Here is a 112496-nt window from a genome sequence, read left to right on the forward strand (position 1 = left end):
CTACGCCGGCTGAGACCGCCTCGGCACTCTGCTGTCCGATCACGGCGACTGGCACGTCGTCGAACCGAACACCCGTTACCGTTACCGGCGGAAATCATGGAGTTCGTCGCACCTCTGGCTCACACAATCTCCCCCTCGCTCCCCTACCCGCGGGCGGTGCGCGAAGCGGGCGCCGACAGCGTCCGGACCCTGGCAGCCGAACCGTGGATGCTGCTCGACGAGACCCTGACGACTCGGCTTCTCGCCGCCGCCCACCGAAGGGCATTGAGTACGACCACGTCCTCGTCGTCGCACCCGCCACCATCGCCGAGCGCGGACCGGCTGGGCTGCGCATGGGCGAGATCCGGGGTGATTGCAAGTTGCTCAGAGGCCGCCCGCCGAGTAGCCGTCATAATTGAAGTCTAGAATTCCTGGTCAAGTGCTGTCCCCTTGGGGGCGCGAAAGCATCCGGATGCAACATTGACCAGGATTTTCGGGTCTTTCTCCGTCCCGGCCGTGGCGCTCGAAACCCACAACTCGGCGTTCAAGGAGAAAGGCTCCGTCTTGGAGTCGGCCGTAAGCTCCAACGTCTTGGTCTTGCTGTTGTTGGGGCCGTATTCGACGATCTTCCAGCCCTGCTCAGGGAGATTTTCCTTCAGGCGCTGGAAGCCGTCCCTCAGTTCGCCCTCAGGGACGTCGTAGAGAGACCAAGGGTGAACAGTGCTGTACAGGTGCTCAGGATCTTCCTCGCATGGTGCGATGCCAGGGCCGGGCTCAGTCACCCTCCCTTCCTTGATGCCAATCATGTCGTAGATCTGGCTGGAAACAGTCTTCGCCTTCTCCCGAGCCTCTTCCACGCCGAGCGTGGAGGTCTTGGAGCTGGTTGATTCATTGGCCGTAGAAGTGTTTTCGCTGCGGTCCACTGTGCTCGAACATCCTGTTCCGGCGATAGAAATAACAGCGACTGCGAAGGCAATACCAAGGCGGTCCGCCCGAAGGTGACGACTGCTGCCGGTGGTAATCAATCGTCTTCCTCTACCCTGTCGTAGCGGCCGACAACTACCGCTGCTTGATTCTTAGGACTTTGCGAGTTTTCATTCCAGTAGTCGCTGTGACCACTCGTGTCCACGTCCATACGATGGGCACCAAAGGCTTCGTCAGAGGGGATGACCTGAACGTATCCGGCATTGAAGGGGATACCGTTCCAGGTCTCGACGTCCCACTTTTCACCACCGAGGCGGGCCACCTTCCCACCAGCTGGCACAGGGTCGCTGGTCGCGGCCTCGGACCACACATGATCCTTGCCTACATCGAGATCATTCGCATGGCCTACGAGCATGCCGGGGCTGCCGGCCACGACGATGTCGTCCGCCGACATACCCCCCTGTGCCATGGATGCGGCGCCAACCGTCGTAGAACCGTAGCTGTGGCCGATGACAGTCGTGTGGCTGGCGTCCGGGCCGCCCTGAGCCGTCTGAAGTCCATCCAGAAACCGGTTGAGCTTTGGTGCTCCGTCATACGCCCAGTGGTCATCCATTGCCTCCGGCGCGATGTTTTGCGGGGCGTCGTAGCCGATCCAGGTGATTGTGGAAACGGACTGGCTTTGATCCATTGCGTGAGCTTCTGCCCATACTCTGGTCATTCGCCCGATGTCCCCACCGGCCCCTTCAAGGCGCGATGTCGTTCCGGGCACATATATCGCCGTGTGGTCCGCCGTGTCCGGATTGCCGTTGGCGACGATCGCATGTCCGTTGCCCTTCGTGTCGAAGCCAAGCAGGTCGGCTCCAAGGAGTACGACAGCGCCGACACCCACCGCAACTCAGGGGGTGCTGCCCTCCGTTCGGATGGAGCGGGACGCCCGCTCCACATGGCCGGCAGAGGAACGTGGATGGCGCAAAGTCGACCTTGGCCAGGTCCGTGACAGCTGCCCCACGCTCCGAGTGACGTGGGTCAAACGTGAGGCCCGGCGCAAAGGAACACGGCCAAGACGATGGCGATGGCAACGAGGCCCAGCAGTGCGAACCGGGCGGAGCGGGCGAGACGGCCGATGCCGGGGGCGAAGTAGAGGGGAGTCAGTACAACCGCAGTGAGGCCAACCTGGAGCACGGTCACTTTCGCGGACGGGACCACCGACGTCAGCGGCTGCATCCAAGCCACGGACAGCACAGCAAGGAGAAGAACGGGGCCGAACGTGATCAGCGTCGCCCAGCTCCAGAAGAACAGGGCGAGATAACGGCAGGCCGGCCAGTCGGCCAGATCACGGGGTTTGACGTTCCGGGTGACACTCATGGGTCCAGCCTGTCGTTGGTGACCGGATGACGACATGAGTGCGACTACTCATCAGGTCCTCGCCAACTACGCCGAGAGGTTGGATTCACCCCTGCGAGCGGCTTGGCGGCACCCCGCACGCCCGAGGCACCCGGGCGCGGCTGGTATCCAAGCCGGGAGAGGCCGAACCCACCGAACCAGATGAGCTGCTAACCGGTGGCGACATCCAGCAGCACCTCAATGAAGGGGTCGGCGGCATCCGGGCGTCCCAAGAACCGGCCTGCTCCGCCATGTCCCTGCGCTGAACGGGTGAGGCCAGGATCCGGCCGACCGCCGCACGAAGGCCATCCGAGGTGACCGCACCTTCACCAGGGCGACAGCGTCGCCTCGGCTGAACGAAAAAGCCCAGCTCAGACACTGTCTGAGCTGGGCTTGGAGAGAGCCGCCTTCGGGATTCGAACCCGAGACCTACGCATTACGAGTGCGTTGCTCTGGCCATCTGAGCTAAGGCGGCGCGCTGTCCGCACTATGGTGCGATCAGCAACGACGGTAAGTCTACACAGTTTCCGAGAGTGCTCCGCACCAGCCCCGGAGGCAGGGCTTCCGGGGCCGGGAGCAGCGCTATGAGCAGCGCTTTCCGTCCGGCGGCGGGGTGCCGCGCAGCAGGTAGGCGTTGATCGTCCGGTCGATGCAGGAGCTGCCGCGCCCGTAGGCCGTGTGGCCGTCGCCCTCGTAGGTGAGCAGGCGAGCCGAGGAGAGCTGGCCGGCCAGGGACCGCGCCCAGCGGTAGGGCGTCGCCGGGTCGCGGGTGGTGCCGACCACCAGGATGGGGGCCGCGCCCTTGGCCTCGATGCGGTGCGGCTCACCCGTCGCGCCGACCGGCCAGTACGCGCAGTTCAGGGAGGCCCACGCCAGGCCCTCGCCGAACACGGGCGACGCCTTCTCGAACCCGGGCAGCGCCCTGCGCACCTGGTCGGGGGTCTCGAAGGCGGCCGGCAGATCCAGGCAGTTCACCGCGGCGTTGGCGAACATCAGGTTGCTGTAGGCGCCGTCGGCGTCCCGCTCGTAGTAGCTGTCGGAGAGGGCGAGGAGCCCCGAGCCGTCGTTCTCCTTCATCGCCGAGGTCAGCACCTCGCGCAGTTGCTCCCAGGCCCCCTCGTCGTACATCGCCGCGATCACGCCGGTGGTGGCGAGCGACTCGGTGAGCCGGCGTCCGTCGGCGTCACCGGTGGGGGCGGGCCGCCGGTCCAGCTCGGTGAAGAAGGCCTTGAGCTTCCTGCCGACCTCCTCGGGCTTGGTGCCCGCACCGCCCAGCGGGCAGTCCGACCGCCGGACGCAGTCCCGGGCGAAGGAGCGGAACGCCGTGTCGAAGCCCGCCGTCTGCTCCAGGTTCAGCCGCCGCGCCGGCAGCGACGGGTCCATCGCGCCGTCCAGCACCAGCCGCCCCGCCCGCTTCGGGAAGAGCCCGGCGTACGTCGCTCCGAGGAAGGTGCCGTAGGAGGCCCCGACGAAGTTCAGCTTCCGGTCGCCGAGTGCCGCCCGGACGATGTCCATGTCCCGGGCCGCCTCGACGGTGGACACATGGCGCAGCAGCCGCGGCGCGTCCGCCCCGCACCCCTCGGCGAACGTCCGGTAGGCCGCGACCAGCCCGTCCGTCTCCTTGACGTCGTCCGGCGTGGAGTCCGTCTGCGTGTACCTGTCCATGCCCGGCCCGTCCAGGCAGGTGACGGGTTCGCTGCGGGCCACGCCGCGCGGGTCGACCGCGACCATGTCGTAGCGGGCCCGCACCTCGGCCGGGTAGCCGATGCCGGCGTACTGCTGCACGTAGCCGATCGCCGAGCCACCCGGCCCGCCGGGGTTGACGAGCAGGGAGCCCAGCCGTGTGCCCGGCCCCGTGGCCTTCTTGCGGGCGACGGCGAGCTTCACGTCGCCCCCGGACGGCTCGGCGTAGTCGAGGGGCGCCTTGACCGTGGCGCACTCGAAGCCGGGGACGCCGCAGCCGCGCCAGGCCGGCTTCTGCCGGTAGTACGACGCGAGGGCCGCCGGGATGGCCTCCGGCAGGGCGGCCAGGGCGGCGGTGCCCCCCGCCGCCGACGCGGTGGACGTCGAGCTGCCGGAGGAGCAGGCGGAGACCAGCAGCGCGGCCGTGGCGAGCAGGCCCGCCGCCGTCCTGGCCCGGCTCCGGATCCTGCGGTGGCCGCCGCGGGAGCGGGCGGCGGTGGCGGTGCGTGGGGGGCGCCATGTGTACATTCCGCGAGCGTAACTCTGCGCGACGCTCCAGATGCCCTGCGTGCGGGGCGTCGCCTCGGACGAGTGACGTCGTCAACCCGCCGGGCCCTCCGGCGGCCTCCGGAGTCCTCCGTCCTACCGCCTTCCTACCGCCTTCAGCCCGCTCTGAGTGCCATGGTCATCGCCTCGACCGCGAGCAGGGGCGCCACGTTCCGGTCGAGGGCGTCCCGGCATGCCCCGATGGCCTCGATCCGCCGGAGCGTGGACTCGGCGGTGCTGCCGCGGGCGAGCCGCTCCAGGGCCTCCTCGGCGTCGGCGTTGGCGATGGCCACGCGCGAGCCGAGCTGGAGCGCCAGCACGTCACGGTAGAAGGAGGTGAGGTCGGTCAGCGCGAGGTCGAGACTGTCGCGCTGGGTACGCGTCCTGCGGCGCTTCTGCTTGTCCTCCAGGTCCTTCATCACCCCCGCCGTGCCACGCGGCATGCGGCCACCCTGCGCCGCGCCGAGAGCGGCCTTCAGTTCCTCGGTCTCCTTGGCGTCGGTCTCCTCCGCAAGCTGCTTGGCGTCCTCGGCGGCCGCGTCGACCAGCTCCTGCGCGGCCTTCAGCGCTCCGCCGACGTCCTCGACGCGCAGCGGCAGGCGCAGCACGGTGGCGCGCCGCTCCCGGGCGGCCGGGTCGGTGGCCAGGCGGCGGGCCCGGTCGACGTGCCCCTGGGTGGCGCGGGCCACCGCGGCGGCCACGGGCGGTTCGATGCCCTCCCGGCGGACCAGCATGTCGGCGACGGCGTCCACCGACGGCGTGCTCAGGTTCAGGTGGCGGCAGCGCGAGCGGATGGTCGGCAGGACGTCCTCGATGGAGGGGGCGCACAGCAGCCAGACCGTGCGGGGGGCGGGCTCCTCCACGGCCTTGAGGACGGCGTTGGCCGACTTCTCGTTCAGCCGCTCGGCGTCCTCGACGAGGATGATCTGCCAGCGTCCGTTGGCCGGCGAGGTGAACGACTTGCGGACGGTGTCGCGCATGTCGTCGGCGAGGATCTGCGTGCCGACCGCCGCGACGGTGGTGACGTCGGCGTGCGTGCCGATCAGAGCGGTGTGGCAGCCGTCGCAGAATCCGCAGCCCGGGGAGCCGCCGAGCGCACGGTCGGGGCTGACGCACTGCAGGGCCGCCGCGAAGGCCCGCGCCGCCTGGTTGCGCCCGGCTCCGGGCGGGCCGGTGAACAGCCAGGCGTGTGTCATCTTCGACGCCTCCGGCGGCGGGGCGTCGGTGGCGGCCGCCGTGACCAGGGCGTCGGCGTCCCGGGCGGCGGCGGCCAGCTGCTCGCTCACCCTCTCCTGCCCGACGAGGTCGTCCCACACGGTCATGGGTCACGCCGCCCTTCCGTCACGTTGCGCGTTGCCAGGTCCATTGTGGGGGCGGCCACTGACAGCGGCGGACGGGGCGTCGCAGGTGCCGCCGCCGGGTGCGGGACGGGCCGGGCGGGGACCCGCCCGGCGCACGGGCCAGGCGGTATCGGGTCGGGTCGGCCCAGACCGGTCGGCCCCAGGCCGCGTCGCGTAGGAGACCGCTTACGGGTCGCGTCGCACATCCATCAACCGCCCCGGCCCGGCCGCGCCACCGGCACGAGCCCGGCCCTCACCGTGCCGGACGGCCGAACGAACGCGCGGGGAGCGCAGCGAGCCGGCCTAGCGGCAGGGCCACGCCCGAGACGTCGGGCGTGGTCACGGCCCAAGCCTCTGCACATCCCGGCCGACGACGGCACGCCGACCGCCACCCCGGCCCGCCCGACCGCCACCCCAGGCCCGCCGGCGGCAGCGAGCCACCGGAACCGCCGGAGGCCTCAGCCGCCGCGGAGGCATCAACGGCCGCGGCCGCCCCGGCCCCGGCGGCCCCGGCCCTCGTCCGGCTCGTCCTCGTGCGGTCCGAGCAGTTCGTCCGCCAGCGACGGCAGGTCGTCCAGCGGTGTCTCCTCGGCCCAGTCGGACCGGCGGCGACGCGGCGCGCCCTCCGCGTCGACCTGGGGCAGCTCGCGCGTACGGTCCTCGCGGTCGTCGGGCCGGGCGGCCTCGTCGCGGAAGTACCCGGGCGGCACCCGGTCCTCCGGTCCGTCACCGGACACGGGCGGCAGCACCGCCGTCTCCTCGGCGTCCGGCCGGACCGGCGGCAGTACCGCCGTCTCCTCCGCGTCCCCCGGGCGGACCGGAGGCAGCACCGCCGTCTCCTCGGCATCCTGCGGAGCGGGCGGCAGCGGCAGCTCGGCCGTCACCTCGGACTCGGACGCGCCGGAGGCACCGGACGCCGGCGTCCCCGCCGCGGACGCCCCGGGCGTCCGGCGCGCGCCGCGGTCGGCGGTGCTCTCGTCCCGCACGGGGCGCAGCACCGTCGTGTCGTCCGTCCCGCCGCCGGGCGTCACCACGGGCGTCGGCACGGTCGCCGCGTCCTGGCCCGCCGCCGCGGCGGCGGGCCCGCGCTCGGTGGTCCTGGGACCGGCCTCGGCGGCGGCTGCCGCCGCCTCCGCGAGGCGCCGCGCCTCCTCGGCCCGCAGCAGTGCCTGCTCGGCCTTGCGCTGCTTCTCCAGGCGCAGCGCCTCGGCCTCGGCACGCAGCCGTGCCTCCTCCTCGGCCTGCTTGCGGCGGCGCTCCTCCTCGGCCTTGCGGCGGGCCTCCTCCTCGGCGCGGGCCTTCTCCTCCGCGAGCAGGCGTGCCCGCTCCTCCTCGGCCTTCCTGCGCGCCTCCTCGGCCCGGCGCCGGGCCTCCTCGGCCTGCCGTTCGGCCTCGCGGCGCTGCGCCTCCTCCAGCTCGCGGCGCTTGCGCTCCTCCTCCTCGGCGCGCAGTTTGGCCAGCTGCTCCTGGCGCTCGCGCTCCAGGCGCTCCTCCTCGGCCTTGCGGGCGGCCTCTTCCTCGGCCTTGCGGCGGGCCTCCTCCTCGGCCTTCCTGCGCGCCTCCTCCTGGGCCTTGATCTCGGCCTCGGACAGCGGCAGCACCTGGTCGAGCCGGTGGCGGATGACGGTCGTGACGGCCTCGGGCTCCTGCCCGGCGTCCACGACCAGGTACCGCCCGGCGTCCGCGGCGGCCAGGGTGAGGAAACCGGCGCGCACGCGCGCGTGGAACTCGGCGGGCTCCGACTCCAGGCGGTCGGGCGCCTCGGTGAACCGCTCGCGGGCGGTCTCCGGCGCGACGTCCAGCAGCACGGTCAGGTGCGGCACGAGTCCGTTCGTCGCCCAGCGGTTAATGCGGGCGATCTCGGTCGGCGACAGGTCGCGGCCCGCGCCCTGGTAGGCCACCGAGGAGTCGATGTACCGGTCGGAGATGACGACCGCACCGCGCTCCAGGGCGGGCCGTACGACGGTGTCGATGTGTTCGGCCCGGTCGGCGGCGTACAGCAGGGCCTCCGCGCGGTGGGACAGGCCCGCGCTCGACACGTCCAGCAGGATCGACCGCAGCCGCTTCCCCACGGGCGTCGCCCCCGGCTCGCGGGTGAGCACGACCTCGTGGCCCTTGCCGCGGATCCACTCGGCGAGGGCCTCGGCCTGCGTGGACTTGCCGGCGCCGTCACCGCCCTCCAGGGCGATGAAGAAGCCCCCGGCGGCGGGTGCCTGGTCCGGGTCGTCGCCGCGGAGCAGGGCGTCCTTCAGGTCCTGCCGCAGCGGCACACCGGAACGGTCGTCGACCTTGGCCAGCACCAGCGCGGCGACGGGCAGCAGCAGGGCGCCGGCCAGCATCAGGGTGAAGGCCGCGCCCCCGTGGGCGAAGACGAACTTGCCGCTCTCCAGGCGGTGCGGCCCGATCCCCGCCGCCACGAGCGGGGCGACGAGGGCGCCGAGCGCCACGCTCACCCGGACGACCGCGTGCAGGTGCTCCGTCGTCCGGGGACGGCGGTACTCCTCGGTCTCCTGGTCGAGCAGCGTGTGCCCGATGTTGGCGGACATGCCCGCCCCGGTCCCGGCCAGTGCCAGGATGAGCAGCACGGTGGTGACGTCCGGGACGAGCCCGGCGGCCAGCAGCGCCACACCGGTGAAGGCGACGGTCAGCGCCAGCAGCCGGCGCCGCGACAGCGCGGGCAGCAGGGCCGGGGCGGTGCGGATGCCGACGACGACACCGCCGGTGAGCACGCCCACGAACAGTCCGTACAGCACCGGGCCGCCACCCAGGTCCCTGGCGTGCAGCACGGCCACGGCGACGGCGGCCGAGACGGCGGCGGCGACGGCCGCGCAGGCCACGACGAGCAGCGGCGTCGCGCCGGTGCGGCCCTTGTCGGCGCCGGTGCCGGTCCTCGGGCGGCGCAGGCCCTCCAGCGGCGACCGCGCGCGCGGGGTGCGCGTGCCGGGCAGCTCCAGGAAGGTCAGCACGGACAGCGACGCGGCGAACAGCCCGGCCGCCACGTAGGAGGCGAGGGCCGCTTGGTGCCGGCCGAACCAGTCGATGCCGGCGCCCAGCGCGTTGTTGAACAGGGACGCGACGACGAGCACGAGGGCGCCGAGGGGGATCGCCACGAAGCCGGTGCGCAGCGACAGGCGGCGCAGGGCGTCCATGTTGTCGGGCAGCGGCCGGACCGTGGCGCCCTCGGGAGGCGGGGCGGGCAGCAGGGCGGGGGCCGCGCTCTCCCGGCACACCGTCCAGAACCGCTCGGCGACACCGGCGACGAACACGGTGACGAGCAGCAGGGCGGGCGCGTTGCCGGGCGCCCAGTCGATCCACAGGGGCGCGACGATGAGCAGCGCCGCGCGCAGTCCGTCCGCGCCGACCATGGTCCAGCGGCGGTCGAGCGGGCCGTCCTGCGAGGTGAGCGCGGTGAGCGGCCCGAGCAGCACGGCTCCGAACAGCAGCGTCGCGAGGATGCGCACCCCGAAGACGATCGCCACTGCGAACGCCACACCTCGATACCCGCCGCCGAACGAGCCCTCGGCGACAGCCGCCTGGACCATGAGCAGGACCAGGACGAGGAGGGCGAGCGTGTCTCCCACACCGCCCACGAGCTGGGCGCTCCACAACCGCCTCAACTGCGGACGTCGCAGCAGGGCGCGGACGGCGCGCTCACGGGAGTCCGTGACCAGTGCGTCGTCGGGGGCCGGCTGAGGGGCCGTCGGTTCGTCGGCTCGCGTCATGCGTTCAGCCTATCGGGAGCCACCGACACCACGGGCCGCCCGGTCTGGCATGCGCACGCCCCGACACCGAAGTGTTGCCGGGGCGTTCGCATTCCGAACCCGGGGCGAAGACCCGGGCCTTGGCGCCCGGATCCCCGGAGGGTTCTCACACTCTCTTCACGACAGGCCCAACGTCCTCAGTCGTCGGCCGGGTTCGCGGCGGACGCCGTCCTGGCGGCCGTCTTCTTCGCGGCGGTCGTCTTGGCGGCCGTCGTCTTCTTCGCCGTCGTCTTCTTCGCGGACGTGGTCTTCTTCGCCGCGGTCTTCTTGGTCGTGGCCTTCTTCGCCGGGGCCTTCTTGGCCGCCTTCTTCGCGGTCTTCTTCGCCGGTCCCTTGGCCCGCTTCTCGGCGAGCAGCTCGTAGCCGCGCTCCGGGGTGATCTCCTCGACGCTGTCGCCGGAGCGCAGGGTCGCGTTGGTCTCCCCGTCGGTGACGTACGGGCCGAAGCGGCCGTCCTTGACCACGACCGGCTTCTCGCTCACCGGGTCCGTGCCCAGCTCCTTCAGCGGCGGCTTGGCCGCGGCCCGGCCACGCTGCTTGGGCTGGGCGTAGATCGCCAGCGCCTCCTCCAGCGTGATGGTGAAGAGCTGCTCCTCGGCCTGCAGCGAACGCGAGTCCGTCCCCTTCTTCAGGTACGGGCCGTAGCGGCCGTTCTGCGCGGTGATCTCCTGGCCCTCGGCGTCGGTGCCGACGACGCGCGGCAGCGACATCAGCCGCAGGGCGTCGTCGAGGGTCACCGTGTCCAGGGACATCGTCTTGAACAGGGACGCCGTGCGCGGCTTGACCGCGTTCTTGCCCGTCTTCGGGGTGCCCTCGGGGAGGATCTCCGTCACGTACGGGCCGTAGCGGCCGTCCTTGGCGACGATCGTGTGGCCGGTGGCGGGGTCGGTGCCCAGCTCGTAGTCACCGCTCGGCTTGGCGAGCAGTTCCTCGGCCAGCTCGACCGTCAGCTCGTCGGGCGCCAGGTCCTCGGGGATGTCGGCGCGCTGGTGCTGCTCGGTGTCCTTCTCGCCGCGCTCGATGTACGGCCCGTAGCGGCCGACCCGCAGGACGATGTCGTTGCCCACCGGGAACGAGGACACCTCGCGCGCGTCGATCGCGCCCAGGTCCGTGACCAGTTCCTTCAGGCCACCGAGGTGGTCCCCGTCGCCGTTGCCGGCGTCGGCGGCGGCACCGGTGACCGTGCCCTCGCCGAAGTAGAACCGCTTCAGCCACGGCACGGACTGCGCCTCACCGCGGGCGATGCGGTCGAGGTCGTCCTCCATCTTGGCGGTGAAGTCGTAGTCGACGAGCCGCCCGAAGTGCTTCTCCAGGAGGTTGACCACGGCGAAGGACAGGAAGGACGGCACCAGCGCCGTGCCCTTCTTGAACACGTAGCCGCGGTCGAGGATCGTGCCGATGATCGACGCGTAGGTCGACGGGCGGCCGATCTCGCGCTCCTCCAGCTCCTTGACCAGGGACGCCTCGGTGTAGCGGGCCGGGGGCTTGGTGGCGTGCCCGTCGACCGTGATCTCCTCGGCGGTCAGGGCGTCGCCCTCGGAGACCTGCGGCAGCCGGCGCTCGCGGTCGTCCAGCTCGGCGTTCGGGTCGTCGGCGCCCTCGACGTAGGCCTTCAGGAAGCCGTGGAAGGTGATCGTCTTGCCGGACGCGCTGAACTCGACGTCCCGCCCGTCGGAGGCGGTGCCGCCGATCTTGACGGTGACGCTGTTGCCGGTGGCGTCCTTCATCTGGGAGGCGACGGTTCGCTTCCAGATCAGCTCGTAGAGCTTGAACTGGTCACCGGTCAGTCCGGTCTCGGCGGGGGTGCGGAAGCGGTCGCCCGAGGGGCGGATCGCCTCGTGCGCCTCCTGCGCGTTCTTGACCTTCCCGGCGTACGTCCTCGGCTGCGGCGGCAGGTAGTCGGCGCCGTACAGCTGCGTGACCTGGGCGCGGGCGGCGGCGACCGCCGTGTCGCTCAGCGTCGTGGAGTCCGTACGCATGTAGGTGATGTAGCCGTTCTCGTACAGCTTCTGCGCGACCTGCATCGTGGCCTTCGCGCCGAAGCCGAGCTTGCGGCTCGCCTCCTGCTGCAGCGTCGTCGTACGGAACGGGGCGTACGGCGAGCGGCGGTAGGGCTTGGACTCGACGGAGCGGACGGCGAACCGCGTCTGCTCCAGGGCGGCGGCCAGCGCGCGGGCGTTCGCCTCGTCCAGGTGGAGGGTGTTCGCGCTCTTCAGCTGTCCGAGGGAGTCGAAGTCGCGGCCCTGCGCGACCCGCCTGCCGTCGACGGTCTGCAGGCGCGCGACCAGCGACGACGGGTCCGACGGGTCTCCGGCGCGGCCGGTCGCGAAGGTGCCCGTCAGGTCCCAGTACTCAGCCGAACGGAAGGCGATGCGCTCGCGTTCCCGCTCCACCACGAGCCGGGTGGCGACGGACTGGACACGGCCCGCGGACAGCCGCGGCATGACCTTCTTCCACAGGACCGGCGAGACCTCGTAGCCGTAGAGGCGGTCGAGGATGCGGCGGGTCTCCTGGGCGTCGACGAGCCGCTGGTTGAGCTGGCGCGGGTTGGCCACGGCGGCCTGGATCGCGGCCTTGGTGATCTCGTGGAAGACCATCCGCTTGACCGGGACCTTGGGCTTGAGCACTTCCTGGAGGTGCCAGGCGATGGCCTCGCCCTCGCGGTCCTCATCGGTGGCGAGGAAGAGCTCGTCGGATTCCTTCAGCAGGTCCTTGAGCTTCTTGACCTGCGCCTTCTTGTCGGCGTTGACCACATAGATCGGCGCGAAGTCGTGTTCGACGTCCACACCGAGGCGGCGGACCTCACCGGTGTACTTCTCGGGCACCTCGGCGGCGCCGTTGGGAAGGTCACGGATGTGCCCGACGCTCGCCTCGACGATGTAGCCGGGGCCGAGATAGCCCTTGATCGTCTTCGCCTTGGCAGGCGACTCGACGATGACGAGTCGGCGGCCGCCCTTCGCGGTCTCGCTGGTCGGGGACAACTTCGCTCTTCTCTCCGGTCGACGCTGGGGCCTCCCCGGAGTCGTGTACCGGGGCTGGGTGGATGGTGACGCTGCGGAGTGTGACGGTACATCCCGCCCCCGTGTCAAACGGGAAAAGCCCGCAACGGCCACTCGAACGGTAACCCGACTACCACCATTCCTGCCGCCCGGAGTGCGGGGCCCGGACCCGGTCCCGGGCGGAGCGCCGGCTCCCCGATCAAGGGCGGGCGTCCGGCCCGGCCGCCTTTCAGAGGCGGGTGAAGCACCAGGTTCCGGCGGCCAGCGCGAGCACCGCGACCACGCCCGCCACGGCCGCCGATGCGACCGGCCTCACACCTTCCGCGACGGGCCGTTCCTGGCGCACGCACGCCACCGTCCACGCCAGCAGTCCGCCCCCGAACAGGGAGAACACCGCTCCCGCGAAGATCGCCGGTTCGCTCTCCATGGCTCGCCGCGCCCCTTTTCTCCCACCCACCCGTGCCCAGCCCCGGGAGGCTGTCACGCGTGGGCGGCGGGGAGGCGAACCCGAGGTGAACGCCGGGGCGGCGCGTGGGCGCGGCCGAGGACCTGACACCCTCGCCGCCCGTCCCGGGGAGGGTGTTCAATTCGACTCGAATTTGTTGGCGCGCGGGTCGGCGCGTTCGTTGGCGAGGGCGAGCCGCACGGCCGGACCGGCCGGACCGGCAGCGCACGCCTCGAGCCCGGGCCGGACGGCCGTCGGCCACGGGTCGGCGGTCACGGGGTCAGTGGTCACAGGGCCGTCGGCCACGGGTCAGCGGGCCGGCTCCAGGAAGCCCTGCTCGACCAGCAGCCGGATCTGGGCCGGGGTGCGGTCGCGCAGCAGCACCGGGTCCTCGCCGAGCAGCTGGGCGATCGCGTCCAGGATGACGCCGGCGCTCATCGAGCCGTCGCACACCCCCGCGAAGCCCGCCCCGACGGTGTCCACCCGGGCGGCCCGGCGCATGCCGCGGTTCTGGCGCAGCACGACGTGCTCGGGGTCCTCCGCGCCGGGCAGCCCGACCTGCTCCTGCACCACCTCGGCGGCGAGCCGGAAGTGCGCGGCCAGGAGCGCGGCGTCGTCATGGCCGCGCAGGAAGTCGAGCCGGTCGAAGTGGTGGCGGATGGTGTCGCCCAGCGGCTGCTCGACCGGGTGCGGCCACTCCTCGACCGTCACCGAGGGCACGGCGGCGTCCGTCCTGCGCAGGGTGATCCAGCCGAAGCCGACGGCCTTCACCTTGCGTGCCTCGAACTCGTCGAGCCACGCGTCGTACCGCGCCTGGTACTCCGCCGGGTCGCCCTGGTGGTCACCGGCGTCCCGCAGCCACAGCTCGGCGTACTGGTGGACGTCCTGCACCTCGCGCTGCACGATCCATGCGTCGCAGCCGCGCGGCACCCACGACCTGAGCCTGTCCTGCCAGTCCTCCCCTTCCACGTGCTGCCAGTTGGCGAGGAACTGCGCGAACCCGCCTACGGTCAGCCGCTCCCCCGCCTCCTGAACGAGCGTGCGGCACAGATCGTCCCCGCCCATCCCGCCGTCGCGGTAGGTGAGCCGGGCGGCGGGCGAGATCACGAACGGCGGGTTCGAGACGATCAGGTCGTACTTCTCGCCGTCCCTGACGGGTGTGAAGAGCGAGCCCTCGCGCAGATCGGCGGCCGGGGCGCCGGACAGCGCCAGCGTGAGCGCGGTGATGTGCAGGGCGCGCGGGTTCAGGTCGGTGGCCGTCACGCGCGTGGCGTGCTGCGCGGCGTGCAGCGCCTGGATGCCGGAGCCGGTGCCGAGGTCGAGCGCGGAGTCCACGGGTGTACGGACGGTGATGCCGGCGAGGGTCGTGGAGGCGCCGCCGACGCCGAGGACGACTCCTTCGTCCCGGCGTCCGATGCCGCCGGCGCCGCCGACCGCGCAGCCCAGGTCCGACACGATGAACCAGTCCTCGCCGCCGGGACCACCGTAGGGCCGTACGTCCACCGTGGCGGTCAGCTCGCCCTCGCCCGCCCGTGCCAGCCAGCCGCTCTCCAGGCAGGCGTCCACGGGCAGCACCTCCGCCACGCGCGCGTGCGGCACGGGCTGCTGGAGCAGGAACAGCCGGACGAGCAGTTCCAGGGGCGTGTCCCCGCGGGTCGCCCGCAGCGCGGGCACGGTCTCGCTGCGGGCCAGCGCCGCATACGCGGGGGCCCCGAGCAGGTCGAGCAGACCGTCGGCGGTGAAGGAGACCGCGAGCAGGGCGTCCCGGAGCCGGGCGGCGACATCGGGCCGGTCGGCGGCGGGCAGCGGGGGCAGGGATGACTGGCTGGCGTTACTCACGCCCCCATTGTGGCCGCCGGGAACGAGATCGCACGCGCCCGTGCCGCGCACTCCCGGGGGTCGAGGGCGCCGTCCGGCACGGGCAGGGGCGTTCAAGCCAAGGACGTCATCCGGCCCGGGCAGGCGTCTCGCACTCAGTCATCCGGCCCGGGCAGGCGTCTCGCACGCAGTCCTCCGGCCCGGGCACGCGTCTCGCGCGGACGTGACCCGGCCCGGGCACGGACGCCGTGCGGGGTGATCCGCCACCGGCTCCGACCGACCTCGCGCGGACGCGAGGGGGCAGGGGCACCGGCGCGGCCCGCTGCCCCGCCCGGGCGTCGGGTCAGCTCTGCGTGGCGCCCGCCGACGCCGTGGCCGCCTTGCAGCTGGACTGACGGGCCATCGCCTGGCCGACCTCGCCCTCCTCCAGGTTCTTCAGGGCGTCGTTGCCGCTCTGGCTCAGCTTGTCCAGCTCGCCGGCGATGTCCTTGAGGCCGTCGGCGAACTTGCCCTGGTCCTTGGTGTCGAGGTCGTCCACCTGCTTCTTCAGCGAGGCGTACGACGCGGAGATCGAGTTGAGCTCCTTGACCGCGTCCTGCTGCTTCTTCTCGCCGTTCTCCACGTCCGGCGCCCCGGCCTTGTTCACGGCGCTGCCGATCGCCTTGTAGGCGTCGGACATGTCCTGGAAGGCCTGCGCGTCGGTCTTCTGGACCTCCTCGGGCGCGCTGTTGTCCGAGGTCTCCTTCTGGATCGCGGCGTTGGCCGACTCGATCTTCTTGGCCTGCGGCTGCACGGCGTCGCAGACCTGCTTGGCCCAGGAGTCGAGCTTGTCGTTGCCGTCGTCGCCGCCGCAGCCGGACAGCGCCAGTACCAGTACCGCACCGCCGGACAGTGCGGCCGCGAGCTTCTTGTTCACCGGTTTGGTCCCTTCCATGGCTCTCGGCCCCGGAACATACACGCCGCATGCACGGCCACCGCACGCCGAACGCCTAATAAGACCGTTTTGTAACCTTTTGCACCAAGCGAGAGAAGGCTCACGCATGGTCGTGCACCGCACAGTGCGGGCGGGCGACGCGTCAACGCACGCCGCCCGCCCGCACCTTGAGCCGGATATCCGGGAAACCGCCTACGAAACCACCGCCGGATCAGCCGACTTCGGCTTCGGGGGCTTCGGCTCGGCGTTGTCGTCGTCACCCATGGCGATCCCGCGCCGCTTGGAGACGTACACCGCCCCGGCGATGACGGCGAACGCCAGGGCCGCGACCAGGATGCGCACCCCGATGCTCTTGTCCGGACCGTAGGAGAACTTGATCACCGCGGGCGCGATGAGCAGGGCCACCAGGTTCATGACCTTCAGCAGCGGGTTGATCGCGGGACCGGCGGTGTCCTTGAACGGGTCGCCGACGGTGTCGCCGATCACGGTCGCCGCGTGCGCCTCGCTGCCCTTGCCGCCGTGGTGGCCGTCCTCGACGAGCTTCTTGGCGTTGTCCCACGCACCACCGGAGTTGGCGAGGAACACCGCCATCAGCGTGCCCGCGCCGATCGCGCCCGCCAGGAACGCGCCGAGCGCGCCGACGCCCAGCGTGAACCCGATGAAGATGGGCGCCATGACGGCCAGCAGACCGGGAGTGGCCAGCTCGCGCAGGGCGTCCTTGGTGCAGATGTCGACGACCTTGCCGTACTCCGGCTTCTCGCTGTAGTCCATGATCCCGGGCTTCTCGCGGAACTGTCGCCGCACCTCGAAGACGACAGAACCCGCCGACCGCGACACGGCGTTGATCGCCAGCCCCGAGAAGAGGAAGACGACCGCCGCGCCCGCGACGAGGCCCACGAGGTTGTTGGGCTGGGAGATGTCCATCATCAGACTCATCGGCGCACCCTCACCGCTGAGCTTCTCGCCCACGTCCCGCGCCCCGGTGAAGATCGCGTCGCGGTAGGACCCGAACAGCGCCGCCGCCGCGAGCACGGCCGTGGCGATCGCGATGCCCTTGGTGATCGCCTTGGTGGTGTTGCCGACCGCGTCCAGGTTCGTGAGCACCTGCGCGCCCGCGCCCTCGACGTCGCCGGACATCTCCGCGATGCCCTGCGCGTTGTCGGACACCGGCCCGAAGGTGTCCATCGCGACGATCACCCCGACCGTGGTGAGCAGGCCGGTGCCGGCCAGCGCCACCGCGAACAGGGCCAGCATGATCGACGTGCCGCCGAGCAGGAACGCCCCGTACACCCCGAGCCCGATCAACAGGGCGGTGTAGACGGCCGATTCCAGACCCACGGAGATGCCGGCGAGGACGACCGTGGCCGGGCCGGTCAGCGAGGTCTTGCCGATGTCCCGGACGGGCCGGCGGGTGGTCTCCGTGAAATAGCCGGTCAACTGCTGGATCAGGGCGGCCAGCACGATGCCGATGGCCACCGCCACCAGGGCGAGGATCCGCGGGTCGCCGTCCTTGGCGCGGATCGCGGCATCGCCGACGCCGTCCAGGTCCGCGTACTTCCCGGGCAGGTAGACGAACACGGCCACCGCCACCAGCACGAGCGAGATCGCCGCGGAGATGAAGAAGCCGCGGTTGATGGCGCTCATGCCGCTGCGGTCGGCCCGCCGGGGCGCCACCGCGAAGATGCCGATCATCGCCGTGAGGACACCGATCGCCGGCACCAGCAGCGGGAAGCCGAGACCGGCGTCGCCGAAGGCCGCCGAACCCAGGATCAGCGCGGCGACCAGGGTGACGGCGTACGACTCGAAGAGGTCGGCCGCCATGCCCGCGCAGTCGCCGACGTTGTCGCCCACGTTGTCGGCGATGGTCGCGGCATTGCGCGGATCGTCCTCCGGAATGCCCTGCTCGACCTTGCCGACCAGGTCGGCGCCGACGTCGGCGGCCTTGGTGAAGATGCCACCGCCGACCCGCATGAACATCGCGATCAGCGCGGCCCCGAGACCGAAACCCTCCAGCACCTTCGGCGCGTCGGCCGCGTACACCAGCACCACGCAGGAGGCGCCGAGCAGGCCCAGGCCCACCGTGAACATGCCGACCACACCACCCGTACGGAAAGCGATCTTCATCGCTTTGTGCGAGACGGTGGTCAGATCCTTTTCCGGCTCGCCCTCGGCCGGTGTCGCCTCGCGCGCCGCGGCGGCGACGCGCACATTGCTGCGGACGGCGAGCCACATACCGATATAGCCGGTGGCCGCCGAGAACGCCGCTCCGATCAAAAAGAAGACCGAACGTCCGGCACGCTGACTCCAGTCGTCCGCGGGAAGCAGCATGAGCAGGAAGAACACGACCACGGCGAATACGCCGAGAGTGCGCAGCTGCCGGGCCAGATAGGCGTTCGCGCCCTCCTGGACCGCTGCCGCGATCTGCTTCATGCTGTCGGTGCCCTCGCCTGCCGCGAGTACCTGGCGCACCAGGACCCCCGCGAGCACCAGGGCCGCCAGGGCGACGACCGCGATGATCACGACGAGCACACGGTTGCCGTCGGTCAGGACGGCGGCTGCGAGATCAGTGGGATGGCCCGACTGTGGTGTGAAGGAAAGCCCCGCCATTCGTCCTCCTTGACGCTTGGGCTGAGCTCAAGATGTGGACGGGATTGTAGGTACCGGAACCTGATCAAAACAGTGCACGATAAAAGGAATTCGCCGCGCGAGTAATGCTCTGAAAGCATTCTCGGAGTTCCGCCGGGCGCGCGAATGATCGTGAATCAATTCACGCGTCGAACGGCACAGGAACCACTGTAAAGGCGATCACTGACACCCGCACATGACGAAGGGCCCCACGGGTGGGGCCCTTCATGACGAGCGGGGTACGCGGTCGCCGCTTGCGCGATGGCCGCCCTGCGCGGTGGCGGTGTCAGACCAGGATCGTCGGCGGCGGCGTCGTCGGCCAGGTCATCTTGATGGATCCGCCGTGCTCGCCCGCGCTGACCTCGACGTCGTCGACGAGTCCGCTGATGACCGCGAGGCCCATCTCGTCCTCGTCGGCCTCGCCGTCGCCGTCGGACGCGCGGCCGCCGGGTGTCGCGTGCGGGGCCTCGTCGCCGACCTCGATGGAGAACTGCTTCTCCTCCTCGATCAGCAGCACCTTCACCGGTGCCGAGATCCCGCCCAACTGGTGCAGGCCGACGGCCCGGGTGCACGCCTCACCGACGGCGAGCCTGACCTCGTCGAGGACGGCCTCCTCCACTCCGGCCCTGCGCGCCACCGCTGCCGCCACCAGCCGGGCGGTCCTGACGTGCTCGGGCAGCGCGCTGAAGCGGAGCTCAACGGTGGCCATGCATCCCCCTCGCAACTTCGGGCGTGCTGTCGAGGGGCTCCGGGCCGCCGAAAGCCCGGGCCCCCTCGGTCTTCACTTCCGCCGAACATCGGCCGGCCGGGCACGGAGCCCGGGGCCGGTGTCAGTCGGTGGCCGCAACCGCTTCCTCGACCGAGGTGTGAATCGGGAACACCTTGGTGAGGCCGGTGATGCGGAAAATCTTCAGAATGCGCTCCTGGTTGCAGACCAGGCGCAGGGAGCCCTCATGGGCACGCACGCGCTTCAGGCCGCCGACCAGAACGCCGAGCCCGGTGGAGTCGAGGAAGTCCACGCCCTCCATGTCGACGACAAGGTGGAAACTGCCGTCGTTCACCAGCTCGACCAACTGCTCGCGCAGCTTGGGCGCGGTATATACGTCGATTTCGCCACCGACCCTGACGATCGTGCGATCGCCCATGGTCTCGGTCGACAGGGACAGGTCCACGGATCCTCCAGCACCTTGCTATCGAGCGGTCGCCCTCGGGGCATCTCGGCTTCAGCCCTTGGACGCTTCGCCAGCCGCGATGGCATTCAATCACTTACCGGCAGGCGTGCACGACGCCTTGGCTCCATTGTCCGTCACGCCAGTGACACACTCGGTGCCGATGGCCAAGAATCACCGATCCGATCGAACCCCGCCGGACCCCGCCTCCCGGCCCGCGCCGGGCGCGGTCCTGGACCGGCTCGCGTCCGGTCCCAGCAGGGCTTCGCGCATTACTCATACGGAGCACTTGCCCCCGCGCGCGGGTCGGCATGCCGTCTGGCCGGACCGGATCCGCGCGGAGATCGTGGCGGCGGTGCAGGCGGCCGGTATCGAACACCCCTGGGCCCACCAGGCCCGGGCGGCCGAGCACGCCTTGGACGGCGACTCGGTCGTGGTCGCCACCGGTACCGCCTCCGGCAAGTCCCTCGCCTACCTCGTGCCGGTGCTGTCCACCCTTCTGGAGGGCTCCGAGGCCCCGAACGGCCGGGGCGCGACCACCCTCTACCTGGCTCCCACCAAGGCCCTCGCGGCGGACCAGCGCCGCTCGGTGAAGGAACTTTCACAACCGCTCGGCACCGCCGTCCGGGCGGCCGTCTACGACGGCGATACTCCGTTCGAGGAACGCGAGTGGATCCGCCAGTACGCCAACTACGTGCTGACCAACCCCGACATGCTGCACCGGGGCATCCTGCCCTCCCATCCCCGCTGGTCCTCCTTCCTGAAGTCGCTGAAGTACGTCGTCATCGACGAGTGCCACACCTACCGGGGCGTCTTCGGCTCCCACGTCGCCCAGGTGCTGCGGCGGCTGCGCAGGCTGTGCGCCCGGTACGGCGCGTCGCCGGTGTTCCTGCTGGCCTCCGCCACCGCCGCCGAGCCCGCGGTCGCCGCGCGGCGTCTGACCGGCGTGCCGGTCGTCGAGGTGGCGGACGACGCCTCACCGCGCGGTGAACTGGTGTTCGCCCTCTGGGAGCCGCCGCTGACCGAACTGCACGGCGAGAAGGGCGCCCCCGTTCGCCGGACGGCCACGGCCGAGGCCGCCGACCTGCTGACCGACCTCACCGTGCAGGGCGTCCGCTCGGTGGCCTTCGTCCGCTCCCGGCGTGGCGCGGAGCTGATCTCCGTCATCTCGCAGGAGCGACTGGCCGAGGTGGACCGCTCGCTGGCCGGGCGTGTCGCGGCCTACCGGGGCGGCTATCTCCCGGAGGAACGCCGCGCACTGGAGCGAGCCATCCATTCGGGTGAACTCCTGGGCCTCGCCGCGACGAACGCCCTCGAACTCGGCATCGACATCTCCGGCCTCGACGCCGTCGTGATCGCCGGCTACCCAGGCACCCGGGCCTCCCTGTGGCAGCAGGCCGGCCGGGCCGGACGGTCGGGTCAGGGCGCACTGGCCGTCCTCGTGGCCCGGGACGATCCGCTGGACACCTTCCTCGTCCACCACCCGGAGGCCCTGTTCGACCAGCCGGTCGAATCGACGGTCCTCGACCCGGACAACCCCTACGTCCTCGCCCCCCACCTGTGCGCGGCCGCCGCGGAGCTGCCCCTGACGGACGAGGACCTCGACCTGTTCGGCCCCGCCAGCCAGGGCCTGCTGCCGCAACTGGAGGCCGCGAAGCTGCTGCGCCGCCGCACCAGGGCCTGGCACTGGACCCGCCGCGAGCGTGCCGCCGACCTGACCGACATCCGCGGAGAGGGCGGACGGCCGGTCCAGGTCGTGGAGGCGGCGACGGGCCGGCTGCTCGGCACGGTCGACGCGGGTGCGGCCCACTCGACCGTGCACGAGGGCGCGGTCCACCTCCACCAGGGCCGCACGTACCTGGTGCGCTCCCTGGACCTGGAGGACTCCGTCGCCCTCGTCGAGGAGGCCTCCCCGCCCTACTCCACGGTCGCCCGCGACACGACCGCCATCTCCGTGCTGGAGACCGACGTCGAGATCCCCTGGGGCGACGGCCGCCTGTGCTACGGCTCCGTCGAGGTCACCAACCAGGTCGTCTCCTTCCTGCGCCGCCGGCTCATCACCGGTGAAGTCCTGGGCGAGACCAAACTCGACCTCCCTCCTCGTACGCTGCGCACCCGCGCCGTGTGGTGGACGGTCACGGAGGACCAGCTCGACCGCGCACGGATCAGCCCGGAGATCCTCGGCGGTTCCCTGCACGCCGCCGAGCACGCCTCGATCGGCCTGCTGCCCCTGTTCGCGACCTGCGACCGCTGGGACATCGGCGGCGTGTCGATCCCCCTCCACCCCGACACGCTCCTGCCGACCGTCTTCGTCTACGACGGCCACCCGGGCGGCGCGGGCTTCGCGGAACGGGCCTTCCACACCGCCCGTACCTGGCTGACCGCCACCCGCCAGGCCATCGCCTCCTGCGAGTGCGAGGCCGGCTGCCCGTCCTGCATCCAGTCCCCCAAGTGCGGCAACGGCAACGACCCGCTGCACAAGAGGGGCGCGGTACGCCTCCTCACGGTGCTGCTGGAGGGAGCGCCGGAGGAGAAGGAAGCCGGCGGGGAGCCGGAGAAGCGGGAACGGGGCACGCTGCCCAGGCAGGAGCCCACCGGGGGACCGGAGGGCCCGGAGGGGCCGGAGAGCCAGGGGGCGGACGGCTAGCCGGGGGCGGCGCGACCGGGGCCCGGGACGATCGGGGCCGCCCACGGGGCCCGGCCGCCTACCCGGCTGCGGAATCTCTGCGGGCCTCCTTCCGCCCCGTTCCCTCCGCCGACACTGCCCCGTCCGTGGCCGTCGGCGTCTGCGTCGCGGTCGCCGTCGCCGTGGCCGTCGGCGGGCCGGCCCGGGCCCTGACCCGCGCCGTGAACGGGCCCCGTCCTGACGCCGCCGTCACCTCCGCGATGTCTCCGACGACCTCGCACCGCACCAGCCGCGCCCCCTGTGCCCGGGCTACCCGGGCGGCCCGGGCACAGGCCATTGCGCCGCCCTCGGCCCAGTGGTCCGCCGCCGCGAGGGCGGCGAGGTCGGCGCCGCCCGCGGTGCGGTGCCGGATCACCACCGCCTGTCCCAGCGCGAGGACCACGCCGAAGACGACACACAGGACGGCGACGGCTCCGACGCTCCAGATGGTGGCGGACCCCCGGTCCGACGCAAGCCCCTCTCGCGCACGGTCTCCCGGCCCACGCCGCGCGCCGCACACGAGGCGGCGATCCCGGTGTCTCATGTGCCCACCGCCTCCTCCACCGAGGCCACGGCCTCCTCGCGCACCGAGAAGGACAGACCCCGCAGGACCGGTGGCTCGGCCACCACGACGACCCGGACCTGCTCCGGCCCACGGCTGACGGTGACCTTCGCGCCGGGCGGCGCCGCCTCCCGGGCCAGGCGTACGACCCGCTCGGGCGGGTCCTGCCGGGCCGCCGACCGGGCGCCGGTCCGTGCGGCGTCCACGCACTGGATCTGCGCGGCCACGGCCAGCAGGCCCCACACCAGCGCCATCGCGAACATGACCAGCACGGGCAGCACCACCGCCGACTCCGCCGTGACGAACCCGCGGTCGCCGCCCCGCTCACATCCGCGCATTGAGGGCGCCCTTCACGATGCCTTGCAGCTCCGCGCTGACCGTGCCGCTCGTGACGACCTTGTACAGCACCACCGCGAACGCCACGGCGGCCACGATGCCCATCGCGTACTCCGAGGTGACCATCCCCGCGTCCCTGCGCGCCGCCCGCATTCCGCACACCAGGGCACGCAGCCGCGCCCGTACCGCCTGATACATCTCAACCCCCGTAGGAAAGGATCCGAACTTCCACTGCTCGTCGTCTGCTTCACTCACTGCGCTCAGGTGCTCCGGTCGGTCTCCGCGTCAGCGACCACCTCCTCCGAGCACTCCGCCCGCCAGCCCGATCACCACGGGCAGCACCCCGACCGCGAGGAACGCGGGCAGGAAGCACAGACCGACCGGAGCGCTGACCATCACGCCCGCCCGGCGGGCCCTGGCCGTGGCGGCCCGGCCCCAGTCCGCCCGAGCCTCGGCGGCGAGCCGGGCCACCGGTGCGGCGGCGGGCAGGCCCGACACACCGGCCCGCTCCAGCAGCCGGGCCAGTCCTCCGGCACCGGGCAGGACTGCCACACTCCGCCAGGCCGCACCCGGTTCACCGCCCAGCCGTACCTCCGCCGCGCCTCTGGCCAGGGCGTCGCCGACCGGACCGCCCAGCGCCTGCCCGACGGCCTGGGCAGCGACGACCGGGCCGGCACCCGCCGCGATGCAGGCGGCCAGCAGGTCGGCGGCCAGGGGCAGTTGCCGCTCCGTCTCGGCCGGATCGGGCGCGTGCCGGGCGGCTCTGCCCTTCGCCTCCTGGTGCAGCCGCCACCGCCACACACCCACCGCGCCGGCGAGTCCCACGGCCACTCCGGCCGGACCGCCGACCAGCGCCCATCCGGCACACGCGACGCCCAGGGGAGCCGACCATGTGCGCGCCGCCCCGCGCAGATCGAGACGAGGGGAACGTGAGACCTCCTCCCGGGGCCGCAGCCGTGCCAACCGCCGCCGCATCGCCCGGTGGCGCCGCGTCTCGACCAGCCACCTGCCCCACCAACCGAGGGCGAGCACCATCCCCAGGGCCACCCCCAGCCTGTGGACAACCTCCGCGCTCATGCCACCGCCTCCGCACCCCGCACGATCCGCGACACCCACCACAGTCCGAGGCCCTCCAAGATCCCGCCGACGGCCAGGCAGCCCAGGCCGGCCGGGGTGTGGAGCAGGACGTGCAAGGGATCCGCGCCGAGGGCGGTGCCGATGAGCAGCCCCAGAGCAGGAAGCCCCGCGAGCATCACCGCCGTCGCCCGGGCACCCGCCAACTGGGCGCTCAGGTCGGACCGTTGGTCCCGCTCGGCCCGGAGGGCGGCTGCCAGTCGGTCGAGTCCGGCCGCGAGGCCCGCGCCCTGGTCCACCGCCACCCGCCAGCAGGCGGCGAGTCCGCGCAGGCCCTCGGCCCCCGGTTGCCGCGCCGCCGTCGCGAGGGCCTCCGGCACGTCACCGCCGAACCGTGCCGCTGCCAGTACCGTGGCCTGGGCCTCGGCGAGTCCGCCGCAGTCCCGGGCGCCGCGCAGCAGTGCCTCACCCGGCTGGCGTCCGGCCCGCACCTCGCCGGCGAGCGCCGAGCACAGGGCGATCACCTCGGCGGCCCGACGTTCCCGGTCCCGGCGCTCTCGGCCGGCCAGCCGGGCCTTGCGCAGCAACGGCACCCCGGCCGCTCCCAGCACGACCGGCAGTACCGACGCCCCCAGCACCGCGACCAGCGCCCCGGCCGCCGGCGCCCACCACTCGGTTCGCCACCGGTCCCGCACCCACCTCGGCACACCGGCCCTCGTCCGCCACCCGGGCGGATCGGCACCGACCGCTCCGCCTCCCTCGAACAGCAGCCGGGCCCGCCGTACCGCCGCATCCCGTCGGACCAGCAGCCACGCGGCCGCTCCCCCGCAGGCCGCCGCGACTGCCATGGACATCGCCGTCGTCCCCGTCATCCCGAACGCCATGCCGTCACCCCGTTCACCGCTCCCGGCTCCGCTCCGGCTCCGTCACCGGCCGGTGGTCCGGAGCCCCGTGTCCACTCGGCAGACCGCGGCCCGATTCCGGCCCGGCCTCCGCCACCCACCGCCCGACCGCCGGCCGGCCCGCTCCCGGCGCCCTCACCGCGAAGCAGTCCCCGCAGCCGCTCCCACCCGGCCTCGCGCACGAACGCCTCCTCTCCCCATCGCAGCGCCGGCACGGTCCGCACCAGCCCCGACGGTTCGCGCTCCAGCACGTGCACCTCGGCGACGCGCCGCCGCCCCGCGCGGTCGCGCGCGAGGTGCAGGACGACCGAGAGGGCGGCCGCCACCTGGCTGTGCAGGGCGGCCCGGTCCAGCCCGGCGGCCGTGCCCAGGGCCTCCAGCCGGGCGGGGACGTCCGCGGCGGCGTTCGCGTGGACCGTTCCGCAGCCGCCCTCGTGTCCCGTGTTCAACGCGGCCAGCAGATGCACCACTTCGGGCCCGCGCACCTCACCCACCACCAGCCGGTCGGGCCGCATCCTCAGCGCCTGGCGCACCAGGTCCTCCAGGGTGACCAGGCCCGCGCCCTCCTGGTTGGCGGGGCGGGTCTCCAGCCGCACCACGTGGGGGTGGTCCGGCCGCAGTTCCGCCGAGTCCTCGGCGAGGACGATCCGTTCGTCCGGCCCGACCAGGCCGAGCAGGGCGCTCAGCAGCGTCGTCTTCCCGAACCCCGGACAAAGACACCTCTACTGAGGCAGACTCAGGGCATGAAGACCACCCAGACGGGGGGCGCCCGGACGCGCGCCGTGATCTACTGCCGCATCAGCCAGGACCGCACCGGCGCCGGCCTCGGCATCGACCGCCAGCGCGAGGACTGCGAGAAGCTCGCCGCGCGCCACGACTGGCACGTCGTCGAGATCTACGTCGACAACGACGTGTCCGCGTACAGCGGGAAGAAGCGGCCCGGCTACGAGCAGATGCTCGCCGACCTCGACGAGGGCACCGCCACGATCGTGGTGGCCTGGCACACCGACCGGCTGCACCGCTCACCCACCGAGTTGGAGAAGTACATCGACCTGTCCGAGCGGCGCGGCGTGTCCACGCACACCGTGCAGGCCGGCGAGCTCGACCTGTCCACGCCGACAGGCCGGATGACCGCGCGGATCCTCGGCGCCGTCGCCCGCCAGGAGTCCGAGCACAAGGGCGAGCGCGTCGCGCGGGCCCGCAGGCAGAAGGCCCTCGCGGGCGAGTGGATGGGCGGCATCCGCCCGTTCGGCTGGGGGGTGCCCACCGGGGAGATGCGCACCAGGGTCGACCGGAAGACCGGCGAGGAGGTCGTCGAGCCCGCGCTCGACATGCTGCGAGCCGTGCCCGAGGAGGCGGAGGCCCTGCGCTACTGGACGGACCAGATCCTCGCGGGCGCCTCGATCCGGTCGCTGGTGAAGTGGTGCGCCGACAAGGGCATCACGACGACCCGCGGGAACCCGGTCACGCACACCGACATGCGCGACATGCTGCTGCGCCCCAGGAACGCCGGCATCGCCGTGTACCGGGGCGAGGAGGTGGGCCGCGGGAAGTGGGAGCCGATCGTCGACGAAGCGAAGTACCGGGCCGTCGTCGCGATCCTGAAGGACCCGGCCCGCGTCACGACTCCGGGCGCCTCCCCGAAGTGGCTGGGATCCATCCTGTTCCGGTGCGGCCGCGGCGACTGCCCGCACTACGTGTACGTCACCCAGTCCGGCGGCCGGTCGTACCCGAGCTACCGGTGCCAGACCGGGCACGGCGGCGGCCGGCGCGCCGAGGTCGTCGACCAGTACGTAGAGGACGTCATCGTCGAGCGGCTGTCACGGCCCGACGCGCACGACCTGCTGCTGCCCGGCCCGGACGACGTGGACGTCACCGCCCTGCAGGCGGAGGGCGAGCAGATCCGGCAGCGGATGCGGAACCTGGCGGGCATGTACGGCGCCGGGCAGATCGACGACCTGCAGTTCGCGGAGGGCACCGACACGGCGCGCGCGCAGTTGGAGGGCGTGACGAAGCAGCTGGCGCGCGCGGCCACGCGGGATCCGCTCGCGGGCCTGGTGGGGCAGAAGGACGTGCGGAAGGCGTGGAAGGCGCTGGGCCTGGAGCAGCAGCGCAACGTCCTGCGGTCGCTGGTCACGGTGACGCTGAAGACGCCGCGACCGGGGCGGATGCCCGACGGCGGGTACTTCGACTACGACGCCGTCGTGTTCGAGTGGAAGCGAGGGGGGTGAGGCGTTACCCCTTTGCCCTCTCAGCGTGGCCCCCGGCCTCCTTCTTAATCCTTGTCGCCCGCCGGCGCTGGGGAGCGCCCTTCGTGGGCTCAGGCTGCTTCAGATAGGCCAGCTCTTCCGGAAGGTCGGGCGGCACGAAACCGTGCTTATCGAACTCCGCCAACACCTCGCGCGCAGACTTCTCGTCATCGACTACATGCTTTCGCCAGTACTCCACCGAGTGCTTCTTCTGGCCGTATGACAACTCTCCCTTGCGCGCTCGGGCTAGTTGCTCAACTGCATCCTTTTGCAGCTGACGGAGGCGCTCCGCTTCTTCCATGAGTAGCCTGTACTCGTCCGAGGTTCGATTCTCTGATTCTTCACGAGCCTGGATGTTCGCTTCTCGAACGGTGAGCACTCGCTCCATTTCACGCTCCGCCGCCTCCACCTGCTGTTTAGCGGCCTCTGCCGCATCGCGGACCGCGTCAAGATCGGCCTCGGCCTGTGCTAGCTGCTCCTTGCTATTGACGAGGATCTCTAGCATCGGGATCAATCCACGGCAGATCTCCATGGCATTTTCTTCCTCGGCAACGAATTCCCAGCCAGGCTTCGGATAGGCCTCTCCGGAAAACCACTGCGCCCAATCGTAGGTCTCGTCGACGCGCCCCGGGAGCCCCTCGCAGGAATGCTCGTAGCCCACGGGAAACACGAGCTCCATGGGTGACACTTTGAGCGCGGCGGCAAATACCAGCAATTCCGCCACACTCACGTTGGCGCGCCGACCGTTCTCAAAATTGGCAATCACTGACCTTTGAATCGGCATGCCTAGCTTCTTGCATTCATCCGCCAATTGCTGGGCGCTCATTCCACGTCGGGCCCGATGTCGCCGCACCTCGGCGGCAACCTGCACGGCGAATCGCTCTGGCCAACCCTGTTGTGTCATGGCAGCACAGTACGACACGCCTTGACACGCAGCAAGACAGCCCCTCATGCTGTGACGCAAGTGCTCAACGGCTCACCGGAGTGACACGCCATGACACAAGTCGGCACAGAGGCGCACACGCTGACACGAGAAGAGTTGCTAGCCCTGCCTGCCAGCATCGACATCGTGACGGCTGGACGTGCATTCGGCGTCGGACGCACCACCGCCTACGCCCTGGCTCGTAACGGGGAGTTCCCGTGCCGAGTCATCCGGGCCGGTCGCGCCTACCGCGCAGTCACCGCCGATCTTCTCCGGGTGCTTCACATCGCGCCGGAGAGCAGCGACGGCGCCGGGTCTAGCCACCCGACGCCGTCTGACGAGAACGCCCTTCACCACCAGCGCTAACTAGCAAGACGGCGACACCCGGGGTCTAGCCACCCCATTGGTGCCGCCGCCGGAAAGAGACGTCTCAATGACCCACGTTACGGCAAAGGCGCCGTCACACCAGACCGACCAGCGCGAGTCCGAAGCCACACGGGCGCACCTCACCGAGCAGCACGTCGACCGGATCATCGGCGCGCTGGACGCCGAGAACGCGGCGTACCTGCCGCAGGTCACCAGCGAGTGCGACCGGCTCGGTCTCACGCTCAAGCTCACCGACGCCACGCCCGATGGCCTGACCCACATCGAGGTCATCGACGGCCGCCGGACCTTCATTGCCGTGGCTGGCGAACTGGCTGTCGCCCTCGACGACCTCCGCGGCACCGGCCGCTGCGTGACCTGCTCCAACGAGCTGGACAGCACGGCCCTCGTCTACTTCGACGGCTACAAGGACCTGCTCGGGGACCCGATCAAGATCTGCGTCCCCTGCAGAAACGGGCAGAAGGTGAGCCGCGCGCTCGCTGCCCTCGCGGCCGCCAAGCAGAACGTCGACAAGGACACCGCCGAGTGCCTCGACGCCCTCGCCAACCTGATCAAGGCCGAGGGAGACCCAGACGCCGTGTTCGCCTGGCTCATCCCCACTCTCACCGAGCGGCGCGGGGGTCGCTCGTGAGCAGCACGACCACTACCGCGGCGGCCGAGGACACCCTCGGCCGCCCGGCCCGGCCCGAGCGCCCGGCCGGCTACTGGGAGCGCATCGACCGCATCGTTTCTGCCGCTCCCCCGCTCTCAGACGATCAGCGTGCCCGCATCCGCGCCGCCTTCCACCAGCCCGCCATGCGGGAGGCGGCGTGAGCGAGGAGCCGCGGCCCGAGTGCCGTCACTGGATCGGCGCCGAGAAGCGCCACTGCCGAGCGGTCGACGGCGTCCGCCGATTTCTCCCGGGACTCCGCTGTCCCGATCACACTCCCCTCGCCCTGCGAGGGCTGCCCGAGATCCCGCCCGGCCCCGGCTGGCCGGCTCACCGCGCTTAAGGAGGCGACGTGAACGAGCGATCCCCCGGCCAGTGGCCCGTCGACCGCCGCGTCGACCTCGACGCACTGGAGCCGCAGACCGACGACCAGTTGTACGTGCAGCGCGCCGCCGAGCGGGCCCTGCACGAGATGGTCCTCGACTCCATCCGGCACGACCTGGAGCAGCAGCCAAGCCCGCTGACCGTGCTCACGGTCGCGCGGAACTGGTGCAGCCGCATCACGGCGGCCGCCGAGGAGATCGCCCGCACGAAGCGAAGTACCGCCTGAGCAGCTGGCGGGCGCCGCACCTCCCCCCGCGGCGCCCGCCAGCACCCCACGAACCACTGATCCAGCTCGTAGAAGAGAGCAGTTCGTGACCGACGCAATCGCCTTCAACCGGCTCGCGGATCTCCTCCGCGACAGGGGCGAGCCCACGCGCTACCAGGGCGGCAAGCTCCGCACGCGCGGCATCTGCCACGGCGGTGACTCCCCCGACACCGTCGCCATCACCCGCACCAACGAGGGCGTCGCCGTCTACTGCCACAAGTGCGAGGGCAACGAAGACTTCCTCGCCGAGATCGGCTGGACCCTGGCCGACCTGTTCGACGAGCCCCTCGAGCGGTCGCGCGACCGGCCGGCGGACGACACCTGGATCCCGTGCCGTGACCGCGGCAAGGACAAGGGCGGCCCCGGGCACAAGCGCGTCGCACAGTACCTCTACCGCGACGCGAACGGCCGAACCGTCCACGGAGTCACCCGCTGCGATCACAAGGACTTCGCCCAGTGGCGACCCGACCCGGCCGCGAAGTCCGGGCGCCGCTGGTCCCTCAACGACCCGCAGGGCAACCGGCTCGTGCCGCTGGTCCCGTACCGGCTGCCCGAGCTGCTCGCCGCGAGGGAAGCCGACCGGGTCATCTGGGTCTGCGAAGGGGAGAAGGACGTCCACGCGCTCGTCGACCACGGCCTGGCCGCCACCTGCAACGCGGGCGGCTCCGGAAAGTGGACCACCGAACACGCCCGGCACCTCGAAGGGGCCGACGTCACGATCGTCGCCGACCGCGACGACAAGGGCCGCGAGCACGCCCTCGCCGTCGTCGAGTCCCTACGCGGCCTGGCGCACTCCGTGTACGTCGTCCAGGCCAAGACCGGCAAGGACGCCGCCGACCACTTCGCCGCCGGCCACAAGGACTCGGAGTTCATCCAGGTGTGGGCTCCCGTCCCGTACCCCGGCGACCCGGCGGTGAGCGCATGACGGCGGCACCGAACTGGGCGCCCAACGTCGAGGCCCCGTCCTGGGACCGCGGCGTGCACCCGGAAGACGTAGAGGGCTGGGATGAGCCGATCCCGCTGGAGCCGCCGCCCGCGCCGCCGCTGGACGCGTCCAAGCTGCGCGGCGTCGGCGCCATGGCTCAGGCCGTCGCCGACAGCCTCCAAGTGCCCGTCGACCTGCCCGCGTGGCTCGGCATGGCCGTCGCCTCCACCGCCATCGGCGGCCGCCGCACGGTCAGCCCGAAGCCCGACTGGGTCGAGCCCGTCACCCTGTACACGATGCCCGTGGCCGCGCCCGGCGAGATGAAGTCGCCGGCGCTCGGCCTCATGGCGAAGCCGGTGTACGACGAGCAGAAGCGACGCCGCGAAGAGGACAAGGCTGCCGTCGCCCGGGACCAGCAGGACCGGCGCATCGCCGAGTCGATCGTGACCGATGCCGAGAGCAAGGTCATCAAGGCCAAGGACGCGGACGGCCGCAAGAAGGCGCGAACCGACCTCGACCTGGCGCGCGACGAGCTGGAGGCCCTCGGCGAGCCGAAGGTGTACACGCAGCTCATCGCCGACGACACCACCCCGGAGGCCGCCACCGACGTCATCGCCGAGCAGGGGGAGCGCCTGGCCGTGCTCTCCACGGAGAGCTCGTTCCTCGGCAACGTCGGCGGCCGGTACTCCAAGAACGCCAACCCCGAGATCGTGCTGAAGGCCTGGAGCCACGAGCCTCACGCGGTAAACCGCAAGAGCGGCCGCACGCTGCTGCTGGAGCGCCCCAACCTGTCCCTCGGTCTGGCAGTGCAGCCCGGCTTCCTGACCGGCATGGGGGAGACCGGCGACGTCTTCGAGGCCCGCGGCCTCATGGCGCGCTTCCTCTTCTCCATGCCCGTCAGCCGTGTCGGCGACCGGGTGTACGACACCGATCCCATCCCGGGCGAGGTGCGGCAGACGTGGCACGAGGCCATCACCGCGATGATGACGGCGATCTGGGACGACACCGAGTACCGGCAGATGGACCTCGACGCGCACGCCCGTGCATCCTTCCGGACGTTCTGGGAGGCCCTTGAGCCCCGGCACAAGGCGCACGGCGACCTCGCCGCCATCGAGGGCTGGGCGAAGAAGCTGCCCGGGCAGGTCCTGCGCCTGGCCGCGGTGCTGACGCTCATCGAGGATCCATCGGCCTTGACCGTTCCCGGGGACGTGATGGATGACGTGGTCTCCCTCGTGCCGTACCTGATCGCGCATGCCCGGCTCGTGTCGGACCTGATGTCCGCCGAGCGGCAGTCGAAGCTCGGGCCGGCGCGCGCGGTCCTCGACTGGCTGCGCCGAAAGATCGCGGACGAGCAGATCGTGGGCCGCTTCTCGGCGAACGACGTCGAGAAGGGCGTGCGCGGACAGGGCTGGTGCACGGAGATGGCGGACGTTCACGACGCGCTGGACGTCCTCGTGCGGTCCGGCTGGCTCCGGCAGATCGACCCTCCGGAGCGCAAGGAGGGGCAGCGAGGGCGTCCGCAGAAGCCGCGATACGTCGCGCACCCCGACGTCTCGGGCGTCGACCGGAGCCGGGTTATTTCCATTAATTCCATGCCCCGGGGAGCCGCGTAAGGGGCCCGGAGTTACTTCCAGGATCCCTATAAAGCTCATTTTTCAGCCAAACACTACTCTCCGTAACCGGAAAAGTAACCCTGTGTGCACCACAGGCGCCACCATCCACACCCCTCACCTGTACGGCCGCATGGAATTAATGGACGAAAGTCCGGGCGGCCAGAGAAGGAGCCCGCCATGGCAGGCGAGACCGTCATCACCGTCGTCGGCCACCTGGTCGACGACCCCGAACTCCGCTTCACCCCGGCCGGCGCCGCGGTCGCCAAGTTCCGCGTCGCCTCCACCCCGCGCGTCTACGACCGCCAGACGAACGAGTGGAAGGACGGCGAGAGCCTGTTCCTCACCTGCTCCGTGTGGCGGCAGGCCGCCGAGAACGTCGCCGAGTCCCTCGCCCGCGGCACCCGCGTCATCGTCCAGGGCCGCCTCAAGCAGCGCTCCTACGAGGACCGCGAGGGCGTCAAGCGCACCGTCTACGAGCTCGACATCGACGAGGTCGGCGTAAGCCTCGCCCGCGCCACCGCCACAGTCACGAAGAACCCGGCGGGCGGCAGCACCGGCAGCCGTGGCAGCGCACCCGCGGACGACCCGTGGGCGAACGCGAAGCCCGCCAACGGCCAGCAGCAGGGCGGCGGCTGGGGCAGCACCCCGCCCGCGCAGCAGCAGCCCGCCACGCAGGGCGCCGGCCACTCCGAGACGCCGCCCTTCTGATGCGCGCCTACCTGGAGGTACCGGCCTCGCATCCGGACGGCTTCAAGACGGTCCTCATGGACATCGAGGACTACGAGCGCCTCAGCCCACGGACGCTCAGCATCGGCAGCCACGGCTACGCACAGATGTGGACCGGCGTCACGGTCGCCCTGCTGCACCGCTGGCTGATGGATGTGCCCAGTGGCACCGGATATCGCCTGATCGTTGACCACATCAACCGCGACCCGCTCGACTGCCGGCGCTCGAACCTGCGCCTGGTCACCCCGACCGAGTCGAACCTCAATCGCTCGATACCCGTCCGCGATCTGCCGGTTGGTGTGTACCGGACGCGGACCGGCAGGTACCAGGCGGCGCTGAAGCGCAACCGCAAGATCACGCACCTCGGCACCTACGACACCCCAGAGCAGGCGGCGGCCGCAGTCGAGGCCGCTCGACCCGCTGCGTGAGGAGATCGACGTGACCCCCAACGAGATCCAGCTGCTCGCCGTCGGGTTCGCCCTCGGCGGGTGGACGGTGGCCATCTGGCAGATGGTCCTCGACGTGCGGCAGGCCGAGCGCAATCTGGCCCGCTCCGAGGAGGCCCGCCGTCGCGCGGCCGCCGCCCGCTTCCTGGCCGGCTTCCGCCTGTACCGGATCCAGAACCGGCCGCGCGCCGCCGAACCGCACCCCGCCGAGGTGCTCGAAGCGTCCGTCCGAGACCTCGAGCTGAAGGTGTACGACGGCCTGGACCGCGTCGAGGACGCCGCCCGCCGGGACGGTCTCCTGTGAGCACGTGCGAGCTGTGCGGCAACGCCACACGTGGCTACCTGTGCACCCGACACGGGGACGAACTGGCCAAGAACCTGCTCGACCTGCCCGGGCTGTACGCCGAGGTCGGCGAGTGCTTGGTGCCCCGTCGGTCCGCCTTTGGCGACATCATCCCCGCGCGCGGTTCGGCCGGCCCCCGGTCGCCGATCAATGAGGACGTCGTCGACACAGTGAACTGGGGTCGCGCTTACGAGGTGATGCGGTCGTGGCGTGAGGACGTTCGACGGGTGCGCTGGCCGCATCGGGGGGCACCTCCGCCCGGCGGGCTTGCAGAGGACTGCCAGTGGCTGGCGCGGCAGCTGGAATGGATCACGGCGGCCTACCCGGCGGCTGGGGATCTTGCGCGCGAGGTGGGTGACCTGAAGCGTGCCGCTGAGTCGGTGGTGGGTGCGCTGGAGCCCAAGCCGCAGCGACTCGGCACGTGCGTCGCCGTCGACGGCGAGGGCGTCGTCTGCGGGGCCGTCATCACCCGGCTCACCGGGCAGACGCGGGTCCAGTGCAGGTGGTGCTCCTACGTCTACGACTCGGAGCGGGACTGGCTGCTGCTCCTGCACTTCCAGCCGAAGGCGTCGGCGTGACCACTGGAATAGCACAGGGGGGGTGTGCTAACCTCGCAGAGGTGGAAACGCCCCCCTGGCGGGACCGCCTCCGTGCCGAAGATGAGTTGCTGGAACAGCTCGGCGAACGCACGGAGCAGGCCCGCAGACGAAGGGCTCAGGCCCTAAAGGAAGGGGTTCAGGAGTTCGGCAGTGTCTACGCGCTGGCGAAACACCTGGGCCGCAGTGAGACCGCGATCTTGAACGCGGTCAAAAAGTACACAACCGAATAGCGGAAGCCGGAGCAGCAGCTCCGAGGTGCTGGAAACACCCCGAGCGCGCGCACCGCTCCGGCTCCCTACGCAACCAGGTGCTGGAACACCTGGCCACTTGCCCACGAGAGAGTCGGAGCCTCCTCATGGACCACCAGAACCCTAGCGCGCCGTCGTGCGCGCAGGTCAGCCTCACCCGACGCATCATCGCCGCCGGCGTCATCCGCCGCACCCCGGGCCGCACCATCACCGTGCGCGTCACCCAGGCCGGCGCCACCGGGATCATCACCAAGCAGGTGACCCGATGATCCACACCCCTATCCACAGTGTGGAAAACCCCGGCCCCACCCCCCTGCGGACCTACGCCGTCGACCTGGTCCACCTGGACCTCGACACCGAGCTGCGCATGGCCCGCGAGGCGCTCGCCACAGCCGACGAGGCGGACATCCACACCCACCACGACATGCTCCGCGCCGCGGTCGATCTTGCCATGCGGACGCGCACCCTCATCGCAGCCGTCGAGGCCGGTGAGGGCCAGTGAGCACCGAGCCCCGCACGGTCGACGTGCACCTGCTCGTCACCAAGACCCTGCAGATCGACGAGCCCGACTGGTGCGCCGGCCACGACGACGACCGCGCCCAGTTCAAGCCCGACATCACCCACTACGGGCCCGAGCACACCATCACCGCCGGCGGCTACCCGCTCTTCCGCGCCATGCTCGCCCAATCCCCCTACGCCGAGATCACCCCGCGCACCCTCGGCCTGTACGTCGAGCAGCAGGACCTCACCGGCTCCTACACCCCCGACGAGGTCGAGGAACTCGCCGACGCCCTCGTCGAAGCCGCTACCCGGCTGCGTGCCCTCGGCCGCGAACTCGACGCGCTCATCGAGGGGGGCGACCAGTGAGCACCCTCACCGCCTGGGCGCAGGCCAACCCCGTCGTCACCGTCGGCGCCGCGCTGCTGCTCGCCGCCGCCCTCGCGCTGCCGCTGCTGCGCTCCCGGCGTACCCGCACCAGCGAGCGCACCCCGGTCGCCGTCATCGTGGCCGCGCTCGGCGCCCTAGGCTGCACCGCCTACAGCGCCGACACCTCGTGGCGCTTCGCCGAGCACGAACTGGGCATGGCCTCCCTCGAGGAACGCTCCGCCCTGTTCGCCGCCGCCGAACTCGCCCTGTTCGCCTGCGCCCTCATGGCACGGCAGAACCTGCGGACCCAAGGAGCCCCGGGTACACCCGCTGTACTCGTGTGGGTGATCACCGGAGTACAGGTCATCCCGGCGTACTCCGAGTCCGGGTTCGTCGGCGGCACGGTCCGCGCGGTGGTCGGTCCCGTACTCGCCGCCCTGCTCTGGCACCTCGCCATGGGCATCGAGCTGAGGCACACCAAGCCCGACGCCGAGTCGACCGCGCTGCCCGCTGTGCTCGCCCGTGAGGTACGCGAGCGGCTGCTGTCCCGGCTCGGCCTCGCCGTGCGCGACCGGTCCGCCGAGCAGATCTCCCGCGACCGCGCCACGGTCAAGGCGGTCGCCCTGGCCGCGAAGCTGGCCGAGATGAAGCCAGGTCAGCGCGGCCGTGCCCGTGTGGAGCGGCGCCTGTCGGTGGCCGTGGGCAAGGCGCAGGCCGGCGCGTCCGAGGAGCAGAAGCACAAGCTCCTCGACCTGCTCGCCGCCCGACGGCACTCCGCGTCCCTGGCCACCATCGACCTTCCCTCGCCGTGGCAGACCGAGCCCGAGCCGGTCGTCGAGTACACGGCCCCGGTCACGGTCGAGGTGTACCCGGAGCCGACAAACGCCGTACCCGCAGGGGCGCGGCTGCTGCCGATCGTCGCCCGGCCCGAGCCGAGGCAGTACCGGCTGGACTCGTTCCGCGAGGAGATGATTCCGGTCGAGCCGCCTGCCGTACTCGCCGCGGAGCCGCCGCGTACCCGCTCCGAGGTACACGCCGAGTACGTACCCGAAGAGGTCTGGAAGGCCGACCACGAGTACCTGATGCGGACCGAGGAGGCCGCCGAGGAGGGCAACCCGGCGCAGGACGACCCGCTCACCGAACTCGGCCTCGGCTGGGCCGCCGAACAGTTCCAGGACGAGCTGCGGGCGGGCGTCATGCCGTCGATCCGCGCCATCAAGGAGCGGCTGCGCGTGGGCCAGAACCGGGCCAAGGAGATCCAGGACGGCTTCAAGCAGGGCCAGGCCGCATGGCGGCTCGCCCAGCCCCAGCGCCCGGTCCCGCTGGCCGGCCAATGACCCTCGCCGCGTTCTTCGCCGGCTCCGCGCTGGTCGCCCTGTTCGGGCTCTGCGCCGTCGCGCTCCACGACGTCCCCCGTATCACCGGGACCGTCGCCTTCATCGTCACCCTCGCCGCCCTCTACGCGGCCCTCGTCCGATAGGACCCGCAATGCCTCCGCTCGACATCCCCGCCTACGGGCTCGTCTCCCTCGGCGGCGTCACCGTCGGCCTGTCCCTCGCCGGGTGGGACGTGACCCGCTGGTTCGCCTCCCACAAGAAGCGGTTCACCCTCAAGGCCCTGCGCCAGCTGCTGCCGTTCCTCGCGTGCATGGCCTACGGCACGCTGCTCATCCTCTCGGCCGGCGGCATCATCGGCGCCGCCGCCGACTGGTCGCTGTGGGGCACCAACCAGGTCGGCGAAGCCATCCTCGTGTACGGCGTCGGCGGCACCTCGCCGAACGTCACCCGCTCCTCGTTCCTCGCGCTCACGCCGGGCGGCCACGCGGTCGTCATCATCGCCACCGTGATCCTGGTCGCCGTGGCCTCCCGCCGCGGCTTCCGGCTCGACTTCGTGCGCGGTGTCCTGGCCGGGATCAGCCTCGGCCTGGCGTCCAGCGTCGCCGGGCTCGCCGGGTACGTCCTGGCGCCCGTGGTGAGCTACCTCGGTGACCTCGTCGCGGGGCTGGTGTGAAGGCCGGCCAGGCGGGCCGGACGCTCGCCCGCGGCACCTGGTTCTCGTTCGAGGCGTGGGCACGGTGGCTGTCCGGCGCAAGCCACAAGGACCGGTCCGGCGTCGTGCGCCTGGCGGTCGTCGTCGTGCGGCTGGTGCTGTCGCTGCTCGCCGCGATGTTCTACGCGGGGACGCTGACCTACGCCCCGCACCTGATCTACGCGGCCCCCGTCGTGTGGGCGGTCACCGCGTGGCACATGTCCGATTCGTCCGCCACTCCCCCACCGCTCCCACCCCGCCCCTCCTGCCGCGAATGCGCAGGTCACGAGCTTGTCGGCGGAACCCCTTCCGAACCCCAGAAGGGGATGTTGATCTACACGGTCGCCGACCCTGAGCGGCCCAACCACACCCACGTACACGTCGAGCACAGCTCCGACGCATAGCCCCGGGGCGGCCCGCGCCTGGCAGCTACCGGCCGCCCCGGTCCCCATCCCAACGAAGAGACAGGACCGCCATCATGGCACTCGGATTCAAGAAGCCGATCAAGAAGACCGACCCCCGCCTTCAGGGCCACGAGACGACCTACCAGGCGAGCCGCGGCGGGCACTACCCGGAGCCGAAGAAGCCCGTGCCTGGCAAGCCCAAGAAGTAGCCCTAGAGGCGCCGGCATTGAGCCCCGCGCTTGCACCGCGGGGCTCCTGGGGAGGGAACGAAGCATGACCGACGTCGAGGACATCAACGAGCCGGCAGGGACGGCCGAACTGCGGCGCCTGCAGGACAAGTACCGCAAGCAGAACATCGCCAACGACCGCGCGCGAGAACTCATCGAGGAGGACATCAACAGCGGCCGCTACAGCGACGAGCAAGCCGACGAGATCAGCCGCTCCTTCGAGGAGTCCTGCCGCGAAGTCCTCGACCGCATCCATGACGAGATCGAAGCGCACCGTAGGCGCTACAACCTGCCCAGCACGGCGTCACAATGGACCGATGAATGACGCACCGCCCGGCTACTACGGCACCCGCGACGTCGCCCGGGCCCTCGGCATCGGCCCCGCCGGCGTCCGCAAGCTCGTCCAGCGAGGTCAACTCCGTCGCGCTGGCGGCACCGAGCGGCGCCCCTGGTACGCCGCCCGGGACGTCGCAGCGCTCACCGTGAAGCGCACAGCAGTGAAGGCGGCTTGACCGCAGGTCAGGCGCGTGTCACGATCCCGGTGTACAACTGTGCCCTCAGTCGGCACCACAGACTCACGGCGAAGCCCCAGCTCGGTCCCCCCGGCTGGGGCTTCGACGTGTCACAGGACGGCCACACCGACCCCGCAGGCTCGCCAGGCAGAGCATGATGCCCCCTCGGCACCGAACACCACTGGGGGGACCATGAAGACCCGCACAGCCGCCTGCGCCGCCCTACTCGCCCTCGCCGCCATCACCAGCTGCAGCAGCGACACCAAGGCCGACCCGGCCGCCTGCAAGGCCGCCATGAAGGAGCAGTTCGCCGAAGCCATCGCCAGCGGCAAGGAAGGCAGCCGCCCCGACGCCTGCGACGGCATCGACGACAAGACCCTGCAGAAGCTCGCAGGCGAAGTCATCGGCGACGAGACCGGCAAGGAGCTGGAGAAGTCCCTCGACGACATCGAGGCCTCCATCGACGCCAGCCTCGAGGACCTGGAGACTGCAGCACCCTGACCCCGTGGAGGTGGCGCCCGTGGCCGGCAACCCCCGCAACGGGCGCCCCTACCGCCGCCTCACCGCCTGGCTCCGCGCCCAGCGCCTACCCTGCTGGCTGTGCGGCCACAACATCGGCTACGACCTCGACCCGAGGCACCCGCTGTCCTTCACCCTCGACCACGAACAGCCGCTCTCACGCGGCGGCGCACTCCTCGACAAGGCCAACGCCCGCGCCGCACACCGCCGCTGCAACTCCGCCAAGGGCAACCGCACCAGGCCGTCACCCACCGTGGCGCCACAACGAGCATCACGGAGGTGGTGACCATGCAGAGCCTCATGGGAGCTGCAGAGCTCCGACGCCTTGCCGATGCCCTCGACCAGCTCAGCGAGACGACCAAGCAGACCGGCGTCACGCTTTGCGCCTACGGCACCGACCACATCGAGGTCAACGGCATCACCCTCGCCCTGCAGACCGAGCAGGCCGGAGAGGGCACGCGCTACCTTGTCGACCTATCGGGACAGTGACGCCGTGCTGTACGTCGTCACCGGCCCGCCGGCCGCGGGGAAGTCCAGCTGGATCGACGCGCACGCCAAGCCCACCGACGTGGTCATCGACCTCGACCGCATCACCACCGCGCTCACCGGGCCCGGCGCACCGCAGTGGAACCAGCACCCACTCGCCCTCAGGGTCGCGCACCGCGCCCGGTACGCCGCCATGGACGAGGCCTTCCAGCTCCTCGACCAGCTCGACGTCTACCTGATCCACACCATGCCGAGCGCCAAGCACATGGCCAAGTACAAGCGGCTCAAGGCGCGCGTGATCGTGGTCGACCCGGGCGAGACGGTCGTCATGCAGCGCATCGAAGCGATGCGGGACCCGGGCATGCAGCGGGTCGCAGCCCGCTGGTACAACGCCCGGCGAGGCAAGCCGCGCGAGGCCATGCCGCAGACCTCACGGGCCTGGTGACCAGGGGTCACCGAGGGCAACGACGCGGCGTGATGAGCCGCGGGGGAGCCCCGGCCGATCGACGTGATCAAGCTCGGCCGGGGGAGAGTGGATCAAAACTTCAGGGCCGGACCGGGCGACCCAAACGCCCTTGTCGCCCGATTTTTTGCGCGGCCCGATCCACTCGCTAATCACCGCGAACTCGGTTCGGCTGAATTAGCAGACCGTCACTGTGCGTGGCGTGACGCTCCGTGACGGCCGGAGGTGATCATGAGCGTCGCCGACAAGATCGCCGCCGAGATCACCGATCTTGAGGCCGAGTCGACTTCGCCGGGAATGGCGGCCGTCGCCCTCGACCTCGCCAAGGCCATCGACAGCACGAACGTCCCCGGCGCCAAGGCCCAGGCGGCCCACCAGCTCCGGGCGATCATGGCCGACCTGCGCAAGCTCGCGCCCGTCAAGGTGAAGGGGGACGCGGTCGATGACATTGCTGAGCAGCGAAAGAAGCGCCGTGAGGCCGCCCGCGAGCAGGCCGCCGGTGGCTGACGACGGCCCCGTGTACGGCTGGCAGGAGCCGCCGATCCAGGTCGCGCCGCCGGCGGTGTCCACGGCGGGCCAGGAGGCGATCGACCTGGCGGCCCGGGCCGGGCTGGTGCTGGACCCGTGGCAGCAGCACGTGCTCCGCGTCGGCATGGGCGAGAAGCCGGATGGGTCGTGGGCGTCGTTCGAGGTCGCGGTGAACGTCCCACGCCAGAACGGCAAGGGCGGCATCATCGAGGCCCGCGAGCTGTGGGGCCTGTTCATCGGCGGCGAGGAGCTCATCCTCCACAGCGCGCACGAGTTCAAGACGGCGAAGAACGCGTTCAAGCGGATCGAGCGTCTCATCCGGCAGACTCCTGACCTGCACAAACGCGTGAAGACGTACCGGCAGACGGTCGGCGAGGAAGGCATCGAGCTGCACACCGGCCAGCTGCTCCGCTTCATCGCCCGGTCCAAGGGCTCGGGCCGTGGCTTCACCGGGCACTGCAACGTGATGGACGAGGACATGATCCTCGGCGACAACGAGATGGACGCGCTGCTGCCGACGATGGCGGCCGTGCAGGACCCGCAGATCTGGTACCTGGGCAGCGCCGGCATCGGTGCCCCGTCCGTGCAGCTGGGCCGTCTGCGGCGCCGCGCGCTGGCCGCCATCGAGGCCGGCGCCCCGGACCCGTCGCTCGCCTACATGGAGTGGTCGGCGCAGCCGCACCTGGACGAGTGCCCGCAGGACTGCACCGAGCACGACGACGCGGCCAGCGACCAGGCGGTGCTGAAGTCCAATCCCGGCGTCGGCTACCGGCTGACGCTGGAGAAGGTGGCGCGCGAGCGGGCCACCCTCAGCAGGGAGGGCTACGCGAGGGAGCGGCTCGGCGTGGGCGAGTATCCGGCCGACGAGGCCGACACCTGGCAGGTCATCGGAGAGGACGCCTGGCGGGCCCTGGCGGCCGCCGAGTCGGAGCCGTCGGACCCGGTGGCGTTCGCCATCGACATGACCCCGGAGCGGTCGCACGCGGCGATCGCCGTGGCGGGTGAGTGGCGGGGCGGCACGCACGTCGAGGTCGTCGACCACCGGCCCGGCACCGGCTGGATCCTGGAGCGGGCCCGCGAGCTGCACGAGCGGTGGCAGCCCCGCTGCTGGGTCATCGACGGCGCCGGCCCGGCCGGGTCGCTCATCGCCGACCTGGAGGAAGCGCTGGGCGTCGAGGTGGTGCAGCCCAAGGGCCGGGACGTGGCCGCGGCCTGCGGCCAGTTCTACGACGCGGTCACCGAGCAGACCCTGTCGCACCTGGACCAGGCGCCCCTGGCGGCGGCCCTGGCGGGCGCGCAGAAGCGCACGCTGGGCGACGCCTGGGCCTGGGCCCGGCGCATCGTCTCCGTGGACATCAGCCCGCTGGTGGCGGCGACGCTCGCGAAGTGGGGCCTCGGCGTCGAGGTCGAGGAAGAAAGGCCGCCGATCCTGTGGTGAGAACGCGTCTGCTGTACGTGCTGGAAGTCGTCTTCGCCCTTGCCATCCTGTTCGGCGTTGCCCTCATCCATGTGCCCGCGGCGCTCATTCTGGGCGGCCTGGCGGGCGTCGTGGCCGTCGAGCGGGCCCTGTCTGTGCCATCGCCGGCACCCCGTAAGGAGGCGCGGTCATGAGCCTGTTCGGCCTGTTCGAGCGTCGCGCCTCAGTGGAGAACCCGGCGGTACCGCTCACCTCGACCAGCCTGCTCAGCCTGCTGGGAGGAGCGGCCGGCGAGTCGGGGGTGCAGGTCACCGAGACCAGCGCCCTGCACATGCCGGCGGTGTGGCGGTCCGTCGCGGTCATCGCCAACGTCGCAGCCGCGCTGCCGTTGCACACCTACACGGCGGGCACCCGGGACCGGGCGACGGTGGCGCTCCTCGAGGACCCGCACCCGGAGCTGACGAAGTTCGAGCTGTGGCGGCTGGTGTACGTGCACCGGCTGCTGTGGGGCAACGCCTACCTGCAGAAGGTGCGCAACCGCGCGGGAACCGAGGTCGTGCAGCTGTGGCCGATCCGGCCCGACCGGGTGAAGGTCGACCGTGAGCCGCCGAGCGAGGACAACCCGGGCGGCAAGGTGTTCTGGATCCAGGACGACAACAAGGTCCGCCAGCGCCGCACGTCGAAGGAGATCCTGCACCTGCCCGCCCTGGGCTACGACGGCATCACCGGCTGCTCGCCGATCCGGGCCGCCGCCGAGGGCATCGGTCTGGGCCTGGCCGCCGAGAAGGCCGCAGCCCGGCTGTACGGCTCGGGCAACATGATCTCCGGTGTGCTGCAGACCGAGCAGCGGCTGAACCGGGAGCAGGCCGAGCAGCTGAAGGCTGGCTGGAACGCCAAGTATTCGGGGTTCCACGCGGCGAATGACGTTGCTGTCCTTGACGCCGGGGCGTCGTTCCAGCCGGTGACGATGCCGTACAAGGACTCCCAGTTCCTGGAGAGCAGGCAGTTCCAGGTCGTCGAGGTGGCCCGCATGTTCGGCGTGCCGCTGTTCCTGCTGATGGAGACGCAGAAGTCGACGTCGTGGGGCACGGGCCTGGAGCAGCAGGCGCAGGGCTTCGTGACCTGGGACCTGGCCCCGACGTGGCTGACGCCCACCGAGCAGCGCGTCACCAAGGAGCTGCTGCCCGCGAACGTCTACGCCAAGTACCAGCTGGGTGGCCTGCTGCGCGGCGACAGCTCGGCCCGAGCCACGTTCTACCGGGCGATGCGCGACACGGGCGCGTTCTCCGCGGATGACATCCGCGACCTCGAGGACCTCACGCCGATCGGCGGCCGCGAGGGCGGCATGCGGCTGCAGCCCACCTACATGGCGCCGCTGGGCAGCGACCCGCTCGCCGACCAGGCGGCGCCCGCCGGCGCCGAGCCCGACGACCGGGCGGCCCGCGCTGCCCGCCACCTGGCCGCCGCACACCGACTACTCACCCCCGAGCCCGAGCCACCCCGCGAGGAAGGCCGTGACGATGACCAACAGGAATGAGGAGCGCCGCGACCTCACCCTGGCGACGGCCGGGGTGCAGCTGCGCGCGGCCGGCGACGACCAGGGCGTGCGCGGTTTCGACGGCCACGCCGCCGTGTTCGGCCAGCGCACCGCGATCGGCAACCCCCTGACCTGGGGCTTCTACGAGGAGATCGCGCCGGGCGCATTCACCAAGACCTTGGGCGAGGGGGACGCGCGGTTTCTCGTCGACCACGACACCCGCCTGGTCGTCTCCCGCGTCTCAGCCGGCAGCCTGCGCCTGGCGCAGGACGCCGTCGGCCTGGCCGTCGACGCCGACCTCGACACCCGCCTCTCCTACGTCGGCGACCTGGTCGTGAACCTGGAGAACAAGAACATCACCGGGATGTCGTTCGGGTTCCGCACCGTCAAGGACGACTGGGAGTCGGTCACCGTCCAGACGTCCGAGGGCGACATGGAGGCCGAGCTGCGCATCATCCGCGAGGTGCAGCTGTTCGAGGTGTCCGCCGTGACGTTCCCCGCCTACGAGGGCACCGACGCAGCGCTGCGCTCCGTCGGTGTGGCGCTCGCCGCGCGCGGCGACGCCGAGGCCTTCGACCGCCGGGCCGCCCACCGGCCCGAGCTACTCGACTTCCGCCACGAGCCGGCCGCCACGGCGGCCACTCGGGGCAGCGACGCAACCCAGCCGGGAGAGACCACTGGGGGCCGTCAGGCGAGGCAGATGGAGCTGCTCGCCGCCCGCTACCGCCTGGCGCGGTAGGCGCACCCACACCCATCCCCCCAGCCCCTGCCGATTCGGCGTGGGGCCCTTCGTGCTGGAGGCACGCATGCCCACCCTTCAGACCCTGCTCGACCAGCGAGCCACCGCCTGGAACAAGGCCACCGAGTTCCAGTCCCGCGCGGCCACCGAGGCGGAGATGTCCGCCGAGGACCGCTCCGCATGGGACGCCGCCCTGGCCGACGTCGAGCGACTGTCCGCCGACATCGAGCGCGAGGAGCGCCACCAGCGCCTCGCGAACGTCGACTACACGCAGGTCATCCAGGCCACCCAGGAGGCCGACAACGAGCGGCACGGCGGCGAGGACCGGGCCGCGGCCTATGCCGACGCCTGGCGCTCCTGGATGCGCGACGGCACCAGCGAGCTGTCCAGCGAGGAGCGCGCCGCCCTGCGCACCGGCTGGGTCGACGGCAAGGAGCTGCGCGCCCAGGGCGTCGCCACCGGCGCGGCCGGCGGCTACCTCGTGCCGCCCGCCTTCCGCGCCAAGATGGTCGAGGCGCAGAAGTTCTTCAGCTCCATGCGCGACGTCGCCGAGGTCATCACCACCGAGACCGGCGCGACCCTGCCGTGGCCGACGAACGACGACACCGCCAACGTCGGCGCGATCCTCTCCGAGAACACCCAGGTCACCGAGCAGGACGTGACCCTGGGGCAGGCGGACATCGGCGCCTACATGTACACCTCGAAGCTGGTCCGCGTCAGCCTCCAGCTCCTCAACGACAACGCGTTCGACATGGAGTCGTGGCTGGCCCGCAAGCTGGGCGAGCGCATCGGCCGCGCCCAGAACGCCCACTTCACCACCGGCACCGGCACCAACCAGCCCGAGGGCGTCCAGACCAACGCGGTCATCGGCAAGACCGGCACGACCGGCCAGACCACGTCGGTCACCTACGACGACCTGATCGACCTCATCCACTCCGTGGACCCGGCCTACCGCCTCGGCGGACGGGCCGCGTGGATGATGCACGACACCACCCTGGCCGCCGCACGCAAGCTGAAGGACGGCCAGCAGCGCCCGCTGTGGGAGCCGTCCGTCCAGGTCGGCGTGCCCGACAGCCTCCTGGGCTACAAGTACACGATCAACCAAGACATGCCCGTCATGGCGGCCAACGCCAAGGCGATCCTGTTCGGCGACTTCTACGCCGGCTACCTCATCCGCGATGTGCAGGACGTGCAGCTGCTGCGCCTGGCCGAGCGGTACGCCGACTTCCTCCAGGTCGGGTTCCTCGCGTTCGCCCGGACCGACGGCACGCCGCAGGACACCGCGGCCTACAAGGCCTACCGCAACTCCGCCACCTGATCCGGCCCCGGCCACACCGCCGACTCACAGGAAGGGACGCCCTCATGGCGACCAGCCCGAAGAAGGAGACCCCCGACAGCGGGGTCCTGCAGGACAAGCCCAGCGCGGCCGCGGCCCGGCACGGCGACCACGACCGCATCGTCATGGCCTCGCGCCGCGCCGACGGCTCGATGGACCAGATCAACCCGGAGTTCATCGGCGACAAGGACGTCGCGATCGCCGCGGCCAAGGAGCAGCTCGCCGTACAGGCGGTGTCCGCCGTCGACGTCGCCGCGCGCGGCGTGAGCGCGGGGCCGGCCGACGACGGCACCGGCTCGTCCGAGCCGGACGCCGACGTCGCGGCGCTCAAGGAGGCGCACGACAAGGCCAAGGAGACCGCCGAAGCTCAGGCCGAGCGCGAGGTCGAGCGGCTGCACCAGGGCCTGGGTGAGTGATGGCCCGCATCCGCCTGCTGACCAGCGTGGCGGGCGAGGGCTTCTCGTGGCGCGCCGGGGAAGAAGTCGACCTCCCCGGCGCCGAGGCGGCGAAGTGGGCAGACGGGGTGCGCGCCGAGCTGGTGCGCACCGACCCCGTCGAGACGCCCGAGCAGCCACCCGCCGCCGAGAGGGCCGCCCGTCGTCCTGCCCGCCGCAAGGCCGCCGCACCCCGCGGCACCGAGTAGGAGAGGGGGCGGGCATGGCACTGGTGACGCTCGAAGAGGCCAAGCGGCAGCTGGACATCACCACCGACAGCCACGACGTCGAGCTGCAGGTGTACGTCGACGCACTGGCCTCCGTGATCGAGGGCTACGTGGGCGTCGTCGAGCAGCAGGAGTTCACCGACGTCCTCACCGGCGGCGGCGCCGCCCTGGCGGTCCTGCACCCGCCGCTGGTGTCGGTGACCTCCCTCGCCGGCGGCCTGGGCCAGGCCGTCGACTACCCGGCCGACACGCTCGACGTGAACGGCCCGGCCGGCACCATCGGCCGGACCAACGGCTGCGACTTCCCGGCCGGCCGCTACACGGTGACGTACACCGCGGGCCGCGCCGCTGTGCCGCCCACCATCAAGCTCGCCGCACTGATCCTGCTGCAGCACCTGTGGCGCACCCAGTACGGGGCGTCCCGGGTGCCGTCCGGCGGGGGCGACGACTACAACGTGACCGAGCCGATCCCCGGCTTCGGCTACGCGGTGCCCAACCGGGTGCTGCAGCTGCTGGAGCCGTTCAAGCTCCCGCCGGGGGTGGCGTGATGCTCACCTCCCGCGTACCAGCGGCGGTGGACGCGCTGCTGGCGATCCTGCGTGATCGGCCCGCCCTCGCACAGGTGGCGATCGTGGACGGCCCGTCGGCGGTCAACACGACCGACAAGCGCCGCATCCACATCGGCTGGTCGCCGAGCGGCGAGTCGGCGGTCGCCCTGCAGCAGGCCTTCAACGCCGCCGGGGCCCGCACCCGCGACGAGGCCCTGACCATCACCGGCTACGCCGAGGCGCGGGTCGGCGAGAAGGACATGAAGATCGCCCGCGATCAGGTGTTCGCCCTGGTCGGCGAGATCGAGCAGGCCCTGCGCGCGAGCGGCGCGGAGCCGGAGGCGCCGACCCTGCGCGGCACCGTGCTGTGGGCGCACCTGACCACCGGCGACCTGCAGCAGTACGTGAGCGACGGCAGCGTCGCGGGCGTCGAGTTCACGGTGACCTGCCAGGCCCGTATCTGATCCACCCCATCCGAAGGAGTTCGCCATGGCGCGTGTGCGCTACGTGGGGCCCGAGCCGGTCACCGTGCCCGAGCTGGGCCGGGCCGTCGAGCCGGACGAGGTCGTCGAGGTGCCGGACGGCCGGTACGAGGGCTACGTCTGCCAGCCCGCCAACTGGGAGGCGGTCGAGGAGCCCAGGCCCGAGGAGATCGAGACGGCGGCGCTGCCGCTTCGCAAGGCGGCCCGGCCGCAGAAGGAGGGCTGATCCATGGCGATCGGATCCGGGCTCGGTGCCCAGCTGGGCATCGCTGCCGAGACGACCTACGGCACGTTCGTCGCGCCGGCCAAGTTCATCGAGTTCACCAAGGAGAGCCTCGCTCTCAAGAAGACCACGGCGCAGTCGGCGGGCATCGCGGCCGGGCGGCTGATGGCGCTGTCGTCCCGCCGGGTCGTCACCCGCCGGGAGGTCGGCGGCAGCATCGACCTCGAGGTGACCAACAAGGGCATGGGGCTGCTGCTCCAGGCCCTGATGGGTACCAGCGTCACCCCCGTGCAGCAGGGCGCCGGACCGGCCTACCTGCAGACGCACACCCTGGCCTCCGTCGCGGGCAAGTCGCTGACGATCCAGAAGGGCGTGCCGCTGACGACCGGCACCGTGACGGACAAGACGTTCGTCGGCTGCAAGGTCACCAGTGCCGAGTTCTCGTGCGGCATGGGCGAGATGCTCACCTCCACGTTCGAGGTCGACGGCAAGGACTGCGACGAGTCACAGACCCTGGCTGCCGCGTCGTACTCGAACATGGCGCCGTTCCACTTCGGGCAGATGGCTCTGAAGACCGGCACGTACTCCTCGGAGACCGCGCTCGACGGCATCCGCAAGGTGTCCTGCAAGATCGAGCGGCCCCAGGACGTCGAGCGCTACTACGCCAACCAGTCGGCCCTGAAGAAGGAGCCGATCGAGAACGACCAGGTGAAGATCACCGGGAACATGGAGACCGACTACACCGGCACCGCTCTGGACGACCTGCACACCAGCGACGGCGCGACGTCCCTGGTGTGGGAGTTCGTCGGGCCGCTGATCGCGGCGACGTTCTACGAGACGTTCCGCATCACGCTGCCCGCGATCCGGCTGGACGAGGGCCCGCCGACCGTCGACGGGTTCGGTGTCGTCAAGCCCACGTTCAACTTCACCGCCCTGTACGACGGCACGAACCTGCCGAAGATCGAGTACATCAGCACCGACGCGACGTTGTGAGGCTGCGGTGGCCAGCGTCCGCATGATCGGCACCGGCCAGCTGCTGGAGTTGTCGGCGCGGCTGCGGCGGGCCGGCAACGACAACATCCGCGCCAGCTTTCACCGTCGTATCCGCCGGGCCGCCGAGCCGCTGCGTGATGACCTGCAGGGCACCATCCGGGGCCTGGCCATCACCAGCGAGGGCCGCAAGGCGGGCAAGCGCGGCGGCCCGTCGCCGACCAGCCGCCCGCTGCGCGCATCGATCGCCGCGGCCATCCGGATCAGCGTCCGCACCGGCGGAAGCCCGGGCGCCACCGTGTGGCTCGACCGATCCCGCCTGCCCGACGACATCCCCGTCGGCCTGGTCAACCGGATCAACGACGGCCGGATCCGGCACCCGGTGTTCGGCAACCGGCGCCGCTGGGCCCAGCAGAACGCCGCCCCCCTGTGGTGGGACAAGACCGTGCGCGCGCATCAGCCGCGCATCACCCGTGAAGTGGCGCGCGTCGTGGATGACGTGCGCCGCCGCCTGGAATAGGAGCAGCCTTGATCATCGAATACTCGCCCGAGGGCAGCGAGCCGCAGGTGTTCGACGCGGGCCGGCTGCGCGCGTCTGAGATCCAGGTCATCGAGCGCACCGCCGACGGCCGCTGGCCGCTGATCAAGCAGGCCATGAGCGACGGCGACATCGGCGCCCTGCGCACCGTCGCCTTCGTCATCAAGAAGCGCAGCGAACCTGCGCTGCGGTTCGCCGACTTCGACCCGTTCGAGGGTGAGCTGCGTGCCCGGCTCGACGCCCGCGAGGTGCGCGGCTACGCCGAGCGGATCTTCGCCAAGTACGGCCAGTCCCCGGACGATCTGGCCGAGGCGTTCGACGAGCTGCGGGACGCGGCCGCCGACCGTGAGGCGTGCGAGCAGGCGATCGCCGACGTGACGGCCCCAAAAGCCCCGGAGCCGGACGAGGACCAGACGAGCCCAGCTTCACCGAACGCGTAGAGAGCTACCTGCCGCTGTTCGCCTTTTACCTGCACCTGTCCCCGGCCGAGGTCGACGCCCTGACCGAGGAGCGCTTCGAGGTGCTCGCCGCGTGGATCGACAACCACCAGGCCCAGATCCGCGGAGGTGAGGAATGACGCAGCGCCTGCGGTTCGTCCTCGACGGCGACGACCAGCTCAGCCCCGTCCTGAACGGGGCCGGGGATGCCTCCGCCCGCCTGCACCGCCGTCTCAACGACGACATGAACAGCAACGCCCGGGCGGTGCGCGGGTTCACCCAGGACGCGGACGGACGACTGCGCGACCTGCGCGGCCGGTTCCTCTCGGCCGGGGACGCAGCCCGCATGATGGGCTCGGGCATGCCCGACCTGGCCCGCCGCCTGGGCGACGTGAGCGCGGCGGGCGGCGAGACCGCGATGGCACTGGGCCGCTCCGGTGGCGGCCTGGGCCCGGTCATGGCCGGGATCGCCGCGGTGGCGGGCATGTCGCTGCTGCCTGCCATCGGCGCCCTGGTGCCGATGATGGCCGGCGCGGGCCTGGCCGCGGGCACCCTCACCCTGGGCTTCAAGGGCGTGGGCGATGCGATGGAGGCCGCGGGCAAGGGCAAGGAGGAGTACGCCGAAGCGCTGAAGAAGCTGTCCCCGCCGGCGCGCGACTTCACCCGGGCGCTGGTGGACCTGAAGGGCAAGTTCGGCGGCATCGGCAAGGACATCCAGGCCGCGATGCTGCCCGGCTTCACCCAGGCCGTCAAGGCGGCCGCACCGGTAGTGAAGATCCTGGGCCGGTCGATGACCGAGCTCGGCGGCGCTTTCGGGGACGCGGCCGCAGGAGTCGGCCGCATGCTGCAGGACTCCGGCTTCCAGGACTCCCTCCAGCAGAACCTGAAGCTGGGCAGCGCCTTCGTGCGCGACATGACCTCCGCGATGGGCCCGTTCGTCCGCTCGCTGCTGGACTTCGGCGCCGCCTCCCAGCCCACCCTGCAGGCATTCTCAGACGGCATCTCGGGCCTGCTATCCAAAGGACTGCCCGGCTTCTTCCAGGGCCTGCAGAGCGGCGCGGCAGGGGCGGGCAAGTTCCTCGACGGGCTGTTCGACGCGGTGAACCAGCTACTGCCCGCCTTCGGCCGGCTCTCCGGTGAGATCGCAACCGTCACGGGCCCGATCTTCGGGGAGCTGTTCCGCGCCTTCGGCACCAGCGGCGCCGGAGCCATGGACATGCTGCGTGGCGCGCTGGTGATGCTGCGGCCCGCCCTGCGCGACCTGGGCTACGGACTGAAGACCGTCAACGACATCGGGCGGATCATCGCCCCCACCATGCGCGACACCGGCCTGGCGATCCTCGGCGCGTTCGCCCCACTCGGAAGCAAGATCAACGAGACGGCGGGGCCGCTGCAGCGCCTCAACCAGTGGGTCAACAACAACAAGGGCTCCATCATGGAGATGGCCCGCGTCTTCGCCAACGCCACCCTCGAGATGGTGTCCATGGCCTCGCAGGCCGCGCCCTTCCTCATCAAGGGCTTCACCATCGCATCGGCCGGGATCCTCGCCGCGCTCGGCGGAATCTCGGCCGGCGCCGCGAAGGCCTTCGGCTGGATGCCCGGCATCGGCCCCAAGGTGAAGGCCGCCAACGAGGCGTTCCAAAGTTTCAAGGGCACCTACCTCGGCGCGCTGGCCACGGCCGGCAAGAAGGCCAGCGACTTCGCCGCCTCCGTGGGCCCAAAGCTCAGCTCCGGAATGCTGAAGCTGAACATCAGCAACTGGAACTCCCAGATCACCGAGGCTAAGCAGAAGCTGAAGACGGTTCCGCCGGGCAAGCAGGCGGCCCTGAAGGCCCACATCGCCGACCTGGAGGCGAAGGTCGCCCGTGCTCAACGGCTGCTGAACGGCCTGGACGGCAAGACGGCCGACACCTACACGCGGCACCACTACATCAACATCACCGAGAACCGCACGATCTACACCGGTAAGGGCGGGCGCGGTCCCAACGCCGCGACGGGCGGCCTGTACACGGGCAGGGCGTTTACTCACCGCGGCTACAGCCAAGGCGGCCTCGTCGAAGGGCCGGGCACGGAAACGTCCGACGATGTCTACGCGCCGTGGCTGAGCAAGAACGAGTTCGTCATCAACGCCCGCCGCACCCGCCAGTTCCTGCCGCTGCTCAAGGCGATCAACAGCGGCACCTTCAAGGCGGGAGCGCTGACAGGATCGGGCGCCGGTACGGCGGGCGCAGGCATGGAGGCAGGGCGCGGGCTGGCATCGGGCATGCAGGGCGCGCGCGGGCTCGTCAGCAGCGCCGCTCGACTCATGGCGGCCTCGGTCACCCAGGGCATCCGGGACGAGCTGGAGATCCGCTCACCGTCGAAGAAGACGACGGCGCTGGCGAAGGACGTCGGCCGTGGCCTGATCAAGGGCCTGACCGGATCCCGCGACAAGATCAAGGCGACGTCGAAGGACCTGGCCAAGGACATCTGGTCGGCGTTCTCCGGCAGCAAGGACAATCGCCTGGTCGCCTACGTCAACAAGCACACGAAGACCCTGCTCAGCCTGGCGGGCAAGCGTGACTCGATCGCGGCGACGATCAAGCGCGCCAAGGATTTCGCCGAGTCCACCCGGGTCGGGGCCAAGCAGGCGGCCAACCTGGGCGGGATGTTCGAGGGCGAGGAGCAGGTCTCCGCGGCCGGCATCAACAGCAAGCTGCAGCAGCGGCTCGCCAAGCTGAAGACCTTCTCCTCGTACATCAAGTCCCTGGCGAAGCGCGGCCTGAACAAGACCATGCTGCGCGAGATCCTCACGATGGGTCCGGAGCAGGGCTACGCCTACGCCTCAGCGCTCGCCGGTTCGTCGGGCAAGCTCCTCTCCGAGATCAACTCCACCCAGTACAAGATCAATTCGCAGGCGGAGTCTCTCGGCCGGGCGGGCGCCGATGCCCTGTACGACTCGGGGAAGAACGCGGCGAAGGGCTACCTGAAGGGTCTCGACTCGCAGCAGGACGCGATCGAGAAGCAGATGGTGAAGATCGCCAAGGCCATGGACAAGGCGATCCGCAAGGCGCTCGGCATCAAGAGCCCGAGCACCGTCATGGCGCGACTCGGCGCCTACTCGACGCAGGGTCTGGCCCGCGGTCTCACCGACGCGCTGCCTGCGGTCGACCGCGCCCTGGGCGTCGTCACCGGCCGGGTCGCCGGGGCCCGGCCCGCCATGGCGCGGCCGGCCGTCGTCGGCGGCGGTGGCGGGGTGATGCAGGTGAACATCTCCGTGACCGACGCCCGGGACCCGGTGGCCACCGCGCGGGAGATCCGCCGGGAGCTGCTGGAGCTGAAGCGCGTGTTCGGTCTCAACGTCGAGCTGAAGGTGGGGTGAGGCAGGTGCCGCTGCTCGTCGAGGCAGGGTGGGGCGGACTGGTGCAGTACCCGTGGTCCATCACGTGGACGGACATCAGCCGCTACGTCGACACCAACAAGCAAGGGGTGTCGATCGCGCGGGGCGCCTCGGACGAGCTGTCCGAGACGCAGCCCGGGACGGCGACCCTGCGCCTGGACAACCAGGACGCGCGCTTCACCCCGGGCAACCCGGCCTCCCCGTACTACCCCTACGTCCGGCGCAACGCCCCCGTCCGGGTCTCGGTGGCCGTGATGCCGACCCGGTCGGGGGTCGCGCCGTACCCGATGGCCATGCTCGGCGACGACTTCGACGACGACCGCCTGTCCCCCACGCTGTGGACGAGCAGCGGTGGAGTCCTCGAACAGAACGGCGTCGCCCGGGTGCCGGTCAGCACCGCGGGCGACGCCAACCTCGTGTCGGCCCGGACGTGGAAGCTGACCGGCAGCAAGCTCACGGCCAAGCTCGCCAGGGTGCCCGCGGCGGGCGGCTCGTCCAACGCGGCCGCCTCGATGTGGGTCACCTCCACCACCTCGGGCACGCGGCTCGGCTGGCGCTACGACGCCCTCACCGGCGTCCTCGCCGCCATGAACCAGGTGTCCTTCTTCGACGGCACCCCGACCAACCTCACCTACTCCGCCATCGACCACGCATGGCTGCGCATCCGGGAGTCCGGCGGCACCGTCTACTGGGAGACCTCCAACGACGGGTTCATCTGGACCGTGCGCCGCACCCTGGCCACCCCGGCCTGGGTCGGCGCCCAGACCCAGGCGGCAGAGTTCCCCGCCACCCGCACCGGCGGCACCAGCGACTACATCGAGTGGGACCTGGTCGGCGCCGAAGTGCGGCCCCGCTTCTACGGGATGGTCAACCAGTTCCCCGTGGACTGGGAAGGCCTCGTCTCCACCGTCACCGTGACGTGCACGGACCTGTTCAAGCGCCTCAACCGGCTACCCGCCCTGCGGTCGATGCTGGCCCAGGAGATCCTCCACCAGGACGTGCCCGGCGTCGGCGACACCGTGTCCGCCTACTACCCGCTCACCGAGCCGTCCGGGTCAGCGGCCGCCGGCGACATCTCCGGCGGCGGCTGCGGCGCCCTGGCCGTCACCCAGCTCGGCTCCGGCGGCGCCCTGGAGTTCGGCGCCGAGGGCCTGGCCGACACCGGCGACACCTCCGTGGCGTTCACCCCGGCCAGCGCCAGCCAGGGCAAGTACCTCACCGGCGACCTCGGCGCCGTGTTCGAGGCGAACTCCGCCGCATACGCGCAGACCGTCGAGGTGTGGATCAAGACCACCACCGCAGGCCGGGTCATCCTCGGCATGTACGAGACGACCCTGGACCACCAGTACGTCCTGGCCCTCAACGCCTCCGGCGAGCTGGTCATCGAGCACACCGAGGCCGGCGGCACGCTCACCGTCTACAACAGCGCCCGGGTACTCAACGACGGGGCCTGGCACCACATCGTCCACGACGGCTACGGCAGCAAACGCCTCTACATCGACGGCGTGGCCGCGCCGTTCACCCTGTCCGTGGTGAACACCACCGCACTGCGCACCCTGCACATCGGCGGCTACCGCGGGGCGCGCCTGTTCAACGGGCAGATCGCCCACGTCGCGATCAGCCACGTCACCGGCAACATCGGCGCGACGATCTCCGCCGACCACTACACCGCCGCCACCACCGGCTACGCCGGCGAGGCGGCAGACGATCGGATCGTGCGCCTGGCCCGCTACGCCGGGCTGTCCTCGGTCACCGTGCTCGGCGCCACGCACGACCCGATCGCCTCACAAGGGCCGGGCGGCTCCTCGGTCGTCGCGCGCATGCGGGAGGTGGAGGCCACCGAGTCCGCCCGGCTGTTCGCCGAGCGCGACTACTACGGCCTGGCCTACCAGTCCCGCGACGTGCGCTACAACCCCGACCCCTCGTCCGAGGTGTTCACCATCAACTACGCCGACCTGGAGACGAAGGGGGTGCAGCTGTCCGACGACGACCAGAAGCTGGTCAACATCGTCGAAGCGTCACGGCCGGGCGGCGCGACCCAGCGCGTCACCGCGCCCCAGTCGATCCTGGCGTTCGGCGAGTACGAACAGTCCCTCAGCGTCCTCAAGACCACGGACAACTCGGTGCTGGACGCGGCGTACTGGCTGGTGTCCCGCTACGCCAACCCCGGGCCCGAGCTGCGCGAGGTGCCGATCGAGGCGCACACGATGCCCAACTACCTGGACATCCTCGACGCCGACATCTCCAGTTACTTCTCCGTGTACAACCTGCCCGCCCAGGCGCCGGCCCCCTCGCTGCGCGTCACCGTCGAGGGCTACACCGAGACGATCAAGGAGCAGTCGCACCTGATCCAGTTCCACACCTCCGCCTCCGTCAACGACTCCGTCTGGGTCCTCGACGACGCGGTCTACTCCGTCCTCGACTCCACCACGAGGTTGGCTTACGCCGAGACCTTGTCAGCCCTGGCTCTGACGTCGGCGTTCCTGGGCGCGCAATCTGTTGCACTCGCGGCACTGCCAGCCGCTGCCGGCGTACTTCTTGCCGTACTCGGCCCGAGGGTGTCCAGCCGGGCACGTCGCGCTCTGCGTCTTCGGACGCGGGAGGTATCGAGCCCGGAGCTTGGCCCGATTGCACTCGGTGCACCACCACTTCCCGCGCGAGTCACGCTTGCCGAACGCCTCGCGAGGGTGACCCGCCGGGCACGCCGTGCGTCCCGCATAGCGGACCGATAGTCCGCGCCGGACGTTCTCCGAGTTGGTCGCCGGCGTGCAGTGATACGGGTTCACGCACCTCCTGTTGTCGCACGCGTGGTCAAGGGTCATGCCGTCCGGGATGGGGCCGACAAGCCAGGTGTAGAGCAGGCGGTACACGTACCAGGGCCGGCTGTCGTAGTTGACCTGCGGCCGCCCGTCGGCAGTGTGGCTGCCCGCCCAGGTCCAGCAGGCGCCCGACTGCTTGACCCTCGCCATGACCGACTCTCGGGTGTTCTTCACCCGTTCAGTTTACCGAGACTAGTGGCTCATCCGAGGATGAACCGCAGAACGGAGCCCCTCGTGCCGATCGCTGTCGTGCGCGCAGAGACGTTCTACCTGCCGCCGTCCCACATGCCCCGCGACGCCTGGGCCGACGTCCCCGCCGCCGAGTTGGTCTGGCGGTGGATCGAGTACCGGATGAACCGCCGCGCCGTCCCGCCCGAGGAGAGCGTCGACGAGTCGTATTACGCGCGCATCAACCAGAACCGGTGGATCGCCGACTGCAGCAGCTGCGGCTCGGCGCAGGTCGTCTCTCCGGCGGACCCGCGGTACGCGTGCACGGAGTGCCAGTGGGGATGGTGCACCGTCATCTACCCCGAGGACGTCGCCGCCGTCGAGGCTGGCCTTGCCGGCCTGAAGCCGGTCCTGCGGAACTGGTGGCACGACGACGATCCCGAGAACCCCGCCGCAACCCGGCAGGGGCCCGTCGAGGACGCGCCGCAGGGCGTGGACCTCCCGACTATCCAGGGCAGGCCCGCATGACGTTCGTCCCGAGAACCTGGGTAGTCGGTGAGGTCGTCTCTGCGGCGATCATGAACCAGGAGATCCGCGACCAGTTCAACAGCTTCTTCGGTGCGTGGACGACGTACACGCCGTCGTGGCTCGCGGAGGGCGGGGCGGCCCCCACCCTCGGCAACGGGTCCATCGTGGGCCGGTACCTGAAGGTCGGCCGCACTGTCGACTGGGTCATCCAGCTGACGTGGGGATCCAGCTCTGCAGCGGGCGGGGGCGGCGGGTCCGAGAACTGGATGTTCGGACTGCCCGCCGCCCCGGCCGCGGGCTTCACGTACCGCATCGCCTACGTCGACGTCTTCGACGCCTCCACGTCGCTGCACTACAGCGGCAACGCGATCTACAACACGGGCTCCGGTGGCGTCGTCAAGACGCTCGTCTCCAACCGGGCGGACGCCTCCGGCATCTGGGACAGCCAGCTGCCCATCGTGTTCGCGGCCGGCGACATCGTGTACATGTCCGGCCGCTACGAAGCCGCCGCCTGACCCACCCCCACCCCCACACCCCGCCCGCCCCGCGCCGTCCGGCCCGGGGCTTCTTCATGCCCGGAGGACACATGCCCGACCTGTGGATGCCCGGCGCGACCCGGCTGGACGTGGGCGACCACGCACCCACCGACGGCGGCCAGGCCAAGGCCATCGCGCACATCACCTGGGACCGCAACGCCACCGCGGCCAAGCCGCAGGACCTCGTGCCCTACATCAACCTGCGGTCCTACTTCGCCGGCAGCGGCGCCGGCAGTGCACCGCACATCCTGTGGGACCCCTTCGAAGGACGCTTCACCCAGTTCCTCCCCGCCAACTCCCGCAGTAAGTCCCTCGCCGACAAGCCCGGCGGCACCCGCACCAACCGCGCGGGCAAGGTCGTCCTCCAGGTCGAGGCCCTGTTCTTCCCCTACTGCCGCGTCGGCAGCACCGTGTACGCCCGCCTGGTCGACACCCCGTGCAAGGGCTGGGACCGGCTGCAGGAGTGGGTGCACTCCTGGGGCGTGCCCAACCGGTGGCCCATGGGGCGCCCCACCGACTTCGTCCCGCACCGGAGCGCGTCCGTGTGGGAGGGCGAGGGCGGCTGGTACGGGCACAGCCAGGTCCCGGAGAACGACCACCAGGACCCCGGCAGCTGGCCCCAGTTCGTCGGCGCGCCGCCCGCCCCGAGCAACCCGAAGTACGAGCCCTTCCCCGGTGCCGCGTTCTTCACCGCCGGCCGCCGCAGCCCGATCATCGCCGCCATGCACAAGCGGCTCGTCGCCGAAGGCTGCAACAAGTACCAGTCCACCGCGAACGCCGACGTGTGGGGCTCCGGTGACGAGCGCTCCTATGCCGCGTGGCAGCGCAAGCTCGGCTACGCCGGCGCCGACGCCGACGGAAAGCCCGGCCCCACCTCCTGGTCCAAGCTCCGCGTCCCCAATGTCTGAAAGGACTCCACCATGAAAATCTCCAGCATCGCCAAGTCGCTCGTCGCTGGTATCGCAGCCGGCGCCACGGCTGCCGTCACCGCCGTCCAGGACCAGGTGCTCACCACCGGCGAAGGCGTCACCATCGTGCTCGCCGTACTCGGCGCCTGGGGCATCACCTACGCCGTACCCAACCGGCCGAAGACGGACGCCTGATGTGGGGCGCGGCGGCCGTGCGGCGGTTCTCCCACCGCCGCGCCTTCCTCGTCATCCTCGGCTGCGGCTGGGCTGGCTACGGCGGACTGGGCATCATCGACCAACCCCGCTACGGCACGGCCCGCGGCCTGGCCGACCTGACCCGGCACGTGCCCGGAGGCCTCGACACCCTCGGCTGGATGTGGGTGGTGTGCGGAGCGGTCGCCGCGGTGGCCGGCCTGCTCACCGCATGCCCCCGCGCGCAGGCCGCCGGGTACGTCGCGCTCGCCGTCCCAGGCGGTCTGTGGGCCGGAGTGTTCGCGGCCGCGGCGGCGAGCACGTACCCGCCGGCGGTCGGGTCGGCGTGCGGGTGGGGGGCGTTCACACTCGGCGTGGTGCTGGTCGCAGGTATGGACGACCCGCTCCCGCTGCACCTGAGAAAGCGAGGCCGCTGATGGATGTGGGGGCACTGGTCGGCGGGGCGGTCGCTCTGGTCGTGGGGCTGCTGTCGTGGGGGCAGTCGAGGGCGACCAACCGGCGGGCCGACTTCAAGGAGATCACCGACCGGCTCGACCGGGAGCTGGCCGACGAGCGTAAGCAGCGCAAGCTGCTGGCGTCCTACGTCGTCGACATCTGGCGGTGGGCGAAGAAGGTTGGCCCGGATACACCGGCCGGGCCGGCACCCGAGCCTCCGACCGAACTCGATCTGGCACCCTGGCGGCAGTAACAGCGCGGGCCAGGGCGCCAGTACCCCAGGACAACTGCACATCGACTCGGTAGTGGCACCGTTGGGGGTGGGTCGACCTGGGAATCGACCCACCCCCAACAGCGTTCTGGTCCTGCCGCCCGGAATTGCTTGGGACATGTTCCGACACAGCAGCACCTGTGGTCTCACCCCACCAGGGGAGACCCTTCGATACCAACGGGGGGGGTGCTGCGGGCTGCCCTCCACAGCGCAGGTGTGTGGGCGGGCAGTGAACCGCAGTAGCCGGTATCTACTTGCAGCTACGCGAGCAGTGCTCGGCGGGTTCACAGCAATCGCCAAAGAGTGCGAGAAGGGCCGGGTGATCACCATCACCCGGCCCTTCCCCCTGCTACGCGAGCAGGGGTCCCGTCCCTGTCGACAACAGGGAATGGCGTGGTAGGAGCGCGCCCCCACGGCATGCTCCGTACCGTCCTTTCCCTTCGACGGGGACGGAGTGAGGTGTCGCACCAAACGTCCTACGGAGGCGACATTCGGTGCGGCACCTCGAGCTCCGACCCTTCGGTGAAGCCCCAGACGCTGGTCGGCGATTTTCCATGGGTTGTCACCATCGCCAGCACAACGGGGTAGCGTCAGCCCACAGACGACCCGCGTCCACCAGTCACTACGGAGCCACAAAGGCTCGGGTTCGCGGTATCTGCACTGTGGCTGTAAATGATTGCTGGCTCAATGAGGTGATGGAGAGGGCCGGGCGGTGCATCCCCGGCCCTCTCCGGCTGCCACCCTTCCTGTCCCCTAGGTGTGCAGCGTCCCGCCCCGATGGCAGCAGGGCGGGCCCAGCCGAGTGCCCCGATGATGACTCGGCTGGCTCTCGCTGATACTGCGAGAGTCTGACCGTCAAGCCCTGGTGAGCCTTGACGGAGCGAGGGAGCCCGTGACCTGAAGGCGCGAAGCTCCAGGTCACGGACCGCTTCCCCACCTCCGTCGGGGGTGACGGCGGAGAGGAAACACCGTAGCGGCACCCTTACACAGCGGGTGGTCGCCTATGACGACGGCAGTTGTCACGGTGTCTGCATCTTGTAACGTGCTCGCCCCGACTCCAGTTCAATGCCATGCACGAGAAGTTCGCGGCCCCGCCCTCTTCGGAGGGCGGGGCCGCTTCGTCATGCCTGGAGTCAGTCCTCAAGGTCGATACGGAAGTCGACGATGGTGGTGTCCCCGCGGCGCACGATCGGATGGGCGACCTCGACGACTCGGCCGGTGTCGGCGATGTGCTTGCGCGTGTACCGCAGCACCGGCACGCCGGCACCGATCCTCAGCGTGGTCGCCTCCACCTCGTTCGGCATGGCGGCGGTGAAGCTTTCGGCGACCTGCGTGACGCGGATGCCGAGACTCCCGAGCTGTGCCCGGGTTCCGCCGGGCCAAGGCTCGTTGATGGGGTCGGCCACCGGGGTGCCTGCAACGTCGGACCACCGGACGTAGCTGGTGGACATCTGGGTGGGCTCGTCGTTGTCGTAGAACACGAAGTGGCGCGCGAGCAGCCGCTCGCCCACCTCGCACTCGAATAGGGCCGCCAGTTCGGCGTCGGCCTGGACCCGCTCGAACCGCTTGTCGAGCCGGTACTCGGACCAGCCGATGCCCTGGTCCCGGGTGTAGGGCGTGGACTTGGCGCCTGGGGTGGAGCGGTAGCGGTCGGCCGCCATGCGGTGGATCGGGGGCCGGGGGCGGACGCGCGTGCCGGCGCGGGCCCGGGACTCGACGAGCCCCTCGTTGCGGATCAGGTCGAGCGCGTTGCGGACGGTGGTCTGTGAGACCCGGTAGTGCTCGCACAGTTCGGGGATGGTCGGGATCTGGTCGCCTGGCCCCCACTCGCCGGAGGAGATGCGGCTTCGCAGGTCGGCGGCGATGCGCAGGTACTCAGGCTGTGCCACCACGGCACCCCCATTCCGAGTGATCGCGTCAATCTGAGTACACATACTTTGCCCTCCCACTTGACCAGCGCCAAACGCGGCGACAATCTGAGTACAGATAAGCACTATCCGTACTCAGATAACCACCGTTGCGTCGGGGGACAGCTATGCCCGAATCGGGTCACGCGTGGCAGAAGGCGTTCAAGGGGGAGCCGGCGGAAGCCGCTCACGTCCGGCTGTGGACAGCCGGCCGCGTACACCACCCCGACGCCCCGCTGCTCGCCCACGAGCTGTACCTCGCCGTACTCAGCTCCGGCGCCGCCGCCATCGAAATGACCCTGTCCACCGCCGGGCCCCGCATCCGCATCACCGCCCAGGGGGCGGACCCGCTGCCGCTGCTGTCCTCGCACGGCCCCGCCTGGACGCTCATCACGGGCCTGTCCCACTCGGCCGGACTGACGACCGACGAGCGGGGCGTCTGGGCCCAGCTGGGCGGACGGAAGTGACACGGCCGGAGCCGCCCTCCGCGGCCGCCTTGACCTGGGCGCAGCACTCCGGTTGGGCCTGCTGCTTCTGCGGCGCCTCGCTCCGCGAGACCGGCGGCATACCCGCAGGTCGCGCGGTGGACCAGTCCGGTGCGCACGACCTGAGCGTCGACGTGTACGCCTGTCCGCCCCTGTCGGGCTGCGGCCAGCTGCACCACCTACAGACTCCCGCCCGCGCCCAGCTCCACGAGCCCGGCGCGGGCGGGCCAAGGCGCCTCCGACCGGGGGCGCCCGTCCACACCAGGAGGAAGACGTGACCATCACGTTAGAGCGCCCCGTGGGCACCACCGACCCGGCCACCCTCGTCGACCCTGAGGTGACCGACCGGCTCGCCCGCCGCATCACCGCCGACCACCCGGAGATCGCCGAGGCGACCGCCCGCCGCATCGTCGGCCAGGCCGCCGCCTTCATCGCCGCGTCCGGCAACCAGCCGGGCCAGGCCCTCGCACCGAGCAAGCTGGTCGATGTCGGCTGGCACGCATTCATCCTGCACACCGTCGACTACGCCCGCTTCTGCGAGCAGGTCGTCGGCCGCTTCGTCCACCACGTCCCGACCGAGGAGGACGACGAGACGCCGGACGGCGCACAAGCCACCCGCGAGCGCACCCTCGCCGCCATCACGGCCGCCGGGTACGCCGTGGACGAAGAGCTGTGGCCGGACATGGCGGACTGCACCCAGTGCCACGCCGGGTGCACCGACAGCCCCAACAGCGGCAAGCAGTAACGCGCCCATCGTGCAAGACTCCAGCCGTCCGGCGTCACAGCCGGGCGGCTGGCCCTATGAGCGGAGCACCACGTGACAGAAACCGCGATCGCCTGGGACACCTACTCACGGCAGCGCCCGGAGCGCCGGCCGGTCAACGGCCGCGGCGAGTCGACCTGGTTCAACTGGACCCAGTACGAGGACCACGGCCCCGGCGCCAGCCTCCTCGAAGCGCTGCCCGGCTCGCGGGTACTGGACCTCGGGTGCGGCAAGGGCGGCAACGCCGCGCACCTCGCCGCGCTCGGCCACCGCGCGGTCGGCGTGGACATCTCCCCGAAGCAGCTGACGGCGGCACGCGACCGCTGGGGGCAGACGGCCGGCCTAGAACTGCACCAGGCGGACGCCCTCGAGTTCCTGCGCGAGGACCGAGAGGGGTTCGCCGCGGTGTACTCGGTGTACGGCGCCGTCTGGTTCACCGACCCGGCTCGGCTGCTGCCCGCGATCCGTGAGCGACTGCACCCGGGCGGTCGGCTGGTGTTCTCCCAGCGGCCGCCGATCGAGGGCTGCTACGGCTGCCAGGCCTCGTACATCCCGCGCGGCGCCGACGAGGACCCGCTCGTCGTGAAGCGCTGGGACTACGAGCCCGACGCCTGGGAGCATCTCCTGGCTGAGCACGGCTATATGGACGTGCACGCTTCCGTCCTGGCCGCGCCCTCGGGCACCCGGCGAGTGGGGACGCTCGTCGTCACCGCCCGCGCCTGACCACTTCCCCCGCAGCCCGGCCGGCGCCTCCCCCCGATGCCGGCCGGGGCCGCTTTCTACGCTCACCTTGGATTCGAAGGCGTGACCGGAGGACGGCGAATCGCACCACAAAGCCGCAGGTCAGAATCCCTCCGGATCACTTTACGTGCGCCCATAAAGTGATCACTCAGTAGAGGCGTCATCAAGGCATATTTGGGTTCCCGCTGCCGGTGCCCCCGCTGACCAGGAAGGAGAGCCGGGCGTCGAGCAGGGCGCGCAGGACCCGGTCGCCGCCGGGCGGCACCGTGCCCGCTGCGACCAGTTCCCCGAGGGTGAAGGCCCGCGGCCGGACCACGCGGAGGGACAGGCAGGCGCAGTCCACGGCCACCGGTGGCAGCACGGCGTGCAACCGGGTGCCGTCAGGCAGCCGGGCGTCGGCCCAGGGACGAGCGTCGTCCAGCCGGCGGCCCGCCACGGCGGCCAGTCGCTGGGCCAGCCTCCGCACGGCCGCGGCGTCCGCGAACCGTACCGGCGTCAGCTCCAGCCCGCCGCCCCGGTCCACCCAGACCCGGTCCGGGCCCGACACCAGCACGTCGGTCACCGACGGGTCGGCGAGCAGCGGCTCCAGCGGCCCGCTGCCGACCAGTTCGGATCGCAGCCGGGCAGCAGCCCCCAGGACCTCGGCGTCCCCGAGCACCCGGCCCTGGTCCCGCAGGGCCTGCGCCACGCGTGCGGGGGTCGGCTCCGCCCCGCTGTCGGCCAGCCACCGCCGTACGCCGTCGAGCAGCTCCGCGCCCTCGGGTCCGGTCAGCGTGCTCATGCCGCACCCGCCTCGACGAGCGCCCGCTCCCAGAACTCCCGGCAGAACCGGGCGAGCGGTCCGCGCGGAGCCGCACCCGGGGGTGCCGCACCTCCGTCCGGTCGCAGCAGCCCCGGCTCGACCGGCACCTCGCCGGCCAACGGCAGCCCCAGCAGCCGGGCCACCTCCCGGTCGTCGAGCCCCGGCGCGTGCGGGCCGCGGACCGCGACCCGCAGATCCCGCAGGACCATGCCGATCGCGGACGCCACCCGGCCGGCAGCGGCCACGGCCCGCAGCTCCGAGGGCACCACCAGCAGACCCATGTCGAGCTGGGTGAGCACCTCGGCCACACCGTCGTCGATCCGGCGCGGCAGGTCGACGACCACCGTGCCGCCCCGCCGGCGTGCCGCCGCCAGGACCGCGCGCACCGCCGGGGGCGGGACGGCGATCCGATCGCCCCGGTCCCAGCTGAGCACGCGCAGCGAGTGCAGCTCAGGCAGCGACTCCTCCAGGGCGCCCCCGCCGACGCGCCCTCGTGAGGACGCGAACGCCGGCCAGCGCAGCCCCTCGGCCGTCTCCCCGCCGAGCAGGACGTCGAGTCCGCCGCCCAGCGGATCGGCGTCCACCAGCAGGGTGCGCAGTCCCTCCCGCGCGGAGGTGACGGCAAGGGCGCAGGCGAGTGTGGACGCGCCGGCCCCGCCGCGGCCGCCGACGACCCCGACGGTGAGGGCCGGCCGGCCCACGCCCTCGGCGACGTCGGCGATCCGGTCGACCAGCCACTGCTCGCCGTCGGGCAGCATCAGGACGTGCTCGGCGCCGATCTCGACGGCCCGCCGCCACACCCCCGAGTCGTCCTGGTCCCGTCCGACGAGGACGACACCCTTCCTGCGGGCGGCGCCGCGCACCCGCCGCGCCGCGTCGTCGCCCACGAGGACGAGCGGTGCGGCCTCCCACCCGCCTCTGCGCTCGGGCACCCCGTGGTGCACCTCGGGTGTGGCGCCCGCCGCGGCGCACAGGCGCAGCAGGTCGTCGAGAAGGTCGGTGTCCTCGGTGACGATCAGCGGCCCACCCTGTCGCCCTGCGGCGGGCGGCGGATCGTGTGTGACGGTTCCGGCCACGGTCTCCATCCCCCTTCACTGCTCACGGAGCCCTTGCGGCCCCGCGATTCCCAATACGCCGGGAGAACCGGCAACGCGGCCTCCCTCGGAACGGCCGACGGAAACCGGCCAAACGCCTCCCCGCAATCGCCGGGCGGCCAAGGAAGTCGCCGCGAGCGGGGTGCGCTGGAATCACGGTGCAGCGATCCCGGAAATCGTGTGGATCTTGGTGAAAAACTGTGGACGGCCCGGGGGTTGTGAATATCGCCGTCACCCAAACCGGTGAGGCCTGCAGACCCTCCGTGCGACTTCCACAGAGGAGTCCGACGGCTACACACAGTGACGATTCCAGGGCGCGCCGAAGGAGCGGCCGCGGCCGCTGCGAGGCGGCGTCAAGGCCGCGCGAAGGAAGGAAAAACCCACCCGGACATGCGACGACCCCCGCCGGGGGGGAGAGCGGGGGTCGTCCCCACGGCCGACTCGGGGGGGGGAGGAGTCGGGCCGGGTTAGCACGGTCGCGAACGATCCGTGACTTCCATGGTGTACCCGAGAGCCCTCTCAGGCAAACCCACGCGCCACACCTTACGCCGAATGGGCTGCCCCTATGCTCAAGGGCGTGGAAAACCACTCCTTGCCCCGCACAGCGGCCTTCTTTGACCTGGACAAGACGGTCATTGCGAAGTCGAGCACGCTCACCTTCAGCAAGTCGTTCTACCAAGGCGGTCTGATCAACCGCAGGGCCGTCTTGCGGACCGCGTACTCCCAGTTCGTCTTCCTGGCCGGCGGCGCCGACCACGAACAGATGGAGCGCATGCGCGCCTACCTGTCCGCACTGTGCCGCGGCTGGAACGTCCAGCAGGTCAAGGAGATCGTCGCCGAGACACTGCACGACCTGATCGACCCGATCATCTACGACGAGGCCGCCTCCCTCATCGAGGGGCATCACACCGCCGGCCGCGACGTGGTGATCGTGTCCACGTCGGGCGCGGAGGTGGTCGAGCCGATCGGCGAACTCCTCGGCGCCGACCGGGTGGTGGCCACCCGCATGGTCGTGGGCGAGGACGGCTGCTTCACCGGCGAGGTGGAGTACTACGCGTACGGCCCCACGAAGGCCGAGGCCGTCAGGGAGCTGGCCGAGTCCGAGGGGTACGACCTCAGCCGCTGCTACGCCTACAGCGACTCCGCCACGGATGTGCCGATGCTGGAGTCCGTCGGCCACCCCTACGCCGTGAACCCGGACCGCGCGCTGCGCCGCGAGGCCCTCGCGCGGGGCTGGCCGATCCTGGACTTCCACCGTCCGGTGCGGCTCAAGCAGCGCATGCCCGCCTTCTCGGTGCCACAGCGTCCGGCGCTCGTCGCGATCGCCGCGATAGGTGCGGCGGCGGCCACCGCGGGACTCGTCTGGTACGCCAGCCGGCGCCGGACATCGGCCGCCTGATCGCCCCGCACGGACGCCCTGTTTGAACCTAAAAGTAAAGAACTGCGGCCCGGACTTCCGCTACCACCGGGTCAGGAGTACAAAGGATTCAACGGCCCGCGAGACCAAGGACATCCGAAAGGATCACCTTTAACACGCATTTGGCCCCACGGACCGCGCATGAACACCGGGCACCCACGCGACGTCGACCCGTCGATTACGGGCCAGCCGCACCAGGTGACGGGCAAAGTCCCCGGCCTGATGGGCACATATCGAGGACGCTTGGTAACCCGATGGTCATGCCAGCGGCGGTACGAGTTCTCGTACCGCCGCATTTTCGTGTTCCGGACGTTCCGGCGGGTGCCGCGGCGTCACGCGGCTCCGCGCTGCAGTGCCTCGCACACCGCCGTCGACTCCCGGGCGCCCAGTTCGACCGCCCTGCCGCAGTGGGCGATCCATGCGGCCATTCCCTCGGGGGTACCGGAGACATAGCCGTCGAGCGCCTTCAGATAGGCGGCGCGGCCCAGTTCGCCGTGACCGACCTCGGCCGGGCAGACGGACTTCGGGTCCAGGCCGCTGCCGACCAGGACGATCCGCTCTGCGGTGCGCGCGACCAGGCCGTTGTGCGAGGTGAAGGGGCGCAGCGCCAGCAGTTCGCCGTGCACCACGGCCGCCGTGACCAGGGCGGGAGCGGAGCCGCCCGCGACGATCAGCTCGGCGAGTCCCTCCAGCCGGCCGTGCGTCTCGGCGGCCTCGGGCAGGGGCAGGCCGACCAGGGGTTCGTCGACGGGCTCGCCCTCCTGGCGGGGGCGGCCCACGTGGTCGGCCTGCTCGGCGGCCGCCACGAGGTGCAGCCGGGCCAGGACCCGCACCGGTGACTGCCGCCAGATCGACAGCAGCTGGCCCGCCTCCGCGGTGAGCCGCAGCGCGGCGCCCACGGTGCGCGCCTCGGCGTCCCCGCTGAAGTCCGTACGGCGGCGCACCTCCTCCAGGGCCCAGTCCGCACCCGACAGCGCGGCCGAGCCGCGGGCACCGCGCAGGGCCGCCTCGGAGGTGATCTCGTTGCTGCGCCGCCGCATGATCCGGTGCCCGTAGACCCGGTCCACGGCCTTGCGCACGGACTCCACGGAATCGGCCACACCGGGCAGCGTGCCCAGGGCCGCGAGCGGATCGGTCGCACCTGCTGTACTCATGAGTACGACCCTACGCATCCCGCGGCCCCACCCTGCGGCGGAGTGGCCTTCTTCACGCGCACGTAGGGGCCTTCCGTCGCTCCACTCGCGCGTGGAGCGACGGAAGGCCTCCTGTAGGCCTACGTGAAGCGTGCTTGCGGACTAGTCCCTGGCCGCCGGGGCGCCCGGTACGCCCTTCGGCGCCGGAGCCGGGCGGTTCGACAGGAAGGCCTCCCAGCCGCCCTTGGGCGCCTCCCCCACCTTCAGGGTGCGCAGCTTCTCCAGCGTCTTCGGGTCCTGAGCGTCCAGCCAGTCCGCGAGCTGACGGAACGAGACGCAGCGCACCTCCTGCTTGGTGCAGACGGTCTCGATGACCTCCTCGACGGCCCGCATGTAGGTGCCGCCGTTCCAGGACTCGAAGTGGTTGCCGATGATCAGGGGCGCGCGGTTGCCGTCGTACGCCCTCTGGAAACCCGCGAGGAGGCCGTCGCGCATCTGGTCGCCCCAGAAGTCGTGCATGGCGGGGTTGCCCTGGGTCTTGGTGCCCGACTGGTTGACCATGAAGTTGTAGTCCATGGTGAGCTGCTCGAAGGAGTGGCCGGGGAACGGCACGAGCTGCATGGACAGGTCCCACAGGCCCTGCTTCCGCTTGGGCCAGACCTGGTCGTTGACGCCGCTGGTGTCGTAGCGGAAGCCCAGGTCGCGGGCGGCCCGCATGAAGTTGTGCTGGCCCTCGAGGCAGGGTGTGCGGGCGCCGATCAGTTCCTTGTCGTAGTCGAAGGGCAGCGGGGCCGCGTCCTTCATGCCGGTGCTGGTCTTCCAGGTCTTCACGAACTGCTTGGCCTGGGAGATCTCGTCCTTCCAGTCGTCCACCGACCACTCGCCGACTCCCCCGCCGCTGCCGCAGAAGTGGCCGTTGAAGTGGGTGCCGATCTCGTTGCCCTCCAGCCACGCCAGGCGCAGCTGCTTCGCGGTGGCGGCGATGCCGCTGCGGTCGTTGAAGCCGATGTCGGAGCGGCCCGGGGAGTGCTGGGGCGGCCGGTACCGGTCGCGCTTCTCCTCGGGCAGCATGTACACGCCGCTCAGGAAGTACGTCATGGTCGCCTTGTTCTCCTTGGCGACCTTGCGGAAGTGCGAGAACAGCTTCTGGCTGTCCTCACCGGCGCCGTCCCAGGAGAAGACGACGAACTGCGGCGGCTTCTGGCCCGGGCGCAGCCGCTCGGGGGTGGGCAGGTGCGGCTGGGCGCCGGTGTAGGCGGTGGAGCCGTCCCCGATCAGGCGGACCATGCTCTTCGGGGCCTGGGCGGGCTTCGCCTTGGACGGTTCGGGGTTGCTTTGCCGCGGGGTGCCGGTCCCGCAACCGGCGAGCGATGCGGCGCAGACCGCGGCGATCACGGAGCACGCGGCGATCCTGTGGGTGGCGGCCATGTTCCGCCCACCTTCTTCCTTCTCTCGGGTGCCGACAGCGCCGCCAAATTCGCACGACCCGGAGAAGGAATTAGTACGACAAGCCGATCAAATATCCACGCCACTCTTCCGGATGATGCATTCACCCATTTGCCCGGAAAGTCTATGCCCCGCCTTTACTCTGCATTACGATCCGTTTACCGAGCGTTGATTCATCCCGCCGATTCACGCCGTGACCCAACGGCCGCGACCGACCCCGCTGGAGCGGGGACCCCAGTCATGCGACCGCGCAGCCCCGGAGGAGACGGGAACCCATGTCAGCCTGCGTCCCCACCCGCGCCGCCGACCCGAACCGGACCGAGCGCACCCATCCACCCCACAGTCCGCCGCCCACCGGCCCCCGCCGCTACCGGATCGCGGGAGCCGACGTGTCGGCCTCGATCGCGGTCTTCTTGATCGCCCTGCCCCTGTCCCTGGGCATCGCCCTCGCCACCGGCGCCCCCCTCCAGGCCGGCCTCGTCGCCGCCGCCGTGGGCGGGCTGGTCGTCGGCCGGCTCGGTGGCTCCGCGCTCCAGGTGAGCGGACCGGCCGCCGGCCTCACCGTCGTCACCGCCGACCTCATCCAGCGCTACGGCTGGCGGACGACCTGCGCCATCACCGTCCTCGCGGGGCTCGCCCAACTCGGTCTGGGCTGCCTGCGCGTGGCCCGGGGCGCCCTCGCCGTCAGCCCCGCCATCGTGCACGGCATGCTCGCCGGGATCGGCGTCACCATCGCCGTCGCCCAGCTCCACATCGTGCTCGGCGGCACTCCACAGAGCTCCGTGCCCGACAACCTGCGTGCCCTGCCCGCACAGTTGGCGGACATGCGCCCGGCGTCGGTGTCGGTGAGCGTGCTCACCCTGACCCTGCTGCTGCTCTGGCCGAGACTGCCCGGCCGGGCCGGCCGGGTGCTGCGCAAGGTCCCGGCCGCGCTCGTGGCCGTCGCGGGGGCCACCGCGGTCGCCGCGCTCACGGGCCTGCGCCTGCCCAAGGTGGACCTGCCGTCCTGGAGCAACCACGCGCTGGCCGGGCTCCCCGAGGGCCCCGTCCTGGGCCTGGTGGCCGCCGTGCTCACGACGACCCTGGTGTGCAGCGTGCAGTCGCTGCTCGGCGCGGTCGCCGTGGACAAGCTGGTGGCCGGCCGCCCGGGCCTGCCCGCGCGGGTCGGACGCTCCGACCTCGACCGCGAACTGCTCGGCCAGGGAGCCGCCAACATCGTCTCCGGCTCGCTCGGCGGTCTGCCCATCGCCGGTGTCGCGGTGCGCAGTACGGCGAATGTGCACGCGGGAGCGGTGAGCCGGAACTCCACGATGCTGCACGGCGTTCTCGTGGTGTTCGCCACCCTGCTGATGGTCCCGATCCTGGAGTTCATCCCCCTCGCCTCGCTCGCCGCCCTGGTGATGGCCGTCGGCATCCAGATGGTGTCCCTGAACCACATCCGCACGGTGACCCGCCACCGGGAGGTGTGGGTCTACGCCGTGACGACCCTGGGCGTGGTGCTCCTCGGCGTCCTCCAGGGCGTGGCGCTGGGGATCGCCATGGCTGTCGGCGTCGCCCTGCACCGCCTCACCCGCACCCGCATCACGCACGAGGAGAGGGAAGGAGTCCATCACGTCCACGTCAGAGGTCAGTTGACGTTCCTCGCCGTGCCGCGGCTCAGCCGCGCCCTGCACCTCGTGCCGCACGGCGCCGACGCCGTCGTCGAGCTGGACGGGTCGTTCATGGACCACGCCGCGTACGAGACGCTGCAGGACTGGCAGAAGACGCACACCTCGCAGGGCGGCGGTGTGGAGATCACCGGACGCCACCCCGGCATCCGCATCTCCGAGCCCCAGGATCTCACCGGTTGCCGCTGCCGGCCCTGGACGCCCTGGCGCAATCACCAGTGCGACCGCCCCGAGTCCGCCGCCCAGGAGCGCGAGCGGAACCCGTCGGGGAGGACGGACGGTTCCGAGCCGGCGCCGTCGGATGCGGTGGGCCAGGGTGGGGGCAGCGGGCACGAACTGGCGCGCGGCATCAGCGCGTTCCAGCGCAACACCGCACCCCTGGTGCGCAGCGAGCTGGCCCGGCTGGCGCGTGAGGGACAGCGGCCTTCGCAGCTCTTCCTGACCTGCGCCGACTCCCGGCTGGTCACGTCGATGATCACCTCCAGTGGCCCGGGTGACCTGTTCGTGGTGCGCAACGTGGGCAACCTCGTCCCCCGCCCGGGCGAGGAGAGCGGCGACGACTCGGTGGCCGCGGCGATCGAGTACGCCGTGGACGTCCTGGGCGTGCGCTCCATCACCGTGTGCGGGCACTCGGGATGCGGGGCCATGCAGGCCCTGCTCGGTGCCGAGCCCGGCGGTGGACGGACCCCGTTGCAGCGGTGGCTGCGGCACGGTATGCCGAGCCTGGAGCGGATGGGCGACGGCAGCCGGCCCTGGAGCAGACTGGCCGGCCGGATGCCCGAGGACGCGGTCGAGCAGCTGTGCCTGACCAACGTCGTCCAGCAGCTGGAGCATCTGCGCGCACACGAGTCGGTGGCCCGGGCCCTGGAGAAGGGGGCGCTGGAGTTGCAGGGCATGTACTTCCACGTGGGCGAGGCGGAGGCGTACCTGCTCACCGAGACGGAGGCCGGTGGCGTCTTCGACCGCGTACGGGAGGCGGACGTGACGGCGTGAAGCCGCCGGCGCGCTGAGCGGGCAGGGCGTGCGGCCGCGTGGCGGGCGCGGCCGCACGCCCTGCCCCGCCGCGCCCGGCGCCCTCGCTCACGCCCCCGGCCCCGGCGGCCCGGCGCCCCAGCACCCCGGCGCCCCCAGCACCCCAGCACCCCGACACCCCAGCACCCCAGCACCCCAGCACAGCGAACCCCCGCGTGAACTTTCCCTGGTCGGCGTCCGTGGGTACGGATGACCCCGGTCCCGGGCAGCACCGCCACCAGCACCGTCGACAGGTCTAAACCAATCGGCGGTCGGCCCTTGTCAGCGCACCCCCGGGTCTGATGAGCTGTGGCTTGGGACACAACGGACACCCTGGGAAAGGCAGATGCCGTGAGCAACGAAAGCCTGGCCAACCTCCTGAAGGAGGAGCGACGCTTCTCGCCCCCCGCCGACCTGGCCGCGAACGCCAACGTCACCGCGGAGGCGTACGAACAGGCCAAGGCTGACAGGCTCGGCTTCTGGGCCGAGCAGGCCCGCCGGCTGACCTGGGCCAAGGAGTTCACCGAGATCCTCGACTGGTCGAACCCGCCGTTCGCCAAGTGGTTCAAGGACGGCGAGCTCAACGTCGCCTACAACTGCGTCGACCGGCACGTCGAGGCCGGGCACGGCGACCGGGTCGCCATCCACTTCGAGGGCGAGCCCGGCGACAGCCGCGCCCTCACCTACGCCGAGCTCAAGGACGAGGTCTCCAAGGCGGCCAACGCGCTGCTGGAGCTCGGTGTCCAGGCCGGGGACCGGGTCGCTATCTACATGCCGATGATCCCCGAGACGGCGATCGCCATGCTGGCCTGCGCCCGCATCGGCGCCGCGCACTCGGTCGTGTTCGGCGGCTTCTCCTCCGACGCCCTCGCCACCCGCATCCAGGACGCCGACGCGCGCGTGGTCATCACCTCCGACGGCGGCTACCGCCGGGGCAAGCCGTCCGCGCTCAAGCCGGCCGTGGACGAGGCCGTCGAGAAGGCGGGCAATGTCGAGCACGTCCTGGTCGTGCGCCGCACGGGCCAGGAGGTCGCCTTCACCGAGGGCCGCGACGTGTGGTGGCACGAGCTCGTGGAGCGGCAGAGCGCCGAGCACGCCCCGCAGGCGTTCAACGCCGAGCACCCGCTGTTCATCCTCTACACCTCGGGCACCACGGGGAAGCCGAAGGGCATCCTGCACACCTCCGGCGGCTACCTCACCCAGACCGCCTACACCCACCACGCCGTCTTCGACCTCAAGCCGGAGACCGACGTCTACTGGTGCACCGCCGACGTCGGCTGGGTCACCGGCCACTCGTACATCGTCTACGGTCCGCTGGCCAACGGCGCGACGCAGGTCATGTACGAGGGCACGCCCGACACCCCGCACCAGGGCCGCTTCTGGGAGATCGTCCAGAAGTACGGCGTGACGATCCTCTACACCGCGCCGACCGCGATCCGCACGTTCATGAAGTGGGGCGACGACATCCCCGCCAAGTTCGACCTGTCCAGCCTGCGCGTGCTGGGCTCGGTGGGCGAGCCGATCAACCCCGAGGCGTGGGTCTGGTACCGCAAGAACATCGGCGGCGACCGCACCCCGGTCGTCGACACCTGGTGGCAGACCGAGACCGGCTCGATGATGATCACCCCGCTGCCGGGCGTGACCGCGACCAAGCCCGGCTCGGCGCAGACGCCGCTGCCCGGCATCTCCGCGACGGTCGTCGACGACGAGGCCAACGAGGTGCCGAACGGCGGGGGCGGTTACCTGGTGCTCACCGAGCCCTGGCCGTCGATGCTGCGCACCATCTGGGGCGACGACCAGCGGTTCCTCGACACCTACTGGTCGCGCTTCGAGGGCAAGTACTTCGCCGGTGACGGCGCCAAGAAGGACGACGACGGCGACATCTGGCTGCTGGGCCGGGTCGACGACGTCATGCTCGTCTCCGGGCACAACATCTCCACCACCGAGGTCGAGTCCGCGCTGGTGTCGCACCCCTCGGTCGCCGAGGCGGCCGTGGTCGGCGCGGCGGACGAGACGACCGGGCAGGCGATCGTCGCGTTCGTGATCCTGCGCGGTACGGCCGCCGAGACCGAGGACCTGGTCGGCGAGCTGCGCACGCACGTCGGCAACACCCTCGGCCCGATCGCCAAGCCCAAGCGGATCCTGCCCGTGGCCGAGCTGCCCAAGACGCGCTCCGGCAAGATCATGCGCCGGCTGCTGCGGGACGTCGCCGAGAACCGCCAGCTGGGTGACGTGACCACGCTGACGGACTCCACGGTCATGGACCTCATCCAGGCCAAGCTGCCGGCGGCGCCCAGCGAGGACTGATCGCACGCGGGCATGGCACAGGCCGCGGAGGGCACCCGGTGAGCGGTACGCCGGGTGCCCTCCGCGCGCTTCCGCCGCAGATCAAGGGATGCGGGCGACCACTCCCTTAGCTAAACTAAGAAGTACAAGTGCTCCATGGTGCGCCGGGAAGTCTGGTCGGCATGTGCTCCGTCCTGCCCACCTCCCGGAGGTTCTCCTCGTGACTGCGCCCCGCCCCACCACCACCCGCAAGGTCCTCAGCCGGCTGTCCCTGCCCGAGCGGACCTACGTGGCGGACGCGCTGCGCACCGAGACCGTGGGCGGCGTGCTGCTCCTCGTCGCCGCCGTCGCCGCGCTGCTCTGGGCGAACATCCCGGGCCTGCACGGCAGCTACGACAGCGTCTCCGACTTCCACTTCGGCCCCGCCGCCCTCGGACTCGATCTCTCGGTCGCGCACTGGGCCGCCGACGGGCTGCTCGCGGTCTTCTTCTTCGTCGCCGGCATCGAACTCAAACGCGAACTCGTCGCGGGCGATCTGCGCGATCCCAAGGCGGCCGCGCTCCCGGTCGTCGCCGCGCTGTGCGGCATGGCCGTACCCGCGCTGGTGTACACGGTCACCAACCTCGGCGGGGGCGGCTCGCTGGCGGGCTGGGCGGTGCCGACCGCCACGGACATCGCCTTCGCCCTCGCCGTGCTGGCGGTCATCGGCACGTCGCTGCCGAGCGCCCTGCGCGCCTTCCTGCTCACTCTGGCCGTGGTCGACGACCTCTTCGCCATCCTGATCATCGCGGTGTTCTTCACCGACAGCCTCGACTTCGCCGCGCTCGGCGGTGCCGTCGCCGGGCTGGCCGTGTTCTGGCTGCTGCTGCGCACTGGAGTGCGCGGCTGGTACGTGTACGTGCCGCTCGCGCTGGTGATCTGGGCGCTGATGTACAACAGCGGCGTCCACGCCACCATCGCCGGTGTCGCCATGGGCCTGATGCTGCGCTGCCACCGCCGCGAGGGCGAGGAGGTCTCCCCCGGCGAGCACATCGAACACCTCGTGCGGCCCCTGTCGGCGGGGCTGGCCGTGCCGCTGTTCGCGTTGTTCAGCGCGGGCGTCTCCGTCTCGGGCGGGGCCCTCGCGGACGTGTTCACCCAGCCGGAGACGCTCGGGGTCGTCCTCGGCCTGGTGGTCGGCAAGACCCTCGGCATCTTCGGCGGGACCTGGCTGACGGCCCGTTTCACCCGGGCCTCGCTCAGCGACGAACTCGCCTGGGCGGACGTGTTCGCCGTGTCGAGCCTCGCCGGCATCGGCTTCACCGTCTCCCTGCTCATCGGCGAACTCGCCTTCGAGGGCGACGAGGCGATGACCGGCGAGGTCAAGGCGGCCGTGCTGATCGGGTCGCTCGTCGCCGCGATACTCGCCACCGTGCTGCTGAAGATACGGAACGCCAAGTACCGCAGCCTGTGCGAGAACGAGGACCGCGACGAGGACGCCGACGGCATCCCGGACGTCTACGAGGAGGACGACCCGGCCTACCACCTGCGGCTCGCCGACATCTACGAGCGCAAGGCCGCCGAGCACCGCCGGATCGCCCAGGAGAAGGCGGCCGCGCGCCACGAGCTTGCCGAAGTGCCGGGCGGGGCAGGCGAGGACCACCACCGTCCGGCATGATCTGACGAGACGGTACAAAAGACGGGACCGTACGCAGTCGGGCCGGACGCAGCGGACGACCGTGTGCGGGTCCGGCAGGAGTAGCGGAAATCGGACCGTACGCGAAAGAGGGAGACCGCGATGAGCGCACCCGACGGCAGCCCGGTCGGCGCCGAACGCAGCATCGGCCAGCTGTTCGCCACGGCGACAGCGGACATGTCGGCGCTGGTGCACGACGAGATCGCGCTGGCGAAGGCGCAGCTCAAGCAGGACGTCAAGCGCGGCGCGACCAGTGGCGGCGCCTTCTCGCTGGCCGGCGCCGTCCTGGTGTTCTCCCTGCCGATGCTGAACTTCGCGCTGGCGTACGGCATCCGGACCTGGTCGGACTGGAACCTCGCCGTCTGCTTCCTGCTGTCCTTCGCCGCGAACGTGCTGGTGGCGGGCGGGCTGGCGCTGATCGGCGTGGTCTTCGCGAAGAAGGCCAAGAAGAGCAAGGGCCCGCAGAAGGTCGCCGCGTCGATGAAGGAGAGCGCGGTCGTCCTGCAGAACGCCAAGCCGCACCCGCGTCCCGAGCTCCCGAAGGACCGGGTCCCCGAGGCCATCGAGGCTGTGGCACGCTCGTCGTCATGACGGACCCCGCCCCGCCCCCGGCTCCCTCGGCCTCGGCCGTCCTCCTGGACGGCCCCTGGAGCCACCGCGACGTCGCCGCCAACGGCGCCCGCTTCCACATCGCCGAGCTGGGCGACGGGCCGCTGGTGCTGCTGCTGCACGGGTTCCCGCAGTTCTGGTGGACCTGGCGGCACCAGCTGGTGGCGCTCGCCGACGCGGGGTTCCGGGCCGTGGCCATGGACCTGCGGGGCGTCGGGGGCAGCGACCGCACACCGCGCGGCTACGACCCCGCCAACCTCGCGCTCGACGTCACCGGCGTCATCCGCTCCCTCGGCGAGTCCGACGCCGCGCTGGTCGGCCACGACCTGGGCGGATACCTCGCCTGGACGGCCGCCGCGATGCGCCCCAAGCTGGTGCGGCGGCTGGCGGTCGCCTCGATGCCCCATCCGCGGCGCTGGCGCGCCGCCATGCTGCGCGACGTCAAGCAGACGCGTGCCGGTTCACACATCTGGGGGTTCCAGCGCCCCTGGATCCCCGAGCGGCAGCTCACCGCCGACGACGGGGCGCTGGTCGGGGAGCTGATCCGCGACTGGTCCGGGCCGCGCCCGCCCGAGGACGAGGCGCTGGAGAACTACCGCCGCGCCCTGTGCATCCCCTCCGCGGCGCACTGCGCGGTCGAGCCGTACCGCTGGATGGTGCGCTCCCTGGCCCGGCCGGACGGCATCCAGTTCAACCGCCGGATGAAGCGGCCCGTGCGGGTGCCGACGCTGCACCTGCACGGCTCGCTCGACCCCGTGATGCGCACGCGCAGCGCGGCCGGCTCCGGGGAGTACGTCGAAGCCCCGTACCGCTGGCGCCTGTTCGACGGCCTCGGTCACTTCCCGCACGAGGAGGACCCGGTCGCGTTCTCGGCGGAACTCATCAACTGGCTGCGGGATCCCGAACCCGACCGGTGACCGCCGGGTGGCGCCCGGTACGCCCGGATCTGAACGCGTGTCCGACGAACGGCCACTTGCCCGGCGCATAGGCCAATTGGCCGCCGCCGAAGCGGTTATGGACCATGCGGCGGGGGCACACGTCCCGGTATGGGCTGGACGCACGACTACAGTGACGCAACCCGCAGTCGCCGCTCGGCGAGCGGTACGAACCCCTACCGGCGCAGCGGCGCACCGCAGATGGTGACCGCCGACCCCCGGGTGGGCATCCCGCGCATCCTCCGCCGGCGGGCCCGGTGGGTCTCCGTACGCCTGCGTCACCCACGTGACTGAGTTGTCACTCGCGTGAGTGACAACCCGGCTGTTCCTCCCCAGGGCGGCTAGGGTCTGTCGTTTGGATTAGCCCGGCTATGAGGCTCGGCTCTGTCAGCCGACTCGAGCGGGGCCTGGTGCGTCCAGATGCAAGGCGGAGGAGGGCGTCAACGCGGAGCGTTGGCAACCGACGACAACGCCGCAGGTGGGCGTGCCCGGCCCCGCGACGCCGGAATGATCCAAACGACAGGCCCTAGAGCGCGCAGCTGTCGCTGTCCACCTGCTGGTCGGCGGTGCGCCCCTTGGTGATGTCCTCGCGGATCTCGTCCACGGTGAGCGCGTACCCCGTCTCGGCGTCGTCGAGGCTCTTGGCGAAGACCACGCCGTAGACCTTGCCGCCGGGGGTGAGCAGCGGGCCGCCGGAGTTGCCCTGACGGACGGTCGCGTACAGGGAGTAGACGTCGCGGCGGACCGTGCCGCGGTGGTAGATGTCCGGGCCGTTGGCCGTGATGCGTCCGCGCACGCGCGCGGCCCGCACGTCGTACGCCCCGTTCTCCGGGAAGCCCGCGACGATGGCGCCGTCGCCGCTGGTCGCGTCCTTGTCGGTGAAGCGCAGCACGGGCGCGTCCAGGTCCGGCACGTCCAGGACGGCGATGTCGCGCCGCCAGTCGTAGAGCACGACCTCGGCGTCGTACTTCCTGCCCTCGCCGCCTATCTGCACGGTCGGCTCGTCGACGCCGCCCACCACGTGCGCGTTGGTCATGACCCGGCGGTCGGCGAAGACGAAGCCGGTGCCCTCCAGGACCTTCCCGCAGTCGGGGGCCGTGCCCATCACCTTGACGATGGAGCGCTGGGCGCGGGTGGCCACCGGGCTGTGGGCCAGCGCCGGGTCGGGCGGCCGGACGTCGGTGATCGGCTCGTTGGAGAACGGGCTGAAGACCTGCGGGAAGCCGTTCTGCGCGAGGACGGAGGAGAAGTCCGCGAACCAGGTGGCCGCCTGGTCGGGCAGCGCCTGCGAGACGCCCAGCAGCACCTTGGAGCTGCGGACCTCCTTGCCGAGCGTGGGCAGGGTGGTGCCCGCGAGGGCCGAGCCGATCAGCCACGCGACCAGGAGCATCGCCACGACGTTGACCAGGGCGCCGCCGGTGGCGTCCAGCGCCCGGGCCGGGGACCAGGTGATGTGCCGGCGCAGCTTGTTGCCGAGGTGGGTGGTCAGGGCCTGTCCGACGGAGGCGCAGACGATGACCACGACGACCGCGACGACGGCGGCGGTCGTGCTCACCTCCGCCTTGTCCGTCATCGCGTCCCAGATGACGGGCAGCACGTAGACCGCGACGAGGCCACCGCCGAGGAAGCCGATCACCGACAGGATGCCGACGACGAACCCCTGGCGGTATCCCACGACCGCGAACCACACGGCGGCGACCAGCAACAAGATGTCCAGCACGTTCACGGAGGCCACCCTGTCATGCGCGCCAGTCGAGCGGGACCTGCTTCTCCCGGTCCCAGGGCCGCTCCCAGCCCGCGAAGTGCATCAGCCGGTCGATGATGCCGGCCGTGAAGCCCCAAACGAGGGCCGATTCGACCATGAATGCCGGACCTCGGTGACCGCTGGGGTGGACGGCCGTGGCCCGGTTCGCCGGATCCGTGAGATCGGCCACGGGGACGGTGAAGACCCGGGCGGTCTCGTTCGGGTCGACCACCCCGACCGGGCTCGGCACCCTCCACCAGCCCAGCACGGGCGTGACGACGAAGCCGCTGACCGGGATGTACAGCCGGGGCAGGACGCCGAACAGCTGGACGCCGGAAGGGTCGAGGCCGGTCTCCTCCTCGGCCTCGCGCAGAGCGGCCCGCAGCGGGCCGTCACCGGCCGGGTCGCCGTCCTCGGGGTCCAGCGCGCCCCCCGGGAAGGAGGGCTGACCGGCGTGCGAGCGCAGGGAGCTGGCCCGCTCCATGAGCAGCAGCTCGGGGCCGCGCTCGCCCTCCCCGAACAGGATGAGCACGGCGGACTGGCGTCCCGCGCCGTCCTCGGGCGGCAGGAAGCGGCTCAACTGCTGCGGCCGGACCGTCTCGACCGCGCGCACCACGGGGTCCAGCCAGCCGGGCAGGTCCTCCTTGCTCACCGTCACCGGCCCGCCCTGCGTCTCACTCGCCCGCGTCATCGCCACCCCCGTCGTCCTGCCGCTTCCAACGCCCGGCGCCCGGCGGATCGTTCCGCGGACGGCCCTGTTCCACCGATCGGGGAGCTCGCGTGGGGGTGGGCAGCGGCGCGTGAGGAGGCCGGGCACGCCCCCAAGCTGCCCCGGCCCGCGGGCCGGCGGTACCGGTGGTACCGGCGGGGGTACGGGCAGCGGTACGGGTGGTGCGGGCGGATCATCCGGCCCCCAGCGGCGGCGCCGGTGTGCCGCCCGCGTCCAGGTAGGACTGCGGGGGCCGCAGCCGCTGGCCCGGGAAGCCGCCCTTTTCGTACTTGAGGAGCTTCTTCGCCTTCTCCGGGTCCGTCTCGCCCTCGCCGTAGGCCGGGCACAGCGGGGCGATCGGGCAGGCGCCGCAGGCCGGCTTGCGGGCGTGGCAGATCCGGCGGCCGTGCCAGATGACGTGGTGCGACAGGTCCGTCCAGTCGCTCTTGGGGAAGAGCGCGCCGACGGCGGCCTCGATCTTGTCCGGGTCGGTCTCGGCGGTCCACCGCCAGCGGCGCACCAGCCGCTGGAAGTGCGTGTCGACGGTGATGCCGGGCCGCCCGAAGGCGTTGCCGAGCACGACGAACGCCGTCTTGCGGCCGACCCCGGGCAGCTTGACCAGGTCCTCCAGCCGGCCGGGCACCTCCCCGCCGAACTCCTCCACCAGGGCCTTCGACAGCCCTATGACCGACTTGGTCTTGGCCCGGAAGAAGCCGGTCGGGCGCAGGATCTCCTCGACCTCCTCGGGGTTGGCGGCGGCCAGGTCCTCGGGTGTGGGGTACCTGGCGAACAGCGCGGGGGTGGTCTGGTTGACGCGCAGGTCCGTGGTCTGCGCCGACAGCACGGTGGCGACGACGAGTTGGAAGGGGTTGTCGAAGTCCAGCTCGGGGTGGGCGTACGGGTAGACCTCGGCCAGCTCGCGGTTGATACGGCGGGCGCGGCGGACCAGGGCCGTGCGCGACTCGTCGCCCGGCGGGTGGACGACCGTTCTGGCGGGAGCGGTGTCCTTGACCCGGGCGGTGGCCTTCTTGGGCGCGACGGCGACCTTCTTGGCGGCCGGCGCCTTCTTCACGGCGGCGGTCTTCCCGGCAGCGGCCGTCTTGGCAGGGGCCTTCGTGGCGGTCTTCTTCGCGGCGGCCTTCCCGGCACCGGCCTTCTTGGCAGGGGCCTTCTTGGCTGCCGAGGTCTTCTCCGCCACCGGTGCCTGCTCCTTCTTCGCGGCACGCGTCGCCCTCTTCACGGGCGCCGCTCCCTTCGCCGCGGACGTCGTCTCCGCCGAGGCCGCCGTCTTCCTCACCGCCGCCTCCTCTGTCGCTTTCGCCGTTTTCCTACCGCCATCGGGGCTCTGTTCGCCCACAGCGGAATCGCGACGTACAACCACCCGCGCAGCCCCCTCGGCCTGTGCTCTCACCGGCGATTTGGACACCCGGCCAGCCTAGGGCGTGGCACTGTCGCCCGCCCCGGCCCCCGAAGATCGGCGCCCAATTGGACCCCTGCCGCGTACCCCGGGACACGTGTACGGCATCCTTGTGACAGATCACACTGTTTGGACCGTCCGGCAAAATGGGCACCACGGTCCCCTGGTACGAGGGGAGCAAGATCCCCTGAGCAGGTCGAAAGGGAGAGAACTCGTGGACGACGTTCTGCGGCGCAATCCGCTCTTCGCGGCGCTCGATGACGAGCAGGCCGCGGAGCTCCGCGCCTCCATGAGTGAGGTGACCCTCGCCCGCGGGGACTCGCTGTTCCACGAGGGCGACCCCGGTGATCGCCTCTACGTGGTCACGGAGGGCAAGGTCAAGCTGCACCGCACGTCGCCCGACGGCCGGGAGAACATGCTGGCCGTGGTCGGCCCCGGCGAGCTGATCGGCGAGCTGTCGCTGTTCGACCCGGGCCCTCGCACGGCGACCGCCACCGCGCTGACCGAGGTGAAGCTGCTCGGCCTCGGCCACCCCGACCTCCAGCCCTGGCTGAACGCCCGCCCCGAGGTGGCCACGGCCCTGCTGCGCGCCGTCGCGCGGCGGCTGCGCAAGACCAACGACGCGATGTCCGACCTGGTCTTCTCGGACGTCCCGGGCCGTGTCGCCCGCGCCCTGCTGGACCTGTCCCGCCGGTTCGGCGTGCAGTCCGAGGAGGGCATCCACGTCGTGCACGACCTCACGCAGGAGGAGCTGGCCCAGCTGGTCGGCGCGTCCCGCGAGACGGTCAACAAGGCGCTGGCGGACTTCGCGCAGCGCGGCTGGCTGCGTCTGGAGGCCCGCGCAGTGATCCTCCTGGACGTCGAACGCCTCGCCAAGCGCTCCCGCTGAGCGCCCACCCACCGGGCCGTACGTCATCGGGCCCCGTCCTGCACGGACGAGGCCCGACGTCGTGTCACGGGGCGGTGCGGGCGTCCCGGGGGAGGCTCTGCCCGGGCTCCTAGCCGGGGCGCTGGATGAGGCCGTGTTCCTCCAGGTACTCCAGCTGGGCGCGGACGGACAGTTCCGCCGCCGGCCACAGGGAGCGGTCCACGTCCGCGTAGACGTGGGCGACCACCGCGGACGGGGTGCGGTGGCCGTCCTCCACGGCCGTCTCCACCTGGGCGAGGCGCGTGGCGCGGTGGGCGAGGTAGTACTCGACGGCGCCCTGGGCGTCCTCCAGGACCGGGCCGTGGCCCGGCAGCACCGTGTGGACGCCGTCGTCGACGGTGAGGGACCTCAGGCGGCGCAGGGAGTCCAGGTAGTCGCCCAGGCGGCCGTCGGGGTGGGCCACGACAGTCGTGCCGCGGCCGAGGACGGTGTCGCCGGTCAGGACCGCCCCGTCGGCGGGGAGGTGGAAGGACAGGGAGTCGGCGGTGTGCCCGGGCGTCGGCACGACCCGCAGTTCGAGACCGCCGGTGGTGATCACGTCTCCGGCGGACAGTCCCTCGTCGCCGAGGCGCAGGGCCGGATCGAGGGCCCGCACGCGGGTGCCGGTCAGTTCGGCGAAGCGGGCCGCGCCCTCCGCGTGGTCCGGGTGGCCGTGCGTCAGCAGCGTGAGGGCGACGCGCTTGCCCGCCTCCCCGGCCGTGGCGACGACCCGGCGCAGGTGCCCGTCGTCCAGCGGTCCCGGATCGACCACGACGGCCAGATCCGAGCCGGGCTCGGACAGGATCCAGGTGTTGGTGCCGTCCAGGGTCATCGCCGACGCGTTGGGCGCCAGGACGTTGACGGCCCGCGCGGTGGCGGGCCCGGACAGGACCCCGCCGCGGGGCTGGCCGGGCAGGGCTGCGGCGTCCGTCATGCGCTGGCTCCACCGGTCGGGGACGTCGGAACGTGCTTGGTGAACTCGTCGTGTCCCGGCCAGGAGAGCACGATCTCCCCGTCCACCAGGCGCGCGGTGGCCAGCACCGGCGTCAGGTCGCGCTCCGGTGCGGCCGCGAGGGCCTCTGCGGCCGTGCCGTACGCCGTCAGCTGGCGCAGGGTCGCGATCGTCGGCGGCATCATCAGCAGCTCGCCCTCGTCGTACCGGGCCGCCGCGTCGCTCGGGGCGATCCACACCGTGCGGTCGGCCTCCGTGGAGGCGTTGCGCGTGCGCTGCCCCTCGGGGAGCGCGGCCACGAAGAACCAGGTGTCGTAGCGCCGGGACTCGAACTCCGGGGTGATCCAGCGGGTCCACGCGCCGAGCAGGTCCGAGCGCAGGACGAGGCCGCGGCGGTCGAGGAACTCCGCGAACGACAGCTCCCGGGCGACCAGGGCGGCGCGGTCGGCCTCCCAGTCGGCGCCGGTGGTGTCGCCGACGACCGCGTCGGGCGCCGGACCGGCGAGCAGCACGCCCGCCTCCTCGTACGTCTCGCGGACGGCCGCGCAGACGATCGCCTGGGCCTCCGCCTCGCCGACGCCGAGCCGCCGGGCCCACCACGCGCGCGTGGGACCCGACCAGCGGACCTGGTGGTCGTCGTCGCGCGGGTCCACACCGCCGCCCGGGTACGCGTACGCGCCCCCGGCGAAGGCCATGGAGGCGCGTCGGCGCAGCATGTGGACGGCGGGGCCGCTGCCCGTGTCCTTGAGGAGCATGACGGTGGCCGCGCGTTTCGGGGTCACCGGAGTGAGGGTCCCCGCCGCGAGGGCGCGGATGCGGTCCGGCCACTCCGCGGGGTACCACTGACCGTTCGCCATGGGCGCGAGGCTATCCCGTGACGGCCGGATGTTCGAGTGGCCCCCGGGTACGGATCGCGCAGCTCGCAGGGGTGCGGGCTGCTACGCGAGCTCCACCTGGATCTCGACCTCGACCGGGGCGTCCAGGGGCAGCACGGCCACGCCGACGGCGCTGCGCGCGTGCACGCCCTTGTCGCCGAGGACCTCGCCGAGCAGCTCGCTCGCGCCGTTGAGCACCGCGGGCTGGCCCGTGAAGTCCGCGGCGGAGGCCACGAACCCGACGACCTTCACCACGCGCGCGATGCGGTCCAGGTCGCCGGCGACGGACTTGACGGCGGCCAGGGCGTTCAGCGCACACGTGCGTGCCAGCTCCTTGGCCTCCTCCGCGGTGACCTCGGCGCCGACCTTGCCGGTGACCGGGAGCCTGCCGTCCACCATGGGCAGCTGGCCCGCGGTGTAGACGTACGGGCCGGACTGCACGGCAGGCTGGTACGCCGCCAGCGGCGGGACCACGTCGGGCAGGGTCAGGCCCAGCTCGGCGAGCTTCGCCTCGACGGCGCCCACTACTGCTTCTCCCGCTTCAGGTAGGCCACGAGCTGCTCGGGGTTGTTCGGCCCGGGCACGACCTGGACGAGCTCCCAGCCGTCCTCGCCCCAGGTGTCCAGGATCTGCTTCGTGGCGTGGACGAGCAGCGGCACGGTTGCGTATTCCCACTTGGTCATGCGGCCGACTTTAGCCCGTGTCCGGACGGGCCAGGGCCGCGGTCCCGGGGCGACCCCGCCACCCGTTGTCCACAGCCTGCCGCGTAGCGCGGGCGCGGACTGGTTAGGCTCGAATACGTGAGCAGGCTCCAGGTCGTCAGCGGCAAGGGCGGTACCGGCAAGACCACGGTGGCCGCTGCCCTAGCGCTGGCCCTCGCCACGGAAGGGAAGCGGACGCTTCTCGTCGAGGTCGAGGGCCGCCAGGGCATCGCGCAGCTCTTCGAAACGGAAGCGCTGCCTTATGAGGAGCGGAAGATCGCCGTCGCTCCCGGGGGCGGGGAGGTGTACGCCCTCGCCATCGACCCCGAACAGGCCCTGCTGGACTACCTCCAGATGTTCTACAAGCTGGGCAGCGCGGGACGGGCCCTGAAGAAGCTCGGCGCGATCGACTTCGCCACCACCATCGCGCCCGGCCTGCGGGACGTCCTGCTGACCGGCAAGGCGTGCGAGGCCGTGCGCCGCAAGGAGCGCAGCGGCCGCTTCACCTACGACTACGTGGTCATGGACGCCCCGCCGACCGGCCGCATCACCCGCTTCCTGAACGTCAACGACGAGGTCGCCGGACTCGCCAAGATCGGCCCGATACACAATCAGGCGCAGGCGGTGATGCGGGTGCTGAAGTCGCCGGAGACGGCGGTGCACCTGGTGACGCTGCTGGAGGAGATGCCCGTCCAGGAGACCGCGGACGGCATCGCCGAGCTGCGTTCGGCCCGGCTGCCGGTGGGGCGGGTCATCGTCAACATGGTCCGCCCGGAGGTGCTGGACGCGGCCGACCTGGAACTCGTGGGGGCCGTGGCGCGTTCCACCGTCGCGCGGTCGCTGTCGTCGGCGGGACTCGGCGGGGCGCGGCGCGGGGGGCACGCCGAGCGGCTGGTGGACCCGCTGCTCGCCCAGGCCGGGGAGTACGCCGAGCGGTACACGCTGGAGCAGGAGCAGCGCGCGGTCCTCGCCGAGCTGGGCCTGCCGCTGCACGAACTGCCGCTGTTCGCCGAGGGCATGGACCTGGCGGGGCTGTACGCCCTGGCGCGCGAGCTGCGCGAGCAGGGCGTGTCATGAGCGGCGGCGCACGGTCGAGGGACGCACGGTCCAGGGGCGCGCGGTCCAGGGGCGCGCGGTCCAGGGCCGCGGTCCAGGGGCACACGGTCGAGGTCGGTCACGAGCGGGAAGCAGGGGATGAAATGAGTCGTCCGGACCCGGCCCACACGCACGACCAGGCCCGTCACCGCCTCGCCCCCGCCCGCCCGCTGGACGTCGATCCGCTGCTCGAGGACCCGCGGACCCGGATCGTGGTCTGCTGCGGCTCGGGCGGGGTCGGCAAGACCACGACCGCGGCGGCGCTGGGGCTGCGCGCGGCGGAGCGGGGCCGCAAGGTCGTCGTCCTGACCATCGACCCGGCCCGCCGGCTGGCCCAGTCCATGGGCATCGACTCCCTGGACAACACCCCGCGCCGGGTGAAGGGCATCGACGACTCCGCGGGCGGCGAGCTGCACGCGATGATGCTGGACATGAAGCGCACCTTCGACGAGATCGTCGAGGCGCACGCGGACCGCGAGCGGGCGGCCGCGATCCTGAACAACCCCTTCTACCAGTCGCTCTCGGCAGGCTTCGCGGGCACGCAGGAGTACATGGCGATGGAGAAGCTCGGGCAGCTGCGCGCCCGGGACGAGTGGGACCTCATCGTCGTCGACACCCCGCCCTCGCGTTCGGCGCTGGACTTCCTGGACGCGCCGAAGCGGCTCGGGTCGTTCCTGGACGGGCGGCTGATCCGGCTGCTGACGGCTCCGGCGAAGCTGGGCGGCCGGGCCGGCATGAAGTTCCTGAACGTCGGAATGTCCATGATGACCGGCACCCTGGGCAAGCTGCTCGGCGGTCAGCTCCTGAAGGACGTCCAGACGTTCGTCTCCGCGATGGACACGACGTTCGGCGGTTTCCGCACCCGCGCGGACGCGACGTACAAGCTGCTTCAGGCGCCCGGTACGGCGTTCCTCGTGGTCGCGGCCCCGGAGCGGGACGCGTTGCGCGAGGCCGCCTACTTCGTGGAGCGGCTGGCCGCGGAGGACATGCCGCTCGCCGGGCTGGTGCTCAACCGGGTCCACGGCAGCGGCGCCGACGGGCTGTCGGCCGAGCGGGCGCTCGCCGCCGCGGAAAATCTTGAAGAGGCTCGCATTGTGGATCAGGGGGGCGGGAAAGCACTACTTCGTAACTCCCCCGACGCACAGGACAGTTCAGACTCTCCCGCGCCCGGAACCCCAGAACGTGACGCCGCCCCGGCTCCCGAGCCCGGCTCCCCCGCCGAGAACACCGAGAACACCGAGAACACCGAGAACACCGAGGGTGGCGACGACAGCGGAACCGTCGAGGACGCCGCGCAGGACGAGCGGGCCGTCGACCGGCTCACCGCAGGCCTGCTGAGGCTGCACGCGGACCGGATGCAGCTGCTCTCCCGCGAGCAGCGCACGCGTGACCGCTTCGCCGCGCTCCACCCCGAGGTGGCCGTGACGGAGGTGGCGGCGCTGCCGGGTGACGTGCACGACCTCGCGGGACTGCGGGAGATCGGCGACCGGCTCGCGGCAGGCGAGCGGGAACTGCCCGACCCGGCCGCGGCGACCGGAACGGAGTCGGACGACCCGCCCGAGGCGACTGCCTGAGGCCGGCACCGCCGGCACTGCGGCACCCCGCCGGCACCGCCGACGCCCGGGTGGACCGAAAAACGGCTGTGAGAGGCCAGTGGCGTCGAAGGGCGCCGGGCCCCGTGCCGCCGGGTGGCGCTGCTCCATGGCCGGCTGGCGTGGCGGAATCGTCCGCGACCGGTGGCGCGGGCCCCGTGAAGGGCCCTCGACCTCCGGCGGCTCCCGGCGGGAGCCGCTCAGCTCACCGCCGCGTAGTTCTCGTAGACCTCGTCGTCGTCGAGGGGGAGGACACCGCACCCCCGCTCGTACTCCGTACGCGCCGTCTCCAGCAGCCGGCGCCAGGAGGTCACGGTAGGTCGCCTGCGCAGCAGTGCGCGGCGCTCCCGCTCCGTCATGCCTCCCCACACGCCGAATTCCACGCGGTTGTCCAGCGCGTCGGCCAGGCACTCCGTGCGCACCGGGCATCCGGTGCACACCGCCTTGGCCCTGTTCTGCGCTGCTCCCTGAACGAACAGTTCATCCGGATCGGTAGTGCGGCAGGCCGCCTGCGCACTCCAGTCGGTTACCCAGCCCATACCGGCGCCGTCCTCTCCCGAATCGAGGCTCCCCCACGGCGGCAGCGGCATATTCACCGCCGCCAGTTGAGGACGTTACGGAAGGTGGGCACAGCGCAACACCCCCTTCGGGCCCAATCTTGAATGGCCCGAACGGACTATGGGTAAGCGGCAGATCACCCGGGGGAGTGAGCTGGCGACATACGCAACTTTCCCGTCAAAACGGGACAGTTCAGTTGCGTCACAAGGGACGCCGTATGACACACAAGGCGGATTCGGACACGCCCCCACCAGAAAGTCGGGAACATCCGGAACGATTCGGGGTCGCCGGACGTATTGATACGTGACTTCGCTGCTGTGACAGTTGAGAGCAGCTTAGGCCAAGGCATATACGCCTGTCCGGCGAATGAGAACGTAGGCTGCCCTCATGCCAAACAAGCGCTCGGGCGGTGGTCTGTCTCCCACGCAGCAGGCCGCCAAGTTCCTCGGTGTCAGTGTCCTGGCGGGGGCGGTGCTGGCCGGTCTCGCGCTGCCCGCGGTGGGCGCGCTGGGGCTGGCGGCGAAGGGATCCGTCGAGAGCTTCGACGAGCTCCCGGCCAACATGAAGACCCCGCCGCTGAGCCAGCGCACCACCATCCTCGACGCCGAGGGCGGCCCGATCGCCACGGTCTACTCGCGCGACCGCACGGTGGTCCCCCTCAAGGACGTGTCGCCGTCCATGCAGAAGGCGATCGTCGCGATCGAGGACTCGCGCTTCTACCAGCACGGCGCAGTCGACCTCAAGGGCGTCCTGCGCGCCCTCAACAAGAACGCGCAGGCCGGCGGCGTCTCCGAGGGCGCCTCCACGCTGACGCAGCAGTACGTGAAGAACGTCTTCATCGAGGAGGCCGGCAACGACCCGACCAAGGTCGCCGAAGCCACCCAGCAGACCATCGGCCGCAAGATCCGCGAGCTCAAGTACGCGATCCAGGTCGAGGAGGAGCTGGGCAAGAAGAAGATCCTCGAGAACTACCTGAACATCACGTTCTTCGGCCAGCAGGCCTACGGCATCGAGGCCGCGTCCCGGCGCTACTTCTCCAAGCCCGCCAAGGACCTGAAGCTGAAGGAGTCGGCCCTGCTGGCCGGCATCGTCCAGTCGCCCAGCCGGTACGACCCGGTCAACGACGAGGCGGAGGCCACCAAGCGGCGCAACATCGTGCTGCGGCGCATGGCCGAGGTGGGCGACATCTCCGGCGCGCAGGCCGCCAAGGCCATGGAGGCACCGCTCGGGCTGAAGGTCAGCAAGCCCAAGAACGGCTGCATCACGGCCGTGAAGGGCGGCGGCTTCTTCTGCGACTACGTGCGCGAGGTCTTCCTGACCGACCCGGTCTTCGGCAAGACGAGGAAGCAGCGCGCGAAGGTCTGGAACCAGGGCGGCCTCACCATCCGCACCACCCTGGACCCGCAGGCCCAGGACGCGGCGCAGAACTCCATCCGGGACCACGTCTACAAGAGCGACGAGGTGGCCACGGCCGCCACGGTGGTCCAGCCGGGCACCGGCAAGATCCTCGCCATGGGCCAGTCGCGTCCGTACGGCTTCAAGAAGAACGAGACGCAGATCAACCTCTCCGTCGACCAGGCGATGGGCGGCGGCATGGGCTACCAGCCCGGTTCGACGTTCAAGCCGATCGTGGCGGCGGCTGCGCTCGAGGACGGGATGCCGGCGAACAAGGTGTACTCCTCGCCGTACCAGATGCCGTACCCGAGCCCCGTCTCGGCCTGCGACGGCAAGCAGTGGATGAACGACACCGGCAACCCGGCCCGGCTCGAGAACGAGAACGAGTCGGAGGTCGGCCCGTACGACATGCGCGAGGCGACCGCCAAGTCGGTCAACACCTACTACGTGCAGATGATCAGCGACATCGGCATCTGCCCGGTGACGACGATGGCGAAGAAGATGGGCGTCCAGCGCGCCGACGGCGACAAGATGCCGCAGGTGCCGTCCATCGCCCTCGGCACCCAGGAGATGTCCCCGCTGACCATGGCGAACGGCTACGCGACCTTCGCCTCGCGCGGCATGCACTGCACGCCGATCGCCATCGAGGCGGTCAGCCGGCGGATCGGTGACAAGACGAAGTCCCTCCCGGTGCCGAAGTCGACGTGCTCGCGCGCGATGTCCGAGAAGACCGCCGACACGATCAACGCGCTGCTCAAGGGCGTGGTCGAGGACGGCACCGGCTCCAAGGCGGGCCTCGGCGGCCGTCCCAGCGCGGGCAAGACCGGTACGACGGACGAGCGGTACGCGGCCTGGTTCGTGGGCTACACGCCGAACATGGCCGGCGCGGTGTGGGTCGGCGACCCGGCGCACAAGCGCAAGATGACCGGCATCACCATCGGCGGCCGGTCCTACGGCAAGGTCTTCGGTGGCGAGGTGCCCGGTCCGATCTGGCGCGACATGATGTCCGGCGCGCTGGCGGGCAAGCCGGTCGAGAACTTCAACGACGTCCACATCCCCGGCGGCGTCGACCGTGACCGGGACCGGGACCGCGGGGACGACGGCGGTGGCCGTGACGACGGCGGGAACGGTGACGGCAACGGCGGGAACGACGGCCTCATCGGCGGTCTGTTCGGGGGCAACAACAACGGCGGAGGCGGCGGCGACAACCCCTTCCCGACGCCTTCGTTCTCCCTCCCGGAGGGCCTCTTCCGCGGCCAGGGCAACGGTGGAGGCAACGGCAACGGAGGCGGCTTCCGCTGACGCGGGCGGCTTTCGCCGGGCGCTGACATGAGCGCGGCCCCCTCTCCACCCGGTGGTGGAAAGGGGGCCGCGTCGCGTACGGCGTCGGCGTCGACGTGGGCGTCTGGCGTCGGCGTCTGGCGTTGACGTCTGGCGTCTGGCGTCTGGCGTCGGCTCAGCCGGCGAGGAGCTTCTTCACCACGGCGGCGACGCGGCCGCCCTCGGCCTGACCGGCCACCTTCGGGTTCACGATCTTCATGACCGCGCCCATGGCCCGCGGCCCCTCCGCACCGGCCGCCTTGGCCTCCTCGACGGCCTGCGCCACGATCCGCTGGAGCTCGTCGTCGGACAGCTGCTGCGGCAGGTAACCGGCGAGGACCTCGCCCTCCGCCTTCTCCCGCTCGGCCTGCTCGGGACGACCGCCCTGCGCGAAGGCCTCGGCGGCCTCGCGCCGCTTCTTCGCCTCGCGGGTGATCACCTTCTGGACCTCGTCGTCGGAGAGCTCGCGCTTCTCCTTGCCCGCGACCTCCTCCTTGGTGATCGCGGCGAGCGTCAGCCGGAGCGTCGAGGAGCGGAGCTCGTCGCGCTCCTTGATCGCGGCGTTGAGGTCATCCTGCAGCTTCGACTTGAGCGTGGTCATGCGGTGATTGTCGCAGGTGCGCGACGAAGGGCGCCCTCGATTTAGCGGCCGTACCGGGGCCCCGCCCGGCGACGGCACCGCAAGGGCCCGTACCGGCAGGCCATTTCACCCACCGCCGTACCCGGCCCGCCTCCGCGGTCTGACACGATGGGCGTATGCGCGCGCGATACGGAGTCCCCCTGGGAATCGCGGCGGCTGGCGCCGCCGGTCTGTTGTACGCCGCGGGCTTCGAGGCCCGCTCCTTCCGCCTCCGCCGGGTCACCGTCCCGGTCCTGCCCCCGGGGATGCGCCCCCTGCGTGTGCTCCAGGTCTCCGACATCCACATGGTCGGCGGGCAGCGCAAGAAGCAGCGCTGGCTGCGCTCCCTGGCCGGTCTGCGCCCGGACTTCGTGATCAACACGGGTGACAACCTGTCCGACCCCGAGGGCGTCCCCGAGGTCCTGGACGCGCTCGGCCCGCTGATGGAGTTCCCCGGCGCGTACGTCTTCGGCTCCAACGACTACTACGGCCCCAAGCTGCGCAACCCGGCCCTCTACCTGAAGGAGAAGGCCCAGGGCCGCCACGGCCTGAACGGCAACGCGCCCGCCGTGGGTGTGGTGCACAACCCGTGGGAGGACCTGCGGGACGGTTTCGACGCGGCGGGCTGGCTCAACCTCACCAACACCCGCGGCGAGCTCAAGCTCGAGGGCGCGACGGTGGAGCTGACGGGTCTGGACGACCCGCACATCAAGCGGGACCGCTACGCGCGCGTGGCCGGCGGCCCGTCCGACTCGGCCGACTTCTCGATGGGCGTGGTGCACGCCCCGTACCTGCGCAGCCTGGACGCCTTCACGGCCGACGCGTACCCGCTGATCCTCGCCGGCCACACCCACGGCGGGCAGCTGTGCATCCCCTTCTACGGCGCCCTGGTCACCAACTGCGACCTGGACACGGACCGGGTGAAGGGCCTGTCCACGCACACGGCCGACGGGCACACGTCGTACCTGCACGTCTCGGCCGGCTGCGGGACGAACCGCTACACCCCCGTACGGTTCGCGTGCCCGCCGGAGGCGACGCTGCTGACGCTGGTCGGACGGGACCAGGGCAGGCGGTAGCGGGCCGGAGCAGGCGGTAGCGGGCCGGAGCAGGCGGTAGCGGGCCGGAGCGCGGCCCCGGACCGGGGATCACCCACTCAGCTCCGCCCACATAGCCCCTTATGTCCGGTTCTGTCACCGTGAGGGCATGACAGCCCCGATACCCAGGGACATACCGGACCTCCCCGCGATTCCGGGCAAGCCCGCGCTGAAGCCGACGCCCGTGCCCGCCACGGCCGTCGTCACCCCGGTCCGCCGCCCCGCGGCCGCGGCGTTCCGCCTCCTGGTCGCCGCCGCGGCGGCCGGGGCCGTGACGCTGGAGCTGCTCCTCGGCGACGCATCCCGTGCTCTCGGGCTCTTCGTCGTCCAGAGCAACATCCTGCTGGCCCTGGTCATGATCCTGTCGGCCCGGCGCGCCTGGACGGCGAGCCGCCCGCTGCCGGGCGGTCTCCTGGGCGCGACGCTGCTCTACGTGGTGATCGCTGCGGCGGTGCACCACCTGCTCCTGGCGAACGACGCGAGCCCCTTCGCCCTCACCGGCGAGGCGGCGGCCGAGCCGAGCGGCCGGCGGGCGGTCTCCCAGGCCGTGCTGCACACCGTGACCCCCGTCCTGGCGGTACTGGACTGGCTCCTGCTCACGGCCCCGGGCCGCCTGCACCTGCGCCAGGCCAGCACGTGGCTGCTGTACCCCCTGGCGTACCTGGCCTTCTGCCTGGTCCGGGGAGAGCTGCTCCTGCCGGGCAGCACCGACCAGTACCTCTACCCCTTCCTGGACGTCGCCCAGGACGGCTACAAGAAGGTCTTCGGCAACGCCCTGCTCCTGGGCCTGTCCTTCTACGCGCTGGCAGTCCTGCTGGTGGGGCTGGACCACGCCCGCCCGAACCCCATGCGCCACCGCGGCAAAACCGGATTTCGTCTCTAGCCACCGGTGGGCTAAAGTAAACGACGTCGCCGCGACAGCAGCGACATCGGGGTGTAGCGCAGCTTGGCAGCGCGCTTCGTTCGGGACGAAGAGGTCGTGGGTTCAAATCCCGCCACCCCGACAGTGAAGTACCAGGTCAGGGGCCTGATCCGCGCAGCGGGTCTGGCCCCTGAGTGGTTACTGGCCGTTTTTGCCTCAGCGGGCTACGTCGGTTCGCGCTGCATGCCCGGCGTCTGGCACGGAGCCTGTTGATCCCGCCAGTCGATCCGCCGCTGGCGAGAGGGCACTCAGCAGCGTCACGAGAGTCTCGTTCAGGGACGCGTTCTCCGCGACCCGCTGCTGCGCTACCTGGTGCATCGGCCGAGCCACGCGGTGAAACTCTCGCCGCACGTCGGCCGCGGGCCAGGCCACGTCGAGCCGCGAGAATGCTCGCTTCGTGATCTCACGCGCCTGCCTGCCCTGGGCGGCCCTGGAAAGTTCCCGACTCCGGAGCCGGAGCTCATGCAGGAGCCACCAGCTGTTCTCGGGGTCGCCGGGATGTATCGCCAGTACGCCGCGTCCGGCGACGACAGGCCGCAGGGTCACGGCAGCGCGCATTCCGTCCGGTCGAGTGGCGATCAGGATGGTCCCCGGTTCGCAGATGTCGCCCGGCACAGCAAGACCTTGGCGTTCTGTGCCATCGAGGTACGGCAGGCGCGTGTTCAGGATGTCTGACGGCGCCACCCAGTTGCAGGTGACGCCGTCCTCAGGAGCAGGAGACGGCGCCGCCCTGCCGGTCGACGCACGCGTAACCCGGCCGAACTCGCACGTCGGCCATGACGTGCGGTACCGATTCAATGTGGCGTAGTGAGCGTCTGCCAAGGCGACCGCATCGGCCGCGATGGACAGATTGAGTCTCGTCTTGTCCTCGATCAGAGTGACCAGTTCATGGAGCTTCTCGATCCGTTCCAGTGGTGGAACGGCCACCGGCATTTTCCTCAGTGCGTCGATGCTGAGGGTCGGCTCGACGTGAGCGGAGACGTGCTGCTGGATCCATGCCTGGGCCCGACGAGTCCTGAGCCAGATGCGCAACCACCGTGTGATGTGCCGTTCCTTCGACCTGACGATGCCGACACTGCGGGTAGCCACCCAGCCCTCGTGCTCCTCGGTGACCAGGGCCGCGTCGCCGACCCGGCGCACGAGCACGACGACCAGGTCGTCGCGCCGCATGGTCGCCCGCGTGTTCCGCTGCATGACACCGCCTTCGCAGCCGGGCTGATCCGTGGTGATGCGGCCATCGCGGACGTCTCCGGCCCGTACCACTCCCTGATGGCCGGGCAGCCCTCGGTCGTTGATCCCGTACGTCACGAAGAGGTCTTCGGCGAGGTCCTCCAGCCTTGCGGTCGTCCATGCCTCCGGCCGTTCGGACTGACCGATGTGGTGCGTGGCGAGATCGTCCCTCACAGTTCGTCCAAGAGGCGCCGCAGGTCCCGTTCCAGTGCGTGCGACTTCTCGAACTTGCCGTAGAGATCCCATTTGAGTTCCTCCACACGCTCGCGCGCTGCCGTGTGTTCGTCGGCTGGTTCCAAGGCATGGACCACAGGCAGGAGGACGTGCCCAGCGTCCGCAACTTCCGCTGTGGAGAGCGAGGTGCACCAGCCGGGATCGTTCTCGTACCTGGCCGGCGCCTCACCTTGCATGGTGGGGGCGCCCCTCCAAGCGGACAGGGTGTGCAGAACGCGGCCGACCCCGTCAGCGGCAAGACGGCGCTGCCGGGAGCCGGACATAGTCTCGTACGCGGTGCGGGCGTTGACGAACAGGATCTGCTTGCGACGGTCCGCGGCCCCCCAGCCCTGGTGAGGGCTCTTGTCCCGGTTCAGCAGCCACAGGCAGCAGGAGATACGTACGTGAGGGAAGAGGCCGGGTGGGAGTGCGACGACGCACTCGACGAGGTCTTCTCGGACCAGGCGCTCACGGATGCGCTGCTCTGAGGGGCGCAGTCCGGTGGCCGCCCCGTCGGCCATCAGGACGGAGGCCCTTCCCTGCGGGGCAAGTGCGTGGGCGATGTGCAGGATCCACGCGTGGTTCGCGTTGTCCCGCGGGGGGACCGTGCCCGTCCAGCGTGGATCGTCGCCACGTGGAGGGGCGGCGGACCAGTCCGACAGATTGAACGGCGGATTGGCCATCACGATGTCGTACGAGTCACTCGTCGGCTGGGCGAGACTGTCCGTGGGGGAACCCACATCGGCCCGGATGCCACGCGCGGCGAGGTTCAACCGCGCGATCTGCAACGTGTCAGCGCGAAGGTCCCGGCCCGTCAGCAGCAGGTTCGGCTGCAGGCCGGTCCGTTCCCGCACGTAGCGCTCCGCGTCGGCCAGGAGCCCCGCCGATCCACACACCGGGTCGAGCACACGGTGTCCGTTCTGCGGCGCGACAGCTTCCACCATGAGACGCACGATGTCACTCGGGGTGAAGTAGTGGCCTCCCGTGGCCTGCGCGGCGGACAGTTCCTCCAGGCACTGTTCCAGTAGCTCCACCACTCGGTCGGCCTGGTCGATCTCTGTGATCAGAGTCCGCAGATGGTCATCGACCGTCGAGGGAAGAGGGGGTACGAAGTTCTGGTCCGTATCGCCGTTCTCCGTGCGAAGCACGGGCGCCAGCCATGTGCTCACACAACGCCATACGTGAGGCCCGAGCGGCGAGGGTTTCGCGGCCTGGTCGACGAGCCAGCGCCATGACGGCAGTTCGCCACTGACTCGCCCCTCACCGTGGCCCTCCCCCGCTCGGGGGAAGCCGTCCTGCGCCTTGTTCCTCACGTAGATCAGGCCGAGGACGATCCGGCAGGCATTCTGCGTGTTCATTCGAACGGCCAGGCTCTTCACCAGCCGCCGGACCCGGAACGACATCCCGCTCCCCCCGACCGGCGGAACTCCGAGCGCCGGCGTCGCGCTGCGCACAGGCTGCTGATCCACAGTCACACCAACCCCAGCGTCGAGAGGAAGAGGAGCGCGAGCGTGAAGGTGGCAGCGAAGGAAGCGGCACCTGCTTGGAGCGCCCCCGTCATAGGCGCGCCGCCTGCCTTCTTCACGATCCCTCCCACCAAGGCGACGATCACGGCCAGGAGAAATGCCACGCTCGCGAGTAGCAGCTTCCGTTCCATCCCAACTCCCCATTCTTTCCCGGGCCTGCACCACGGACGCTGCCCGTGGTGGTCCTGCGCACCGGCTCCATCGTCACGTTCCACCAGAACCGTAAGAGCCCGGAGGGAAGTAGGCCCTAGAGCACGCCGTTTGGGATTTCTCTAGGCGCGCACGCAGGTTAGCCCCTGAGGACATGGAGCACCAAGTTTGGGTTTCCAGCGCAGTGTTGGCCTCGACGGCGCGGTGATGCGGCTCCCGAGCCGTCCGCTCGGGGCTCAGTCCGGAAGGTGCAGGGCGATTAGCGAGTCCGGTCCTTCCCACCCGTCCGCGGTCCTCCAGACGGTTCCCACTCCGAAGACTCCTCGGAGCGCGCCCGCTGCCCAGCCCTCCGCCGGCGGCTCGGAGAGGACCAGGAACCGGTGATCGATGGCACGGGACTCGAGGTGCTCGACCTCCATGAGACGGGCCGCGCCTGCGCGCAGGTCGGCGTAGGTCGAACGGTCCGCGCCGAGCACTTCGTAGAGGAAGAGGCCCTTCGGACCGTCCACGATCACGTCGGCCGCCGGTGAGTCCGAAGGACGCAAGCCGGCCCTCAGGAGGGCGGCCTTCAGCTCGTAGCGCACGGCTTCGTGGGTGTTGCACTCTCTGTCGGCCTCCGCCCCGAGCGCCAGTTCGCGTGAGAGGGCCTCATCAAGGGTCGGCTGCGCGGTGGGCTCGTGTGCGGAGATGTCCGTAGGAGCGGCAAGGTCCATCGAAGGGATGTCTTTCTGCTCGTGTGTCGTCTGGCGTCCCGGCGGCGACACCGGGCCCGTCCGGGGCTTTCGGTCACGCTCGGCTGCGTCCAGTTGTGTGAGCCCGCAGCCATGCGGTGGCGTGGGTACGGGGTCAGGTGTGGTGTCCGTTTCGGGGGGTGGCTCGCCGTCGAACCGCCGGGACAGCTCCTCTCGGGCCTGAGCCAGGGGACCAGCCCAGTGGTCGAATGCCGGGTCGGCCGCCAGGGCCGTGTGCACGTCGGGAGTTCCCGAGGTGACCGCCTGACGTGTGCGCTGGGCGAGGTCCGCCAGGGCGCTGAGACGGTCGCGGTCCGCGGAGCCCAGCAGACGCCATACGCTGAGCCAGTCGACCCGGTCGCGGCGCAGGCACCGGTTGGCCATGCCCTTCAGCTCCGAGAGGCGGTCCGTGGTCCCGGGCGGGACCGTGCCGCCGCCCTCGACGATGTCCTGGAGTGCGCCGAGGGCTCCCAGGTACCGCGGTGCCATCCGGGCACTGATGGGCTTGCGGCCGAAGTCACCGGCCGCGACGAGGCTCACCGGCCCCTCGTTCCGCGTCACCCAGGTGTCCAGCCGGACGCCCGCCTTGGGTGCGGGCTCCCCGTGCCGGGTCACGAGCAGCAGGGTGCGCGCGGTCGCCGGAGCAAGAGCCTTGACCTTCCAGTGGGCCCCCGGCCCCGGGCCGGCCACGCGCACCTTGACCGGCGTACCGATCGGCAGCTCCTTGGCAGCCTGAGGTGCGGCGCCGTCCGGCGTACCGGCGGCCCCCGTCGCGGAGGCCGGGCCGGATTCCGCGGGCGGGGAAGCCGGGGACGCTGAGGTGTCGTCGTCTTCGTCTGCGGTGCCCAGTTCCCGGGGCAGCGGGGTCGTGTGCAGGACGGTCAGCGTCTGAGTGCTCCGCGTCAGTGCGACGTACAGTTGCCGCAGTCCGGCCGGGCCGCGGTCGGCAATGGTCGAAGGCTCCAGGACGAGGACGTGGTCGAACTCCATGCCCTTGGCCTGTGCGGCGGGCAGGACGGAGACCGTGCGCAGCTTCTCCTCGGTCATGCCGTCCACGCGGTCCACGCGTCGGCGGACCTCGTCGAGCCAGTCGGAGTCGTCGGGTACGACGACCGCGATCGACCGCAAGGACCGCCCGTCGTCGGTGCCGACGAGCCGGGCCGTACAGGCCGTGGTCTCCTCCAGGAGGCCCCAGGGGGTCGTCGGAACGAGTCGGACCGCGTCCTCACCGGCCATCCGCACGGCGGTCGGATAGGGCAGGGAGGGCGCCACGGCACGGGCCAGGGGAGCCACGAACTCCATGATCTCCGCGGGCACCCGGTAGCTGGTGTTCAGCTCCGCCACCCGCCAGTCCCCGTGGTCCGAGAGGAGTCCGCCCAGCCGCTCCCAACTGGTGTACGTGTGCGGGCCGGTGGCCTGCGCCAGGTCGCCGAGCACCGTCATGGAGCCGGTCGGGCAGCGCCTGCGCAGTGACCTGGCCTGCATCGGGGTCAGGTCCTGGGCCTCGTCGACCACGATGTGCCGGTAGCGCTGCGGGGTCTCCCCGGCGATCAGGAAGCGCAGTTCCTCGAGGCAGACGAGGTCGTCCTGGGTCCAGGGTTCGTCGTCCGCATTGTCCGCCCTCGGTCGCCGGAGGGCGGCCTGCTCCGCTTCGTCGAGGTCGGTCGCGGCACACTCGCTCAGCCGGGTGCGGGAGTCGAGCAGGCTGCGCAGTGCCTCCTCGGGGCTCAACGAGGGCCATGTCCGCTCGACGACGGCCGTGACCTGCCGGTTGCGCTCCAGGTCGCGGCGTACGGTCCGGTCCCGGCTGCGGCGCGGGGCGATCCGTACGAGCTCGCTCAGGAGCCGGTCGACCAGCAGGGTGCGGAAGCGGTCCCTGCGCGCCCGGTACGCTCCGGCACCCTCGCGGGCGTCCTGGAGGAGGCCGAGCACCTCAGAGCGTGGGAGCCGGAGGGCCAGGCTGCCCACGGTGACGACGAAGGCCGCCTCGTCCTGGGCATGCGAGGGAGCGGATACGAGGGAGTCCAGGGCTTCCGGCCGGCACTCGCTCTCCACTCGGCGCCGCAGGACGGCCGCCATCCGTTCGTCGGACTTCACCAGCCGCGCGGCGACGGTGTCGGTGCCGCGGATCTCTCCTTCCCACAGCCGGGCCGACTGGACCGCGTTGACGTTGCTGGTGCCGAGGGTGGGCAGGACTCGGCCCACGTAGTCGAGGAAGTTCTGGTGCGGTCCGACGACCAGGATGTCCTGGGCGCGGAAGTGGTCGTTGTTGACAAGCCAGGTCACGCGGTGGAGGCCGACCGCGGACTTACCCGTTCCGGGTCCGCCCTGGATGACGAGGATGTCCGCGGGTGAGCCGGTGACCAGGGCCATCTGGTCGCGTCGGATCGTCTCGACGATGTCCCGCATCCGGCCGCTGCGTGACCTGCGCAGCTCCTGGAGCAGGAAGTCGTCGACCGGTTGGGGCTTCCTGCGCTGCCTGCGGGCGACGTCACGTGGCGACGGAGCGGGCCAGGGCGGTACGGACTGCTCCTCGCCGGTCCGGTCGTCGTCTGCCACGTCCGGTGCTGTGGGGCTGTGCGGGGCGGCTTCCGGTGCGGCGGTGCCGACGGCGGTCGTTTCCGGTACGGGCGTCTCACGCTCGGGCGCCGGCGCCTCGGCCCGTGACTCACCGGTCTGCGGTGCTCGGGCTCGCGTGATCTCGTCGCGGTAGTCCTCGACCGTGCGCTCGACGCAGCGCAGCTGCCGCCGCAGCAGCACCTCGCCGGGTGTTTCCGGCAGTGCGTTGTGCCAGCGTACGGCGAGCGGGGTCGTCCAGTTGACGACCACCTGGTCCCGGTTCTCGGGGTCGAACACCGGGCGACGTCCGACGTAGAACGTCTCCGGCTCCTCGTCCCCCGGGTCCTGAACGTCGACCCGGCTGATGACCAGGGCCTCTCCCCCGAGTCCGCCGTAACTCTCCGCCGACGCCTCCGCGCCTTTGCGGGCCGCGATGCTGTCCTTGCCGCTCGCACAGGCCGTCGCCGCCGTCTGTCCGGTCAGTTCCGCGAGCCGTGCCTCGTAGCAGTCGTAGGCGCGGTCGACGGCCTTCTGTTCCACGGCGATGGCCGCGGCTCGTGATGTCGTACTCACGTGTGTTCCCCTCCCGCAGCGCTGTGCGCGCTGTCGCGGGCCAAGGCCCGCCTCCCCTGGTACAGAAGTAGCAGAGAACGGTGCTCGGACCGCCTCAAACGGACAACAAGGTGACCACCGCGACCACTTCGGTGCGCCAGGCGCGTACCTGGTCCTCGGTCGGTCCGATCTCGTACTGGTGGTAGTGGCAGCCCAGGCAGAGCCGGCACCACACGGCCTTGGCGCGGCGGGCCGTCTCCGGCTCGGCGCAGCTGCGCAGCCAGAGGAACGCGGCCCGCTTGGTGCCCGAGCGGATGGCGCGCGGAGCGTTGCGGGCGGCGAGGTGGTCGGCGACCGCGCTCTCCAGCGCGGCCCGCAGGGCGAAGGCGGCACCGCGGTGCCTGCTCACCGCCGTGGCGGCGAGCACGGTGAGCGGAGCGGCTTCGACCCTGGCGCCGGGGGCCGGGAAGGTCCCGGCCCCGGCTCCGAGGAGCAGGTCGGCGGCGTCGATCAGCTGACGGGTGGTCGTGTTCACTGGGTGGTCTCCTCCGGCTTGCGCACGGTCTGGGCGACGGCTTCGACGTCCCTCACGAAGCGGAGGGGGTCGGGCATCGTGGTACCGGACGGGTGCGCGCCCTCCTGGCACTGGCGGACGAGGCCCACCGCCTCGGATCCGCACCGCCTGCGCAGCTCGCCGTAGACGTCCGCCGCCCCCTTCGACGCGTCGCCGAAGAGCCCCAGGGCAGCGATGTCCAGGAGCGTCACGGCGGCCGCGACGGTCTTCTCGGCCTCGGGCTCGGTCAGTCCGGCGCGGTGCAGCCGCAGCCAGGCGGCCTCGGAGAAGGCCCGCTCCAGGACGGTGCGGCACAGGCTGGGCAGTACGTGGGTCATGACGGCCGGCGGAAGGTCCGGCGTGCGGGCGAGGGCGCGCGCGTCGGCGAGCGCCTGGCCGATCGGATCGGTCACTCGCCGCACGGTCACCGCCGACCGCGCCTCCCGTTCCACCTCCAGGACCGTCACCGGGAACTCCTGGTGGGTGAAGGCCCGCTGGAGCCGCGTGTCATGGGTGAAGACCACGACCTGACGGGTCTCTCCGAGGTCGTGGAGGACCTTCGCGAGGCCGTGCACCTTCGCGGGGTCCATGGACTGTACGGGATCGTCGATGACGACGAACCCGAACGGGCTGTCGGGCGCGGCGGCGCGCGGCAGGAAGAGCGAGAGCGCGAGGGAGTGCAGTTCGCCCTGGCTCATGACGCCGAGGGCCGCCGCCTCCGTACCGTCCACCGACACGTCCATCGCGAGCTTGCGTACGGCGGCCTTCTCGCTGCCGGTCAGCCGGACGGAACGCAGGTCGACGCTGCTCTGCTGGCGCAGTTCCTCCCAGATCCGCTGCGAGTGGTCCTCGAAGGGCCGCAGCCGTTCCGCGCGCAGCTCGGCACCTGCCTCCTTGAGCCACTTGCGAGCCGCCCTGACCTGGCGCAGCCGGGGCTTGCCGGCGTGGGCGGTGCGGGCCCGGTCGAGCCAGGCGGCGAGGCGGGTGACACAGCGCCGCCACTCCTCGTCGAGCTTCTCCAGCTCGCGGGCGGCCTCCTCCCGCAGGACGGCGCAGGCGTCGGCGAGGACGAGGGCGGCGGTTTCGGCGCGGGCGGCGAGCCGTTCGGCGTCGTCGATCGCACGGCAGGCCGCCCATTCCTCCCACGGGTCGACCAGCGGGGCGGGCAGCCAGGCGGGGGCCCGCCTGACGAGGTAGCGGACGGCGTCCACCGCGTCGCGCAGCTCGCTGCGGGCCTGCTGCGCGGTGGCCGCCTCCCGCCGCAGGACCGTCACCTGTTCTGCGGCCCGCTCGGCCCATGCGTCGTCGAGGGGCCGGTCGGACCCGCACACCGGGCAGGTGTCCTCGTCAGTGTGCCGACGGCTGTGCTCCAGGGCCTGGGCCAGCAGTTCGGCGCGCTGATGAGCGTCCTCGGCGCCCGAGGCGCGCACGTCGTCGAGTACGGCGACGGCCTCACGCAGCCGGTCCACGGCCGCCCCGACGGCGCCGAGGTCGGGACCTGCCAGCTCGACGGTCGCGCGCAGCTCACGGAGGCGGTCGTCGTCCGTGTCGGGCAGTCCGCTCACGAGGGCGTCCAGCGCGTTGAAGTCGGGAGCGCCGGTGCGGTCGACGGCCGCGAGCGCCCGCCTGGCCCGATCGTCGTCCAGCGCGGAGAGCGCCTCGACGAGGGCGGGCAGTTCCGTCTCGGCCGTCTTCACCGCCGAGTTCAGCGCCTTCTCCTCGGCCTGGAGCCGCGCGTCGGCGGCCGTCAGCTCGCCGAGTCCCAGGATGGAGGCGACCGAGTCGTACAGCTCGCTGGGCTTGCCGCTGATCACCTTGTCGAGGTCGGAGTACGACAGGAAGGGGCGGTGGTCGTTCAGCGCCCCCTGCCAGCCGGCGTCCTCGAAGGGACGCCGGCCGTGGCCCGGCCGCCTGAACTCGACATCGGGCGCCGTGACATCGTCGCCCTGCCAGGTACAGGTGAGCGTCGACAGCCGGGGGTCGCCGGCGATGGCGAGGCGGACCTCGACCTTCGGGTCGGCTCCGTCGTGCAGGTTGCGCCAGTGTCGGCGCCACACCTCGCCGCGCTGCTTGTCGAGACGGGCGGTACGTCCGGTGAACGCCGTCTCGACGCCCTCGGCGAAGCTGGACTTCCCCGAGCCGTTACGCCCCACCACGAGGGTGACACCGGGCTTCGCGCCCAGCGGCAGACGCGCCTTCCGGCCGATACCGCGAAAGCCGCTGATGCTGATGGATTCCAGGAAGACCCGGTGGTCCGGGTGCGGGCCGACGGCCGAGTCGGCGCCGGTCCCCGCGCTGTCCAGCGCGTCGCGGATCAGCTCCCGGGCCGCCTCGGAGAGGGTGGACGCTTCGAGACGCTCGGCCAGCCGGGAGAGCGTCGGGGAGCCTCCGGTGCCGGGGCCAGTGCCCTGGGTGCCGGGGACTCGCCCGGCCTGCTCGCCCTGCTCCGGGGGCTGGTTGTGCTCGAGGGGTTCCGTCATGGTGCTCTCCGCCCTTCCGTGGTCCGTTCCGACGGCTCTGCTGAGCCCGGGTTGACGGGACAGACGTTAGGGATGGAGGGGAGTTGCAGACCATGAGTATTGCGGTAACCAGGGTTATCAAAGTTCTTTATTCGATGGGTAGTTGGCCGCTCAGGCTCAGCTCCGCCCACACCGTCTTGCCCACCGGGCGGCGAGGCGCCGATCCCCAGCGCACGGCCAGCGCGTCCACCAGGAGCAACCCCCGGCCGGACTCACCCTCGGGAGACGACGACGGCACAGCCGTGGGCAGCCGCTTCGCGGAGGCGGCGTCAGCGACCTCGACACGCAGCAGACCCGTAGCCCGGTCGAGGGCGAGCCGGAGGCCGAACTCCCGGCCGGGCACCCGACCGTGCTGTACGGCGTTCGCCGCGAGTTCGCCGACGACGAGGGCGACCGCGCAGGACACGTCCGACGCCGGCGGGTAGCCCCGTTCCTCCAGCCACCGGACGGCGTGCCGCCGGGCGAGCTGCGCAGCTCGCGGAGAGGAGGGGAAATGAGCGATAAGCGGCTGGAGTTCACGCTCGCCACCGCCGAGCACCACAGCTTCCGCAGGCGGTGCGGCGCTGCGTCGCGGCTTGTCTTCCCGGGGTGGCGGTTTCTGTCAGCACGGCCGTTCGTCCCTCTTCGACGGATCGTCCTACGCTCGACAGGTGGTACAGCCTTACTTTTGAGGCGGTAAGGGACGGAAGTGATGCCTTGGCCAACGGAATTGACCCCAGTGCGTCGATGGCGGCGCTGTTCGGTGCGCGGGTGCGCAGGCTCCGGACGGCGGCAGGGCTGACGCAGGCCGAGCTGGGCGACCGGACGCATGTGGTGAGCACGCGGATCACGCAGATCGAGCGGGCGTCCGGAGCGAAGCCGACGCTGGAGCTGGCGCGTGCGCTGGACGCAGCGCTCGGCGCGGAAGACCTGCTGGTGGAGCTGTGGCCGTACGTGTACCGGGAGGCGTTTCCGGACTGGTCGCGGAAGTTCATGGAATTCGCGGAGCGGGCGGTTGTCATCCGGCAGTACGCGGCTCATGTGGTGCCGGGTCTGTTGCAGACCGAGGACTATGCGCGGGCGGTGCTCAGCCTGGACGCCCTGTTGGACAGCGAAGAGCAGTTGGAAGTGCGGGTCACAGCCCGTATGGGGCGGCAAGAGCGACTGAGTTCACCCGACCGGCCAGAGCTGTGGGTGATCCTGGATGAAGCAGTACTGAAACGTCCGATCGGTGGCAATGCCGTGATGCGAAAGCAGTTGGCGCGTCTGCTCGACGCTGCGGCGGAGCGACACATCACCGTGCAGGTGCTGCCATTCGACCAAGGCGGACACGAGGCAATGGGCGGCTCGCTGACGCTCCTGACCCTGCCGGACGGCGCAGAGGTGGCCTACACCGAGGGCGCGGACTATGGCCAACTCATCGAGGAACCGGCCCATGTCAGTCGCTACAAGGTGATTTACGATCGGCTGCGGGCGGCAGCCCTGCCCCCGATCATGTCACTCGACATGATCCGGTCCGCGATGGAGGGCACCTACCGTGGCTCGAGAGTCCCGTCTCGATCTGAACGACGCCGCCTGGCGCAAGAGCAGCTACAGCAATCAGGCGGGGGGCGACTGCGTGGAGGTGTCCGACGAGTTCCGGGCCGTCGTCCCCGTCCGTGACAGTAAGGTCCCGGCCGGTCCGGCACTGTGCTTTGAAGCCGCCTCCTGGGCAGCCTTCATAGGCGAGTTGAAGGAGGAGCGCGACCGTCCCTGAGACGGCCGGTTCCCGGCCGCCGTCCGCCTTCCGGGCTCACCAGGCCCCTGCCCGCCAGGGTCCGGTCGGCCGCTGACCTCCTAAAAGAACCGGGGAAAGAACTACCCGCCCACCCACCCTCCCCGCGCCGGAGGGCGTGCGTCACCCGTGCGAGTGACCGGCTTGCAGGGGCGGGACACGGGCGGTTACGTTCGCCGCGACAACCGCAAACAGATACGGCCCCCGGCCGGGACTGGCATCCCGATCGAGGGCCTGACCGATCAGGAAGTGCAGACCTTCCCGATGGCTGACCCGCAGTCTAACGCGCGCCTGCGCGCCGACGCCGGAGCTCCGACCTCCGGCGTGATCCACGTACGCACCCGGCTGACGGCCGACTTCACCGTGATCTCCAATGCCCTCGCCCAGCGACGCGGCAGCGCGGTCACGGTCGGCGTCGCGGCGTACATCTCCTCCCTGCCCGACGGCTCCCCCGTAAGCATCGCCGCCCTGTGCGAGCACTTCAGCGAGGGCGAGATCCTCATCTCGCGGGCGCTCAGGGAACTCGAAGCGGCCGGATACCTGGAGCGCTGCCGCGAACGGACGCCCACCGGGCAGGTGCGTACCCGGACGTACTTCTACGACGTACCTGGCGGCCACCCGGCCCCCAACGGGCCAGCGAAGCCGCCCCGCCCCCGGAAGCGGCCCTCCCCTACGGACCCCGCTGTCGCGCCCCGCCCGGAGGCGGCGCCCGTTCCCGGTCCCGAGGAGACCGAGAACCCGGCGCCCGCACTGGCCGACGCCGACCCAAAGGCTGTCGCCGTACTGACCACCCTGCGCCGGGTCGACCCCCGCCTCGTCCTGTCCGCGCAGGAGGCCGCCCGCCTGGCGCCGGCCGTCGCCGAGTGGCTGGCGGCCGGTGTCGGACCGCGGGAGATCACCGAGCTGCTGACCGCACGGCTTCCCGACCGCTTCCGGGCCCGACCGGCCAGCGTCCTCGCCTTCCGCCTACGGGAGACTCCGCTGCCCGTGCCGCCCACGGCACCGCTGCCCCAGCCGGGCGAGCGCCCGGCCGTGTTGCCGTTCCAGACCTGCGACGGCTGCGAGCGCGCCTTCCGCGCCCCGGAGCCCGGACACTGCCGGAGCTGCCGTGACCACCTTGGCGAGGAACACCTGCGTGCGGCCGGCTGAGCCGATGGGCGGGTGTCCGGTTCGCTCCTGGGTGGCAGGCTTGATGTGCGACGATGCGAAACCGGGTACCGAGCAAGACGGCAGGAGGAGGTGGGGCATGGTCGACAGGTTTTGGGACGGACTTCTGACTCCCGCGGAAACAGCCTCCTACCTGCAGATTCCGCAGTCGACGCTCCACTCGTGGCTGAAGGGCAAGGCTGCCGGGGCGCCCCTGGTCCACCAGGTCGAGCCGCCGCGCAAGGGGCAGCCCTCGGTGCCGTTCATCGCGGTGGCCGAGGCGCACGTCCTCCGTTCCCTGCGTTCCCTGGGGCTCCGGATGAGCGAGATCAAGGAAGCCGCCTCCGCCGTACGGGACGCCTTCGCCACCCCGTACGGCCTCGTGTCGAAGCGGATCGCGACGGACGGCGTGGACATCTTTATCGAGCACGGCCTCGGCGATCTCCGCAGAGCCCGGGACGGTCAGGCGCCCATCCACGAAGTGGTCTCCGACTACCTTCGCTACCTGAACTGGGAGCCCGACGACGATTTCCCCTCCAGTCTGCGGCTCAGGCAGTACCCGGACTCCGTACCCGTCGTGATCGACCCGAGGTTCGGTCACGGGAGGCCCGTCGTGGCCGCCAACCGTGTCGCGGTCAACGCCATCACCGACCTCTGGGAGGCCGGGGAGAGCGTCGAGGACATCGCATACGACTTCGACATGACGCCCGAGCAGGTGGACGCGCTGTGCCGGGCAGTGGTGCGCCTTGCCGCCTGAGTTCTTCCTCGACCGCAATCTCGGACGTCGTGTCGCGGAAGGGCTGAGGGCGTGCGGCTGGACCGTTCACCGCATCGGTGACGTCTTTCCCGACGACGGACAGGATGTCGCCGATGAGGAGTGGATCGCGCACGGTCTCGACCAGTCATGGGTGCCGCTCTCGAAGGACGGCCGGATCAAGAGCCGAGATCTGGAGATCCGACCGGTCCTGGAGCGTGAGGCGGTGCTCTTCTACCTCGACAATCAGCAGCTACGCACTGTCGAGATGGTCGAACGGCTCGACGCTCACCGTGAGGCGATTCATCGCGCGGTTGGCAGGGGCGGTCCCGCCGCCTACGCGGTACGACGCGACCGCATCGACCGCACCTGGCCGCCCTGACCGAGTCGGCGGACGGCACGGACCCGGACCCGCCCGCCGGGTTCCCGTCTACTTCGCGGCGGGCGCCCACAAGGCTGCCACGATCTCCATCTGCTTGAGGACGAGGTCGACCGCCTCGCGCTCCTCCTCCGGCGGGTAGTCGAACATCGCCAGTACGCGGCGGATGCGGGTGCGGAGCTTGGCGCGGACGGGTTCCCGGGAGAGCCAGTCGACGGAGAGGTTCTTGCGGATGTCGGCCACGAGGGCACGGGCGATCTTGGCGAGAGTGTCCTGGCCGCCCTCCATCAGCTCGGCCATGTCGCGGTGGGCGACGGCGTCGTAGAAGGCCAGTTCGGCGTGGTTGAGCGGGGGGTCGAACTGCTCGCCGCGGCGGGCCTCCGCCGACACCTCCCGCGCCAGGGCGGCGAGTTCGGCGATGACCTGGGCGCTGGTGAGCTGCTGGAGCATGTAACGCCTCATCAGGTCGTCCAGGCGCTCGGCGAAGCTCTCGTTGCGGACGACGTTGTGCTTGGTCACCTCGCGCATCTTCTGCTGGATCATGCGGCGCAGCGCCTCGGTGACCAGGTGCGGGGTCTCGGAGTTCTCCAGCTTGCGCAGCTGCGCCTCGTTGAGGCGGGTGATGTCCAGCCGGCCAATTCCGGCCTCCGCGTACAGGTCGGTGATCTCGTCGGCGTCGACGACCGAGGCCGCCAGGGCCTGGAGGTAGCGCTGGACCTCGGCGCTGAGCGGCTCCCCGGTCGCCTCGCGCCGGGCCGCGTCGATCTTGATCATCCAGGCCCGGACCTCGCTGAAGAAGGCGATGTCGCGACGCCAGTCGTCCAGGTCCGCGCAGCGCTCCGCGATCTCGCGGCTCATCGCGCAGAGGCGGTAGAAGCGGTCGAGCCGGGCGGCGCTGTCCTTGAAGCGGACGGAAAGCGGCTTGTCACCGGGCTCGACCTTGTTGCCCGGGGTCTTCGGGTCGAGCAGGAAGTCGGCGGTCAGGCGCAGGGCGCGGATGCGGGTGTCGGGACGGCCGGTGTCGGCCAGCCACTCCCGCCAGCGGCACCCGGCGAGCAAGCCCTTGATGGTCGACAGCTCGTTCTTGACCTCGGTGATGGCCCGCTCGATGTCCGCGCCGAGCGTCTGGTCCTTGCGGTCCTGGTCCGAGTATTCGCGCAGGGCTTTGGCGAGGTTGTCGGTGAGGGGCGCGTAGCCGACGAGGAGGCCGTCCTGCTTGCCGCGGAAACGGCGGTTGACGCGGGCGAGGGCCTGCATCAGGTTGGCGCCCTGCATCGGGCGGTCCATGTACAGGGTGTGGATGGGCGGCGCGTCGTAGCCGGTCAGCAGCATCGAGTGAACGATCAGCAGCTCCAGCTCGTCGTCCGGGTCCTTGGCTCGGGCCTGGACGACCTTCTGCTGGGACGGGCGGAGAGCGTGCGCACGCAGGTGCGGCTCGTCGGAGGGGTCGCTGTGGAAGACGATCTTCATGACACCCTGGTCGGCCTCCTTGCCGACCCAGTCCGGCCGACGCTCGGCCAGCGCGTCGAAGAGCCGCACGCAGATGTCCCGCGTCATGCAGACGACCATCGCCTTGCCGGGTCCGCCGAGGTCCGGCTTGACCAGCTCCCGGCGCGCCTCCCAGTGCTCGATCAGGTCGTCGGCGAGCTTCGCTATCCGGTCGGGGGCGCCGTAGACGGTGTTCATCGCCGTGGCGTACCTGATGACGCGGCGCCGCTCGGCGTCGTCCATACCCTCGGTGAGGGTGTTGGCCTGCTCGTCGATCTTGCTCGGGTCGACGTCCTTGGGCAGGTCGACCTCGATGACGCGCGGCTCGTGGTAGACGCGGACCGTGGCTCCGTCGTCGACGGCGCGCTTCAGGTCGTAGACGTCGATGTACTCGCCGAAGACGGCCCGGGTGTCGGCGTCCGCCTTGGAGATCGGCGTCCCGGTGAAGGCGAGCAGGGTGGCGTACGGGAGGGCGTCGCGCAGGTGGCGGGCGTAGCCGTCGAGGCTGTCGTAGTGCGAGCGGTGCGCCTCGTCGACGAGGACCAGGATGTTGCGGCGCTCGGAAAGGAGGGGGTGGGACTTGCCGGCGGCCTTCTCCTCCTTGCTCAGGCCGAACTTCTGGAGAGTGGTGAAGAGGATGCCGCCGACAGTGCGCTCCTTCAGTGCGGCGCGCAGCTCCTCACGGGTGTCGAACTGATGGGCCTTCTGCTGGAGGAGGGGCTCGCTGTCCCGGAAGGTGTCGAAGAGCTGGTCGTCGAGGTCGGTGCGGTCGGTGACGACGACGATGGTGGGGTTGTTCAGGGCGGGGTGGCGGGAGACCAGCGCGGCCGTCTCCACCATCTCCTCCGACTTTCCCGCACCCTGCGTGTGCCAGACGACGCCTGCCTGTCCGGTGCCGCGGGACGCCTCGACGACCGCGTCCACCGCCTTGTTGACCGCGAAGTACTGGTGCGGCTTCGCGATGCGCTTGCCGGAGAGGGGCTCGCCCGGCTTGGGCGGGGGGAAGTTGACGAAGTTGCGGGTGAGGGAGAGGAACCGGTCCTGGGTGAACAGGCCGTGGAGGGCGAGGGTGAGGGCGTTCAGGCCGTCGTAGCCGGGGGCGTTGGGGTCGACGGGCTTGCCCTCGTGGTCGACGTTCCAGGGCGCAAAGTGCTCGTACGGCGTGAAGATCGTGCCGTACTTGGCGGTTATGCCGTCCGAGACGAGGCAGAGGACGTTGTAGCGGAACGCGATCGGGAACTCCGAGACGTACGTCTGGAGCTGGGCGTGCGCCGACTTGACGGTCGCGTTTTCGTCGGAGGCACTCTTCAGCTCGACGACGGCGAGGGGGAGGCCGTTGACGTACAGGACGATGTCGAAGCGGCGGTGACTGCCGTCGGCTTCCCGGACGGTCACCTGGTTGACGGCGAGGTAGCTGTTCGCGTCGAGGTCCGTGAAGTCGACGAGGCGGACGGTCGGGGACTGCTCGGCGCCGAACTCGTCGGTGTACGTCAGGCGGATGCCGGTGGTCAGGTTCTTGTGCGCCTGCCGGTTCTCCGGGTACGCCTCGCGGGAAGCGGGATCGGTGGCGATGCGCATCGCCTCGTGAACGGCGGTGGCGGTCAGCTCCGGATTCAACCGCTCGATGGCCAGCTGCAGTTCGTCGTGCAGGATCAAGTCGTCCCAGTCGCGACGGTGCCCGGTGCCGGGGGCGAGGTCCTTGCCGGCCTTGACCTCCCAGCCGAGCTCGCCGAGTTCATCGAGAGCGAGGTGCTCCCAGGTGGACTCGGTCATTTTGGCGTCTAGGTGGGCGGGGGTGGGGGTAGTGGGGTCGCTGGTGCCTTTGGCGGTCATACCGCGTCCTCCACGATCTTCTCGGCTTCGCGGACTCGGAGCTTGCCGGACATTAGGTGGGGGAGGAGGGTGTCGCGGAGGGCGGCCAGCCTTCGTGACTCACTGCGGGCTTGCATGGCACGACTGACCAGCGCCTGTGCTTGCCTCCGCGCGTGTCCAAGTTCACGCGGGTCAACGACCGCCGAATTCATGACTTCAGCTGGCCGTACTCGCTGATGACTCTTAGAAGTACCTGTCACCTTGGCGGCAAGGCCGCCAAGGAACTCTGGTTGAGACAGGACCGCCCACAGTTCGGCCGTGGTCACGCCACTCTGCGGCTCCAACACAAGGAACTCCGTAGACGCGAGGGCCGGCATTGTTCGATCCGGGGAAACGTTCCACACGCGAGGGATCTCGGGGTTCAATTTTGACAATAGAATCGACGGCTGGCGAACAATAAATTTCGCACTCTTAATGGTCCGAGGGTCCGCGATCTCCGGCACCGCGCCCGAGTCGAATGCGGGCAGGCTGTAATGGGCTACGCTCCCATCGGTCAGAGTTTCCGGCCTGACTTGACCCTTGTGAAGGGCCGCGATCTCCCCCACAGTCGTACGAGCCTCCCATGAATTATCCGAGAAGACAGCCCGACAGAGGTTCTCAGCGGCACGTGCGACGCGCTCGTTGCCCGTGATTTTGTCGTCCAGCGCTCCGAGCACTCCTGCAACGGCCTGCTGCTCCAACAAGGGCGGCACCCTGAGGGTCAGCCTTTTTGCAGACGCAACATTAAAGTGCTGCTGCACAGCTCCTACCGTGTGAGCTCGAATAAACCCACTCGCTGTCTCATTAATGGCGTAGCACAGAAAGCGCGCATTCACCCCAGGGGCCGGTCGGGCAATGACGAGGTCCGAACAGTTCAGCGGTCCAACGCCATCTGGAACAACGGCTGCAACCCCGGGCTCTCCGGTGCGGACGATGACCAAGTCTCCGGCACTAAGTTGAGATTTGACTAGCTCATTATGGAAGCTTTCGTCAATAAACTTGAGTGAATTCAATTCAAGGCGACCGCGCTTCACATTCTGAGACCGTAGGAATGGGATTCCCTTGGGAACGTAGCGCGACGCCATCGACCCGACGTGCCCAACGGTGATTCGCGCACACAAGTCGCCAAGCTCGCGCACGGGCCACTCAGCCATCGATCCTCCCCAACTGCTCCCGCACCACCGCATCCAACCGAGCTGACTCATCCAACTGCTCGAACAACTCCTTGGTCAGCCGAGCGATCCGCTCCCCCACCGGCTCCGCATCCGGATCCTCCTCAACCTCCGCCGCCCCCACATACCGCCCCGGCGTCAGCACATAGTCGTGCTTCTCGATCTCCTCCAGCGTCGCGCTGTAGCAGTAGCCCGGGACGTCCTCGTACGTAAGGCCCTTGTCCTTGGCCGACTTCGTGCCCCGCCACGCGTGGTATGTGTCGGAGATCTTCTCCAGGTCCTCTTCCGTGAGGATCCGCTCTGTGCGGTCGACCATCGTGCCCATCGCGCGGGCGTCGATGAACAGGACCCGGCTGCGTCGGTCTGCCAACGCCTTCGCGCCCTGCGGGGACTTGTCCTTCGTCAGGAACCACAGGCACGCCGGGATCGCCGTCGTACGGAACAGGTTGCCCGGCAGGGCGATCATGCAGGAAACCAGGTCGGCCTCAACCATCGCGGCCCGGATCTCGCCCTCGCCCGACTGCTTGGACGACATCGAGCCGTTGGACAGGACCACGCCCGCGCTTCCCCTGTCCCCCAGCTTGGAGACGATGTGCTGAAGCCAGGCGTAGTTGGCGTTCGACTGGGGCGGGGTGCCATAGCGCCAGCGCCTGTCGTCCGACTTCCTCGCCCAGTCGGACATGTTGAACGGCGGGTTGGCCATGACGAAGTCAGCCTTCAAATCAGGCAACTTGTCGTCCGCGAAGGTGTCCGCCCAGCGGTCGCCGACGCCCTTGGGGTCCATGCCGTGGATGGCGAGGTTCATCTTGGCCAGGCGCCAGGTGCGCTCGTTGGCCTCCTGACCGTAGATCGCCAGGTCGTGCGTGTGGTCCTTGCCCTTCCGCCGCGCGACGAACTTGCCGCTCTGCACGAACATGCCGCCCGAGCCGCACGCCGGGTCGTACACCCGTCC

The 112496-nt window shown here is 71.0% G+C and carries 111 protein-coding genes, 2 tRNA genes and 4 pseudogenes (2 of these 117 only partly in view); 71 read left to right on the plus strand and 46 right to left on the minus strand.

Going from position 1 to position 112496, the window contains the following annotated elements; genetic code table 11:
• Window positions 1–332 (plus strand): annotated as a pseudogene (locus tag ACH4C6_RS13975) (ATP-dependent DNA helicase); its annotated part reaches 228 nt to the left of the window's first position; the annotation flags it as partial.
• A gap of 69 nt (window positions 333–401) precedes the next feature.
• Here ACH4C6_RS13975 and ACH4C6_RS13980 read toward each other — a convergent pair.
• The 14 genes from ACH4C6_RS13980 to bldG form a co-directional block, all read right to left on the minus strand.
• Window positions 402–902 (minus strand): hypothetical protein, encoded by a 501-nt coding sequence (locus tag ACH4C6_RS13980; protein WP_398108819.1) that lies wholly within the window; start codon window positions 900–902, stop codon window positions 402–404.
• 98 nt (window positions 903–1000) lie between these two features.
• Window positions 1001–1792, minus strand: coding sequence for an alpha/beta hydrolase (locus ACH4C6_RS13985; RefSeq protein ID WP_398108820.1), 792 nt, complete (start codon window positions 1790–1792; stop codon window positions 1001–1003).
• A 137-nt stretch (window positions 1793–1929) separates the two neighbouring features.
• Window positions 1930–2268 (minus strand): hypothetical protein, encoded by a 339-nt coding sequence (locus tag ACH4C6_RS13990; protein ID WP_398108821.1) that lies wholly within the window; start codon window positions 2266–2268, stop codon window positions 1930–1932.
• A gap of 419 nt (window positions 2269–2687) precedes the next feature.
• Window positions 2688–2761, minus strand: a tRNA-Thr gene (locus ACH4C6_RS13995).
• Between the two features lie 107 nt (window positions 2762–2868).
• Complete coding sequence (locus ACH4C6_RS14000) at window positions 2869–4497, minus strand: alpha/beta hydrolase (protein ID WP_398108822.1); 1629 nt, start codon at window positions 4495–4497, stop codon at window positions 2869–2871.
• A gap of 134 nt (window positions 4498–4631) precedes the next feature.
• On the minus strand, window positions 4632–5837 hold the full coding sequence (locus tag ACH4C6_RS14005) for a DNA polymerase III subunit delta' (protein WP_398108823.1): 1206 nt from the start codon (window positions 5835–5837) through the stop codon (window positions 4632–4634).
• 494 nt (window positions 5838–6331) lie between these two features.
• On the minus strand, window positions 6332–9577 hold the full coding sequence (gene tmk / locus ACH4C6_RS14010; RefSeq protein WP_398108824.1) for a dTMP kinase: 3246 nt from the start codon (window positions 9575–9577) through the stop codon (window positions 6332–6334).
• 176 nt (window positions 9578–9753) lie between these two features.
• Complete coding sequence (gene topA, locus ACH4C6_RS14015; RefSeq protein WP_398108825.1) at window positions 9754–12597, minus strand: type I DNA topoisomerase; 2844 nt, start codon at window positions 12595–12597, stop codon at window positions 9754–9756.
• Window positions 12598–12844: 247 nt separating this feature from the next.
• On the minus strand, window positions 12845–13042 hold the full coding sequence (locus ACH4C6_RS14020; RefSeq protein ID WP_333932242.1) for a hypothetical protein: 198 nt from the start codon (window positions 13040–13042) through the stop codon (window positions 12845–12847).
• A 327-nt stretch (window positions 13043–13369) separates the two neighbouring features.
• Window positions 13370–14899: a methyltransferase gene (locus ACH4C6_RS14025; RefSeq protein WP_398108826.1), complete on the minus strand. Its 1530-nt coding sequence runs from the start codon at window positions 14897–14899 to the stop codon at window positions 13370–13372.
• 322 nt (window positions 14900–15221) lie between these two features.
• A complete protein-coding gene (locus tag ACH4C6_RS14030) occupies window positions 15222–15812 on the minus strand; it encodes a small secreted protein (RefSeq protein ID WP_369198407.1) in 591 nt (196 codons plus the stop codon).
• Between the two features lie 192 nt (window positions 15813–16004).
• Window positions 16005–18419, minus strand: coding sequence for a sodium-translocating pyrophosphatase (locus ACH4C6_RS14035; RefSeq protein ID WP_398108827.1), 2415 nt, complete (start codon window positions 18417–18419; stop codon window positions 16005–16007).
• A gap of 304 nt (window positions 18420–18723) precedes the next feature.
• Window positions 18724–19146, minus strand: a complete 423-nt coding sequence (locus ACH4C6_RS14040) for an ATP-binding protein (RefSeq protein WP_398108828.1) — start codon at window positions 19144–19146, stop codon at window positions 18724–18726.
• 121 nt (window positions 19147–19267) lie between these two features.
• Window positions 19268–19609 (minus strand): anti-sigma factor antagonist BldG, encoded by a 342-nt coding sequence (gene bldG / locus ACH4C6_RS14045; RefSeq protein ID WP_003991900.1) that lies wholly within the window; start codon window positions 19607–19609, stop codon window positions 19268–19270.
• A gap of 79 nt (window positions 19610–19688) precedes the next feature.
• On the opposite strand from bldG, the gene ACH4C6_RS14050 reads away from it, so the two are divergent.
• On the plus strand, window positions 19689–22253 hold the full coding sequence (locus ACH4C6_RS14050) for a DEAD/DEAH box helicase (protein ID WP_398108829.1): 2565 nt from the start codon (window positions 19689–19691) through the stop codon (window positions 22251–22253).
• Window positions 22254–22311: 58 nt separating this feature from the next.
• Here the strand turns inward: ACH4C6_RS14050 and ACH4C6_RS14055 are convergent, their stop codons facing one another.
• The 6 genes and pseudogenes from ACH4C6_RS14055 to ACH4C6_RS14080 all read right to left on the minus strand — a co-directional run.
• Complete coding sequence (locus ACH4C6_RS14055) at window positions 22312–22815, minus strand: Rv3654c family TadE-like protein (RefSeq protein ID WP_398108830.1); 504 nt, start codon at window positions 22813–22815, stop codon at window positions 22312–22314.
• On the minus strand, window positions 22812–23171 hold the full coding sequence (locus ACH4C6_RS14060; RefSeq protein ID WP_398108831.1) for a TadE family type IV pilus minor pilin: 360 nt from the start codon (window positions 23169–23171) through the stop codon (window positions 22812–22814). The genes ACH4C6_RS14055 and ACH4C6_RS14060 overlap by 4 nt, the downstream gene beginning before the upstream one ends.
• Entirely contained in the window at window positions 23158–23367 is a 210-nt protein-coding gene (locus tag ACH4C6_RS14065; protein WP_369198401.1) for a DUF4244 domain-containing protein, read from the minus strand. The genes ACH4C6_RS14060 and ACH4C6_RS14065 overlap by 14 nt, the downstream gene beginning before the upstream one ends.
• An 87-nt stretch (window positions 23368–23454) precedes the next feature.
• On the minus strand, window positions 23455–24246 hold the full coding sequence (locus ACH4C6_RS14070) for a type II secretion system F family protein (RefSeq protein ID WP_398108832.1): 792 nt from the start codon (window positions 24244–24246) through the stop codon (window positions 23455–23457).
• A complete protein-coding gene (locus tag ACH4C6_RS14075) occupies window positions 24243–25091 on the minus strand; it encodes a type II secretion system F family protein (RefSeq protein WP_398109342.1) in 849 nt (282 codons plus the stop codon). The genes ACH4C6_RS14070 and ACH4C6_RS14075 overlap by 4 nt, the downstream gene beginning before the upstream one ends.
• Window positions 25092–25111: 20 nt before the next feature.
• Window positions 25112–25852 (minus strand): annotated as a pseudogene (locus ACH4C6_RS14080) (CpaF family protein); the annotation flags it as partial.
• A gap of 36 nt (window positions 25853–25888) precedes the next feature.
• On the opposite strand from ACH4C6_RS14080, the gene ACH4C6_RS14085 reads away from it, so the two are divergent.
• Window positions 25889–27376: a recombinase family protein gene (locus ACH4C6_RS14085; protein ID WP_398108833.1), complete on the plus strand. Its 1488-nt coding sequence runs from the start codon at window positions 25889–25891 to the stop codon at window positions 27374–27376.
• 4 nt (window positions 27377–27380) lie between these two features.
• Here ACH4C6_RS14085 and ACH4C6_RS14090 read toward each other — a convergent pair whose 3' ends face one another.
• The gene (locus ACH4C6_RS14090; RefSeq protein WP_398108834.1) at window positions 27381–28298 is read right to left on the minus strand and encodes a helix-turn-helix domain-containing protein; all 918 of its coding nucleotides are present in this window, start codon (window positions 28296–28298) and stop codon (window positions 27381–27383) included.
• A 451-nt stretch (window positions 28299–28749) separates the two neighbouring features.
• On the opposite strand from ACH4C6_RS14090, the gene ACH4C6_RS14095 reads away from it, so the two are divergent.
• The 40 genes from ACH4C6_RS14095 (at window position 28750) to ACH4C6_RS14290 (ending at window position 55951) form a co-directional block, all read left to right on the plus strand.
• Window positions 28750–29331, plus strand: a complete 582-nt coding sequence (locus ACH4C6_RS14095; protein WP_398108835.1) for a hypothetical protein — start codon at window positions 28750–28752, stop codon at window positions 29329–29331.
• Window positions 29328–29513 (plus strand): hypothetical protein, encoded by a 186-nt coding sequence (locus ACH4C6_RS14100; protein ID WP_398108836.1) that lies wholly within the window; start codon window positions 29328–29330, stop codon window positions 29511–29513. The genes ACH4C6_RS14095 and ACH4C6_RS14100 overlap by 4 nt, the downstream gene beginning before the upstream one ends.
• Before the next feature lie 188 nt (window positions 29514–29701).
• Entirely contained in the window at window positions 29702–29959 is a 258-nt protein-coding gene (locus tag ACH4C6_RS14105; RefSeq protein ID WP_398108837.1) for a hypothetical protein, read from the plus strand.
• 85 nt (window positions 29960–30044) lie between these two features.
• Window positions 30045–30923 carry a toprim domain-containing protein gene (locus ACH4C6_RS14110; protein ID WP_398108838.1) on the plus strand — a complete coding sequence of 293 codons (879 nt, stop codon included), beginning with the start codon at window positions 30045–30047 and terminating at the stop codon, window positions 30921–30923.
• Window positions 30920–32536 (plus strand): YfjI family protein, encoded by a 1617-nt coding sequence (locus ACH4C6_RS14115; RefSeq protein ID WP_398108839.1) that lies wholly within the window; start codon window positions 30920–30922, stop codon window positions 32534–32536. The genes ACH4C6_RS14110 and ACH4C6_RS14115 overlap by 4 nt, the downstream gene beginning before the upstream one ends.
• 177 nt (window positions 32537–32713) lie before the next feature.
• Complete coding sequence (locus tag ACH4C6_RS14120; protein WP_398108840.1) at window positions 32714–33244, plus strand: single-stranded DNA-binding protein; 531 nt, start codon at window positions 32714–32716, stop codon at window positions 33242–33244.
• Entirely contained in the window at window positions 33244–33690 is a 447-nt protein-coding gene (locus tag ACH4C6_RS14125; protein ID WP_398108841.1) for an HNH endonuclease, read from the plus strand. The genes ACH4C6_RS14120 and ACH4C6_RS14125 overlap by 1 nt, the downstream gene beginning before the upstream one ends.
• Before the next feature lie 10 nt (window positions 33691–33700).
• A complete protein-coding gene (locus ACH4C6_RS14130; RefSeq protein WP_398108842.1) occupies window positions 33701–34012 on the plus strand; it encodes a hypothetical protein in 312 nt (103 codons plus the stop codon).
• Entirely contained in the window at window positions 34009–34629 is a 621-nt protein-coding gene (locus tag ACH4C6_RS14135) for a hypothetical protein (protein ID WP_398108843.1), read from the plus strand. Before ACH4C6_RS14130 ends, ACH4C6_RS14135 begins: the two co-directional genes overlap by 4 nt.
• A 41-nt stretch (window positions 34630–34670) precedes the next feature.
• Window positions 34671–34880 (plus strand): hypothetical protein, encoded by a 210-nt coding sequence (locus ACH4C6_RS14140; protein ID WP_398108844.1) that lies wholly within the window; start codon window positions 34671–34673, stop codon window positions 34878–34880.
• Window positions 34881–35005: 125 nt separating this feature from the next.
• Window positions 35006–35167 (plus strand): hypothetical protein, encoded by a 162-nt coding sequence (locus tag ACH4C6_RS14145; RefSeq protein WP_398108845.1) that lies wholly within the window; start codon window positions 35006–35008, stop codon window positions 35165–35167.
• Complete coding sequence (locus ACH4C6_RS14150) at window positions 35164–35400, plus strand: hypothetical protein (protein ID WP_398108846.1); 237 nt, start codon at window positions 35164–35166, stop codon at window positions 35398–35400. The genes ACH4C6_RS14145 and ACH4C6_RS14150 overlap by 4 nt, the downstream gene beginning before the upstream one ends.
• A complete protein-coding gene (locus ACH4C6_RS14155; protein ID WP_398108847.1) occupies window positions 35397–35765 on the plus strand; it encodes a DUF6907 domain-containing protein in 369 nt (122 codons plus the stop codon). Before ACH4C6_RS14150 ends, ACH4C6_RS14155 begins: the two co-directional genes overlap by 4 nt.
• The gene (locus ACH4C6_RS14160) at window positions 35762–37102 is read left to right on the plus strand and encodes a hypothetical protein (RefSeq protein ID WP_398108848.1); all 1341 of its coding nucleotides are present in this window, start codon (window positions 35762–35764) and stop codon (window positions 37100–37102) included. The genes ACH4C6_RS14155 and ACH4C6_RS14160 overlap by 4 nt, the downstream gene beginning before the upstream one ends.
• On the plus strand, window positions 37099–37245 hold the full coding sequence (locus ACH4C6_RS14165) for a hypothetical protein (RefSeq protein WP_398108849.1): 147 nt from the start codon (window positions 37099–37101) through the stop codon (window positions 37243–37245). The genes ACH4C6_RS14160 and ACH4C6_RS14165 overlap by 4 nt, the downstream gene beginning before the upstream one ends.
• A gap of 8 nt (window positions 37246–37253) precedes the next feature.
• Window positions 37254–37775 (plus strand): hypothetical protein, encoded by a 522-nt coding sequence (locus ACH4C6_RS14170; protein ID WP_398108850.1) that lies wholly within the window; start codon window positions 37254–37256, stop codon window positions 37773–37775.
• A complete protein-coding gene (locus tag ACH4C6_RS14175; protein ID WP_398108851.1) occupies window positions 37772–38197 on the plus strand; it encodes a hypothetical protein in 426 nt (141 codons plus the stop codon). Before ACH4C6_RS14170 ends, ACH4C6_RS14175 begins: the two co-directional genes overlap by 4 nt.
• A 74-nt stretch (window positions 38198–38271) precedes the next feature.
• Window positions 38272–38406: a hypothetical protein gene (locus tag ACH4C6_RS14180; protein WP_398108852.1), complete on the plus strand. Its 135-nt coding sequence runs from the start codon at window positions 38272–38274 to the stop codon at window positions 38404–38406.
• Between the two features lie 64 nt (window positions 38407–38470).
• Entirely contained in the window at window positions 38471–38749 is a 279-nt protein-coding gene (locus ACH4C6_RS14185) for a hypothetical protein (protein WP_398108853.1), read from the plus strand.
• Entirely contained in the window at window positions 38742–38936 is a 195-nt protein-coding gene (locus tag ACH4C6_RS14190) for a hypothetical protein (RefSeq protein WP_398108854.1), read from the plus strand. Before ACH4C6_RS14185 ends, ACH4C6_RS14190 begins: the two co-directional genes overlap by 8 nt.
• A 192-nt stretch (window positions 38937–39128) precedes the next feature.
• Window positions 39129–39437 (plus strand): hypothetical protein, encoded by a 309-nt coding sequence (locus ACH4C6_RS14195; protein ID WP_398108855.1) that lies wholly within the window; start codon window positions 39129–39131, stop codon window positions 39435–39437.
• A gap of 4 nt (window positions 39438–39441) precedes the next feature.
• Entirely contained in the window at window positions 39442–39741 is a 300-nt protein-coding gene (locus ACH4C6_RS14200; RefSeq protein WP_398108856.1) for an HNH endonuclease, read from the plus strand.
• Window positions 39735–39944 carry a hypothetical protein gene (locus ACH4C6_RS14205; protein WP_398108857.1) on the plus strand — a complete coding sequence of 70 codons (210 nt, stop codon included), beginning with the start codon at window positions 39735–39737 and terminating at the stop codon, window positions 39942–39944. The genes ACH4C6_RS14200 and ACH4C6_RS14205 overlap by 7 nt, the downstream gene beginning before the upstream one ends.
• 4 nt (window positions 39945–39948) lie before the next feature.
• On the plus strand, window positions 39949–40386 hold the full coding sequence (locus tag ACH4C6_RS14210; RefSeq protein WP_398108858.1) for an AAA family ATPase: 438 nt from the start codon (window positions 39949–39951) through the stop codon (window positions 40384–40386).
• A gap of 249 nt (window positions 40387–40635) precedes the next feature.
• Entirely contained in the window at window positions 40636–40911 is a 276-nt protein-coding gene (locus tag ACH4C6_RS14215) for a hypothetical protein (protein ID WP_398108859.1), read from the plus strand.
• Complete coding sequence (locus tag ACH4C6_RS14220) at window positions 40904–42370, plus strand: terminase (protein WP_398108860.1); 1467 nt, start codon at window positions 40904–40906, stop codon at window positions 42368–42370. The genes ACH4C6_RS14215 and ACH4C6_RS14220 overlap by 8 nt, the downstream gene beginning before the upstream one ends.
• Window positions 42367–42543 (plus strand): hypothetical protein, encoded by a 177-nt coding sequence (locus ACH4C6_RS14225; RefSeq protein ID WP_398108861.1) that lies wholly within the window; start codon window positions 42367–42369, stop codon window positions 42541–42543. Before ACH4C6_RS14220 ends, ACH4C6_RS14225 begins: the two co-directional genes overlap by 4 nt.
• Window positions 42540–43886, plus strand: a complete 1347-nt coding sequence (locus tag ACH4C6_RS14230; protein WP_398108862.1) for a phage portal protein — start codon at window positions 42540–42542, stop codon at window positions 43884–43886. Before ACH4C6_RS14225 ends, ACH4C6_RS14230 begins: the two co-directional genes overlap by 4 nt.
• Window positions 43870–44625, plus strand: coding sequence for an HK97 family phage prohead protease (locus tag ACH4C6_RS14235; protein ID WP_398108863.1), 756 nt, complete (start codon window positions 43870–43872; stop codon window positions 44623–44625). The genes ACH4C6_RS14230 and ACH4C6_RS14235 overlap by 17 nt, the downstream gene beginning before the upstream one ends.
• Before the next feature lie 67 nt (window positions 44626–44692).
• Complete coding sequence (locus ACH4C6_RS14240) at window positions 44693–45943, plus strand: phage major capsid protein (RefSeq protein ID WP_398108864.1); 1251 nt, start codon at window positions 44693–44695, stop codon at window positions 45941–45943.
• 44 nt (window positions 45944–45987) lie between these two features.
• Window positions 45988–46377 carry a hypothetical protein gene (locus ACH4C6_RS14245; RefSeq protein ID WP_398108865.1) on the plus strand — a complete coding sequence of 130 codons (390 nt, stop codon included), beginning with the start codon at window positions 45988–45990 and terminating at the stop codon, window positions 46375–46377.
• Window positions 46377–46604 carry a hypothetical protein gene (locus ACH4C6_RS14250; RefSeq protein WP_398108866.1) on the plus strand — a complete coding sequence of 76 codons (228 nt, stop codon included), beginning with the start codon at window positions 46377–46379 and terminating at the stop codon, window positions 46602–46604. The genes ACH4C6_RS14245 and ACH4C6_RS14250 overlap by 1 nt, the downstream gene beginning before the upstream one ends.
• Before the next feature lie 14 nt (window positions 46605–46618).
• A complete protein-coding gene (locus ACH4C6_RS14255) occupies window positions 46619–47170 on the plus strand; it encodes a head-tail connector protein (RefSeq protein ID WP_398108867.1) in 552 nt (183 codons plus the stop codon).
• A complete protein-coding gene (locus tag ACH4C6_RS14260; RefSeq protein WP_398108868.1) occupies window positions 47170–47634 on the plus strand; it encodes a hypothetical protein in 465 nt (154 codons plus the stop codon). The genes ACH4C6_RS14255 and ACH4C6_RS14260 overlap by 1 nt, the downstream gene beginning before the upstream one ends.
• 25 nt (window positions 47635–47659) lie before the next feature.
• Window positions 47660–47878 carry a hypothetical protein gene (locus ACH4C6_RS14265; RefSeq protein WP_398108869.1) on the plus strand — a complete coding sequence of 73 codons (219 nt, stop codon included), beginning with the start codon at window positions 47660–47662 and terminating at the stop codon, window positions 47876–47878.
• A 3-nt stretch (window positions 47879–47881) separates the two neighbouring features.
• The gene (locus ACH4C6_RS14270; RefSeq protein WP_398108870.1) at window positions 47882–48868 is read left to right on the plus strand and encodes a phage tail tube protein; all 987 of its coding nucleotides are present in this window, start codon (window positions 47882–47884) and stop codon (window positions 48866–48868) included.
• Between the two features lie 7 nt (window positions 48869–48875).
• Window positions 48876–49385 (plus strand): hypothetical protein, encoded by a 510-nt coding sequence (locus ACH4C6_RS14275; protein ID WP_398108871.1) that lies wholly within the window; start codon window positions 48876–48878, stop codon window positions 49383–49385.
• A gap of 8 nt (window positions 49386–49393) precedes the next feature.
• The gene (locus ACH4C6_RS14280; protein ID WP_398108872.1) at window positions 49394–49843 is read left to right on the plus strand and encodes a hypothetical protein; all 450 of its coding nucleotides are present in this window, start codon (window positions 49394–49396) and stop codon (window positions 49841–49843) included.
• A gap of 133 nt (window positions 49844–49976) precedes the next feature.
• A complete protein-coding gene (locus ACH4C6_RS14285) occupies window positions 49977–53201 on the plus strand; it encodes a hypothetical protein (RefSeq protein WP_398108873.1) in 3225 nt (1074 codons plus the stop codon).
• Entirely contained in the window at window positions 53198–55951 is a 2754-nt protein-coding gene (locus ACH4C6_RS14290; RefSeq protein WP_398108874.1) for a LamG domain-containing protein, read from the plus strand. The genes ACH4C6_RS14285 and ACH4C6_RS14290 overlap by 4 nt, the downstream gene beginning before the upstream one ends.
• A gap of 18 nt (window positions 55952–55969) precedes the next feature.
• Here ACH4C6_RS14290 and ACH4C6_RS14295 read toward each other — a convergent pair.
• Window positions 55970–56188 (minus strand): annotated as a pseudogene (locus ACH4C6_RS14295) (HNH endonuclease); the annotation flags it as partial.
• A gap of 84 nt (window positions 56189–56272) precedes the next feature.
• Here ACH4C6_RS14295 and ACH4C6_RS14300 point away from each other — a divergent pair.
• The 6 genes from ACH4C6_RS14300 (at window position 56273) to ACH4C6_RS14325 (ending at window position 59079) form a co-directional block, all read left to right on the plus strand.
• Window positions 56273–56734, plus strand: a complete 462-nt coding sequence (locus ACH4C6_RS14300; protein WP_398108875.1) for a hypothetical protein — start codon at window positions 56273–56275, stop codon at window positions 56732–56734.
• The gene (locus ACH4C6_RS14305) at window positions 56731–57249 is read left to right on the plus strand and encodes a hypothetical protein (protein WP_398108876.1); all 519 of its coding nucleotides are present in this window, start codon (window positions 56731–56733) and stop codon (window positions 57247–57249) included. The genes ACH4C6_RS14300 and ACH4C6_RS14305 overlap by 4 nt, the downstream gene beginning before the upstream one ends.
• Before the next feature lie 71 nt (window positions 57250–57320).
• Window positions 57321–58178, plus strand: a complete 858-nt coding sequence (locus tag ACH4C6_RS14310; RefSeq protein ID WP_398108877.1) for a peptidoglycan-binding protein — start codon at window positions 57321–57323, stop codon at window positions 58176–58178.
• Window positions 58179–58190: 12 nt separating this feature from the next.
• Window positions 58191–58373 (plus strand): hypothetical protein, encoded by a 183-nt coding sequence (locus tag ACH4C6_RS14315; RefSeq protein WP_398108878.1) that lies wholly within the window; start codon window positions 58191–58193, stop codon window positions 58371–58373.
• The gene (locus ACH4C6_RS14320) at window positions 58373–58807 is read left to right on the plus strand and encodes a hypothetical protein (RefSeq protein ID WP_398108879.1); all 435 of its coding nucleotides are present in this window, start codon (window positions 58373–58375) and stop codon (window positions 58805–58807) included. The genes ACH4C6_RS14315 and ACH4C6_RS14320 overlap by 1 nt, the downstream gene beginning before the upstream one ends.
• Entirely contained in the window at window positions 58807–59079 is a 273-nt protein-coding gene (locus ACH4C6_RS14325; RefSeq protein ID WP_398108880.1) for a hypothetical protein, read from the plus strand. Before ACH4C6_RS14320 ends, ACH4C6_RS14325 begins: the two co-directional genes overlap by 1 nt.
• 1151 nt (window positions 59080–60230) lie before the next feature.
• On the opposite strand, the gene ACH4C6_RS14330 is transcribed toward ACH4C6_RS14325, so the two are convergent.
• Window positions 60231–60986: a GntR family transcriptional regulator gene (locus ACH4C6_RS14330; RefSeq protein ID WP_398108881.1), complete on the minus strand. Its 756-nt coding sequence runs from the start codon at window positions 60984–60986 to the stop codon at window positions 60231–60233.
• Window positions 60987–61132: 146 nt separating this feature from the next.
• Between ACH4C6_RS14330 and ACH4C6_RS14335 the strand changes: the two genes are divergently transcribed.
• From ACH4C6_RS14335 to ACH4C6_RS14345, 3 genes are all read left to right on the plus strand, one after another.
• A complete protein-coding gene (locus ACH4C6_RS14335) occupies window positions 61133–61471 on the plus strand; it encodes a hypothetical protein (RefSeq protein ID WP_398108882.1) in 339 nt (112 codons plus the stop codon).
• Between the two features lie 292 nt (window positions 61472–61763).
• On the plus strand, window positions 61764–62234 hold the full coding sequence (locus tag ACH4C6_RS14340) for a glycine-rich domain-containing protein (RefSeq protein WP_398108883.1): 471 nt from the start codon (window positions 61764–61766) through the stop codon (window positions 62232–62234).
• A 72-nt stretch (window positions 62235–62306) separates the two neighbouring features.
• Complete coding sequence (locus ACH4C6_RS14345; RefSeq protein ID WP_398108884.1) at window positions 62307–62975, plus strand: class I SAM-dependent methyltransferase; 669 nt, start codon at window positions 62307–62309, stop codon at window positions 62973–62975.
• A gap of 187 nt (window positions 62976–63162) precedes the next feature.
• Here the strand turns inward: ACH4C6_RS14345 and ACH4C6_RS14350 are convergent.
• Both ACH4C6_RS14350 and ssd read right to left on the minus strand, forming a co-directional pair.
• A pseudogene (locus tag ACH4C6_RS14350) lies at window positions 63163–63774 on the minus strand (ATPase, T2SS/T4P/T4SS family); the annotation flags it as partial.
• Complete coding sequence (ssd, locus tag ACH4C6_RS14355) at window positions 63771–64880, minus strand: septum site-determining protein Ssd (protein ID WP_398108885.1); 1110 nt, start codon at window positions 64878–64880, stop codon at window positions 63771–63773. The gene ssd and the pseudogene ACH4C6_RS14350, both read right to left, overlap by 4 nt.
• Window positions 64881–65454: 574 nt before the next feature.
• Here ssd and ACH4C6_RS14360 point away from each other — a divergent pair.
• Complete coding sequence (locus tag ACH4C6_RS14360; RefSeq protein WP_398108886.1) at window positions 65455–66288, plus strand: HAD family hydrolase; 834 nt, start codon at window positions 65455–65457, stop codon at window positions 66286–66288.
• A gap of 350 nt (window positions 66289–66638) precedes the next feature.
• Here ACH4C6_RS14360 and ACH4C6_RS14365 read toward each other — a convergent pair whose 3' ends face one another.
• Together ACH4C6_RS14365 and ACH4C6_RS14370 are read right to left on the minus strand one after the other, a co-directional pair.
• Window positions 66639–67460 (minus strand): oxidoreductase, encoded by an 822-nt coding sequence (locus ACH4C6_RS14365; RefSeq protein WP_398108887.1) that lies wholly within the window; start codon window positions 67458–67460, stop codon window positions 66639–66641.
• A gap of 141 nt (window positions 67461–67601) precedes the next feature.
• On the minus strand, window positions 67602–68867 hold the full coding sequence (locus tag ACH4C6_RS14370) for a hypothetical protein (RefSeq protein WP_398108888.1): 1266 nt from the start codon (window positions 68865–68867) through the stop codon (window positions 67602–67604).
• Window positions 68868–69160: 293 nt separating this feature from the next.
• Here ACH4C6_RS14370 and ACH4C6_RS14375 point away from each other — a divergent pair, with 293 nt between their 5' ends.
• The 6 genes from ACH4C6_RS14375 (at window position 69161) to ACH4C6_RS14400 (ending at window position 77362) form a co-directional block, all read left to right on the plus strand.
• Window positions 69161–71545, plus strand: coding sequence for a bifunctional SulP family inorganic anion transporter/carbonic anhydrase (locus ACH4C6_RS14375; protein WP_398108889.1), 2385 nt, complete (start codon window positions 69161–69163; stop codon window positions 71543–71545).
• A 369-nt stretch (window positions 71546–71914) separates the two neighbouring features.
• On the plus strand, window positions 71915–73870 hold the full coding sequence (acs, locus tag ACH4C6_RS14380; RefSeq protein ID WP_398108890.1) for an acetate--CoA ligase: 1956 nt from the start codon (window positions 71915–71917) through the stop codon (window positions 73868–73870).
• 199 nt (window positions 73871–74069) lie between these two features.
• The gene (gene nhaA / locus ACH4C6_RS14385; protein WP_398108891.1) at window positions 74070–75506 is read left to right on the plus strand and encodes a Na+/H+ antiporter NhaA; all 1437 of its coding nucleotides are present in this window, start codon (window positions 74070–74072) and stop codon (window positions 75504–75506) included.
• Window positions 75507–75626: 120 nt separating this feature from the next.
• Window positions 75627–76115, plus strand: coding sequence for a phage holin family protein (locus tag ACH4C6_RS14390; protein ID WP_398108892.1), 489 nt, complete (start codon window positions 75627–75629; stop codon window positions 76113–76115).
• A complete protein-coding gene (locus ACH4C6_RS14395; protein ID WP_398108893.1) occupies window positions 76112–77050 on the plus strand; it encodes an alpha/beta fold hydrolase in 939 nt (312 codons plus the stop codon). Before ACH4C6_RS14390 ends, ACH4C6_RS14395 begins: the two co-directional genes overlap by 4 nt.
• A 129-nt stretch (window positions 77051–77179) precedes the next feature.
• Complete coding sequence (locus ACH4C6_RS14400) at window positions 77180–77362, plus strand: hypothetical protein (RefSeq protein ID WP_333932212.1); 183 nt, start codon at window positions 77180–77182, stop codon at window positions 77360–77362.
• 232 nt (window positions 77363–77594) lie between these two features.
• On the opposite strand, the gene ACH4C6_RS14405 is transcribed toward ACH4C6_RS14400, so the two are convergent.
• The 3 genes from ACH4C6_RS14405 to nth all read right to left on the minus strand — a co-directional run bounded on the left by ACH4C6_RS14405 (window position 77595) and on the right by nth (window position 80719).
• Window positions 77595–78794, minus strand: coding sequence for a MarP family serine protease (locus tag ACH4C6_RS14405; RefSeq protein WP_398108894.1), 1200 nt, complete (start codon window positions 78792–78794; stop codon window positions 77595–77597).
• A 13-nt stretch (window positions 78795–78807) separates the two neighbouring features.
• Window positions 78808–79503, minus strand: a complete 696-nt coding sequence (locus tag ACH4C6_RS14410) for an NUDIX hydrolase (protein ID WP_398108895.1) — start codon at window positions 79501–79503, stop codon at window positions 78808–78810.
• 211 nt (window positions 79504–79714) lie between these two features.
• Window positions 79715–80719, minus strand: coding sequence for an endonuclease III (gene nth, locus ACH4C6_RS14415; RefSeq protein WP_398109343.1), 1005 nt, complete (start codon window positions 80717–80719; stop codon window positions 79715–79717).
• A 433-nt stretch (window positions 80720–81152) separates the two neighbouring features.
• Between nth and ACH4C6_RS14420 the strand changes: the two genes are divergently transcribed.
• Window positions 81153–81827 carry a Crp/Fnr family transcriptional regulator gene (locus tag ACH4C6_RS14420; RefSeq protein ID WP_369198385.1) on the plus strand — a complete coding sequence of 225 codons (675 nt, stop codon included), beginning with the start codon at window positions 81153–81155 and terminating at the stop codon, window positions 81825–81827.
• A 109-nt stretch (window positions 81828–81936) separates the two neighbouring features.
• On the opposite strand, the gene ACH4C6_RS14425 is transcribed toward ACH4C6_RS14420, so the two are convergent.
• From ACH4C6_RS14425 to ACH4C6_RS14440, 4 genes are all read right to left on the minus strand, one after another.
• Window positions 81937–82779: an MBL fold metallo-hydrolase gene (locus tag ACH4C6_RS14425; RefSeq protein ID WP_398108896.1), complete on the minus strand. Its 843-nt coding sequence runs from the start codon at window positions 82777–82779 to the stop codon at window positions 81937–81939.
• On the minus strand, window positions 82776–83654 hold the full coding sequence (locus tag ACH4C6_RS14430; RefSeq protein ID WP_398108897.1) for an NUDIX hydrolase: 879 nt from the start codon (window positions 83652–83654) through the stop codon (window positions 82776–82778). Before ACH4C6_RS14430 ends, ACH4C6_RS14425 begins: the two co-directional genes overlap by 4 nt.
• A gap of 81 nt (window positions 83655–83735) precedes the next feature.
• Entirely contained in the window at window positions 83736–84197 is a 462-nt protein-coding gene (locus tag ACH4C6_RS14435; protein WP_398108898.1) for a RidA family protein, read from the minus strand.
• Complete coding sequence (locus ACH4C6_RS14440) at window positions 84197–84355, minus strand: DUF4177 domain-containing protein (protein WP_003991873.1); 159 nt, start codon at window positions 84353–84355, stop codon at window positions 84197–84199. The genes ACH4C6_RS14435 and ACH4C6_RS14440 overlap by 1 nt, the downstream gene beginning before the upstream one ends.
• A 117-nt stretch (window positions 84356–84472) precedes the next feature.
• On the opposite strand from ACH4C6_RS14440, the gene ACH4C6_RS14445 reads away from it, so the two are divergent.
• Window positions 84473–85450 carry an ArsA family ATPase gene (locus tag ACH4C6_RS14445; RefSeq protein ID WP_398108899.1) on the plus strand — a complete coding sequence of 326 codons (978 nt, stop codon included), beginning with the start codon at window positions 84473–84475 and terminating at the stop codon, window positions 85448–85450.
• Between the two features lie 122 nt (window positions 85451–85572).
• Complete coding sequence (locus tag ACH4C6_RS14450; RefSeq protein WP_398108900.1) at window positions 85573–87042, plus strand: ArsA family ATPase; 1470 nt, start codon at window positions 85573–85575, stop codon at window positions 87040–87042.
• 218 nt (window positions 87043–87260) lie between these two features.
• Here ACH4C6_RS14450 and wblA read toward each other — a convergent pair whose 3' ends face one another.
• Window positions 87261–87599 carry a transcriptional regulator WblA gene (wblA, locus tag ACH4C6_RS14455; RefSeq protein ID WP_333932195.1) on the minus strand — a complete coding sequence of 113 codons (339 nt, stop codon included), beginning with the start codon at window positions 87597–87599 and terminating at the stop codon, window positions 87261–87263.
• A 406-nt stretch (window positions 87600–88005) separates the two neighbouring features.
• Here wblA and ACH4C6_RS14460 point away from each other — a divergent pair, with 406 nt between their 5' ends.
• Window positions 88006–90315, plus strand: a complete 2310-nt coding sequence (locus ACH4C6_RS14460) for a transglycosylase domain-containing protein (protein WP_398108901.1) — start codon at window positions 88006–88008, stop codon at window positions 90313–90315.
• A 154-nt stretch (window positions 90316–90469) separates the two neighbouring features.
• On the opposite strand, the gene ACH4C6_RS14465 is transcribed toward ACH4C6_RS14460, so the two are convergent.
• The gene (locus ACH4C6_RS14465) at window positions 90470–90934 is read right to left on the minus strand and encodes a GatB/YqeY domain-containing protein (RefSeq protein ID WP_376328139.1); all 465 of its coding nucleotides are present in this window, start codon (window positions 90932–90934) and stop codon (window positions 90470–90472) included.
• Window positions 90935–91089: 155 nt separating this feature from the next.
• Between ACH4C6_RS14465 and ACH4C6_RS14470 the strand changes: the two genes are divergently transcribed.
• The 3 genes from ACH4C6_RS14470 (at window position 91090) to ACH4C6_RS14480 (ending at window position 93050) form a co-directional block, all read left to right on the plus strand.
• A complete protein-coding gene (locus ACH4C6_RS14470; RefSeq protein WP_398108902.1) occupies window positions 91090–92028 on the plus strand; it encodes a metallophosphoesterase in 939 nt (312 codons plus the stop codon).
• A 127-nt stretch (window positions 92029–92155) separates the two neighbouring features.
• Window positions 92156–92929, plus strand: coding sequence for a Pr6Pr family membrane protein (locus tag ACH4C6_RS14475; protein ID WP_398108903.1), 774 nt, complete (start codon window positions 92156–92158; stop codon window positions 92927–92929).
• A 47-nt stretch (window positions 92930–92976) separates the two neighbouring features.
• Window positions 92977–93050 (plus strand) — tRNA-Pro (locus ACH4C6_RS14480).
• Window positions 93051–93124: 74 nt separating this feature from the next.
• Here ACH4C6_RS14480 and ACH4C6_RS14485 read toward each other — a convergent pair.
• The 7 genes from ACH4C6_RS14485 to ACH4C6_RS14515 all read right to left on the minus strand — a co-directional run bounded on the left by ACH4C6_RS14485 (window position 93125) and on the right by ACH4C6_RS14515 (window position 103539).
• Window positions 93125–94372 carry a hypothetical protein gene (locus ACH4C6_RS14485; RefSeq protein ID WP_398108904.1) on the minus strand — a complete coding sequence of 416 codons (1248 nt, stop codon included), beginning with the start codon at window positions 94370–94372 and terminating at the stop codon, window positions 93125–93127.
• Window positions 94369–95880: a class I SAM-dependent DNA methyltransferase gene (locus tag ACH4C6_RS14490; RefSeq protein ID WP_398108905.1), complete on the minus strand. Its 1512-nt coding sequence runs from the start codon at window positions 95878–95880 to the stop codon at window positions 94369–94371. Before ACH4C6_RS14490 ends, ACH4C6_RS14485 begins: the two co-directional genes overlap by 4 nt.
• A gap of 2 nt (window positions 95881–95882) precedes the next feature.
• A complete protein-coding gene (locus ACH4C6_RS14495; protein WP_359788739.1) occupies window positions 95883–96068 on the minus strand; it encodes a hypothetical protein in 186 nt (61 codons plus the stop codon).
• A gap of 255 nt (window positions 96069–96323) precedes the next feature.
• Window positions 96324–99950, minus strand: coding sequence for an ATP-binding domain-containing protein (locus tag ACH4C6_RS14500; RefSeq protein ID WP_398108906.1), 3627 nt, complete (start codon window positions 99948–99950; stop codon window positions 96324–96326).
• A 94-nt stretch (window positions 99951–100044) separates the two neighbouring features.
• Window positions 100045–100464 (minus strand): hypothetical protein, encoded by a 420-nt coding sequence (locus ACH4C6_RS14505; RefSeq protein ID WP_398108907.1) that lies wholly within the window; start codon window positions 100462–100464, stop codon window positions 100045–100047.
• Window positions 100461–102962, minus strand: a complete 2502-nt coding sequence (locus ACH4C6_RS14510; protein ID WP_398108908.1) for an AAA family ATPase — start codon at window positions 102960–102962, stop codon at window positions 100461–100463. The genes ACH4C6_RS14505 and ACH4C6_RS14510 overlap by 4 nt, the downstream gene beginning before the upstream one ends.
• Window positions 102963–103089: 127 nt before the next feature.
• A complete protein-coding gene (locus tag ACH4C6_RS14515) occupies window positions 103090–103539 on the minus strand; it encodes an ATP-binding protein (RefSeq protein ID WP_398108909.1) in 450 nt (149 codons plus the stop codon).
• A gap of 188 nt (window positions 103540–103727) precedes the next feature.
• On the opposite strand from ACH4C6_RS14515, the gene ACH4C6_RS14520 reads away from it, so the two are divergent.
• The 5 genes from ACH4C6_RS14520 to ACH4C6_RS14540 all read left to right on the plus strand — a co-directional run bounded on the left by ACH4C6_RS14520 (window position 103728) and on the right by ACH4C6_RS14540 (window position 107036).
• Window positions 103728–104642: a Scr1 family TA system antitoxin-like transcriptional regulator gene (locus ACH4C6_RS14520; RefSeq protein ID WP_398109344.1), complete on the plus strand. Its 915-nt coding sequence runs from the start codon at window positions 103728–103730 to the stop codon at window positions 104640–104642.
• Window positions 104605–104736: a DUF397 domain-containing protein gene (locus ACH4C6_RS14525; RefSeq protein WP_398108910.1), complete on the plus strand. Its 132-nt coding sequence runs from the start codon at window positions 104605–104607 to the stop codon at window positions 104734–104736. Before ACH4C6_RS14520 ends, ACH4C6_RS14525 begins: the two co-directional genes overlap by 38 nt.
• 282 nt (window positions 104737–105018) lie before the next feature.
• The gene (locus tag ACH4C6_RS14530; RefSeq protein WP_398108911.1) at window positions 105019–105903 is read left to right on the plus strand and encodes a hypothetical protein; all 885 of its coding nucleotides are present in this window, start codon (window positions 105019–105021) and stop codon (window positions 105901–105903) included.
• A gap of 97 nt (window positions 105904–106000) precedes the next feature.
• Window positions 106001–106657 (plus strand): DUF433 domain-containing protein, encoded by a 657-nt coding sequence (locus ACH4C6_RS14535; RefSeq protein WP_398108912.1) that lies wholly within the window; start codon window positions 106001–106003, stop codon window positions 106655–106657.
• Complete coding sequence (locus ACH4C6_RS14540) at window positions 106647–107036, plus strand: toxin-antitoxin system, toxin component, PIN family protein (RefSeq protein ID WP_398108913.1); 390 nt, start codon at window positions 106647–106649, stop codon at window positions 107034–107036. The genes ACH4C6_RS14535 and ACH4C6_RS14540 overlap by 11 nt, the downstream gene beginning before the upstream one ends.
• Before the next feature lie 48 nt (window positions 107037–107084).
• On the opposite strand, the gene ACH4C6_RS14545 is transcribed toward ACH4C6_RS14540, so the two are convergent.
• The 3 genes from ACH4C6_RS14545 to ACH4C6_RS14555 form a co-directional block, all read right to left on the minus strand.
• Window positions 107085–110354: a type I restriction endonuclease subunit R gene (locus ACH4C6_RS14545; RefSeq protein WP_398108914.1), complete on the minus strand. Its 3270-nt coding sequence runs from the start codon at window positions 110352–110354 to the stop codon at window positions 107085–107087.
• Window positions 110351–111133 carry a hypothetical protein gene (locus ACH4C6_RS14550; protein ID WP_398108915.1) on the minus strand — a complete coding sequence of 261 codons (783 nt, stop codon included), beginning with the start codon at window positions 111131–111133 and terminating at the stop codon, window positions 110351–110353. The genes ACH4C6_RS14545 and ACH4C6_RS14550 overlap by 4 nt, the downstream gene beginning before the upstream one ends.
• Before the next feature lie 385 nt (window positions 111134–111518).
• On the minus strand, window positions 111519–112496 hold the 3' portion of the coding sequence (locus tag ACH4C6_RS14555; RefSeq protein ID WP_398108916.1) for a type I restriction-modification system subunit M. Its footprint extends 663 nt past the window's final position; 978 of the gene's 1641 nt are visible here — the last part of the coding sequence; its start codon lies beyond the right edge, outside the window; it ends in the stop codon at window positions 111519–111521.

The organism is Streptomyces sp. NPDC017943 (assembly GCF_044328425.1).
Taxonomy (GTDB): Bacteria; Actinomycetota; Actinomycetes; order Streptomycetales; family Streptomycetaceae; genus Streptomyces; species Streptomyces djakartensis_A.

What these genes read in the sequence shown, in the direction of transcription:
- ACH4C6_RS13990 (WP_398108821.1), bottom strand. Translation starts at nt 2,268, where the DNA reads ATGAGTGTCACCCGGAACGTCAAACCCCGTGATCTGGCCGACTGGCCG.
- ACH4C6_RS14000 (WP_398108822.1), bottom strand. Translation starts at nt 4,497, where the DNA reads ATGTACACATGGCGCCCCCCACGCACCGCCACCGCCGCCCGCTCCCGC.
- ACH4C6_RS14005 (WP_398108823.1), bottom strand. Translation starts at nt 5,837, where the DNA reads ATGACCGTGTGGGACGACCTCGTCGGGCAGGAGAGGGTGAGCGAGCAG.
- tmk (WP_398108824.1), bottom strand. Translation starts at nt 9,577, where the DNA reads ATGACGCGAGCCGACGAACCGACGGCCCCTCAGCCGGCCCCCGACGAC.
- ACH4C6_RS14020 (WP_333932242.1), bottom strand. Translation starts at nt 13,042, where the DNA reads ATGGAGAGCGAACCGGCGATCTTCGCGGGAGCGGTGTTCTCCCTGTTC.
- ACH4C6_RS14030 (WP_369198407.1), bottom strand. Translation starts at nt 15,812, where the DNA reads ATGGAAGGGACCAAACCGGTGAACAAGAAGCTCGCGGCCGCACTGTCC.
- ACH4C6_RS14035 (WP_398108827.1), bottom strand. Translation starts at nt 18,419, where the DNA reads ATGGCGGGGCTTTCCTTCACACCACAGTCGGGCCATCCCACTGATCTC.
- ACH4C6_RS14040 (WP_398108828.1), bottom strand. Translation starts at nt 19,146, where the DNA reads ATGGCCACCGTTGAGCTCCGCTTCAGCGCGCTGCCCGAGCACGTCAGG.
- ACH4C6_RS14050 (WP_398108829.1), top strand. Translation starts at nt 19,689, where the DNA reads ATGGCATTCAATCACTTACCGGCAGGCGTGCACGACGCCTTGGCTCCA.
- ACH4C6_RS14055 (WP_398108830.1), bottom strand. Translation starts at nt 22,815, where the DNA reads ATGAGACACCGGGATCGCCGCCTCGTGTGCGGCGCGCGGCGTGGGCCG.
- ACH4C6_RS14060 (WP_398108831.1), bottom strand. Translation starts at nt 23,171, where the DNA reads ATGCGCGGATGTGAGCGGGGCGGCGACCGCGGGTTCGTCACGGCGGAG.
- ACH4C6_RS14065 (WP_369198401.1), bottom strand. Translation starts at nt 23,367, where the DNA reads ATGTATCAGGCGGTACGGGCGCGGCTGCGTGCCCTGGTGTGCGGAATG.
- ACH4C6_RS14070 (WP_398108832.1), bottom strand. Translation starts at nt 24,246, where the DNA reads ATGAGCGCGGAGGTTGTCCACAGGCTGGGGGTGGCCCTGGGGATGGTG.
- ACH4C6_RS14075 (WP_398109342.1), bottom strand. Translation starts at nt 25,091, where the DNA reads ATGGCAGTCGCGGCGGCCTGCGGGGGAGCGGCCGCGTGGCTGCTGGTC.
- ACH4C6_RS14085 (WP_398108833.1), top strand. Translation starts at nt 25,889, where the DNA reads ATGAAGACCACCCAGACGGGGGGCGCCCGGACGCGCGCCGTGATCTAC.
- ACH4C6_RS14090 (WP_398108834.1), bottom strand. Translation starts at nt 28,298, where the DNA reads ATGACACAACAGGGTTGGCCAGAGCGATTCGCCGTGCAGGTTGCCGCC.
- ACH4C6_RS14095 (WP_398108835.1), top strand. Translation starts at nt 28,750, where the DNA reads ATGACCCACGTTACGGCAAAGGCGCCGTCACACCAGACCGACCAGCGC.
- ACH4C6_RS14115 (WP_398108839.1), top strand. Translation starts at nt 30,920, where the DNA reads ATGACGGCGGCACCGAACTGGGCGCCCAACGTCGAGGCCCCGTCCTGG.
- ACH4C6_RS14120 (WP_398108840.1), top strand. Translation starts at nt 32,714, where the DNA reads ATGGCAGGCGAGACCGTCATCACCGTCGTCGGCCACCTGGTCGACGAC.
- ACH4C6_RS14125 (WP_398108841.1), top strand. Translation starts at nt 33,244, where the DNA reads ATGCGCGCCTACCTGGAGGTACCGGCCTCGCATCCGGACGGCTTCAAG.
- ACH4C6_RS14145 (WP_398108845.1), top strand. Translation starts at nt 35,006, where the DNA reads ATGGACCACCAGAACCCTAGCGCGCCGTCGTGCGCGCAGGTCAGCCTC.
- ACH4C6_RS14150 (WP_398108846.1), top strand. Translation starts at nt 35,164, where the DNA reads ATGATCCACACCCCTATCCACAGTGTGGAAAACCCCGGCCCCACCCCC.
- ACH4C6_RS14165 (WP_398108849.1), top strand. Translation starts at nt 37,099, where the DNA reads ATGACCCTCGCCGCGTTCTTCGCCGGCTCCGCGCTGGTCGCCCTGTTC.
- ACH4C6_RS14170 (WP_398108850.1), top strand. Translation starts at nt 37,254, where the DNA reads ATGCCTCCGCTCGACATCCCCGCCTACGGGCTCGTCTCCCTCGGCGGC.
- ACH4C6_RS14180 (WP_398108852.1), top strand. Translation starts at nt 38,272, where the DNA reads ATGGCACTCGGATTCAAGAAGCCGATCAAGAAGACCGACCCCCGCCTT.
- ACH4C6_RS14185 (WP_398108853.1), top strand. Translation starts at nt 38,471, where the DNA reads ATGACCGACGTCGAGGACATCAACGAGCCGGCAGGGACGGCCGAACTG.
- ACH4C6_RS14190 (WP_398108854.1), top strand. Translation starts at nt 38,742, where the DNA reads ATGAATGACGCACCGCCCGGCTACTACGGCACCCGCGACGTCGCCCGG.
- ACH4C6_RS14195 (WP_398108855.1), top strand. Translation starts at nt 39,129, where the DNA reads ATGAAGACCCGCACAGCCGCCTGCGCCGCCCTACTCGCCCTCGCCGCC.
- ACH4C6_RS14215 (WP_398108859.1), top strand. Translation starts at nt 40,636, where the DNA reads ATGAGCGTCGCCGACAAGATCGCCGCCGAGATCACCGATCTTGAGGCC.
- ACH4C6_RS14230 (WP_398108862.1), top strand. Translation starts at nt 42,540, where the DNA reads ATGAGCCTGTTCGGCCTGTTCGAGCGTCGCGCCTCAGTGGAGAACCCG.
- ACH4C6_RS14235 (WP_398108863.1), top strand. Translation starts at nt 43,870, where the DNA reads ATGACCAACAGGAATGAGGAGCGCCGCGACCTCACCCTGGCGACGGCC.
- ACH4C6_RS14240 (WP_398108864.1), top strand. Translation starts at nt 44,693, where the DNA reads ATGCCCACCCTTCAGACCCTGCTCGACCAGCGAGCCACCGCCTGGAAC.
- ACH4C6_RS14245 (WP_398108865.1), top strand. Translation starts at nt 45,988, where the DNA reads ATGGCGACCAGCCCGAAGAAGGAGACCCCCGACAGCGGGGTCCTGCAG.
- ACH4C6_RS14250 (WP_398108866.1), top strand. Translation starts at nt 46,377, where the DNA reads ATGGCCCGCATCCGCCTGCTGACCAGCGTGGCGGGCGAGGGCTTCTCG.
- ACH4C6_RS14255 (WP_398108867.1), top strand. Translation starts at nt 46,619, where the DNA reads ATGGCACTGGTGACGCTCGAAGAGGCCAAGCGGCAGCTGGACATCACC.
- ACH4C6_RS14260 (WP_398108868.1), top strand. Translation starts at nt 47,170, where the DNA reads ATGCTCACCTCCCGCGTACCAGCGGCGGTGGACGCGCTGCTGGCGATC.
- ACH4C6_RS14265 (WP_398108869.1), top strand. Translation starts at nt 47,660, where the DNA reads ATGGCGCGTGTGCGCTACGTGGGGCCCGAGCCGGTCACCGTGCCCGAG.
- ACH4C6_RS14270 (WP_398108870.1), top strand. Translation starts at nt 47,882, where the DNA reads ATGGCGATCGGATCCGGGCTCGGTGCCCAGCTGGGCATCGCTGCCGAG.
- ACH4C6_RS14285 (WP_398108873.1), top strand. Translation starts at nt 49,977, where the DNA reads ATGACGCAGCGCCTGCGGTTCGTCCTCGACGGCGACGACCAGCTCAGC.
- ACH4C6_RS14305 (WP_398108876.1), top strand. Translation starts at nt 56,731, where the DNA reads ATGACGTTCGTCCCGAGAACCTGGGTAGTCGGTGAGGTCGTCTCTGCG.
- ACH4C6_RS14310 (WP_398108877.1), top strand. Translation starts at nt 57,321, where the DNA reads ATGCCCGACCTGTGGATGCCCGGCGCGACCCGGCTGGACGTGGGCGAC.
- ACH4C6_RS14315 (WP_398108878.1), top strand. Translation starts at nt 58,191, where the DNA reads ATGAAAATCTCCAGCATCGCCAAGTCGCTCGTCGCTGGTATCGCAGCC.
- ACH4C6_RS14320 (WP_398108879.1), top strand. Translation starts at nt 58,373, where the DNA reads ATGTGGGGCGCGGCGGCCGTGCGGCGGTTCTCCCACCGCCGCGCCTTC.
- ACH4C6_RS14325 (WP_398108880.1), top strand. Translation starts at nt 58,807, where the DNA reads ATGGATGTGGGGGCACTGGTCGGCGGGGCGGTCGCTCTGGTCGTGGGG.
- ACH4C6_RS14335 (WP_398108882.1), top strand. Translation starts at nt 61,133, where the DNA reads ATGCCCGAATCGGGTCACGCGTGGCAGAAGGCGTTCAAGGGGGAGCCG.
- ssd (WP_398108885.1), bottom strand. Translation starts at nt 64,880, where the DNA reads ATGGAGACCGTGGCCGGAACCGTCACACACGATCCGCCGCCCGCCGCA.
- ACH4C6_RS14360 (WP_398108886.1), top strand. Translation starts at nt 65,455, where the DNA reads ATGCTCAAGGGCGTGGAAAACCACTCCTTGCCCCGCACAGCGGCCTTC.
- ACH4C6_RS14365 (WP_398108887.1), bottom strand. Translation starts at nt 67,460, where the DNA reads ATGAGTACAGCAGGTGCGACCGATCCGCTCGCGGCCCTGGGCACGCTG.
- ACH4C6_RS14370 (WP_398108888.1), bottom strand. Translation starts at nt 68,867, where the DNA reads ATGGCCGCCACCCACAGGATCGCCGCGTGCTCCGTGATCGCCGCGGTC.
- ACH4C6_RS14375 (WP_398108889.1), top strand. Translation starts at nt 69,161, where the DNA reads ATGTCAGCCTGCGTCCCCACCCGCGCCGCCGACCCGAACCGGACCGAG.
- ACH4C6_RS14390 (WP_398108892.1), top strand. Translation starts at nt 75,627, where the DNA reads ATGAGCGCACCCGACGGCAGCCCGGTCGGCGCCGAACGCAGCATCGGC.
- ACH4C6_RS14395 (WP_398108893.1), top strand. Translation starts at nt 76,112, where the DNA reads ATGACGGACCCCGCCCCGCCCCCGGCTCCCTCGGCCTCGGCCGTCCTC.
- ACH4C6_RS14400 (WP_333932212.1), top strand. Translation starts at nt 77,180, where the DNA reads ATGGGCTGGACGCACGACTACAGTGACGCAACCCGCAGTCGCCGCTCG.
- ACH4C6_RS14410 (WP_398108895.1), bottom strand. Translation starts at nt 79,503, where the DNA reads ATGACGCGGGCGAGTGAGACGCAGGGCGGGCCGGTGACGGTGAGCAAG.
- ACH4C6_RS14425 (WP_398108896.1), bottom strand. Translation starts at nt 82,779, where the DNA reads ATGACGGACGCCGCAGCCCTGCCCGGCCAGCCCCGCGGCGGGGTCCTG.
- ACH4C6_RS14430 (WP_398108897.1), bottom strand. Translation starts at nt 83,654, where the DNA reads ATGGCGAACGGTCAGTGGTACCCCGCGGAGTGGCCGGACCGCATCCGC.
- ACH4C6_RS14440 (WP_003991873.1), bottom strand. Translation starts at nt 84,355, where the DNA reads ATGACCAAGTGGGAATACGCAACCGTGCCGCTGCTCGTCCACGCCACG.
- ACH4C6_RS14450 (WP_398108900.1), top strand. Translation starts at nt 85,573, where the DNA reads ATGAGTCGTCCGGACCCGGCCCACACGCACGACCAGGCCCGTCACCGC.
- wblA (WP_333932195.1), bottom strand. Translation starts at nt 87,599, where the DNA reads ATGGGCTGGGTAACCGACTGGAGTGCGCAGGCGGCCTGCCGCACTACC.
- ACH4C6_RS14460 (WP_398108901.1), top strand. Translation starts at nt 88,006, where the DNA reads ATGCCAAACAAGCGCTCGGGCGGTGGTCTGTCTCCCACGCAGCAGGCC.
- ACH4C6_RS14465 (WP_376328139.1), bottom strand. Translation starts at nt 90,934, where the DNA reads ATGACCACGCTCAAGTCGAAGCTGCAGGATGACCTCAACGCCGCGATC.
- ACH4C6_RS14470 (WP_398108902.1), top strand. Translation starts at nt 91,090, where the DNA reads ATGCGCGCGCGATACGGAGTCCCCCTGGGAATCGCGGCGGCTGGCGCC.
- ACH4C6_RS14475 (WP_398108903.1), top strand. Translation starts at nt 92,156, where the DNA reads ATGACAGCCCCGATACCCAGGGACATACCGGACCTCCCCGCGATTCCG.
- ACH4C6_RS14495 (WP_359788739.1), bottom strand. Translation starts at nt 96,068, where the DNA reads ATGGAACGGAAGCTGCTACTCGCGAGCGTGGCATTTCTCCTGGCCGTG.
- ACH4C6_RS14510 (WP_398108908.1), bottom strand. Translation starts at nt 102,962, where the DNA reads ATGACGGAACCCCTCGAGCACAACCAGCCCCCGGAGCAGGGCGAGCAG.
- ACH4C6_RS14520 (WP_398109344.1), top strand. Translation starts at nt 103,728, where the DNA reads ATGGCGGCGCTGTTCGGTGCGCGGGTGCGCAGGCTCCGGACGGCGGCA.
- ACH4C6_RS14530 (WP_398108911.1), top strand. Translation starts at nt 105,019, where the DNA reads ATGGCTGACCCGCAGTCTAACGCGCGCCTGCGCGCCGACGCCGGAGCT.
- ACH4C6_RS14535 (WP_398108912.1), top strand. Translation starts at nt 106,001, where the DNA reads ATGGTCGACAGGTTTTGGGACGGACTTCTGACTCCCGCGGAAACAGCC.
- ACH4C6_RS14545 (WP_398108914.1), bottom strand. Translation starts at nt 110,354, where the DNA reads ATGACCGCCAAAGGCACCAGCGACCCCACTACCCCCACCCCCGCCCAC.